Annotated in this window: 104 protein-coding genes and 1 pseudogene (2 of these 105 running past the window's edge); 51 read left to right on the forward strand and 54 right to left on the reverse strand. The window is 39.2% G+C overall.

Going from position 1 to position 115,343, the window contains the following annotated elements:
* Together dnaK and NMG88_RS17360 are read left to right on the forward strand one after the other, a co-directional pair.
* A protein-coding gene (gene dnaK, locus NMG88_RS17355; RefSeq protein ID WP_027250142.1) for a molecular chaperone DnaK crosses the window boundary here: on the forward strand, positions 1 to 916 show its 3' end. The gene continues 1,112 nt to the left of window position 1, outside the view; 916 of the gene's 2,028 nt are visible here — the last part of the coding sequence; its start codon lies beyond the left edge, outside the window; the stop codon is at positions 914 to 916.
* Between the two features lie 79 nt (positions 917 to 995).
* On the forward strand, positions 996 to 1,985 hold the full coding sequence (locus tag NMG88_RS17360) for a DnaJ C-terminal domain-containing protein (protein ID WP_227350497.1): 990 nt from the start codon (positions 996 to 998) through the stop codon (positions 1,983 to 1,985).
* A 6-nt stretch (positions 1,986 to 1,991) separates the two neighbouring features.
* Here NMG88_RS17360 and fbp read toward each other — a convergent pair whose 3' ends face one another.
* The 6 genes from fbp to NMG88_RS17395 form a co-directional block, all read right to left on the reverse strand.
* Complete coding sequence (gene fbp, locus NMG88_RS17365; protein ID WP_027250140.1) at positions 1,992 to 3,068, reverse strand: class 1 fructose-bisphosphatase; 1,077 nt, start codon at positions 3,066 to 3,068, stop codon at positions 1,992 to 1,994.
* Between the two features lie 54 nt (positions 3,069 to 3,122).
* Positions 3,123 to 4,232 (reverse strand): fatty acid desaturase, encoded by a 1,110-nt coding sequence (locus NMG88_RS17370; protein WP_235751379.1) that lies wholly within the window; start codon positions 4,230 to 4,232, stop codon positions 3,123 to 3,125.
* A 36-nt stretch (positions 4,233 to 4,268) separates the two neighbouring features.
* Positions 4,269 to 4,631: a rhodanese-like domain-containing protein gene (locus NMG88_RS17375; protein WP_227350495.1), complete on the reverse strand. Its 363-nt coding sequence runs from the start codon at positions 4,629 to 4,631 to the stop codon at positions 4,269 to 4,271.
* Positions 4,632 to 4,770: 139 nt separating this feature from the next.
* Positions 4,771 to 9,081 (reverse strand): hypothetical protein, encoded by a 4,311-nt coding sequence (locus NMG88_RS17380; RefSeq protein WP_227350494.1) that lies wholly within the window; start codon positions 9,079 to 9,081, stop codon positions 4,771 to 4,773.
* Between the two features lie 386 nt (positions 9,082 to 9,467).
* Complete coding sequence (gene crtD / locus NMG88_RS17390; protein WP_227350493.1) at positions 9,468 to 10,994, reverse strand: C-3',4' desaturase CrtD; 1,527 nt, start codon at positions 10,992 to 10,994, stop codon at positions 9,468 to 9,470.
* Between the two features lie 38 nt (positions 10,995 to 11,032).
* Positions 11,033 to 11,812 (reverse strand): amino acid ABC transporter ATP-binding protein, encoded by a 780-nt coding sequence (locus NMG88_RS17395; protein ID WP_227350492.1) that lies wholly within the window; start codon positions 11,810 to 11,812, stop codon positions 11,033 to 11,035.
* Positions 11,813 to 12,031: 219 nt separating this feature from the next.
* On the opposite strand from NMG88_RS17395, the pseudogene NMG88_RS17400 reads away from it, so the two are divergent.
* From NMG88_RS17400 to NMG88_RS17410, 3 genes and pseudogenes are all read left to right on the forward strand, one after another.
* Positions 12,032 to 12,268: pseudogene (locus NMG88_RS17400) on the forward strand (response regulator); the annotation flags it as partial.
* 40 nt (positions 12,269 to 12,308) lie between these two features.
* The gene (locus NMG88_RS17405) at positions 12,309 to 12,530 is read left to right on the forward strand and encodes an ATP-binding protein (protein ID WP_235751377.1); all 222 of its coding nucleotides are present in this window, start codon (positions 12,309 to 12,311) and stop codon (positions 12,528 to 12,530) included.
* On the forward strand, positions 12,515 to 14,104 hold the full coding sequence (locus tag NMG88_RS17410; RefSeq protein WP_227350490.1) for a response regulator: 1,590 nt from the start codon (positions 12,515 to 12,517) through the stop codon (positions 14,102 to 14,104). The genes NMG88_RS17405 and NMG88_RS17410 overlap by 16 nt, the downstream gene beginning before the upstream one ends.
* Before the next feature lie 350 nt (positions 14,105 to 14,454).
* Here the strand turns inward: NMG88_RS17410 and NMG88_RS17415 are convergent, their stop codons facing one another.
* The 3 genes from NMG88_RS17415 to NMG88_RS17425 all read right to left on the reverse strand — a co-directional run bounded on the left by NMG88_RS17415 (position 14,455) and on the right by NMG88_RS17425 (position 17,449).
* A complete protein-coding gene (locus NMG88_RS17415; protein WP_235751376.1) occupies positions 14,455 to 15,672 on the reverse strand; it encodes an amino acid ABC transporter permease in 1,218 nt (405 codons plus the stop codon).
* Between the two features lie 86 nt (positions 15,673 to 15,758).
* Complete coding sequence (gene rlmN / locus NMG88_RS17420; protein ID WP_254033190.1) at positions 15,759 to 16,793, reverse strand: dual-specificity RNA methyltransferase RlmN; 1,035 nt, start codon at positions 16,791 to 16,793, stop codon at positions 15,759 to 15,761.
* A 53-nt stretch (positions 16,794 to 16,846) separates the two neighbouring features.
* A complete protein-coding gene (locus NMG88_RS17425; RefSeq protein WP_227381643.1) occupies positions 16,847 to 17,449 on the reverse strand; it encodes a Uma2 family endonuclease in 603 nt (200 codons plus the stop codon).
* A gap of 50 nt (positions 17,450 to 17,499) precedes the next feature.
* Here NMG88_RS17425 and NMG88_RS17430 point away from each other — a divergent pair, with 50 nt between their 5' ends.
* The 3 genes from NMG88_RS17430 to NMG88_RS17440 all read left to right on the forward strand — a co-directional run bounded on the left by NMG88_RS17430 (position 17,500) and on the right by NMG88_RS17440 (position 25,619).
* Positions 17,500 to 20,634: a hypothetical protein gene (locus tag NMG88_RS17430; protein WP_235751374.1), complete on the forward strand. Its 3,135-nt coding sequence runs from the start codon at positions 17,500 to 17,502 to the stop codon at positions 20,632 to 20,634.
* A gap of 25 nt (positions 20,635 to 20,659) precedes the next feature.
* Positions 20,660 to 24,331 carry a helicase-related protein gene (locus tag NMG88_RS17435; RefSeq protein WP_254035656.1) on the forward strand — a complete coding sequence of 1,224 codons (3,672 nt, stop codon included), beginning with the start codon at positions 20,660 to 20,662 and terminating at the stop codon, positions 24,329 to 24,331.
* A gap of 106 nt (positions 24,332 to 24,437) precedes the next feature.
* The gene (locus NMG88_RS17440) at positions 24,438 to 25,619 is read left to right on the forward strand and encodes an AAA family ATPase (RefSeq protein ID WP_042153813.1); all 1,182 of its coding nucleotides are present in this window, start codon (positions 24,438 to 24,440) and stop codon (positions 25,617 to 25,619) included.
* 38 nt (positions 25,620 to 25,657) lie between these two features.
* Here the strand turns inward: NMG88_RS17440 and NMG88_RS17445 are convergent, their stop codons facing one another.
* The 3 genes from NMG88_RS17445 to NMG88_RS17455 form a co-directional block, all read right to left on the reverse strand.
* Positions 25,658 to 26,053, reverse strand: a complete 396-nt coding sequence (locus NMG88_RS17445; protein WP_026785534.1) for a hypothetical protein — start codon at positions 26,051 to 26,053, stop codon at positions 25,658 to 25,660.
* 79 nt (positions 26,054 to 26,132) lie between these two features.
* Complete coding sequence (locus tag NMG88_RS17450; RefSeq protein WP_042153804.1) at positions 26,133 to 26,390, reverse strand: type II toxin-antitoxin system RelE family toxin; 258 nt, start codon at positions 26,388 to 26,390, stop codon at positions 26,133 to 26,135.
* Between the two features lie 6 nt (positions 26,391 to 26,396).
* Positions 26,397 to 26,663, reverse strand: coding sequence for a hypothetical protein (locus tag NMG88_RS17455; RefSeq protein ID WP_051319731.1), 267 nt, complete (start codon positions 26,661 to 26,663; stop codon positions 26,397 to 26,399).
* Positions 26,664 to 26,838: 175 nt separating this feature from the next.
* On the opposite strand from NMG88_RS17455, the gene hslO reads away from it, so the two are divergent.
* On the forward strand, positions 26,839 to 27,771 hold the full coding sequence (gene hslO, locus NMG88_RS17460) for an Hsp33 family molecular chaperone HslO (RefSeq protein ID WP_042153803.1): 933 nt from the start codon (positions 26,839 to 26,841) through the stop codon (positions 27,769 to 27,771).
* Between the two features lie 70 nt (positions 27,772 to 27,841).
* On the opposite strand, the gene NMG88_RS17465 is transcribed toward hslO, so the two are convergent.
* The 3 genes from NMG88_RS17465 to NMG88_RS17475 form a co-directional block, all read right to left on the reverse strand.
* Complete coding sequence (locus NMG88_RS17465; RefSeq protein ID WP_042153801.1) at positions 27,842 to 28,825, reverse strand: GNAT family N-acetyltransferase; 984 nt, start codon at positions 28,823 to 28,825, stop codon at positions 27,842 to 27,844.
* 671 nt (positions 28,826 to 29,496) lie between these two features.
* Positions 29,497 to 30,624, reverse strand: a complete 1,128-nt coding sequence (locus NMG88_RS17470; protein WP_042153799.1) for an esterase-like activity of phytase family protein — start codon at positions 30,622 to 30,624, stop codon at positions 29,497 to 29,499.
* A gap of 81 nt (positions 30,625 to 30,705) precedes the next feature.
* Entirely contained in the window at positions 30,706 to 32,253 is a 1,548-nt protein-coding gene (locus NMG88_RS17475; protein WP_227365781.1) for a TM0106 family RecB-like putative nuclease, read from the reverse strand.
* 119 nt (positions 32,254 to 32,372) lie between these two features.
* Here NMG88_RS17475 and NMG88_RS17480 point away from each other — a divergent pair, with 119 nt between their 5' ends.
* The 3 genes from NMG88_RS17480 to NMG88_RS17490 all read left to right on the forward strand — a co-directional run bounded on the left by NMG88_RS17480 (position 32,373) and on the right by NMG88_RS17490 (position 36,503).
* Complete coding sequence (locus NMG88_RS17480; protein WP_227365782.1) at positions 32,373 to 33,548, forward strand: aminotransferase class V-fold PLP-dependent enzyme; 1,176 nt, start codon at positions 32,373 to 32,375, stop codon at positions 33,546 to 33,548.
* Positions 33,549 to 33,685: 137 nt separating this feature from the next.
* Complete coding sequence (locus NMG88_RS17485) at positions 33,686 to 34,720, forward strand: hypothetical protein (RefSeq protein WP_042157367.1); 1,035 nt, start codon at positions 33,686 to 33,688, stop codon at positions 34,718 to 34,720.
* Between the two features lie 343 nt (positions 34,721 to 35,063).
* Complete coding sequence (locus tag NMG88_RS17490; RefSeq protein ID WP_235751369.1) at positions 35,064 to 36,503, forward strand: sensor histidine kinase; 1,440 nt, start codon at positions 35,064 to 35,066, stop codon at positions 36,501 to 36,503.
* Here the strand turns inward: NMG88_RS17490 and NMG88_RS17495 are convergent.
* Both NMG88_RS17495 and NMG88_RS17500 read right to left on the reverse strand, forming a co-directional pair.
* The gene (locus NMG88_RS17495; RefSeq protein ID WP_254035657.1) at positions 36,500 to 37,297 is read right to left on the reverse strand and encodes a PHP domain-containing protein; all 798 of its coding nucleotides are present in this window, start codon (positions 37,295 to 37,297) and stop codon (positions 36,500 to 36,502) included. The two genes, NMG88_RS17490 and NMG88_RS17495, sit on opposite strands and share 4 nt — an antisense overlap.
* An 81-nt stretch (positions 37,298 to 37,378) precedes the next feature.
* Complete coding sequence (locus NMG88_RS17500; RefSeq protein WP_254035658.1) at positions 37,379 to 37,696, reverse strand: cupin domain-containing protein; 318 nt, start codon at positions 37,694 to 37,696, stop codon at positions 37,379 to 37,381.
* A gap of 180 nt (positions 37,697 to 37,876) precedes the next feature.
* On the opposite strand from NMG88_RS17500, the gene petM reads away from it, so the two are divergent.
* On the forward strand, positions 37,877 to 37,978 hold the full coding sequence (gene petM, locus NMG88_RS17505) for a cytochrome b6-f complex subunit PetM (protein WP_079679570.1): 102 nt from the start codon (positions 37,877 to 37,879) through the stop codon (positions 37,976 to 37,978).
* Positions 37,979 to 38,079: 101 nt separating this feature from the next.
* On the opposite strand, the gene NMG88_RS17510 is transcribed toward petM, so the two are convergent.
* Complete coding sequence (locus NMG88_RS17510; RefSeq protein ID WP_254035659.1) at positions 38,080 to 39,792, reverse strand: NB-ARC domain-containing protein; 1,713 nt, start codon at positions 39,790 to 39,792, stop codon at positions 38,080 to 38,082.
* A gap of 423 nt (positions 39,793 to 40,215) precedes the next feature.
* Between NMG88_RS17510 and NMG88_RS17515 the strand changes: the two genes are divergently transcribed.
* Entirely contained in the window at positions 40,216 to 42,543 is a 2,328-nt protein-coding gene (locus NMG88_RS17515; RefSeq protein ID WP_254035660.1) for a choice-of-anchor K domain-containing protein, read from the forward strand.
* 153 nt (positions 42,544 to 42,696) lie between these two features.
* On the opposite strand, the gene NMG88_RS17520 is transcribed toward NMG88_RS17515, so the two are convergent.
* The 3 genes from NMG88_RS17520 to NMG88_RS17530 all read right to left on the reverse strand — a co-directional run bounded on the left by NMG88_RS17520 (position 42,697) and on the right by NMG88_RS17530 (position 43,577).
* The gene (locus NMG88_RS17520; protein WP_026785549.1) at positions 42,697 to 42,891 is read right to left on the reverse strand and encodes a hypothetical protein; all 195 of its coding nucleotides are present in this window, start codon (positions 42,889 to 42,891) and stop codon (positions 42,697 to 42,699) included.
* The gene (locus NMG88_RS17525; protein WP_026785550.1) at positions 42,888 to 43,232 is read right to left on the reverse strand and encodes a hypothetical protein; all 345 of its coding nucleotides are present in this window, start codon (positions 43,230 to 43,232) and stop codon (positions 42,888 to 42,890) included. Before NMG88_RS17525 ends, NMG88_RS17520 begins: the two co-directional genes overlap by 4 nt.
* A 186-nt stretch (positions 43,233 to 43,418) precedes the next feature.
* Positions 43,419 to 43,577 (reverse strand): hypothetical protein, encoded by a 159-nt coding sequence (locus tag NMG88_RS17530; protein ID WP_193372454.1) that lies wholly within the window; start codon positions 43,575 to 43,577, stop codon positions 43,419 to 43,421.
* 134 nt (positions 43,578 to 43,711) lie between these two features.
* On the opposite strand from NMG88_RS17530, the gene NMG88_RS17535 reads away from it, so the two are divergent.
* The 5 genes from NMG88_RS17535 (at position 43,712) to NMG88_RS17555 (ending at position 45,551) form a co-directional block, all read left to right on the forward strand.
* Positions 43,712 to 43,990, forward strand: a complete 279-nt coding sequence (locus NMG88_RS17535; protein WP_026795835.1) for a hypothetical protein — start codon at positions 43,712 to 43,714, stop codon at positions 43,988 to 43,990.
* Positions 43,987 to 44,277: a hypothetical protein gene (locus NMG88_RS17540; RefSeq protein WP_026785552.1), complete on the forward strand. Its 291-nt coding sequence runs from the start codon at positions 43,987 to 43,989 to the stop codon at positions 44,275 to 44,277. Before NMG88_RS17535 ends, NMG88_RS17540 begins: the two co-directional genes overlap by 4 nt.
* A gap of 178 nt (positions 44,278 to 44,455) precedes the next feature.
* Positions 44,456 to 44,836 carry a hypothetical protein gene (locus NMG88_RS17545; RefSeq protein WP_026785553.1) on the forward strand — a complete coding sequence of 127 codons (381 nt, stop codon included), beginning with the start codon at positions 44,456 to 44,458 and terminating at the stop codon, positions 44,834 to 44,836.
* Between the two features lie 20 nt (positions 44,837 to 44,856).
* Positions 44,857 to 45,201, forward strand: a complete 345-nt coding sequence (locus NMG88_RS17550; protein ID WP_026785554.1) for a hypothetical protein — start codon at positions 44,857 to 44,859, stop codon at positions 45,199 to 45,201.
* A gap of 158 nt (positions 45,202 to 45,359) precedes the next feature.
* Positions 45,360 to 45,551, forward strand: a complete 192-nt coding sequence (locus NMG88_RS17555; RefSeq protein ID WP_036833336.1) for a hypothetical protein — start codon at positions 45,360 to 45,362, stop codon at positions 45,549 to 45,551.
* 303 nt (positions 45,552 to 45,854) lie between these two features.
* On the opposite strand, the gene NMG88_RS17560 is transcribed toward NMG88_RS17555, so the two are convergent.
* From NMG88_RS17560 to ntcA, 4 genes are all read right to left on the reverse strand, one after another.
* Positions 45,855 to 46,520 (reverse strand): Uma2 family endonuclease, encoded by a 666-nt coding sequence (locus NMG88_RS17560; RefSeq protein WP_042153788.1) that lies wholly within the window; start codon positions 46,518 to 46,520, stop codon positions 45,855 to 45,857.
* A gap of 318 nt (positions 46,521 to 46,838) precedes the next feature.
* On the reverse strand, positions 46,839 to 47,252 hold the full coding sequence (locus NMG88_RS17565; protein WP_042157365.1) for a pre-16S rRNA-processing nuclease YqgF: 414 nt from the start codon (positions 47,250 to 47,252) through the stop codon (positions 46,839 to 46,841).
* A gap of 1 nt (position 47,253) precedes the next feature.
* Positions 47,254 to 48,879, reverse strand: a complete 1,626-nt coding sequence (locus NMG88_RS17570; RefSeq protein ID WP_254035661.1) for a DUF3084 domain-containing protein — start codon at positions 48,877 to 48,879, stop codon at positions 47,254 to 47,256.
* 163 nt (positions 48,880 to 49,042) lie between these two features.
* Positions 49,043 to 49,708 carry a global nitrogen regulator NtcA gene (gene ntcA / locus NMG88_RS17575; RefSeq protein WP_026795833.1) on the reverse strand — a complete coding sequence of 222 codons (666 nt, stop codon included), beginning with the start codon at positions 49,706 to 49,708 and terminating at the stop codon, positions 49,043 to 49,045.
* A 178-nt stretch (positions 49,709 to 49,886) separates the two neighbouring features.
* Here ntcA and fabI point away from each other — a divergent pair, with 178 nt between their 5' ends.
* Both fabI and hisB read left to right on the forward strand, forming a co-directional pair.
* Complete coding sequence (gene fabI, locus NMG88_RS17580) at positions 49,887 to 50,663, forward strand: enoyl-ACP reductase FabI (RefSeq protein WP_042153785.1); 777 nt, start codon at positions 49,887 to 49,889, stop codon at positions 50,661 to 50,663.
* A 253-nt stretch (positions 50,664 to 50,916) separates the two neighbouring features.
* Positions 50,917 to 51,525 (forward strand): imidazoleglycerol-phosphate dehydratase HisB, encoded by a 609-nt coding sequence (hisB, locus tag NMG88_RS17585; protein WP_026785558.1) that lies wholly within the window; start codon positions 50,917 to 50,919, stop codon positions 51,523 to 51,525.
* Positions 51,526 to 51,666: 141 nt separating this feature from the next.
* Here hisB and NMG88_RS17590 read toward each other — a convergent pair whose 3' ends face one another.
* The gene (locus tag NMG88_RS17590) at positions 51,667 to 51,933 is read right to left on the reverse strand and encodes a glutaredoxin family protein (RefSeq protein ID WP_026785559.1); all 267 of its coding nucleotides are present in this window, start codon (positions 51,931 to 51,933) and stop codon (positions 51,667 to 51,669) included.
* A complete protein-coding gene (locus tag NMG88_RS17595) occupies positions 51,933 to 55,643 on the reverse strand; it encodes an EAL domain-containing protein (RefSeq protein ID WP_254035662.1) in 3,711 nt (1,236 codons plus the stop codon). The genes NMG88_RS17590 and NMG88_RS17595 overlap by 1 nt, the downstream gene beginning before the upstream one ends.
* 525 nt (positions 55,644 to 56,168) lie before the next feature.
* On the opposite strand from NMG88_RS17595, the gene NMG88_RS17600 reads away from it, so the two are divergent.
* Positions 56,169 to 56,921, forward strand: a complete 753-nt coding sequence (locus NMG88_RS17600) for a cobalt-precorrin-6A reductase (RefSeq protein ID WP_026796293.1) — start codon at positions 56,169 to 56,171, stop codon at positions 56,919 to 56,921.
* A 425-nt stretch (positions 56,922 to 57,346) separates the two neighbouring features.
* Here NMG88_RS17600 and cbiE read toward each other — a convergent pair whose 3' ends face one another.
* The gene (gene cbiE / locus NMG88_RS17605) at positions 57,347 to 58,576 is read right to left on the reverse strand and encodes a precorrin-6y C5,15-methyltransferase (decarboxylating) subunit CbiE (RefSeq protein ID WP_227350478.1); all 1,230 of its coding nucleotides are present in this window, start codon (positions 58,574 to 58,576) and stop codon (positions 57,347 to 57,349) included.
* Between the two features lie 217 nt (positions 58,577 to 58,793).
* Here cbiE and cobG point away from each other — a divergent pair, with 217 nt between their 5' ends.
* From cobG to cobJ, 4 genes are read left to right on the forward strand one after another with little or no spacing between them, the layout of a single operon-like run.
* Positions 58,794 to 60,269: a precorrin-3B synthase gene (gene cobG / locus NMG88_RS17610; protein WP_254035663.1), complete on the forward strand. Its 1,476-nt coding sequence runs from the start codon at positions 58,794 to 58,796 to the stop codon at positions 60,267 to 60,269.
* A gap of 24 nt (positions 60,270 to 60,293) precedes the next feature.
* Positions 60,294 to 60,923, forward strand: a complete 630-nt coding sequence (locus tag NMG88_RS17615) for a precorrin-8X methylmutase (RefSeq protein ID WP_042153775.1) — start codon at positions 60,294 to 60,296, stop codon at positions 60,921 to 60,923.
* On the forward strand, positions 60,920 to 61,624 hold the full coding sequence (gene cobI, locus NMG88_RS17620) for a precorrin-2 C(20)-methyltransferase (RefSeq protein WP_026785568.1): 705 nt from the start codon (positions 60,920 to 60,922) through the stop codon (positions 61,622 to 61,624). The genes NMG88_RS17615 and cobI overlap by 4 nt, the downstream gene beginning before the upstream one ends.
* Positions 61,621 to 63,084 (forward strand): precorrin-3B C(17)-methyltransferase, encoded by a 1,464-nt coding sequence (cobJ, locus tag NMG88_RS17625; protein WP_026795823.1) that lies wholly within the window; start codon positions 61,621 to 61,623, stop codon positions 63,082 to 63,084. The genes cobI and cobJ overlap by 4 nt, the downstream gene beginning before the upstream one ends.
* Positions 63,085 to 63,167: 83 nt before the next feature.
* Here the strand turns inward: cobJ and NMG88_RS17630 are convergent, their stop codons facing one another.
* Positions 63,168 to 63,767, reverse strand: a complete 600-nt coding sequence (locus tag NMG88_RS17630; protein ID WP_227351486.1) for a chorismate lyase — start codon at positions 63,765 to 63,767, stop codon at positions 63,168 to 63,170.
* A gap of 90 nt (positions 63,768 to 63,857) precedes the next feature.
* Between NMG88_RS17630 and rnhA the strand changes: the two genes are divergently transcribed.
* On the forward strand, positions 63,858 to 64,340 hold the full coding sequence (rnhA, locus tag NMG88_RS17635; protein ID WP_026795822.1) for a ribonuclease HI: 483 nt from the start codon (positions 63,858 to 63,860) through the stop codon (positions 64,338 to 64,340).
* Between the two features lie 99 nt (positions 64,341 to 64,439).
* Positions 64,440 to 64,982, forward strand: a complete 543-nt coding sequence (locus NMG88_RS17640) for a Uma2 family endonuclease (protein WP_026785572.1) — start codon at positions 64,440 to 64,442, stop codon at positions 64,980 to 64,982.
* A 309-nt stretch (positions 64,983 to 65,291) separates the two neighbouring features.
* Here NMG88_RS17640 and NMG88_RS17650 read toward each other — a convergent pair whose 3' ends face one another.
* The 3 genes from NMG88_RS17650 to bchH all read right to left on the reverse strand — a co-directional run bounded on the left by NMG88_RS17650 (position 65,292) and on the right by bchH (position 69,841).
* Positions 65,292 to 65,525: a DUF7219 family protein gene (locus NMG88_RS17650; protein ID WP_036833641.1), complete on the reverse strand. Its 234-nt coding sequence runs from the start codon at positions 65,523 to 65,525 to the stop codon at positions 65,292 to 65,294.
* A 162-nt stretch (positions 65,526 to 65,687) separates the two neighbouring features.
* Positions 65,688 to 66,029 carry an ArsR/SmtB family transcription factor gene (locus tag NMG88_RS17655; RefSeq protein ID WP_042153769.1) on the reverse strand — a complete coding sequence of 114 codons (342 nt, stop codon included), beginning with the start codon at positions 66,027 to 66,029 and terminating at the stop codon, positions 65,688 to 65,690.
* A 140-nt stretch (positions 66,030 to 66,169) separates the two neighbouring features.
* The gene (gene bchH / locus NMG88_RS17660; protein WP_227381655.1) at positions 66,170 to 69,841 is read right to left on the reverse strand and encodes a magnesium chelatase subunit H; all 3,672 of its coding nucleotides are present in this window, start codon (positions 69,839 to 69,841) and stop codon (positions 66,170 to 66,172) included.
* Between the two features lie 68 nt (positions 69,842 to 69,909).
* On the opposite strand from bchH, the gene NMG88_RS17665 reads away from it, so the two are divergent.
* Positions 69,910 to 70,515 (forward strand): ribonuclease HII, encoded by a 606-nt coding sequence (locus tag NMG88_RS17665; protein ID WP_042153766.1) that lies wholly within the window; start codon positions 69,910 to 69,912, stop codon positions 70,513 to 70,515.
* 2 nt (positions 70,516 to 70,517) lie between these two features.
* Here NMG88_RS17665 and NMG88_RS17670 read toward each other — a convergent pair whose 3' ends face one another.
* Positions 70,518 to 71,450, reverse strand: coding sequence for a DUF4351 domain-containing protein (locus NMG88_RS17670; RefSeq protein ID WP_042153764.1), 933 nt, complete (start codon positions 71,448 to 71,450; stop codon positions 70,518 to 70,520).
* 18 nt (positions 71,451 to 71,468) lie between these two features.
* Positions 71,469 to 72,053 carry a DUF1997 domain-containing protein gene (locus NMG88_RS17675; protein ID WP_042153762.1) on the reverse strand — a complete coding sequence of 195 codons (585 nt, stop codon included), beginning with the start codon at positions 72,051 to 72,053 and terminating at the stop codon, positions 71,469 to 71,471.
* A 218-nt stretch (positions 72,054 to 72,271) separates the two neighbouring features.
* On the opposite strand from NMG88_RS17675, the gene pheA reads away from it, so the two are divergent.
* Positions 72,272 to 73,114 (forward strand): prephenate dehydratase, encoded by an 843-nt coding sequence (gene pheA / locus NMG88_RS17680; RefSeq protein ID WP_042153758.1) that lies wholly within the window; start codon positions 72,272 to 72,274, stop codon positions 73,112 to 73,114.
* 330 nt (positions 73,115 to 73,444) lie between these two features.
* Here pheA and NMG88_RS17685 read toward each other — a convergent pair whose 3' ends face one another.
* A complete protein-coding gene (locus tag NMG88_RS17685; RefSeq protein WP_235751361.1) occupies positions 73,445 to 74,452 on the reverse strand; it encodes a S66 peptidase family protein in 1,008 nt (335 codons plus the stop codon).
* 41 nt (positions 74,453 to 74,493) lie between these two features.
* A complete protein-coding gene (locus NMG88_RS17690) occupies positions 74,494 to 75,234 on the reverse strand; it encodes an HAD family hydrolase (protein WP_235751360.1) in 741 nt (246 codons plus the stop codon).
* Positions 75,235 to 75,995: 761 nt separating this feature from the next.
* On the opposite strand from NMG88_RS17690, the gene fldA reads away from it, so the two are divergent.
* From fldA to NMG88_RS17725, 7 genes are all read left to right on the forward strand, one after another.
* Positions 75,996 to 76,508 (forward strand): flavodoxin FldA, encoded by a 513-nt coding sequence (gene fldA, locus NMG88_RS17695; RefSeq protein WP_235751359.1) that lies wholly within the window; start codon positions 75,996 to 75,998, stop codon positions 76,506 to 76,508.
* Between the two features lie 57 nt (positions 76,509 to 76,565).
* A complete protein-coding gene (locus tag NMG88_RS17700) occupies positions 76,566 to 77,330 on the forward strand; it encodes an alpha/beta fold hydrolase (RefSeq protein ID WP_235751358.1) in 765 nt (254 codons plus the stop codon).
* A 32-nt stretch (positions 77,331 to 77,362) separates the two neighbouring features.
* Entirely contained in the window at positions 77,363 to 77,908 is a 546-nt protein-coding gene (gene ftnA, locus NMG88_RS17705; protein ID WP_235765722.1) for a non-heme ferritin, read from the forward strand.
* A 17-nt stretch (positions 77,909 to 77,925) separates the two neighbouring features.
* Entirely contained in the window at positions 77,926 to 78,462 is a 537-nt protein-coding gene (locus tag NMG88_RS17710; protein WP_235751356.1) for a ferritin-like domain-containing protein, read from the forward strand.
* 16 nt (positions 78,463 to 78,478) lie between these two features.
* Positions 78,479 to 79,054: an HMA2 domain-containing protein gene (locus NMG88_RS17715; RefSeq protein ID WP_235751355.1), complete on the forward strand. Its 576-nt coding sequence runs from the start codon at positions 78,479 to 78,481 to the stop codon at positions 79,052 to 79,054.
* Positions 79,054 to 81,207, forward strand: a complete 2,154-nt coding sequence (locus NMG88_RS17720) for a heavy metal translocating P-type ATPase (RefSeq protein ID WP_235751354.1) — start codon at positions 79,054 to 79,056, stop codon at positions 81,205 to 81,207. Before NMG88_RS17715 ends, NMG88_RS17720 begins: the two co-directional genes overlap by 1 nt.
* A 112-nt stretch (positions 81,208 to 81,319) precedes the next feature.
* Positions 81,320 to 81,586: a hypothetical protein gene (locus tag NMG88_RS17725; protein WP_235765721.1), complete on the forward strand. Its 267-nt coding sequence runs from the start codon at positions 81,320 to 81,322 to the stop codon at positions 81,584 to 81,586.
* Between the two features lie 458 nt (positions 81,587 to 82,044).
* Here NMG88_RS17725 and NMG88_RS17730 read toward each other — a convergent pair whose 3' ends face one another.
* The gene (locus tag NMG88_RS17730) at positions 82,045 to 82,371 is read right to left on the reverse strand and encodes a DUF5132 domain-containing protein (RefSeq protein WP_235751353.1); all 327 of its coding nucleotides are present in this window, start codon (positions 82,369 to 82,371) and stop codon (positions 82,045 to 82,047) included.
* Positions 82,372 to 82,534: 163 nt separating this feature from the next.
* Here NMG88_RS17730 and NMG88_RS17735 point away from each other — a divergent pair, with 163 nt between their 5' ends.
* Positions 82,535 to 83,302: a class I SAM-dependent methyltransferase gene (locus NMG88_RS17735; RefSeq protein WP_254035664.1), complete on the forward strand. Its 768-nt coding sequence runs from the start codon at positions 82,535 to 82,537 to the stop codon at positions 83,300 to 83,302.
* 39 nt (positions 83,303 to 83,341) lie between these two features.
* Here the strand turns inward: NMG88_RS17735 and NMG88_RS17740 are convergent, their stop codons facing one another.
* Positions 83,342 to 85,171 (reverse strand): CBS domain-containing protein, encoded by a 1,830-nt coding sequence (locus NMG88_RS17740; RefSeq protein WP_254035665.1) that lies wholly within the window; start codon positions 85,169 to 85,171, stop codon positions 83,342 to 83,344.
* A gap of 103 nt (positions 85,172 to 85,274) precedes the next feature.
* Here NMG88_RS17740 and NMG88_RS17745 point away from each other — a divergent pair, with 103 nt between their 5' ends.
* The 3 genes from NMG88_RS17745 (at position 85,275) to NMG88_RS17755 (ending at position 88,109) form a co-directional block, all read left to right on the forward strand.
* On the forward strand, positions 85,275 to 85,928 hold the full coding sequence (locus tag NMG88_RS17745) for a methyltransferase domain-containing protein (protein ID WP_254035666.1): 654 nt from the start codon (positions 85,275 to 85,277) through the stop codon (positions 85,926 to 85,928).
* 69 nt (positions 85,929 to 85,997) lie between these two features.
* On the forward strand, positions 85,998 to 86,681 hold the full coding sequence (locus tag NMG88_RS17750) for a HEAT repeat domain-containing protein (RefSeq protein ID WP_026785582.1): 684 nt from the start codon (positions 85,998 to 86,000) through the stop codon (positions 86,679 to 86,681).
* Positions 86,682 to 86,804: 123 nt separating this feature from the next.
* A complete protein-coding gene (locus NMG88_RS17755) occupies positions 86,805 to 88,109 on the forward strand; it encodes an LCP family protein (protein WP_254035667.1) in 1,305 nt (434 codons plus the stop codon).
* Between the two features lie 52 nt (positions 88,110 to 88,161).
* Here the strand turns inward: NMG88_RS17755 and egtD are convergent, their stop codons facing one another.
* Positions 88,162 to 89,190, reverse strand: coding sequence for an L-histidine N(alpha)-methyltransferase (gene egtD / locus NMG88_RS17760; protein ID WP_026785584.1), 1,029 nt, complete (start codon positions 89,188 to 89,190; stop codon positions 88,162 to 88,164).
* 126 nt (positions 89,191 to 89,316) lie between these two features.
* Here egtD and gatB point away from each other — a divergent pair, with 126 nt between their 5' ends.
* On the forward strand, positions 89,317 to 90,801 hold the full coding sequence (gene gatB, locus NMG88_RS17765) for an Asp-tRNA(Asn)/Glu-tRNA(Gln) amidotransferase subunit GatB (protein WP_026796286.1): 1,485 nt from the start codon (positions 89,317 to 89,319) through the stop codon (positions 90,799 to 90,801).
* A gap of 55 nt (positions 90,802 to 90,856) precedes the next feature.
* Here gatB and NMG88_RS17770 read toward each other — a convergent pair whose 3' ends face one another.
* Entirely contained in the window at positions 90,857 to 91,108 is a 252-nt protein-coding gene (locus tag NMG88_RS17770; protein WP_026785586.1) for a hypothetical protein, read from the reverse strand.
* Between the two features lie 162 nt (positions 91,109 to 91,270).
* Between NMG88_RS17770 and NMG88_RS17775 the strand changes: the two genes are divergently transcribed.
* Together NMG88_RS17775 and ilvC are read left to right on the forward strand one after the other, a co-directional pair.
* Positions 91,271 to 91,792, forward strand: a complete 522-nt coding sequence (locus NMG88_RS17775; protein ID WP_042153742.1) for a hypothetical protein — start codon at positions 91,271 to 91,273, stop codon at positions 91,790 to 91,792.
* A 514-nt stretch (positions 91,793 to 92,306) separates the two neighbouring features.
* Complete coding sequence (ilvC, locus tag NMG88_RS17780; RefSeq protein ID WP_042153740.1) at positions 92,307 to 93,302, forward strand: ketol-acid reductoisomerase; 996 nt, start codon at positions 92,307 to 92,309, stop codon at positions 93,300 to 93,302.
* Between the two features lie 74 nt (positions 93,303 to 93,376).
* On the opposite strand, the gene NMG88_RS17785 is transcribed toward ilvC, so the two are convergent.
* The 3 genes from NMG88_RS17785 to NMG88_RS17795 form a co-directional block, all read right to left on the reverse strand.
* Positions 93,377 to 93,601, reverse strand: a complete 225-nt coding sequence (locus NMG88_RS17785) for a hypothetical protein (RefSeq protein WP_042153738.1) — start codon at positions 93,599 to 93,601, stop codon at positions 93,377 to 93,379.
* Positions 93,602 to 93,784: 183 nt separating this feature from the next.
* Complete coding sequence (locus NMG88_RS17790) at positions 93,785 to 95,461, reverse strand: alpha/beta hydrolase (RefSeq protein ID WP_254035668.1); 1,677 nt, start codon at positions 95,459 to 95,461, stop codon at positions 93,785 to 93,787.
* A 40-nt stretch (positions 95,462 to 95,501) separates the two neighbouring features.
* Positions 95,502 to 96,911, reverse strand: coding sequence for an amidase (locus NMG88_RS17795; protein WP_254035669.1), 1,410 nt, complete (start codon positions 96,909 to 96,911; stop codon positions 95,502 to 95,504).
* A gap of 218 nt (positions 96,912 to 97,129) precedes the next feature.
* Between NMG88_RS17795 and NMG88_RS17800 the strand changes: the two genes are divergently transcribed.
* From NMG88_RS17800 to NMG88_RS17815, 4 genes are all read left to right on the forward strand, one after another.
* Entirely contained in the window at positions 97,130 to 98,377 is a 1,248-nt protein-coding gene (locus NMG88_RS17800; RefSeq protein ID WP_026796283.1) for a type IV pilus twitching motility protein PilT, read from the forward strand.
* A 71-nt stretch (positions 98,378 to 98,448) separates the two neighbouring features.
* The gene (locus tag NMG88_RS17805; protein ID WP_042153732.1) at positions 98,449 to 99,264 is read left to right on the forward strand and encodes a circadian clock KaiB family protein; all 816 of its coding nucleotides are present in this window, start codon (positions 98,449 to 98,451) and stop codon (positions 99,262 to 99,264) included.
* 68 nt (positions 99,265 to 99,332) lie between these two features.
* Positions 99,333 to 99,989, forward strand: coding sequence for a Uma2 family endonuclease (locus NMG88_RS17810; RefSeq protein ID WP_227381660.1), 657 nt, complete (start codon positions 99,333 to 99,335; stop codon positions 99,987 to 99,989).
* Between the two features lie 53 nt (positions 99,990 to 100,042).
* Positions 100,043 to 100,690 (forward strand): Uma2 family endonuclease, encoded by a 648-nt coding sequence (locus tag NMG88_RS17815; RefSeq protein WP_227350467.1) that lies wholly within the window; start codon positions 100,043 to 100,045, stop codon positions 100,688 to 100,690.
* 88 nt (positions 100,691 to 100,778) lie between these two features.
* Here NMG88_RS17815 and NMG88_RS17820 read toward each other — a convergent pair whose 3' ends face one another.
* The 6 genes from NMG88_RS17820 to NMG88_RS17845 form a co-directional block, all read right to left on the reverse strand.
* Entirely contained in the window at positions 100,779 to 101,705 is a 927-nt protein-coding gene (locus tag NMG88_RS17820) for a class I SAM-dependent methyltransferase (protein ID WP_254035670.1), read from the reverse strand.
* A 108-nt stretch (positions 101,706 to 101,813) separates the two neighbouring features.
* Positions 101,814 to 102,290 carry a GNAT family N-acetyltransferase gene (locus NMG88_RS17825; protein WP_026785597.1) on the reverse strand — a complete coding sequence of 159 codons (477 nt, stop codon included), beginning with the start codon at positions 102,288 to 102,290 and terminating at the stop codon, positions 101,814 to 101,816.
* 262 nt (positions 102,291 to 102,552) lie between these two features.
* Positions 102,553 to 102,837, reverse strand: coding sequence for a 50S ribosomal protein L27 (gene rpmA, locus NMG88_RS17830; RefSeq protein WP_026796071.1), 285 nt, complete (start codon positions 102,835 to 102,837; stop codon positions 102,553 to 102,555).
* Between the two features lie 54 nt (positions 102,838 to 102,891).
* Positions 102,892 to 103,266 carry a 50S ribosomal protein L21 gene (rplU, locus tag NMG88_RS17835; protein WP_026785599.1) on the reverse strand — a complete coding sequence of 125 codons (375 nt, stop codon included), beginning with the start codon at positions 103,264 to 103,266 and terminating at the stop codon, positions 102,892 to 102,894.
* A gap of 252 nt (positions 103,267 to 103,518) precedes the next feature.
* On the reverse strand, positions 103,519 to 103,953 hold the full coding sequence (locus tag NMG88_RS17840; RefSeq protein WP_026785600.1) for a hypothetical protein: 435 nt from the start codon (positions 103,951 to 103,953) through the stop codon (positions 103,519 to 103,521).
* A gap of 67 nt (positions 103,954 to 104,020) precedes the next feature.
* Positions 104,021 to 105,667 (reverse strand): CapA family protein, encoded by a 1,647-nt coding sequence (locus NMG88_RS17845; protein WP_227350464.1) that lies wholly within the window; start codon positions 105,665 to 105,667, stop codon positions 104,021 to 104,023.
* 196 nt (positions 105,668 to 105,863) lie between these two features.
* Between NMG88_RS17845 and rfbB the strand changes: the two genes are divergently transcribed.
* A complete protein-coding gene (gene rfbB / locus NMG88_RS17850; RefSeq protein ID WP_026796278.1) occupies positions 105,864 to 106,967 on the forward strand; it encodes a dTDP-glucose 4,6-dehydratase in 1,104 nt (367 codons plus the stop codon).
* A 272-nt stretch (positions 106,968 to 107,239) separates the two neighbouring features.
* Here the strand turns inward: rfbB and NMG88_RS17855 are convergent, their stop codons facing one another.
* From NMG88_RS17855 to rpaB, 4 genes are all read right to left on the reverse strand, one after another.
* The gene (locus NMG88_RS17855) at positions 107,240 to 107,575 is read right to left on the reverse strand and encodes a hypothetical protein (RefSeq protein ID WP_026796277.1); all 336 of its coding nucleotides are present in this window, start codon (positions 107,573 to 107,575) and stop codon (positions 107,240 to 107,242) included.
* Positions 107,547 to 107,960 carry a hypothetical protein gene (locus NMG88_RS17860; protein ID WP_042153718.1) on the reverse strand — a complete coding sequence of 138 codons (414 nt, stop codon included), beginning with the start codon at positions 107,958 to 107,960 and terminating at the stop codon, positions 107,547 to 107,549. The genes NMG88_RS17855 and NMG88_RS17860 overlap by 29 nt, the downstream gene beginning before the upstream one ends.
* 108 nt (positions 107,961 to 108,068) lie before the next feature.
* Positions 108,069 to 108,734, reverse strand: coding sequence for a cofactor assembly of complex C subunit B (locus tag NMG88_RS17865; RefSeq protein WP_042153716.1), 666 nt, complete (start codon positions 108,732 to 108,734; stop codon positions 108,069 to 108,071).
* Between the two features lie 181 nt (positions 108,735 to 108,915).
* Complete coding sequence (gene rpaB, locus NMG88_RS17870) at positions 108,916 to 109,647, reverse strand: response regulator transcription factor RpaB (RefSeq protein WP_026785605.1); 732 nt, start codon at positions 109,645 to 109,647, stop codon at positions 108,916 to 108,918.
* 191 nt (positions 109,648 to 109,838) lie between these two features.
* Here rpaB and radA point away from each other — a divergent pair, with 191 nt between their 5' ends.
* Together radA and NMG88_RS17880 are read left to right on the forward strand one after the other, a co-directional pair.
* A complete protein-coding gene (gene radA / locus NMG88_RS17875; RefSeq protein WP_254034890.1) occupies positions 109,839 to 111,425 on the forward strand; it encodes a DNA repair protein RadA in 1,587 nt (528 codons plus the stop codon).
* Positions 111,426 to 111,538: 113 nt separating this feature from the next.
* On the forward strand, positions 111,539 to 114,175 hold the full coding sequence (locus tag NMG88_RS17880) for a sensor histidine kinase (RefSeq protein ID WP_227397727.1): 2,637 nt from the start codon (positions 111,539 to 111,541) through the stop codon (positions 114,173 to 114,175).
* Positions 114,176 to 114,387: 212 nt separating this feature from the next.
* Here the strand turns inward: NMG88_RS17880 and NMG88_RS17885 are convergent, their stop codons facing one another.
* On the reverse strand, positions 114,388 to 115,343 hold the 3' portion of the coding sequence (locus NMG88_RS17885; RefSeq protein ID WP_254035671.1) for an FAD/NAD(P)-binding protein. The gene runs 283 nt beyond the window's last position; only the last 956 of its 1,239 coding nucleotides appear in the window; its start codon lies beyond the right edge, outside the window — the gene reads right to left on this strand; the stop codon is at positions 114,388 to 114,390.

Genomic DNA, 115,343 nt, shown 5'->3' on the forward strand with positions numbered 1-115,343 from the left:
TATTCAAGCGGGAATTTTAGCTGGAGATGTGCGGGATATTTTATTATTAGATGTGACTCCCTTATCTTTAGGATTAGAAACCATTGGGGGGGTGATGAAAAAATTAATTCCCCGCAATACCACAATTCCCGTAAGGCGTTCTGATATTTTTTCAACATCTGAAAATAACCAAACTTTGGTAGAAGTTCATATCGTACAAGGAGAACGAGAATTAGCCGTTGATAATAAGTCTTTAGGACGGTTTAAATTAACCGGAATTCCCCCGGCGCCGAGGGGGGTTCCACAAGTTCAAGTGGCGCTTGATATTGATGCAAATGGGATTCTACAAGTTACCGCTTTAGATAAAACTACTGGACGGGAACAAAGTGTAATTATTCAGGGTGCTTCTACCCTGTCTCAAGATGAAGTTAATCGCATGATTAAGGATGCGGAAAAATATGCAGAAGTTGACCGTTTACAACGAGAAAAAGTCGAAAAACGCAACCGCGCCCAAGCGTTAACTTATCAAGCTGAACGACAATTAAGGGAAGTAGCCCTAGATTACGGAATGCAATTTGCCCAACGTCAACGGTCAAGAATTGAAACCTTAATTCGCTCTTTAAGAGATAGTTTAGAACGGAATGATGATCGAGGAATTGATCAAGTTAGTGTGGATTTACAGGACGCTTTATATGAGTTAAATCGGGAAGTTTCAGCTTTTGTGACGGAGGACGATGAAGATGATTTATTCGGTTCAATTCGCCGAACTTTTTCCGGTGAAAAACGTCGTGTTGACCCCTACGAACCTCAAACTCGCAGTTATCCCCGTTATGACCAACGTAGTAATAATGGTAGTAGTTTAGGCGGTGGTAGCGGTGTATCCCGTTCCCGTCGCTATTCTCAAACGGATAATTGGGATGATGATGATTGGTTGTAACAAACCCAGAAACCGGGTTTATTTGAGAAACCTGATTTCTGCAAACTTAAAAATCAACCCTTTAACCCAAATTTAACTTATGCAAAATTTTCGGAATTATTATCAAATTTTAGGGGTTTCCCGTGAAGCATCTGTCGATGAAATTAAGAAGGTTTATCGTAGACTAGCGAGACAATATCACCCCGACTTAAATCCTGGGGATAAGGAAGCGGAAGAAACCTTTAAAGATATTGGCGAAGCCTATAATATTCTATCCGATCCTGAAAAAAGAGCGCAATATGATGATTATAGTCAATTTTGGAAACAAAAAGGGTTTCAAGATTGGCAAAAAAATGCTTTTTCAGGACTCAAAAATTGGGGAAGTCGTCGGACAATTTCTCAAACTGAAGATGTAGATTATGAAGATTTTTCGGATTTTGATACCTTTGTTGACCAATTATTAGGACGGCGGCGAGAAGTCCGAACTGTTGACCCGAAGGCGGCTCAAATGACGGCGGCTGACCCCTATAATTCTCCTCGAACAAAAGCAGTTTATAAACCGACTCCTAGGGAAACAAAACGGGATATTGAGGCGCGATTAACCTTACCTTTAGAAAAAGCCTATACCGGAGGGAAAGAACGAATTCGTTTAGAGGATGGACGGTCTTTAGAAGTGGATTTACCGCCCGGAATGGTTAAGGGTCAACAAATTAGATTAAAAAATCAAGGTGTGAATGGCGGGGATTTATTTTTAAAAATTAATATTACTCCCCATCCCTTTTTCAGAGTAGAAAAATCAGAGATTTATTGTCAAATTCCAGTCACTCCCACGGAAGCTATATTAGGAGGAGAAATTGATATTCCGACTTTAGATGGTTTGGTTAAAATGCGTTTACCTTTGGGAGTTATCTCCGGTCAACGTTTGCGATTGGCAAATAAAGGTTATCTGAACCCTCAAGGAGAAAGGGGAGACCAATTAATTGAAATTCAAGTGGTTCTCCCTAAAACCATTACTCCCCAAGAACGAGAATTATATGAACAATTACGTCAAATTGAAACCTTTAAACCCCGTCAAAATTTAAGATTTTAATAGAATTTACTCCAGACCCCCTTCTTGTTCCCTGCGTTTACGATCTTCAATGAATGATTTAACTAACATCACATCCTCTTTACTACCAATAATTAAAGGGGTGCGTTGATGCAGTTTTTCTGGAATTACATCTAATATTTCTTGGGTTCCAGTTGAAGCCATTCCTCCAGCTTGTTCAATTAAAAATGCCATGGGTGCAGACTCATATAATAACCGTAATTTTCCCTCTGGTTTCTTAACAGTCCCAGGATATAAAAACACACCGCCTTGATATAAAATTCGGTGAACATCTCCCACTAAAGCCCCACTATAACGGGCTGTATATCCTTCATGACGATGGACATAACGAGCATAATCTCGAATGGATTCATCCCACTGCCAAAAATTACCTTCATTCACACTATAAATCGGGCCGTGGTCGGGAATTTTAATATTTTCATTTGCTAGAATAAATTCTCCCAAACTAGGGTCAAGAATAAACGCATGAACCCCTGTTCCAATGGAATAAACTAGCATCGTACTGGGCCCATAAAGAATATATCCGGCGGCAATTTGTTTGCGTCCACTTTGCAATAAATCAACCGCTTTCCCATCTTCATCATTACCTTCCTGTTGACGAATCGCAAATATTGATCCGACATTTAAGTTAGTATCTAAATTGGATGAACCATCGAGGGGATCATAGAGTAAAGTATAGCGTCCAATTGGGCAGTTTTCGGGAATATAAAAGGGTTTTTCCATTTCTTCCGATGCCAAACGACAGACTAAACCGCTTTGTTTGAACACCGAAATAAACACGGAATTGGAATAAACATCCATCTGTTGTACGGACTCTCCCTGCACGTTTACGGCCCCGGTAAACCCTAACGCATCATCTACTAAACCCGACTGAGATAGGCGACGGGCGATGAGTTTTCCCGCCAATCCGATGCGATTCATTAAGGCGCTAATATCCTGAGCATCATGGGAAAAACTATGGAGTTGTTGGAGAACATGACGGGATAAAGTTGTGCAATCTCGATCTAAGTAATATCCTTGATCAATAGCATCGGAAAAATTAGATTGAACAGATTGATCTACCATAATCAAGAGTCTCCATATTAAGGGGATTTAAACTGAGTTAATCACTGGTGCTATTTAGTTTTTAGAATCTAAAGCAGCAGCTTGACGAAATGAGCGGATTGAGACTAGACGGTTAGCGTCAGAATCCCAGAGGATAAACTTAAAACAATCAGGAATATCTGAAATTCTCAGGGTTTTTACCCCGGCGAGTAAATGTATATTCTGATTATGACAAACTTCGAGGTTATAATTGGGGATTCTTTCACAAAGATGATGGATATTATGATAGCCAATATCGGCGGAAAACCATTTTAAAATTGGGGGTAATTCCAGATAACTACTGCCCTCAATTGCACCTCGTAAATAATCCCAACCTTCGGTTTTGTGGGCGTAGGAACCCTCAAAGTTATGTTGTACAAAAAACACACAAATAAACAACGCCGCCGAACAGGTTAGGGTGATTGAATACACTGTCCAGAAGAACCCCCATCCCAGATAATTACTGAGGATAATCCAGCCCCCAACCACACAAATATTGTTAAAAAGTAGATCCCAAAATTCACCCGTAGTATACCAATTTCTGGATTTATAGGATGATAAACGCTGCCTGAAACTAATATTAGGATATTGTTTTAAGGAAGTTAAAACATGAACAAAAAAACCATAGGTTCCTAGAATTAATGCTAATCTGGGTTTAATTGCTAGGTAGAAAAAACCTCCTGGGAAAATCATTAATGGATGTCTAAGAACTTCATACCACCCTTGAGCCGATGGACTCAGTTTAGCAAATTCCTGTGTAGAAATCAAAGCCGAGGGGCCACGATAACGTTCCCAATCCCCATTGGTTTTGTGGTGATAGGCGTGTCCTCTTGACCAGGGATATTGGGGGATGGCGTTGATGACACCAAACATAAAACCCACGACTCGATTCACCTTTTTTGAACTAAATAGGGAGTAATGTCCGCAATCGTGCATTAGGGAAAAACAACGGACTGAAAACAGGATCATTAACACCATAATCGGTGGTAGCAACCATATAGAAATAGCCGCGACTTTAACTGCTAAAATCCATAACAATAGATAGGGAATAACGGTATTTAAGATTTGATAAGTTCCCCATAAATTATTACTTTTCATGTAGGGAGAAAGAACAAAATCTGACTTTTTGATTTGGGTTTCTATCATTATTGTTTAAATAATATGGATGTTTTTCCGATGAGTTTAATATCGAGGAATTTGGGAATCAACCAAAACTGAATAAGCATCAATTCCCCCATTAATATTTTTTACCTGGGTAAAACCTTGGCGAATCAGCCATTGACACATTTGGGCTGATCTCATGCCATGATGACACAGAATTAGGGTTTCTTGGTGCGGGTCAAGTTGAACTAAAATTTTATCTGACCATGCACTATATTGACTTAAAGGATAGTTAATAAATCCTTCTATTTTTGCCATTTCAATTTCTTGAGGTTCCCGCACATCAATTAACTGAAGATCAGTTTCGGGAACTGTTTTAAGTAAATTTTCTAATTGTTTAACACTAATTTCTGGAATCGCTTGTGTAAAAAATTGTTCTGACATAAAAATGTACCTAATATTTGAATCAAATTCGTAGTGATCTCTTCAGGGCTCTATCATATCCTTATTAATCACCCAAATCACAACTCTAAAACTGATCACTGATTAAACTGATAACTGATGACTGATAACTGATGACTGATTAAAGGGAGATAATACTAGAAACTCCCCGAATATGCAACTCTACCCTGGGCTGTTCATCTCGATAAAAAACCGTGCCTCGATAATCTCCCGTGATACTATTAAAAGAAAGTTGATGACCGTCGGCGACTTCTAACATTAATTCTCCAATTCTGACTTTTCCTTGTATTCCATCGACATCAATTTGTAGGGCTTTGGAACTATAAATATCCGTCAAAAGTACCCATAAACTATTATTCCGTTTTGCTCGTTTGACTTGAATATGACCAATTTGGAAACTAAAGCCATCGGCTTCCGGCCCTAAAAGGCGGATTTTTGTGCCGGGGGGTAGACCCTGAACTTGATCGTCCATGGGGTCATTATTAGCCTGAGAGGGGTCTGGAGCCGAGAGTTGGAGTAATTTGTGATTTTCGATTAAATCGACTTGGGGAGGGTCGGAATTGAGGGTAGCGGGGTCGATGTTCCATTCCTTCGCCCGGCGAGTAATATCTTGTTGAATTTCCTGTCCCCGAATGGGTTCGGCCACTAGAGAATATTCTTTTTGTTTGAGTTTGGTTGCTAACCAGCGTTCTTGAGCAAACTTTTTTAAAGCCAGTTCATTACTATTAAAAAATCGTTCATAAAATTTGAGAGTTGGGACTAATTCCCCAATTTTTTCTAAAGCAATTCCTACCTCAACGACCGCTAACTTTTGTCGCCAGTTGGAGACCGATAGGGCTTTTTCAATTAAGGCTAAATAGCGACCCCGAAAATCTCGGGCTTGTTCAGGGGTTAAATTAGAATGGGAAATTTGGCGGATTAGTTCAAACCTAAATAGAATTGCCTCTAGTTTACCACATTTTTCGATCGCAGCGATCGCATCAATCCAACGTTTAATTCTAATTAAATAATTAATCCAATCTCGGAGGCGATTTTGTCGTTCTAAAGCCCGTCCTAAACAATCTAAATGTTTTAACCATTGTTGATTTCCTGACTTCCCAGATTTTTCCCATTCCACAATAATTCGTTCAAAATCTAAGGCTTTTTCCAAATAGGGTAAACCTTCAGGAAATCCCGATAATTCAGCTTGAGCCAGATAATATTCTCGTTTTTGATTTGCCCCGCTTTCCTGCCAACATCGGACAGCCCGACGTAGGTTTTTAGCCCGATAATAACAATCTCCTCCTAATTCCAAAACCCCATTATATTTGGCTTCGTCTAATCCCTCTAAAACCTCTCCAAACCGTTGCCATTCTTCAGGGTCTAGGATTTTTTCCCGCATCAATATTCTAACTTGACGACCATAATCCTGTACCGCCGATTTCCAAGCCTTAACTAAGCGGTTTTCTTTAATCATTTGACTACTCAAACTTTCCTCTAAAAATTGAGTAAATTGTCGAATATTCGGTAAGGTTTTTGAGGTTTGGGCCATGAATTCTACTAAGGGTTGTTCCAAAGATTTTTTCTGGGGAAATTGATGATACCATTCCGCTAAAGCTTGCCAACACATCCCATCCCAGAAACACTCCCAAGCCTCTAATTCCTGACCTCTTTTTAGGAATAAACGCCCCGCTTCTCGAAAGCGTTTATCGAATTTTAAAGCAAAGGCCTCACATAAATCAGCTTTATCTAAATATCCTAATTCTCGATAAAATTGTTTCGCCCGTCGGAGGTCGGAGGCATTTTTTTGATTTCGACCATTTTCTTCAAATTTTTGAGCTTGGGAGGCGCGGTTATCCCGTTGTAATTCATCTAAATTATCCCCCCAACGGACTCCCCCAATATAGGTTTGCCAATGTTCCGGTTTGTTAACTTGATTTAACCAATATTCATGATAGTTGAATGATGAGGTTTCTGCTAATATTTCAACCGTCGCATATTGCCATAAACAGCGATCGCCAATTTCTGTATCAATAATTATTAAATCCGACATTCCACGACTAGCTGCAACATAAAGTTTATTAAAAAAGTATTCCAATTCCAAGGGATGATTCCCCGTCCCTTGCACATAATCAATTAACGGTTTTTGATTAAATTCTTTAGCAAATTGATCCCCAAATTTATATAAAATAACTAAGGGAAATTCTAATCCTTTTGCTTGAATTGCACTTAAAATATTCTTAGGGGGATGTTCTTCCGTGGCATCGGGGAATAAAGGAGATAAAAATTCATCTAGTCTAATATAGTCTAACTCCCCTCCTGCTTCACAGGGAACAATAAAAATCGGGGATTTCTGAATATGTTGTTTCAAGGATTCTGCGGAAAAATTATTCTGTTCAAAGATAAACTTTTGGGGCGTTGGAGACTCCATATAAGATTGCCAAGACTCCTGGGGTCTTAGCTCTTGGATTTTAAATAAAATATGTCGCCATAGATGAATTAAATTCGTAACTTTAACAATAGAAGGACTTGATCTATAATTAGATTCAAGCTCATAAAAAGTCATGGATAAATTAAGTTGTCGGGTCGGGTCAAGGGCAGCAATAACTTGATCAAAAAAGGTCGCCTTAACACTTTCCCAGCGAAATCCCGTGGGGTTTAAAGTCTGAAATGGATCACCCGCAAAGGCAAAAGGTAAACACCAAACCGGGGGGTATAAGTCACAATGGGAAAATATTGATAACTGCATAATTAAGCGCAGTTCTAAACTGGTAAAATCCTGGGCTTCATCGCAAAAAATAGCCGTATAAACGGGTAAATTATCCCCACTGAATTGTAAGACTTTTCTAATTAAATCTTGATCATCCCAATAGCCCTCGCGAGTAGTTAATTGATAATACCAAGGCCAAACTTGCTTATAAATTGCTTGAAAAATATCAAAAGATAAACTGCGTTCTCGTCGGGGAATTTCTTCATAATCATCGGGGGTCATATACCCTTCATTTTGTCCGGTTAGGGTATAACCTTTAATAAATGTTCTAATAATATGCCAACAAAGTTCGGGGGAATAACGACTATAGCGACGGCCACATCGTTGTCTAAAATCATGAAAATTAATATATTTATCGGGATCAAATTTATCGCTTTCTTCTGGGGGGAGTAAACTTAATAAAAATTGTTGAAAGGATTTAAAACAAATATCAATCGAAGGTTTGTTTACCTGTCCATCGGTTTCTAATAAAAATTTATGGTGACTTTTGAGGAGTTTTTTTACCCCTTCTCTGGCTTTTCCTAATAATTGTTCATTATAGGTTAAAAATAAAGGATGGGGTACGGAGTTTAATCGTTGACGATGTTGTAAATAATATTTTTGATAGCGATAACAATAATCGGCAAATAAATAAAATAACATGGTTGATTTACCACTCCCCGCCCGTCCATTAATAAAAACTGGTAGGGAACTATGGCTAATTTCCGGGGTAGATAACTCATGGAGAATTTTTTCTTCCTCCATTGATAAAGCCCAATTAATCCCAAATTCCTGCTCAATTTCTAACCAGATTTCTGAATCTCCTAATAAATAATCGGGATATGAACGTCGGGTATAACGGGCTAAATCTTCTAAACTTAATTCCTGGGCTAAAACGTTAGTTGGGTTAGGGTTTTTTGAGGATGCTTCCCCATTAGTTTCTCCTGGGTTAGAATTAAACAGACGAGTGATTTGACCGACTTCCAAAATATCCTGGGAAGTGGGATAATGATTAAAGGTAGAAAGTAAAAATAAAACACTACGGTTAGGAGTATCGGAGGTAAGAATCCAACTATAAATAATATAACGATTTTGCTGCGGTTGTCCGGCAATTTCAATTCCTAAAAAGTCAGTTGTTGTGGTTTCAATTCCTGATTTTTTCTCCACCAAACTATCCACAATGTCATAATAAGTCCGCCATTGCAGTTGAGTGTCCGGTTGTTTAAATTGTGTCACCCAAATTTCACTTTCACAAATCACCGCATCGGTGGTATTCTTAATCCAATCTGGCCCTTTTAACCAAATTTGACGCAAATCTTCGGGTAAAGTGGGGCGACGGCGAAAGGATTTTTGTTCTTCCCGTTGGGCATTAATACTATTTTCTAATTCTTTGGGATCAATTAACGAATCCAGATGACTAATTCCGTAGTCATCTGGATTTCTCAGAAATGCCTCATACTCGTTTCCTCCCCGGGGAAGAACCGCTAATAAACATAAAATCGGGTCATTATTTACCCAGAGAATTTTTCCTAGTAAACGCAAGTTCCGCACGGGTCGCTTTAAGTAGGGATAATTCCACTCAAACAGCGCCTGTACCGCCACTGTGCCTTGAGTCTTGAGGATGACGAGTAATTCCGCCACCTGACTCTGGATGCCTTGCTGTTTCGCTTGTGCGTCGAATGTCGGGGTCGTGTAGATTAGCATGACTTCGATTTTGACACAATTTCATTGATGTCGCATAAAGTCATTTTGCGTTATTTAACGGGAAAATATCAAATCAAGGTTTAGGTTCCCCATAAATGAATCCATTTCCCCCAGTTCCAATAAATACCCGTCCAAAACTGTTCATATCCCCGGTAATTAGGGCTTGCTGAAAAAAGATAAAAAGCCGAGAGAGTCGGGAGGAGGAAAGGGCAGAAAGGGATAATGGTGCAAGAAATTAGTGTACAATAGCCCAAAAACCTTGCAGGAGTCGAGGAAATGTACCGAAAAGAGGAGCAACCGAACACATCATCTTATGAAGAAACTAGCTCATAGTTCCGAAACGGCAATTACTATTACTTTTTTAGTTATGAATCTCTCTGTCATTCTTAGACAGATTTTTGGGTCAATTCAATTTGACGAACAACGGTTAAAGCCGAATAGGAAACTCCGGCTGTTCCCTCTCCAGGATGGGTAGAATCTCCTACTAACCAAAGATTTTTGATCGGGGTACGATTCCCAAAACCAAAGGGCCCAAAAGTGGAAACCCGTTGACCGACTCCGCCAACAACTCCTTGATCCCGGGCGGTATAGCGTTCAAAGGTGCGAGGTGTGGCGGCTTCTTGATGGAGAATAGTTTCTGGAGTTAGGTGAAAGTAAGACCCTAAACGGGCGATCGCCTTGTCCATATATTGTTGTTTTAAACCTTGATAGTCCTGAGAATCCCACCATTGTTGGGTTTCAGTAAAACTTGAAGCGATAATCGTGGCTTGTCCGGCGGGGGCGCGTCCATCTCCGGGGTGACTCACGGAGACGAAAAGAGAATTATTTTCACCAATAGCCCCTTGATCATAGAGGAATTGTAGATGGGGCGGGCATTCTGGGGGTATGGCGATCGCTTGTACTCCTAGATAGATTACAAATGCTCCCGATGCCGGGGGAAGTTGCTTAATTCGTCGTTGATAGAGAGGTAATAAAATTGAAAATTGCTGGTGATTTTTGTGGTTTTTATCTAACAATTTAATTAAGTTTTGTGGGGTAATATTAGCTACAATATGATCGGCGGTTTCATGAATAATTTCCCCAGTTTTTTGATTCCTAATTTTCACGGCGATCGCTTGATCCGGTTCTGTTTCAATAGCTTCAACGGTATGCCGCATGAATAGTTTACCCCCATCTCGTTCTAGGGCTTGGACTAGGCGATCGCTCAATACCTGCATACTGCCTTGAAGATGAGATAAACCTTGGGGTTCCTGAGAGACACCTAAAGCCGTTGCTGCGTACAATAAAGCCGTTTCTTCGGTGTCTACCTGAGAATATAACTTCAGTTGCAGATCTAAAAAGGTTTTCAGACGCCGATCACCGTCTAAATTATACAACCGTAGGGCATCAGCCACCGTCATCAGGGTAAAAGGCAGGGTAATCAAGGTATCAGGGCGAACCGCTTGGAGCAATTGCCACAGATCCCATAAATTCCCAGGAGGGAGCACGGGATCACGGGATTGAAACCGCCAACTAGCATGAAATAGGGTAGTCATTAACTGCCAAAAGGGTTCACTCCCGGGAAATTGTCGCTGTCTTTCCTGTTGCCATTTTTGGGGATCTCGCCACACCTGAATCGGTTCAGTTTCTTCGGGTAAAAAAACGGCACAAGCGGGATCACAGGGAGTCGCGGCGGGTAATTCAATTCCTAACTCCTTGAAAATACGGTGATGAATCCCACCCGGTTCGAGTCCGGCTACCTGAGTCGCTCCGACATCAAAGGTAAACCCCCGACGTTGAAAGGTAGAAGCACACCCTCCTGGGACAATTCCTTGGTCGAAGATTAAAACCGAATATCCTCGATGGGCCAACAATGCCCCGGCGGTTAATCCCCCAATTCCAGCCCCAATCACGATCACTCGTTCTGTGTTCACCTTAGTAGATCCCTAGTTACTTAATATATTTTAATACATTAAAGAATTTGAGACAGAAACTTTTGAGTTCGTTCTTCTTGAGGATTGGTAAAAAATTCTTCTGGGGTTCCTTCTTCGACTAAGATTCCATCGGCCATTAACACAATTCTATCGGCGACTTCTCGCGCAAATCCGACTTCATGGGTAACACAAACCATCGTCATTCCCGACTCGGCTAAAGTTCGCATCACGTCTAAAACTTCGCGTACCATTTCCGGGTCTAAAGCAGAAGTAGGTTCATCAAATAACATAATTTTAGGCTGCATTGCTAAGGCTCTAGCAATCGCAACTCGTTGTTGTTGGCCGCCAGATAATTGACCCGGATATTTTTTTGCCTGTTCTAAAATTCCCACCCTTTCTAATAATTGTAAAGCTACTTCTTCGGCTTTTGCCTTCGGCCAACGTCTGACCCAAATCGGAGCTAAAGTGACATTTTGTAAAATACTTAAATGAGGAAATAAATTAAACTGTTGAAACACCATTCCCACTTCTTTGCGAATTTCTTCAATATTTTTTAAATCATGGGATAAATTAATTCCATCTATGACAATACTTCCCTGTTGAAATTCTTCTAAAGCATTAAATGTGCGAATAAAAGTCGATTTTCCCGAACCAGACGGCCCCATAATCACCACAACTTCTCCCCGTCCCACCGAAAGGCTAACCCCTCTAAGGGCGTGGAAATTATTGCCATACCATTTATGCACATCGGTAGCAATAATAGCAGTATCTTCAGTAAGTGATGCAATTGGGTTGGTATTAGGCTGTATTTGTGTCATGGCTTTAAATTGGGGTTAGTATTCAGCAGTAGATTCATTGTTCTATAGATTATTATATGGTGTTGATCCCTAGACACAATTCGGATAGTTTTTCGCTTAACTACACCTTCAATCAGCAAGGACGGGGTTATCTCCCCCCTCAGCAGGTATCCGAATTCCTTGTGATCTAATTTTCAAAGTTATAATCAAAAATATGTTAAGTGCTTGAGGGAACCACAATTGAATCAGCCTTCTATTTTAGTGGTCGATGATCAACCTCGTAATTTTGATGTCCTGGAATCACTGTTAAGCAGTCAGAATTATGAGTTACACTATGCTTCTAGTGGACAAGAAGCCCTCGAATCCCTAGAACTCATCCCACTGGATCTAATTTTATTAGATGTGATGATGCCAGAAATGGACGGGATTGAGGTTTGCTCTCGGATTAAAGCCAATCCCCAATGGCAATCAATTCCAAATTCCTGATTTTGATGGCACGATTAAGATAGATCAAGCGATGTTTCAGCGAGTTTTAGATAATTTACTCTCTAATTCTATTAAGTTCTCTCCCCAAGAAAGTCAGATTATCGTCATTGCTGAACATCTCCCCGAAGGAGGGACAAAAATTAAAATTGCTGATTATGGGCAAGGCGTACCCGATAATTTAAAACAATGTATTTTCGAGAAATATGAAATTGGGACGACGATAATCAGGGGGAATTTGTGTCTGAATCTGTGAAAACAGGAGTTAATTCAATTCTAAATATTAAAATCGAAGAAAATTGTTTAAAAGAACAAGATAAATTTCCCGATCCCCAGAATCAAATTCTAATTGATGATATTTATCAAGTCAAAAAAAGTGACTGTTATTCTCGTTTTTTAGAACAATTTAAAATTCAAGCTAATTTGTTAATTCCCTTAGTTATTAATGGAAAATTCTGGGGTTTATTTTGCATTCATCAATGTTATGAACCTCGAAAATGGCAAGAATTAGAAATTGATTATGTCCAACAAATTGCCAATCAATTATCGATCGCAATTCAACAAACAGATCTGTTTAAGCAGATTAATAAAGAATTAACAGAAAAACAGAAAGCCGAAGCAAAATTAACCGAAAGTAACCAACAATTGGAAATATCTAATCAACAACTTGCCCAAGCAACTCGTCTCAAAAATGAGTTTCTTGCTAATATGAGCCATGAATTGCGTACTCCCCTAAATGCTATTTTAGGGATGTCCGAAGCTCTCCAAGAGGAAATATTTGGCGGAATCAACGATAAACAACAACAAGCAATAGAAACTATTGCCACCAGTGGCACTCATTTACTATCATTAATTAATGATATCCTCGATATCGCTAAAATTGAATCAGGAAAATTTGAAATAGAATGCGCTCCTACATCCATTCAGCATTTATGCGAATCAAGTTTGCTTTTTATCAAACAGCAATCTCTACAAAAAAGGATTACAATTCAGACGAAAATTCCCCCAAAGCTACCAGAAATTATCGTAGATGAACGGCGCCTCCGACAAGTTTTAATTAATCTACTCGATAATGCTATTAAATTCACCCCCGCCGGGGGAAAAATCACATTTGATGTTACTATTGAAAATTCCTCATCTATAGGCTTTGCCGTCACCGATACGGGTATTGGTATTACTCCTGAAAATCTCGCTAAACTGTTTCAACCCTTTATCCAAATTGATAGTGCTTTAAATCGTCAATATGCGGGGACAGGTTTAGGACTTACCCTGGTTAAACGAATTGTGGAAATGCACGGTGGGGAGGTAAAAGTTGAGAGTACAATTGATCTCGGTAGTTGTTTTGCCTTCCGTCTCCCTTGTCAAGATTTACTATTAAAATCTCCTCAATCTCCTAGTGAAAATGGGTTAAATTTAGATCCAAGTTCTACAAATCAAGCATTACAAGAACTGTCGGTAATTCTATTAGCAGAAGATCATGAAGCTAATATTATTACTATCTCTCGTTATCTGAAGGCAAAAGGATACCAAATCATCTTAGCGGGAAATGGTCAAGAGGCAATTGATCAGGCAAAATTACACGATCCAGATTTAATTTTAATGGATATTCAGATGCCTGTTATGGATGGTTTAGAAGCAATTCAACGGATTCGTGAGGATAGCGATCGCAAACTAGCTAATATACCTATTATTGCCCTCACAGCCCTAGCAATGACTAGCGATAAACAAAAATGCTTAGAAGCAGGTGCAAATGACTATTTGACTAAACCTGTTAAACTCAGTCAACTCACAAGTACAATTCAACAAATATTAGCCCAAGGGAAAAACTAATCAATGTGTTATAGCAGGGAACACCGGAACATTCCCCCCAAACCCCCCGTGCACGGGGGGTTTGGGGGAGGAGGGAACAGGGTAGAAGATGTGTAATTAATTCTGTTTAGGTACTTATCTGTTTACCTCGTTAAGAAATATTACGAATTGGGGATAGAAAGAAGTGATTAGCCACCCGAACAAGTATTTGTAGGAAACATTCAGGGATGGAATATTAGTTACATTAAATCCGTGAGGATTTTTGCTACTTGGCGGACTTTGTTTGTATAGATGCGAATTCTATTTGCCCAAAACTATTCTATTCTATTCGCTATTATATTCGCTATTCACCCCAAACAAAAAGGGTTTATTTATTTATGCTCCGTATTCAATTGTTGTTCTAATTTTTGACTAGCTATCGACATCCCATAACAAAATACCCAATACAAAATCCCAACGAAAATATAAACCTCTAAATGTCGTCCTAAAAACTTAGGGTTGGCTAAAATAGAGCGACTTATTCCTAATAATTCCATTAATCCCACAATTGACAGTAAAGTTGTATCTTGAAATAGGCTAATAAACTGACCTACAATTGAAGGAATTGCCACTTTTAAGGCTTGGGGTAAAACAATTAAACTCACCGTTAAAGGTGTATTTAATCCCAATGCTTTAGCGGCTTCGGTTTGACCTCTGGGAATACCTTGTAAACCCCCTCGGATGTTCTCCGCTAAATAGGCTGAACTAAACATAGTTAATCCAATAATAGCGCGTAAAATGCGATCGGGTCGCGCTCCTTCAGGAAGGAATAAAGGCAGTAAAATTTGACCCATAAATAGAATAGTAATTAAGGGTAATCCTCGAATTACTTCAATATAAACCGTTGATAAAATTCTGATTATGGGTAAATTGCTTTGTCGCCCTAATGCTAATAATATTCCAATGGGAAAACATAATAAAATACTAATAATTGACATCAATAATGTCAACATTAGTCCCCCCCATAGGTTAGTTTCAACTACTTTTAATCCCAGTCCACCGCCAATAAACCAAACACAAATTAATAGTAATAAAAACCAAGAAAAAGGCAACCACTTTCCCAGTTTTGGTTGAGTATTTCCAATGGTTTTACCCCCCCAAGCAACCGCTACCAATAATAATATCATCACAATTAATAGCAGACGAAAAACTATTGGAGTGGGAGTAATAACCGCTAAAATTCCGATTAAACTAATCCCAATTAAGATATTTTTACTAAATAAAATTCTGGTATTTCTAGCTAAAAATCCCCAGGTTATCCCAGAAAAAATCGCAATCATTCCCAGCATAACCCACAATCGCCAATATTGATCAACGGGAAAACGCCCCACAAAAAATAGGGGGAAGTTAGCAGGAATTACAGCCCATTTAGCAGTAGTAAAAGCCCAAGATATAAACCCCGTTAGCATTGACAATAACAGGGAACTAATTCCAATCGTAATTAGGGTATTATACCAAGTATTAAATAAGTTTTTTTGTAACCATTCCTTTGCGCTTAAAGCAATGGTTTCAGGCGGTTGATGGCTGGGCGGGGATTGTACAGAAGTCATTGTCTATTAGATCTTGTATTTTGGGTTTTTATTATAGCGGTATAGGGGAAAATATACCACTATAATCAAAATATACTCTTGAAAATCTAAGCCTGAGAAGCGCGTAATTGTCCACAAGCTGCATCCGCTTCTAACCCCCTGGAATATCTCACACTCACGGCAATTTTACGCTCTTTTAAGATATCCATAAACTCATTAATTCCTTGGGTATTTGGTCGTTTATAATCGACTTCTTGAATCGGGTTATAGGGAATCAAATTAACATGACTTTGAAATCCTCTTAACTGACTGGCTAATTCTATGGCGTGTTCGGGTAAATCATTTAATCCCGCTAAAAGGATATATTCAAAACTAATTCTTCTTCCAGTTAATTTAACATAATCTCGACATTCTGCAAATAATTGGGATAGGGGATAAGCCTTGGCGCTGGGAATTAATTCTTCTCTAATATTTTGATAGGAAGCGTGTAAACTCACGGCTAAAGTTACTTGCAAATCATATTCTGCAAATTCGCGAATTTTTCCTCGTAAACCAACCGTAGAAACAGTGATCATTCGTTGTCCAATTCCCACATCTTGATTCAAGGATTTAATCGCAGCAATCACGTTTTCTGTGTTTAATAAAGGTTCTCCCATTCCCATAAACACAATATTACTAACTCGTCGTTGGAAATCCTCTTGGACTGTTAACACTTGATCAATGATTTCATGGGGTTCTAAATTGCGAGTAAAGCCGCCTTTTCCCGTCGCACAAAAATCACACCCCATCGGACAACCCACCTGGGAAGAAACACAAACCGTTAAGCGTTTTTCGCTAGGGATTCCCACCGCTTCAATAATTTGACCATCGGCTAATTTTAATAAATATTTAATGGTTTTATCAGGAGCGATCGCTTGATAATGAATAGTGGAGCGACCAATATTAACATCCCCAACTGTCTCCCGCCATTGTTTAGAAAATACCGTAATTTCCCCTAGGGATTTTGCGCCTTTGTGATAAATCCAATCATATAATTGCTTCCCTCGATAAGCAGGTTGTCCCTGCTGTTTTACCCAGTCGGTGAGTTGTTCTAAAGATAAACCGAGTAGGGGAGTTGATGTCGAGTTTGCAGTAGTAATCATAACAGTTAATAATAACCAGTATAGGAAAATTAGACAGAAATAGATATCAGATATTATATCTGATCTTTTAATATTTGTTCGGCTGTTAGTTCCAGATTAGGAAAAGTTTTTGATTGAATTTGATCACCTCCAGTAAACTCCAAGCTATCATACCATCCATCAACTAATGTCAGAATTGTGACTTGATTTTCCAAAGGATCAACTATCCAATATTCAGAAATTTCCAAAACACTATATTCCGCTTTTTTGGCGCGGTAATCCGTTCGTTTAGTAGACTCACTCACCACTTCAACAATTAATAAAGGTACGGGTTGATTCATTGTAATCACCGCTTCTTTATTTTGTAATTCTCGCCATTGTTCTAGTGGTAAAATCACAACATCAGGAATTCTAACTGTATCCCATCTTCCCCCACGGGGAGATTGAATACCCAGAACACTCTGAATAGCAGTCCAATTTGAACCCATACGCTCGATTTCTGCATCAAAAGTGCGCTCTAAAAATTTGATAATTGCACCGTGTTTTCCTGTTCCTAAACTCATATTAATTAGTTCTCCGTTAACCAGTTCATAGCGGGTATCTGTACCATCGTTGTAATTGAGATATTCAGCTAGGTTTAGGGGTTTTGTTGTTAATTCAGACTTTACAGTTACCATAAAAGATTGTAGTATGGATATGACTCATACAATTATGACATATTTTGACAATGACTGATCAACATATTCTGCAAGAAACCTTCGATTCCCTTCCCAAATTAGATTATATTCCCTTATTGGATACTATTCTAAAAGAACTTAAAACAACAACTACCCCTATTTTTCAACTTTCTCCCGATCAAAATCGTCTCCTAATTCGTGCTTATGATTTCGCCTATAAAATAGCAACTGAAAATAAAACCCTCAATCCCTTAACCCAAACCACTGGAATTCGCGCCGCCACCGTTAATTTTGAAGATACTGCTAAATTCTGTGATAAAATTAGACAAATTCAACAGTTATTAAAAGAAAAATTAAATCTAGCTTGTCAACCCGAATCTCCTGAAAATATCCTAGTTAAGATTTGTAGCGATTTGGGAGAATTTAATCAGGAAAAAGATTCCCTTCCCTTCAACTATGATTTTAGCAAACAACCCCCATTTACCTCCAAACGCCTAACCCTTGAAAATAGTTTTACCCCCAATCGTAGCAGTGGAAGTCATGCAAATATTAAAGCACATCATTTTAATATTAGATTTACAGGATTAGCAGATTTTCAAGACAATTTATGCGCATATATTCGACATCATATTAATACTATTACCGATGAAAATTCATCAGAAAGACAGGATCTCAATGGGTTATTTAATGAACTATCAGATCGACCCGACTCTAGTTTAAATAACCTCAGAAGCATTATCGATCAAGAGGCGTTACCTCGTCTTTTACGCGATCTTAAAATCGACTATTTAGAGTATCTCAAAAAAGGATGGAAAAAAACTCATTCTAATGCAAATTCTCCTGACTTAACGCTGTTACAAACCTTAATTAATCGCTTTAAAATAGTGATTGAATATGTCAATGATACCAATTTAGATAACGCCCATTATGACATTACTTATTTAGGAGAAACCGTTAACCTCAGAACCGTATTTTCTCAATCCGATGCGTTTGATAGTTTACCCATTATTCCTGATTATCAAGGAGTAATTGGGGAAAGTTATAACCGCAATAGTAATAATTTCAAAGAATTTAATTTAGGAATCCGTTTAAAGTTGAATGGTTCCGTTAGTGCTTATAATGAAAAATCTTCCTTAGATTATCATATCGCAGAAATCGACCCTACCAGTCCCCGACATCGAGAATATTTACAAAATTCTAACAAAGCAAAAAGTTTTAAAACTAGAGTTTTAAAAAACGTTTGTTTGTATTATCTGATTTTTGCGATTGATGAAACAGGAAACACACCCGACGAAGAATATAACCCTATTGTTCAATTTGAACAGGAAGTTTTAAGAGTTTTTCAGTCCAATCAAACCAACCCAGAAGCAATTACTCAACTTTTATCAACCATCAAAAATAAAATTGCTGATTCTGCTTGGGAAGTCAATCGCAAAGTCAATCGTTTAAAATCATTTTTGCAAGATTTTTTAATCCAAAAAACAGTTTTAAATTATGAACAGAAAACAGTTAAATTGCGTTTACACAAGGATATTCTTTACCAAAAACCGATTGATATTATTAATAGTCAAAACTTTTTTAAAATCAACCTAGATGATGATGATACCAGTCGTTCACGCTCATCAGCAAGAGAAGCATTAGCTTATTTAAAAGTCGGAGAAAATCAACTAAGTCAAGACTCTTTAGCATCTTTAGAAGTAACTTTTACCTTTGATGATGTTCGTTATTTTACCGTGGAGGAAGAACAGAAATTTGCTCTCAGGTATAATATTGATGGGATTAAAGCACTACCTGTGGTGTTTTATCCCATCAAAAACTTAAATGATGAAGAAATAAAAAAAACAGGTAAAAAAATCAAAGCTCATCCTCTATATGAGAAGCATTTTAAAGAGAAAAAACTAATAGCAATTTATTATAATATTACCAAGCTGAGAACAACTATATTTAAAGATAATCAATCTCCTGAAGCAAGAATTTATCGCCAAGTCTTTAGTTTATTAACCTATTTGTGTATTAGCGTTTGTCAAAATCCCCTCAAAGACCAAAATTTGTTTATTCCTATCTTACGATTTCATGTACAAAGTACCATTGATGATAGCGAAGATGAGAAATATTTAAGGACTTTAACTCGATCTTTAGCACATATTTTAAGACGAGATTGTTTAGCAAATGATCAGGGATTAAATACTAAGAATAGGGAGGATAAAGGTTTTAACTATCGAGTTAGAAATGCTTTATCTTCCCTCTATTCCCTGCTTCCCAAACGGTTTAAATTTAATAGTGATTTTAAACCACAATTAGATAAATTAGCAATTGTTGTTGTTTCCAGTTGGGTGAGTGATGCGGTTTGGAATGAACCGGATAAAAACCAACGGATTTCTAATATTTACGGTGAGATTGTTTTAATTGAAAGAGATCCCGATAAATCCGATATCATTCAAATCAATAACTTTAAAACCTTTTCTAGTAACGAAAAACATGAACAATTGTATCAACAACCAACCATAATTCGAGATGAAATCACTAAATTATATGAAGAAAAAGGATATCGACACTTTTTATATGTTGCGAAAGCACCATACAGTAGACGTTTAGGATTAATTCGCTCAGAATCTGACCCAGATTCCCTATTTTTTATGTCGGAAACGGTGATTAAATACCTCAAAGATGGAAAACCAGATCTCAAACTGTATCCGATTTTTATGGATACCTATCCTGCTTTGAATTTAAAAACTAAAAATCAAGAATCTTTCTATATTCCCGATGTAGAAGAATTGAAAAAACTCTCTAATGATCCCAGTCAAAGGACTAAAGTATTTTTAAATTTGTTCACTGGAGTTACAGTTGATCAAAACCGAACCTTTTTTAATAGTGTAGTTTGCTATAGCACCCTGTTAAATATGTATGATGATGAACATACAAGAGATGTGATTTCAGGATTATTAGATGATTCTTCTCCTCTCCAAAAAACGATTTCAAACTATATTCTCTTGTTTCATTTTTCCCGTTATGAAAAAAGCTATAATAAAAATACTAATATCGTCTTAAAGTTAAATCCTTATAGTAAACTCATCGGAGATCAAGGATTAGGAACACTTTCAAACTTTACTTACTCCCCCAAAAATATTAATTTTAATACTTTAGCATTTTTAACCGTTGTTAGAAGTGCGATCTATGATTCATAAACTATTAATAATTGAGGAATAATCAATGAAATCTTCATTGGGAATACAATTAGGTCGAGTTTTTGAAATTGGGTTTAATTTAGGAATTTTAACCTATTTTAAACAAAGACAATTTAAACAATCCTATCAGGATATTTATGTGACTCCCCTAAGTCAGATTTATCTCTATAAAATTAGTGAAAAATTAGCGAATGAAAATCATTATTTTGATGGGTCAGATCGCAAAACGATTTTGAATTGGGTGAAGTTATTTTTGCAAAAAGGTTGGACTTCTGGGGTGACTTTTATTCGAGAATATAGGGAAGCAACGGCATGGAAATATGATCGAGAAATTGAGATTGTCTATTTTCAATGCGATTTTTATAATGATAACTGTTTTAATCTGATCGAAAAAACTGAAAGCGACGCTTATCGAGAGGTTTTAGAAACTCAAGGGTTTAATAATGTTGATATTATTCACTATAAACGCACAGGAGAGTTTTTAAGAGCAGATACGTTATTATTGACTCGCTATCGTGATCAATATCGAATTTTAGTGGTAGATTTATCAACTTTTACTACTTCTGCGATCTATGCGATTCAGGATATTAAAAATATTGATACTCTGAAAAATTTATTAAAAAAAGAGTTGAATTATATTCGCTCAAAATCTCAATTTTGTGGGTTAGAAATCGATCTGGGAGAGAAAAATAACTATCAGGTTTTTTCTCAAAAGTTATACCAATATTTTTCTGCTTTTTCGACCAAAGATAAAGAAGGGGTAAAAGTTATTCAATCTTGTAGTTATGCTTGGAGTTTTTATGATTTTTTGTTACAAAGTCGCCATTTAAAATCCAGTGATATCGTAAAATTTAACTGTTTTGGATATAGCGATCGCCTGATTAATGGAATTTCTCTGAATTTAGAATCATCATTAAAGATTTTAAAAACTTGTTATGATATCTACCGGGGTAAAGTAGAAGTCAATATTAAAGAAAACCGCGAAAAGGTTTTGAATGTGATCAAAAGTAATGGGTCAAAAAGTTTTAAAAATTCTGGTGATTTTGTTAGAAAAATTATTGAATCACAACCTAATCAAATTACCTCTATTGCTCATCAAGAAGTCTTAAAAGTTGGGGAATCAGACTTTTTTAATACTGCTGATAATATTCCTGAAACCTTACAGCGATCGCTTAATTTAACCCAACCAAACTTATCTCTAAGAGATGCTCATGCTGAGTTAATTCAGCGATCGCTCTCCGACCCCAAAATCCCCTATTTATTCCTAACTGGAAACCCAGGAATTGGTAAAACCACAGCTATTGCTAACTATATTTTACAGCATTTAGAAGCAGGAACACTATTATTTTATGTCAGTCCTCGGATTCAAGTAAATCGGGATATTATCGAAAAATTTTGCGACCCTGTTACCCATAAATTAAAAGATCACATTATTTGTTTAAATACCAATGCGATAATTTTAAATGATCAAAAAGGCGGTTGTGCGGTTGAATCTTATTATCATCTATTTTCCGAAGATGTACAAATCGGAAAAGTTAAGTTTTTAAATGCTAGTTTAGAGCGAGATTATCAGTATAAATCCTCTCAACGATTTGGGCGAAATTCCGAAGAAGTTTTAGAAGTAAAACCGCGAAATCAAGCGGGAGTTTTAGCGAGTTTATCGGAAGCAATTCATACTTGTTTTATTCATCCCGATCAATTTCCTAATAATATTATTGCGACCGCATCAATTCAAGCGTTAAAAGAAACAAGATCAGGAAATACCTTAAAACATTTAAAACGAATTTTTAGCAGTGTTTATAATTCTTCTACCCGTCGTGTCATTCCTGAAAAAATCAAAGCATTATCGCAACGGTTGAGAAATATTTTTATTATGATTGATGAAATTACCGGATCATCAGAAGGGGTTGCTTTTTTACATGGAATTAAAACTTTTATCGAAGAATACGACTTATTAAATCCTGATTATGGGTTTAATATTAAAGTGATTACTGCGGATGCTTCTTTAACCCTAAAAGATGTTGTTGAAAGTCATTTATCCGATCAAAACGTCCAAGCAGATAAAATTTTTGTTCGACAGGTTTCCGAAACCCAACAACAGTGTTTATGGGTGGATCAGTTTAAATTTTTAAATCAATACCCAGCAACTTTAATTAATGCAAATTCCTATCCCGCTTCTCAATTAACAATAGATTATCAAGTCTTGATTCACTCACTCAATGACCAAGAAAATAACGAAGATAATTCAACCTTAATTAATCAAATGATCGATATCATTAAAAGCGATATTTTGCAACGGTTAAATCAAAATCAAGGTCAAATTATTGTTTATATTCAAAATAAAGATAAACTCAAAAAACTGATTGATCTAATTGCGAAGCAACTCCCTAAGTTTGAGGTAAAAGAAGATTATTTAGAAATTCATGCGAGTCTTTCTGAGTATGAAATCACCAATATTCAAAAATATAAGGATAGCGTTAATGTCATTTTTATGACTGCTTCCGCATCTCGCGGTTTATCCTTCCCAAATACCAGGTATATTTTAGTAGAAATTCCAGGGTTTCAAATCGAACAAAATTTAATGGAAATTATTCAAGTTATCTATAGAGGTCGCGGGGGAAGTTTAGATCAAGGGGAAAAATTTATTAAGTTTTATCTATCGGATAAAGCAATCTATTTTACCCCTAAAGTTGATCAAGATAATCACCCTTTATCTCCAGCACAATCTCAGGAATTAGCCAAAATTTCTTTACAAGAATCCTGTTTAAGTGCGTTGAATATTCTGATTATTTTAAAAGCATCAATTATGACTCGAATTGTAGGATCGGGTCAAATTGGATTTCAAAGTTATGTGATGATTCCAATTGGGGGAAAGTCAATTAAACAAGGAGGAGATAGTTTTTTAGGGTCAATGGTAACTCTATATCAGGAAGTCCAAAAAGAGTCTAAAAAGCGTCGTCAAGATCAACGCTTAAAGGAGATTTCCCAACGGTTATTAAATTTATTGTCCGCTCAAAAAATAGAAATTTATCGTCCTCCTGTCACCTCTAAAAATCAACAAGAAGTATCTTATTTATCTTTGGGATGGGAAATTTTATCTAAATTGGAAAAAAGTTTAGATCAATTTTTGGATCTTCCCCCATTAGAAAAAACCTATGTGCGAGGAAGTTTATTGATTATTCCGTTATCGGAAAAAACGGTTAGGGAAATTAATTATATTGATTTATCTCGGATTTTTGCTTTAGAAAATAGCGATTTTCTTCAACAACTCTGGGGTTTAGCAAAGGAAAATTACCCCAAACAAATTAAGACACTGGTTGCTTCTGCTTTGGAATTAGTCTACAGTTTAGGGGAGGTTAAAGAGCGATCACAACAAGTAATACAAACTTCTAAAAGTTGCGATCGCTATTATGCTTTTCCCATTCAAACTTTTTTAACTTTTCCCGAATTAGAGGAATATTTTTTAAGTAATTTGCAGTTACCTCCATCCTTTCAGGATATTTTAAGACGCTTAGTTTATGCTCTCGCTTCTGCGGATAATATTCTACCTGCTGATGGGAATTATAAAAATCTTCCCTATGTGGTTTTTAATACTAACTCGATGGATAAACTTGGTAAAAATTTGTTTAATGAAAATCAACTTTTTCACTCTAAGGAAATGAATATTTTAAACTTAATTTTGTCTCAAAGTGATTGACAATCCCAAAGACTTATGATATAATGATTGAAGACTTGACTTTCTCTAAAAAATGGTAAAAATCAATTTTTCACAAACCTTTTAAATCCGAAATAGGAAGATAACCATGATTCAAGAGATTACCATTAAAAACTTTAAATCCATTGATCAATTGAAACTTAAACTGGGAAGGGTAACGGTTTTGATTGGTGAAAATGGTTGTGGAAAAACGAATATTTTGGAAGCGATCGCGTTAAGTTCAGCCGCAGCTAGTGATAAACTCGATCATGAGTTTTTAGCATCCAGAGGAATTAGAATAACGGAACCTCAATTCATGCGATCCGCTTTTAATTCTGATGATCTTAACCAAGATTCTGATGATCTTAACCAAGAAATTGAAACATCTTTCCAGTTTAAAAATGATAAGATTATTACCTATAATTTACAACATGATGGTAAACCCTACTCTGGTTGGGTTAGTAAGATTTCGGGAATTTCAGAGGAAATCTCTGAAATCAAGATATATGATACGTTATTTTATCGAGGTTTTGAAAACCAGGGTATTTTTTCAGGTCTATCAGAAGCAGATCATGTTCAACAAACCATAAAACGGCATATTATGGAAAATTCTGATAATTTAACTTTAAAAAAATTTTTGATTTTTTCTCCAGAGAACTCAAGTTTACGAATTTTTAAAGAAGAAGGTCAAATTCAACCTTTGGGAATTCATGGAGAAGGATTATTTAAACTATTAACGGTTTTAAATGCAGAAAAAAATCAAGAAAAAATTCAAGAGATAAAAGAAAAAATGCAGCTTATAGATTGGTTTAAAGATTTCAGTATTCCTGATGAATTCTCTCTGAATCAAAAAACCCTTAAAATTGCTGATCGATACCTTATTTCACGAAAACAAAAATACTTTGATCAAAATAGTTCTAATGAAGGATTTTTATTTTTACTATTCTATTTTTGTCTGTTTATTAGTGATAATACCCCTAAATTTTTTGCGGTAGATAATATTGATGTTTCCCTAAACCCCAGATTGGGACGTAGATTAGTTCAAGAATTAGTACAGTTAGCACAAAAATATGATCGACAGGTTATTTTTACCACTCATAATCCTGGTATTTTAGATGGATTAGATTTGGAGGATGATCAACAAAGACTTTTTGTAATTTACCGTAATCAATTAGGTTATACTAAAGCAAGAAGGATTTTACCTCCAAAACCTCTGGAGGGACAGGAACCTGTGAGATTATCAGAAGCATTTTTACGCGGTTATATTGGGGGATTACCCAAAAATTTTTAGTTATGATTACTTTTGGATTAATTACTGAAGGACTCCAACTAAGTTTGGGGCTTATTCTTATTAACTAAAAACTCGCGTAACCTAATTAAATTGAGAGTTTGACCTAAATTCAAAGGTAATATAGAAATCCCTTCTAAACGAGATTGTACCCAACCTTCTCCCCAATACCACTCATGAAATCCATCAATTCCCTGACTTAATAATAGTCTTAAACAATTAGGTTGGCTGACATCAACATAATGTTGAATTGTCACCGGGCCAAGGGAAGTGGTAAAGGTTAATCCTGGTTGGAATTGTTCAGGAAGTCCGGGGTTAAACTGTTGGGGCCATAACCATTTTTGCAACTGACTCGGACGTAATAAACTATCTCGAATATCAGCTTCTTTGGCGTTGACTTCAATACGGAGACTACTGTGTTGGAACGTACCGAGCATAATAATTTTACTTTAATAACGGTATATTTTTTTATTGTAACATTGGTTATGAAAAATCTGGGTAATTAGATCAAAAATTTTAGTTTCTATACACTTCCCGTCTATGACCTACTTCAACAATTAGAACAATGAGAAGGTCATCTTCAATTTGATAAATGATTCTATAATCGCCTACTCGTAAACGTAACAATCCTTTTCTCCCTTGTAAGGCTTTTATCCCAAAAGGTCTAGGATTAATTGATAAAGCGTCAATTTTGGGTTGAAGCTGTTCTTGAACAAGTTGAGGCAAAGCCTTGAATTGACGCTGGGCTTTTTTAGAAAACTGTATTCTGTACATCGACACTTAATCCAGTCCGGCTTTAATATCTTCCCAAGAAACGGTTCCTTCTGTTTCTGCTGATAATAGTCCCTCTAATCCATCAATTGTATCTAACAAGTCTTCCAATTTTTCCACTTCAATCACAATCAATTGCTGGGAACTAATTTTTTCTAAAAGTTCAGGAACAGAAACTTCTAAACTTTCTGCAACAGACTGAACTCCTAACCAAACTTCATCATTGAGAATTAACGGATCACAACTGGGAAAGGAATTACTAATTTTTTGACTCATAATAATTTGGGTCTAAATTATCTGTAATTATAGATTTAACGGTTTTGCTGGTCACAACTGACGCAATTATTATCATTTATTATATCAAATCAAAATCAATTTTGACTGACCCCTAACACCTGATCCCAGAAAAAATTAAAATGGGAGCAGGTACAAATTGTTAAAAACTGTAAACATGGCAGATCAACTAATTCGGGCAACGGCGGCAGAGGGCGGAATTCGGGCTGTAGGAGTGATTACCACCCGTTTGACGGAAGAAGCCAGACAACGACACAAACTCTCCTATGTGGCAACCGCAGCCCTAGGACGCACCATGGCCGCCGGGTTGCTCTTAGCATCGAGTATGAAGCGGGCCACATCCAGAGTCAATATCCGCATCAAGGGCGATGGGCCATTGGATGGGGTCTTGGTGGATGCGGGGTTAAATGGGACTGTCCGGGGCTATGTGGGCAACCCCGATGTGGAATTACCCCCCAATTCCCAGGGCAAATTAGATGTAGGTGGGGCTGTGGGCCAGAATGGTTATGTGCGAGTGGTGCGAGATGTTGGTTATGGCTATCCCTATACCAGCACAGTTGAATTAGTTTCTGGTGAAATTGGTGATGATATTACCAACTATTTAGCTAATTCTGAACAGACACCTTCGGCTTTAATCTTAGGGGTATTTGTTGATAAACAAGGAGTGCAAGCGGCGGGGGGTTTATTATTACAAGTATTACCAAAAGCCGCAACGGATGAAGAATTAATTACTAAATTAGAATCCCGGGTTGCTAGTTTATCTGGGTTTACTCCTTTATTGAGAGCGCATAAAACCCTACCGGATATTTTGCAAGAATTATTAGGAGATATAGGATTAGTAATTTTACCCGAATCTCAATTAGTTCGCTTTGATTGTAGTTGTTCTTTTGAACGGGTATTAGGGGCTTTAAAAATGTTCGGGACGGAAGAACTTCAAGATATGATTGAAAAAGATAACGGTGCGGAAGCAAAATGTGAATTTTGCGGAGAAATGTATCAGGCTAATTCCGATCATCTCCACCAACTGATTGAAGATTTACGCATAAAACCAGAACCGGAAGAAGTGCGGAAAAATTCGATTTTATTTTAAAAATGTTTCCTACACATTCTCCGGTAGAGACGTTCCATGCAACGTCTCTACTACTTATTTTATAGCTGATTTAAGCCGTGGCTTGTTGGGGGAAAAGTTGGCTGAGATTTTGACGGGATAATGGTTTAACCCAGGATAACCAATTGGCTACGGGTTGAAAACCAACGGATTCATAGAGTTTAGTTGCTCCGGTCAAACTATCGGCATCTACGCTCAGTTTTGCGGTAGTTGCTCCGGCTTTTTGGAGTTGGGATAAACCGGAAAAAAGCATAGCTTTTCCTAGGCCTAATTTCCGAAATCCTCGTCGGGTTCCTAACCATTCGATCCAACCGATTTGATCAGAATTTAACTGACATTTACAGAAGGCTGCAAAGTTGCCATTGGGGGCAATGGTAACTAAATCTAATTCCGGTTGATAGTTGGGTTGATTGTGCCAATATTGGGCTTGTTCCAGGGTTAATTCATGATGATCCCAATGGTCAATAAAGGACTCATTAAATAAATCTACCCAAGCCGAAATATCTTGTTTTCCTTGAATATGAGATAACCTAAAATCCGAAGGAAGTTGGGGAATAGATAAGGGAGATTCTAAGGATTTCGCCATGGTAATAAACTGACGATCAACTTTAAATCCTTGTTTTTTCAGGAGTTGATTTTGTTGGCTTTGATTTTCTAAAGTATAGGTTCGTAGTTGTACCATTTGTTGTTTTTGTTGTCCGATTTCTCGCAGGCGAGTTTCACACCAGCGCAACATTTCTTTTCCTAAATTGCTAGATCGGATACTCGGATGAATATATAGACCAAAATATCCATCAATTACCAGTTTAGAGGCTAGGGGTTCAATGCCAATTAACCCTAAAAGTTGATCCTCTGTGTCTGTCCACAGACGGATATCTTGTTGGGGATTAACATTAGGAGAAGATAGACCTAATTTTAAGTCGGCTAAACTTTCATCTTCGCTAAGATGATCAACGGTTTGACAGGCTTTAAATAAATTAGCGATCGCCGACCAATCTTTTTGACCTTCGTAGGATTTAATCATTAAGGTATTCATAATCAACTGTTCCGAATATTCGGAGGATTTTGACTTAATCTTGAACTGAAAAATTTGTAGCAAAAACTTGAGGTTGTTGTAGGAATACAACCTTTGATTCTTTTCCATTAATATTAATAACGGAAAGTTTTAAACTAAACCTAAGTGTCGCTGGAAACATCTCAATATTGAGGTTTACCGACTTCAATTGATATAGTTCTAGGGTTAAAAATTAATTCTGATGATAAAACTCTGCCCTGTGTGGGTAACACAGTAATAGTCAGGTTTTATCGAGTTAGACACTCATAAAAATGGGTTAATAAATTAATTAAATTTTGTTCTCTTAATCAACTTTATATACAGGTTAAATGGGTGTTGCCAGTTCGACCACTGGCCCTTGGAAAGTCACCAAACCCGATACAAAAGTCGCGATAATTACACTAAAAAGGTATCGTCTCGCTAGGTAAAGAAGAATTTCACCCCCAATGAGGTTTGATTTTTGCTCCCCTCTCAGACCCGACAAAGACAGGCTGGATGATTCCATTTGAGAGCGAGAGACTGAGTACAGGTATTTGTATCTCAATCATAGCTTATTACCCCAATCGGTTGTCAAGGTTTCTCAGGTTAAACTTTGGTTATGCTTTTGTAGTGAGGTGTTTACGCCTCAAATCTTGTAGTGAGGTGTTTACGCCTCAAAGCCCTTCAGGGCTTACTACGTTGGGATTAATTCTTAATGCGATAATCTGGGTGGTTTGTAAACTCATAAAGTTATTATCACTAATTAGAATTAGCGATCGCCCACCTTCGGGTAAGGGAGAACCCCAAGTTAATCCTTCAATATTATCGATCAAAATATTTAAACTGTTTAAATTGAGTAATAACGTTTTTTCTACGGGTAAAATTTCTGAATTTGCTAGTTTTATACTCTCCAATTCTTGAATATTATCGGCTTTTTCTAAATTAACTAAAAATAATTTAATTGTATATCCTAAACCCAAGGAAAAAGACCGTTCTAAACTAATTAAATGCTCCTGATCAATTGCCAATAAATCAACTAAACCCTGTCTATCATACTGTTCTGCAATAAAAGAAGAATTAGCCAAGGGATCGGTAAAATATAAAAACTCTCGATCAGGTTGATTGGTTTGTAGATTATATCGCAAAATTCGACTAGGAGTTCCCCGATCTAAATTCGCTATTTCTCCATCCTGAATTAAGGCATTTTCACTAGCTGTAAACAAATAGTTTTTATCGGGCGTTATGGTTAAACTTTCTAAGGATAAATTAGAACGAACCCCTTGATTTTTACTCCAATTTTTATCTCTAAATTTCTCAGGAATAGGTAAAGAACGTAATAGTTTACCCTGCAAAGAAAACTCCTTAATAAAATCTAGAATATTCCCATAAAAATTCCCTTCCGAAGCAATAAAGACACTATTTCCAGAAAAAGCAATTCCTTCAGGATCAAGACTATCTTTAGTAAAGGTTTCTCCGGTTTCTGTTAATAACTGAGTCACACCAATTACACTTACCCCTGTTTCTGGGAGGGAACCGGAACTTAAATCAATATTCAGGGTGTAAAATCGAGCTTTATTTTTATTGCTGGAGTCATCGGATATGGCGTAGTAAACCTGTTGTTCAGGGTTATAGGTAATTCCTGATAAACCGCCGACTTCTGTATTATTATAGAGTAATCCTGTGGGTAAATTAGCTTGTCCCATAAAGTCAATAATCGTTGAAATTGCCACACTAGAAGTGCTGAAGATAAAAAATAAAGTCAAGATTAAAATTACCTCAAAAATTGATAAAAAAATTCGCATTTAATTGACCTATACTTTAATTTTTGCGAGATAATCTAAGGGTTATACAATCAATATCTAAACCAAACTAAAAAACTAAATCTAATCATTAAGAAATTCCGTTAACCATTCTTTAATATGAAATGTAGCCCGACAGTCATCCTCATTATATTTAACAATGGCATCTAATAAACTGCGATCGCCTGTTTTTAACCATTGTTCGTACCAACAAACAGATTGAGCACCATTAGCTGTCGGATCACGCCATTCAAACCCCAGCCATTTCGCCACGGGTTTCAGGGCATAACTTTCCACCGGAAGGGTGACAGTTTCTATCATTTTAGCATGAAGATCAATAAATCGGTTTAATACAGGTTTCCACAAATAATCAGGGGTATGATAGACCATAGCTAATCTTTTAATGGTCTTAGGTTCATAGTCACAAAAATGAAAAATAGGGGCGATAGGATACATCCAAACCAATTCTAAAAACTGTTTCCAAATTAATTCTTCTTGGGTCTGATTTTCTGCTAAAAATGGATAAAATTTTTGTTGATTTGAACGGTGATCGATGACCAACATTCCATGAAGATAATCCAAGTTTAATTCTGGTTGGGCTTCAATATCAAAATAAATTTCAACGGGAAATTTTTTTAATTTATTTTGATAATTGTCTTGAAAAATTTTAATCCATTCGCTAGAATTAAAATGTTCTTCAAAACTGATAAATTCTTCCCAACGTTTAATGGCTTTATTATCTGAATTTGACTCAGCTTGCTTAATAATTTGTAAGGCAATTCCTTCAGCAAATTCGGGATAAACTTCTAATTGTTCTGGGGTGGCTTTAGCTAAGGTTTGAACAGTGGTTAAATTAATTTCTTGTAACCGCAAATAACGAGTTGGAGTCACCCCTGGAATTAAAGAAATATGATTTTGCGATCGCGCCACATCCAAACAATAACTATGCCATTGACATAAATTACATTTTTGTCTAGCAATAAAAACCTCCGGTTCTTGACGAGATAAAACCATGTTTAAATAATTATTTAAAACATCGTGCATTTTCGGAAGACGTTGTTCTAAATCAACTGAATAAGGCGCTTTACCGCGTAAAATCAACCAACTTGTTTCCGGCTGTATTCCTTGAATATCTGCTAATAAATAAGCATGAAACGCAGAAATAATTTGATAATCAAGTTTAGGACGTTTTCCTAATTTAATATCTTGAGAAACATAAACCCAATCACCAAATTTAGAAAATCCAGGTTGTTTCACTAATAATTCAGGACTACTAAGTAATTTAATTTCAATTATTTGATTAGATTCTGATAAATTATCCCTATTCCCTAAAATTTCAGATTGATTAATTACCTCTATTTTTAACAAAATCCCTTGATAAATTCGCTCAACTCCTTGCTGCATTAACTCTATGGTTTGTTTCGCGCCTAAGTCCCAATTTCCAAAAAAATAACTCAGTTTAGAATAGGGATATTGAGATAAAATATATTTCTGATAAGCCGAACTATCGCGGATCAATTTCAGTAAAAAATCACTGGGAGGATCTTGTTGAGAAATATCGCCATAACGGTCTAAAAATGCCCGCCTCTTACAGCGTTGATAAAGTAACAGTTGTTTATCGGTGATTAACATGATTATTTAGTGTCAATGATTAATTGTACATCAGATATCCTATTCAGATTAAACTAATTAGAGTAGAGACGTTCCATGGAACGTCTCTACTTAACGAAAAATAACTAACCTTCAATATTATGACAATTTCTTCCCTAAAAACCCATCGCCAACAGTTTCCCGCCTTAACCAATAAAGCCTATTTTAATTATGGCGGACAAGGGCCATTAGCACAAATATCCATGGATGCTATTTTTGAAGGGTATAAATATATGCAATCCCATGGCCCTTTTTCGGGGAAAGTCAACCAATGGCAAAACCAAGAAACCCAATTAACTCGTCATTTACTGGCTACGGAATTAGGAATCTCACCGGAAACCCTCACCTTCACCGAAAATGTTACTGTAGGCTGTAATATTGCCCTCTGGGGAATTGATTGGCAACCCGGGGATCATCTGTTAATTTCCGATTGTGAACACCCAGGAATTTTAGCAATTATTCAAGAAATTCAACGTCGTTTTTATCTGGAAGTTTCATTTTTTCCCTTAAGAGAAACCTTAAACCAAAACGATCCCGTAGGGATGATTTCTGAATATTTAAAACCCCATACTCGTCTATTAGTGATTAGTCATATTTTATGGAATACGGGTCAAGTATTGCCCTTGACAGAAATTGTTAATCTTTGCCACAATAATTATAACACAAAAGTATTAGTAGATGCGGCTCAATCCGTAGGAGTTTTACCCATCAACTTAACAGAAACCGGGGTTGATTTTTATGCCTTTACGGGTCATAAATGGTTTTGTGGGCCAGATGGCTTAGGGGGGTTATATGTTAGTACCCAATCTCGATCAGAATTATCCCCAACCTTTATTGGATGGCGCAGTATTATCGGTGATGAACAGGGAAAACCTATCTCTTGGACACCGGATGGAAAACGCTATGAAGTGGCAACTTCCGCCTATCCATTATATGCGGCTTTACGCCATGCGATCGCTCTCCATCATCAATGGGGAACGGCAACGGAACGTTATCAACAAATTTGTCAAAATAGTCAATATTTATGGCAAAAATTAGCAGAAATTCCTCAAATTCAATGTTTAAAAACTTCTCCCCCAGAAGCGGGTTTAGTTTCCTTTCAACTCACTAATGGCAAATCCCATAAATCCTTAGTCAATACTTTAGAAAATCAAGGCATTTTCCTGAGAACTCTCCTCGATCCTAATTGCGTTAGAGCTTGTGTTCATTACTTTACCCTCTCCTCAGAAATTGATCAACTTATAGACGCCATTAACCAGTTTATTGCTGTTTCTTAAACCTCCAGGGTGCGTCACTATCAAAGAAACAACGATGATAGCTCATCCAAACTGGACACAACACCCGCAGAAGAACTCCAGAGGTTCCCGAATTGTGCAATAATGATCCCGCAGTCTCCCAACCCAACGTGCGTCCAATGGCCGACATTCCCCAAATCCCCGATGAACTGATCCAGGTTTTAGCAGAATTTCAGGATCTGCATTTTGAACTCCCTGATCCAGAAGCGGAAATTCCTGAATTAGATTTTGAACAGCAAATTGATGTCGCTTGGAAAGTTTGCGATCGCTTCGACTTGCAAACAGAAATCTGGCGCGGCAGAATATTAAGAGTTGTCCGAGATCGAGAAAAAAAAGGCGGCGAAGGACGGGGTACAGGCTTTTTAAATTGGTTAAAAGAACGGGAAATTAGCAAAAGTCAAGCCTATGCTTTAATTGAATTAGCTAATAGTGCTGATGCCTTATTACTTCAAGGTCATCTTAACCCCGATGCAATTAATAATTTTAGTAAAAGGGCGTTTATAGAAACGGCAAAAGCACCCGCAGAAGTGCAACAAATGGTTAGTGATGCGGCTTGTAATGGCGATCGCATTACTCGCCGTGAAGTCCGACAACTGAATGATGAATGGACGGCGATGAGTTCCGATTTAATTCCTGATAGCATTCGAGAAAAAGCCACGGAGGGGGCAATGCCGCCTCGCTATTTGGCGCCATTAGTTCGAGAAATGGAAAAATTACCCGAAGCACATATTACGGAATTAAAACGGGAAATGATCGAAAATCCCGATGTTGATACGATTAAACAGTTAACATCGGAAGCCAAAAATTTATCTAAATATTTGGATGCGGCGGGTCAAGTTCAAGCCTTAAATCAGTCTTCTGTAGATATGGAAATGGCGCTAGAAGAAGCGTTGCGGGTGGGATGTTTAAATACGGCTTCTGATTTAGTTAAACAAGCTACTGTCCTCGAACAAACTATGGTTAAACTGTATAGCAGTTGGAAACGAGTTGGCAGTTTAGCCGACCGTTTATATGTGGATACGGGGGCAAGTACCCCCCATTTGCGATCGCTTTTAGGCTGTTTAGAACAGTTAGCAGGTCAAATTATTGAAGTGCAATTAGGCGATGGTAGCGAGGGCAGAATTCGCTTACAAATTCTCTCCGATAATGAATGATTAAAAGCGTAGGGGTGGTTTCCACAACGATTGATAATATCTACAGACAATCTTTCTAAACCCGCCCTACCCCAAAATTAATCTTAAATTAATCCCGAATTCTGGAATGGGTTCGGGGCTGGTTTTGGGAGATTGTTTGTGGGGATTAAAGGTTAACTCGAACCCGCCCCTACGGGGTCATGAGTTAAGATTAAAAACAGGTAAAAATATTAATAATAGGTTAAATTTTGAATTTCGCTTCAAATTCCAAATTATGGAATAAAATAGAACCGAATGCTTTCAGGGTTAAAAGGCATCCTTTATCCTATAAGTTAAATTTTGATGAATTACCATTAATATTATTATGGTCAATATCTACGATACGGAAATGCAGTTTTCACTCCTTCCTTTCTCGTCAATTAATGACTTAAACTTAGAGTCAACTCTCAAGAATTTATCTTTATATGATGTTCAGGTTGATGTCAACCAACCTGGAATTATTGTGACTCGAAAGTTAGAAGAAAATCCCCTAATTCCAGGTGTAATATTAACTCAAGATGGTCAGTTTAGTGGGATGATTTCTCGACGGAGATTTTTAGAACATTTAAGTCGTCCCTATGGACGAGAATTATTTCTACAACGTTCTATTCGCTCATTACAACGGTTTGCTAAAATAGAATTATTGGTTTTATCTGGAGATACTTTAATTGTAGAAGCAGCCCATCAAGTTGTCAAGCGATCGCCTGAATTGTTATATGAACCAATTATAGTTCAGTTAACAGAAAATTATCATCAACTGCTGGATATTCAACAGTTATTAGTTGCTCAATCCCATATTCATCAATTAGCAACTGAATTATTACGTCAACAAGCTCAATCCGAATTAATTCAAACTGAAAAATTAGCCAGTTTAGGAAAAATGGTCGCTGGAGTTGCCCATGAAATCCGAAATCCTGTTAGTTGTATTGTAGGAAATTCTAGTTGTCTATTAAATTATTATCAAGATTTAATGAAGTTAATTCAAACCTATGAAGAAAATATAGAAAAACCTTGTACTGCGATTGATGATGTTAAAGCAGAAATTGATTTTGAATTTTTGCAACCAGACTTAGGAGAAGCAATTAAAAGTATTTTAGTTAGTTCAGAACGTCTGGGTCAACTGGTTAATAGTTTGCATAGTTTTTCTCATATCGATGGGAACCAACGGCGAGAAATTAATATCCATGATTGTCTGGATGGGACGTTATTAATTTTAAAAAATCGTCTGAAACAGAAAATAGAAGTAGTTAAAAACTATGGTGATATTCCTTTAATCAAGTGTTATTCGGGTCAACTCAGTCAAGTATTTATGAACCTAATTTCTAATGCCATTGATGCCTTAGAAGAAAGGGAAGAAACCGATCAACAATCCCCCAAAATCGAGATTAATACCAGGGTTAAAACCCTATCTGAAGATCAAATATATCCGGCTCAATTAGCCCAACTTTCTCAGGTAAATCGCTTATTATATTGTTTACCAACTTACAAAGAATCCCGATCTTTAATTGACCAAAATATTCTTGATATTGATGTTAACTCAGAATGGCTATCCATTTGTATTCGAGATAATGGAATGGGCATTCCCCAAGAAATTCAATCTCGAATTTTTGATACTTTTTTTACCACTAAACCCGCCGGAAAAGGCACCGGATTAGGATTAGCTATTAGTTACCAAATTATTAGCGAAAAACATGAGGGTCAACTGAACTTTATTTCTGATTTAGGGGTGGGGACGGAATTTGAGATTTTATTACCGATTATTTAAAAACTGATAACTGATTGTTTCATGGTTTCTAATAAACTCAGAGGTAAATTAAACTGATTGATTTCTCCTATGCCATGATAATCACTCCCTCCAGTTTTTAATAGACCATGTTCATCACAAAGTTTTTCTAACCGTTGAATTTGTGATAAACTATGATGGGGATGATAAACTTCTAACCCCATTAATCCAGCTTCTAATAATTCTTGAAAAACCGTTTCAATCTTTCCCCCTTGATATAAATAAGGATGAGCCCAAACCGGAATAGCACCGCAGGATTTTAATAATTTAATCCCATCAATACTCGAAAATTTGTCATACTGAACAAATGCAGGTTTATAATCTCCTAACCAGCGATCAAATGCTTCTCTGGTAGACTTAACATAACCCGCTTTTAACATCGCCATGGCAATATGGGGACGGGCCACCGCCATCCCTTCCCCCATGGGTTCTAACTCAATTGGATAACCAAGTTCAGCTAGTTTTTCTATAATTTGATTAGCTCGATTTTTGCGTCCATTTAAACGTTCTTTGAGGGGATTTTCCAATTTATTTTTATCAGGATAAAACCCTAAAATATGTAATGACTTTTCATTATAAACCGTTGATAATTCCACACCTGGGACAATTTCTATATCATAGAATTGCGCCACCTGAAATGCTTCTTCCCAACCCGATAAAGTATCATGATCGGTAATCGCTAATGCCTTAACTCCAGCTTTGGCGGCGACCTTTACCAATTCCGTTGGAGTCAGTTGACCATCGGAGTAAGTGGTATGACAGTGCAGTTCTAACATGGATTAATCAATCTCCAAGGGATTCCTTACTTAGAGTATAGTCTGAGGAATCCCGAATCGGATATTGATTATACTATAATTTTAAGATTCAGGTGTGGATAAAGTCAACAAAAAAGCTAAATTAGACTCTGCTTTTAAAGCATGGGGGGCGTTAGCAGCCATGACAATAAAAATCCCAGGTTTTAATTGAATATCTTCCCCATTTAAGGTTAAAATTCCTTCCCCTTCTAATACCTGAACTGTGGCATTTCGACTAGAGGTATGTTCAGAAATATCAGTTCCTTTTGCTAAACAAAATAGGGTATATTGGCAAGTCTCATTTTTCCAAAGCACTGAACTTAAAATTCCAGCGTCTGCATATTGAATTTTATCCTTTAAATTTAAGATATTTTGAGTCATGGTTAAATCCTTTTACCAAAGTTGATGGGTTTGCAAAAAGTCTTGAATGGTTTGATAGAGTAAATGAGCTTGTGCTGGAGAAAATCCCCCGTGACCTCCAAATTCATCCTCCTCCATAATAACGGGTGGCAAAAATCCGATACAATAAGTCTTAATTATAATAAATGGAGTGACAATATCATGACCGGAGAAATTTTCTCAACTGCTTTCCTGTGCTTTTCCCTGATTCTCGTGGGTTTGGGCGGTGGCTTTCTGTTACTGAAAATCCAAGGCGGGGAATAGGGGGATAGGGAGCAGGGGAGGCAGGGGAGGCAGGGGAGCAGGGGGAGCAGGGGAGCAGGGGAGCAGGGGAGCAGGGGAGCAGGGGAGGGGGAAGAAAACTTTTATGTTTCTTGATGTTTCTTGATGTTTCTTGATGTTTCTTGGTCTTTGGTCTGCACGTTTGTTTCCTCTGTTTCCTCTGAGTCCGCAATAGTCAACAGTCTAACTGGGATAGTGAGCATTGCTCGGTGGGTGGCAAATATATTGATAAAACCCCCCACCCAATCAATAACCTCGCACACTTCAGCAATTATCGCCTTTACTGCGTCTAAATCTTCTGCTTGAGACGCATGATAGTGCGCTCTGATTAGTGGTTTAATATCCTCAATATTTTGCCATTCAGATTTAGGTTTGAGCGGAATATTAATATAATAACTATAGGCTTGACGATGCGCTGTGCTAACATTTTTAGGGTTTTGATTCAACAAGCGATCGCCTTTTTCTTGTACTAGCGGATGCAATTGATAAGATTCGCGTTGGCAATCATAATATAGCAATTGCCGACGCTTGAGAGCCAGGATAATATTTTCTTTGAGTTCATATTTACTTACTTCTGGCATTTGAGTAGCAATTGCAGCAAAAGATAGGGGATATTCTGAAGTTTGATAGACAGAAATTCTGCTCAGACAAGTTTGCTCTATTTCACTAATACGCGCTATTATTTCATCAATTAACTTTTCGATATCTCGGATTAATAACCAGTCTCTATCCTGCAAAAAATTTCCTACATTTCCTTGAAATTCAGCATCATCCCGAATTAAGGAGGCTACCAGTTGCAAGGCTTTAGGATGTCCTTGATAGCGGGCTGATAATTCGGCTAATTCTTCTTCATTCCCTGTTAGATTAAAAGATTGTAATAGGGTAATTGCGGCATCTTGATTGAGTCCATTTAGCAGGATTTCACGGGTAAGAGTTGGCGGTAATTCCGCTAAACTTTCACGACTGGTGAATAGGATTTTGCTTTGATGTTCTGTTTCTAATAGTTGTTTGAATAACCAAGCATATTCGGCACAATTGTCCGAGAAATAACCAGTAGTTTTTGCCTCTCCGGTTTTCAAAAGTGTGTCAGCGCGATCGAAAACGAGCAAGCAAGGTTTTTCTCTGAGGATTTTGAGCAGATTTTCAGTTTTTTTACCACAGTCATTTTCAGCAGTAATGTCGCCGTTGGAAAGGGTAAATAGCAGGGAGTCAATTATGCGATCAAAGGGGGGTGCTTTACCTGTTGCTGATTCTAATGATTGCCAAACGACGGCGGTAAAGCAGGTATTTTCTGTGTGTAATTGGCGAATTAGTTGGCTGATCAGGGAGGTTTTTCCGATACCTGGTAAGCCGACAATTGAGATGGCGATAGGAACCCCCCCCAGCCCCCCCTTGGTAAGGTGGGGAGCAGGAGCAATTAGGGTTTTTAAGATGTCGATTTCTTTTGTTCGATTTACCCAATTTCTTACGGGGGGTAAATTTTCAGGTAGGGGGAAGTTTTTATCGTTTTCAGAGTCTAGGGGAATATCTGCGATCGCGGCGGCGAAAAGTGGTTCTGTTTTCTTAATTTTGTAGCCTTCAGCTATGTATTCCCAGTTTTCTATTTCTACTGCTTTGCAAATATTGATAAAGTTCTCTCGTCTAATTCCTATTCTAGCCCAAAACCGCTTTAAAGTAGCTGTTGAAACTAAAGCAGCGAGACACCAAGTATCCTCAGTTTTATTCCATCCGAGATTGCGCCTTACCATGTCAATGATTTTCAGCCCTTCTTCAGACGCCCTGAGTAAACCTGCCATTGTTAGTCCTTTAGCACAATTGCGATCGAATTTAATTATAGCTCAGGTTGGAAAGCCGAAAGATGAGCCAAATGATCTAAATGAGTCAAAAGAGCCTTTTATATTGAGCCAAATGGTGAGCCATTGAGCCGATACAGAGCAAGGATTCAGGAGTATTCTGAAATGATGAGTTAGGCTTTTACCTCCGAATCTGTAGGTGAAGCCAGAGATATGAAAGGCGATCGCAGTTTACCGAGTTTGAGGGTGAATCTCGCTCTCGATTAGGGATACAACTTATCTGCTGTTGGGAGCAATGTGAAGTTTTATTACAAAACAGGTTGCAGGGCGTAAAAAAGGTGAAATCGCCCAGAGAGGTACATAGGAAGGCTTGCAAGGCAGGCTTTGCTGGTTTTGACGTAAATCTATTGGTGAGGAGTTTGAATTATGGTTAAAGTGAATTTCAATATATGGGGTAAGGACAGAATAGTTCAATCTACTCCTAGTACGCTAGGAATAGATGCTTCTGCATTAAGGTCTGCCAACCCAGTTGGACTCCTTGATATCTCTGAGCCATTTGGAACAAATCCTGAGCAAAACACCTATGTAATAACTCATGGATATCTCAATCAGGGTGGTAATACATCTAACTTAGTAACAACCACAGGTGGTAATCCGAACAATCAATTTAAACCTGAAGACTGGATGTCAAAAATGGCAGATGCTCTTCGAAAAAAAGAGCCTAACGCTAATATTATTCTAGTAGACTGGGAGGATGGTGCTAAACCAGGACTTCCATTAATTGCTTACGGTCAAGCAGCCACGAATACCAAAGAAGTAGGAGAGCAACTTGCTCAGTATCTAAAAGCACGAAATCTTGACCCAAACAAAACAGAACTAATTGGTCACAGTTTAGGCGCTCATGTATCAGGTTTTGCTGGCGCTAAATATAAAGAACTCACAGGTAAGGAACTAAATGGCATCACTGGTTTAGACCCAGCAGGGCCTAATTTTGAAACTAGAAACACAGGGAATTTTAGAACAGTGTTAATACCAGGCCCGTCTCCAGGGAGTTTTACATCTGTCGAAGTTCTGGAACAGGAGCCAGTACCACCCAGTGATCGCTTAGATCCAGATGATGCTAAGAGAGTAATTGCCATTCATACAAGCAAAACTCTCGGACATGATGGGGCTATAGGGGACTTTGATGTATTTATTAACTGGAATAATTTCAATCAGCCAGGAAAATTCACCTTGGCTGATAATCACGGTTACGCAAATGAATTATATACCAACCTAATTAAAGGAACTGTTTTTCCTCAATCTGATGGAAAATTGCTAAACCTGAATAGGTTGAATTCCACTGAGACTGGTAAAATTGACGTTGACACCACTAAAGCTCTTTTTGCTGGCTCAACTTCTGGAACTTTTGACAACGACGAAAATAAAAAAACTTTAGGAACTCCTGCTGATGGAGACAGCGAAAGCTATGTGCAGTTTGACGACAGTGAATTTACTACGGCAACTGATATTAATTTTAATCTGGGCAATCTGACTTATCGCAATGGAATTACTTTAGAATCTTCAACCCCTAAAGGTGATTTTCCTCTTGATATCACGCTGTCTCTCACTAATCCTGTACCTAACACCCAGACTTTTAATTTCCCCTTCAACTTAACTGCTACAGAAAATACAGGCGATCCTGTTAAGGATGCAGATATTCTTCGCTTTTCCGATGCTGGTATTTCTCAAGAAAGCTTTAAGTTCCAAGGTTCAGACTATAAACTTAAGTTAGTAGGATTTTCTGCTGATAGCGGTCGAACAACACTAGGACGATTTAACACCCCTGAACAACAATTTTCTAATGCTCAATTAATTGGCAAAGTTATACCAACTACTTTTTTGGTAACTGATGCGATAGAGTTATCAGAGAAGGTAGGAAATAAGATAGGAGAGACAACAGATGAGTTTAACACCAGAGTCGCCAATTTTAGTAAAGGCTTTTTAGATGGTTTATATGCTGGTGTGTCCAGCGTTCTTTTTCCGCCTCAACGAGTTGCCCAAAACTTACAAGCTTCAGCCGAGCAAAATTCAACTTTTCAGATTACTGAAGAAGTCATGGCTCAATATCCCGGAGGGTTGCTGGGGACTGAAAGTAACGATAACATAATTGGTTCACCTGCTACAGATATAGTATTAGCTGCGGAGGGTGCTGACACTATTGAAGGTGCTAGTGGTGGCGATTACCTGCTGGGATTAAAAGGTAATGATCGCATTTTAGGTGACGATGGCAACGATATTCTCAACGGTAATGAAGGTGATGATTTCATCTTAGGAGGGGTAGATGATGATTTAGTTAGGGGAGGAAAAGCCAACGATCAAATCTTTGGCGATGACGGAGAAGATATCTTAATTGCTGATAGAGGAACGGATCGCCTGACTGGTGGAAGTGGAAGCGATATCTTTATCCTGAGAACAGATACAGGTATAGAAGAAACCAATGCTGCTACTGCTGATTCGATACTTGACTTCAATGCGAGTGAAGGCGATCTAATTGGCATTAATGGAGGCGTACCCATAGATATTCTTACCTTCACTCCTACTGATGTCAATCAAGATGGTATTGCTGACACGATTATTCAGTACACAGAAACCAATGAAATTTTTGGTGTCTATACAAACATCTTTGGTGTCGTCATCAACACGCAGCCAGACATTGTGAAAAATGCCTTATTTACTATTCCTTTGAACGATCCAATCATTCAGATAGGATAACGCTGTAGGATAGTTACCCATAGTTCTATGATAGTAATATTAGTGATCGCCTTTTCCCAAAAAGCGCGATCGCCCTTTATTCATCCACGTCGATCTGTGGTTAAAAAAGCGCGATCGCGCTCCATAAACTTTTGGCTACTTTTGCTAATAATTTTACAATTCTGCTGTTGAGTTATTGAGCGATCGCCTGACTCGCTTCAATCTTTGTTCGCGAAGCTGTTCTGCCAGCATCGCATTAATTTCTCCTAATTCTAAATTCACTTCTTGAACCTCCATTCGAGAGCGGCGGAGGTTAGCAAGCAAGCGTTTAGATGTTTCTGGATCGGGGATATGGGGTTGTTTATTCATGGCAAGTTATATTCCATTTTAACTTCTTCAATACTACGCTCCAACGCCGGAATCCTTGCTTGGGTTCGTGCTATAGCTCGTTCTAGTAATTGTAGCATATCAGGAGAGGCCTGATGTTGAGCTTTGGCAATTTGAAGCTGGATATTAGACAGTTGAGAGTAGGAAGATTCAGCATCTTCGGCGGCACTTTTCATTTCATCTAGTGCCGGAATCGTTACCTCTGTCTCTCCAAATAGCTCAAAAATAGTTAATTCCAAGGCTGAAGCTTCATTAACAATGTCTAACGCCTGCTGTTTTAATTGATTGATAGTTTCAGTTGTTCTTGATGGTAAATTAGCCATAATTACACTATTTTATAAGTTATTACAATTGAAATTTAACATAAAATAGTACAATTTTTTGACAAGTATCGCCCTTTCCCCATCCATCTCTATTTGTGGTTAAAAAAGCGCATAGGCTTTGCCAGCCAAAGGTATCGCCTTTGCTCCATCCATTTCTATCTGCGTAAATTTGCCGTTAAAAAGCTATTAATTAGTAAACAAACTCGGCTCCACATAAAAAAAACTACCCAGAATCAAGGCCTGCTCTTTGCTGATATCTCGCTGGCCATTAACCAATTCATAAACTCCGGCTTCATCGCCAATAATTCCCACCAAATCCGCCGGTTTTAGCACTCGCTGTTCCATCAAAAATAGTAACAATGAATGAGGCGTAGCTGTAACTCCAGGTGCATAATATTCTTGCTCAAAATCTAATGTGTTACAATTGAGTAAAACTCTATCCCAGGGAGTTTTACCTAACTTTATAATAGCTGAAAGATATGTTTTGGATTCTGAAAAACTTAATCAGCACAGATCCACAAGGATGCCTCAGTTTAAACCTCGAACCCAAGTCAACAGAGTATCGCGTTCTGGTCAACGAAGCCGGACAAATTTTATTAGACCCAATAACCAACATACCTGATTGCGAACAGTGGTTGTGGCAAAACCCCCAAGCATTAGCCTCAGTCAAGTGCGGCCTCGCCCAAGCAGCTAAAGGTGAAGTACATGACTTGGGTGACTTTTCTGAATATGCTGATTTGGAGATTGAAGAGGAATGAATTTTCGGATAGAATTTTCTTCATCAGCTAGAGATAGCTTAATTAATCTTCAAGAACTCGATGCCAAAAAATACAATAAAGTGCTGAAAACACTTGGATTAATGGCAACTAATTTACGCCATCCCAGCTTGAAAACTCATAAATACGACACATTATCAGGCCCTAATCAAGAAGAAATATTTGAGGCTTACGTCGAAAACAAAACCCCAGCAGCGTTTCGAGTTTTTTGGTATTATGGCCCGGACAAAGGTGTAATCACAGTTATTGGAATTACACCTCATCCTTAAAGTGCGATTGCTACCGGAATAGTAATATTAAGAAGTGCGATCGCTCTTTCCCCAAAAAGCGAGATCGCACTTCATCTATCCGTATCCATTTGCGATTTAAAAATTTCTATACAACCCTTACATCTCTAACTATGCTACCATTAACCTCAGCTATTATTATTGACTAAAGCCATAAACATTGACAAACCTATCCGACGAAAAAAATACTCTCATTGCTGAACTTAGAAAAGCTGGAATTAAACATACACCTGAAGAAATTTTGCGAATATCCCAACTCCCTAATGGCAAAATAGTTTTCTTAGAAAGGGGAAATGCTAGTTCTGGACTGCAACATATATTAGAAAATCACAAAGATGAATTTGCCGAAAAAGGAATTTATGAAGCCGAGGTTCCCGATGCAGTCTTCCTAGCCGTTATTCAGGGGACTGTAGTAGGTTATCAAAAACCCAATTGCCCTATTTATCAAATTATCTTTAATGGCAAAACTCAGTTAATTGCTGTTACAGTAGGTAGTAATGGTTATATAGTCTGTGCCAATCCTCGCTCTACTTCACAATAACTGAAAAAAGGAGAAATCAAATGACAATCAACATCAAGTTAATGCCAGATTATTGCTCGTACTCTTTGTGGGGACTCGATCCTGATAATATTGGAGATATCAATCCCGCATTATTACCCTTGAGTAAAAAGACAATCAAGCGTTTGGAAAAATGGGCTGCCACCTACGATCAAATTTTGAAGTGGGACGATCCAGCTTCATCAGGTTTTGCAACTGTTGAAGAAGCTGAAAAATTTGAACGAGAAGGAGTTGATTTATGGCATCAGTTACGAGAAGAATTGGCTCCTAATTATGAAGTGCGTTACTTTAGTCAAAAATTGCGAAAAGTTATAAATAACCCAGATGAATTAATGGTTAGTGCCTAATTATATCAAGACTTACGCAATTGGCACAACCTGTAGGAAAATCTTCGATATTGCCCCCCTTTCTCCAAAAAGCGCGATCGTCTTTCATCCTAAAATTTACTCTTTTGACAACTGATGCTATAATTAAATAACAGTATTTGTAACTACTAACTACTAAGATGGCGCAAGCTAAAGAAATTTTAATTTCCTTACCAACATCGCTAGTAAAATTTATTGAAAGCTACAAAATTACCAAGGGATGCCAATCGCCTTCCCAAGTAATTGAATTAGCCTTAGAATTATTGCAAAACCAAGACCTAGAAGAATCTTATAGACAAGCATCTAGTGAAATTGACTCCGCACTGGAATAGTGAGCATTGCTCGGTGGGTGGCAAATATATTGATAAAACCCCCCACCCAATCAATAACCTCGCATACTTCAGTAATTATCGCCTTTACTGCGTCTAAATCCTCTGCCTGAGACGCATGATAGTGCGCTCTGATTAGTGGTTTAATATCCTCAATATTTTGCCATTCAGATTTAGGTTTGAGCGGAATATTAATATAATAACTATAGGCTTTTTGATCCGAGATTGCGCCTTACCATGTCAATGATTTTTAGCCCTTCTTCAGACGCCCTGAGTAAACCCGCCATTACGCAACCTCTTACTCATTCAATTTGCTGTTGGAATTTGACTTTTCACCCACTTACGAAATAAGCCAATCCAAGCATTTTCCCTAGTCGTTTTCTTGAGCTCCAAAAAGTGCATAATGTCACTTTTAGAAAGAAAGGGAAAAGTAGGAGAGTTATCGGTTTCTCGGTAGGATTCTCCTTCTAATTGATAGAATGTTATATTTTTTCCATCATACCGCCAAACTTCCGGTACAAGAAACGCTCTATAAAGTTCTAATTGATTAATAGAGCTACTGGTAATATCAATTTCAATAATTAAATCCGGTGGTGGGTCTTGTTGCAGGTCAATTTGCTCTTTATCCCAGACTAAAGATTCATTTTGAATGTAGTAACATTGATCGGGTTCAAAACCTCTGTTTAAATCTTGACGTTGGCAAGTTCTCGAACCCAAACTCCTGACTTCAATATTTAATTCTTCAGTCAGAGTTTCTACCAAACGGCCTAATAGTTTTTTGTTACCTTCGTGGGGATCTAAAGGTGTCATAATTTCTAGTAAACCTTGGTCATAAATCAAGCGAATCCCCTGCTGTTGCGCTAAATCTTGTAACAGCAATTGATAGGTTTGCCAACTAATATTTTTCAAAAGAACATGATCCGCAAGGGGACTTTGTTTCTCTTGGGGTGGCTGAATCAGGGTGGCTGTCATCTTGGATACCTGCCCGATAATGTGCGATCGCCCTTGATCATATCATGCTTTGGTGTCAAAAATGAACCAAATGATCTAAATGAGCCAAATGAGCCTTTTATATTGAGCCAAATGGTGAGCCATTGAGCCGATACAGTGTGAGGAGTTTGAATTATGGTTAATGTGAATTTCAATATATGGGGTAAGGATAGAATACTACGCTCCAACGCCGGAATCCTTGCTTGGGTTCGTGACAGAGCTACGCTACGCATAGAAAATTGTGTAAGTCCTGAATCAATTCAAAACTGATAACTGCTAGAGACGCGCCATGGCAGGTTTCTACTGATGACTGATGAGTGATGACTGATTCAAATATCGTTCAATTAACACGATCGCCACAATATCATCAATCGGACGAGGTGGGGTTCGCATTCCTTTGGGAATTAAACAAGTTAAACCTTTAGGGGGATAAATTTGCCAATAGCGATCGCGCGCTTCTAAGGTAGAATATCGTTCATTCACTTGAATAATAGAAAGGGATTCTGGCAAAATTTCAGTTAGTTTTTGTTTCCACATTTTTGAAGTTGTTTGATCTCCCATTACCACCGTTTCAATAGTAAATTGTTGACACAAAGATTCAATAATTTTAGGAACATCCGGCGATAAAATCACCTCATGATAATATAACTGGGAACCGTCACCCATCACCGCAATTCCACATTTTTCTCGACCAGGATCAAACCCTAAAATCATTTTATTTTTTATCATCGTATTGAGTATAATTAGATTGAGAATCTGGATATCCTATATTATTCTGTCTCTGGGTGGATGGATTTTCTAATGAATTAGAATTATTAGGCTGTTCCTGTTGTCGTCGGGTACTAAAGATCACTTTTCCATTGCGAAGCGCCAATAAATCCAGTCGCAATGGCCCAATAGTATAGGCATCTTCAGCAGCAATGGCTTGAATTTCCAAGGGTTGATTATGTTCTTGAACTTGTTGGAAAAAACGAATTAATGTATCCATTCTATCATTCCCAATTTGGACTGTTCCACCCACAACTCCAACAAAACGCGCCCGAAAACTGGACGCATCTAAAAGTTGTTGCATTTGCTTTCTCAATTGATCATCAGATAAAATAGAAGGATTTAATGTTGTTCCTGCAATAATTTCCCCTGTTCTAAATAATAATCGATTCGGTTCAGCTTTAGTAAAAACCGATACTTTTGTTTCCCCAACTAAATAATTAGCCGCCGAAATCACTTGTACCACATAATCTCGACCATCATCAATTTGATTAATTAAATCTTCAACCTCTACTTTTGTAATTTGAATTACTTGAACTTGACCCGCTTTTATATTGCCCAATTGTATAGACTCAACGGCATAATTATTCGCTTCTTTTAAAAGGGTATTAACCGCCTGAATTGCAGTTTTTGGATCACTAATTCTGACTAAACTACTAGATAGAACCTGTCCTCGTTCTAAAACAACACTTCCTTCTCGTAATAATTGAAAATCCCGTCCAATCAGTTCAACCTGTTGACTTAAAACTTGTTTTTGCTGTTCTAATTTTTTCTGTTCTGTTTCCAATTCTTCCAACCGAGATTCCCGTTTAGCAATAATTTGATCCTGTTCTTTGATCTGTTGCTCCTGTTGTTCAAGTTCTTGATCCTGCTGTTTCATTTCTTGATCTCGTTTGCCAATTTCCTGATCCCGTTTCACAATTTCCCGATCGCGATTTTGAATTTGAGCTTTGACCTGTTCTTGTTGCTGAATCAAATTTTGACGTTCAGTTCTGAGTTTTTGAATTTCTAATTGTAAACTTTTTTTTTGTTTAAATACCTCTTGAAGTCGATTTTCTCTATTTTTAAGTTCGGCTTCCGTTGCTTTTCTTTCTATTTGAATATCTTGTAGTTGTTTCAGAAGATCTCCTAATTGATTCTGAGTTTTTTCTAATTCTTCTGCTGTTTTAACGGCTTGAGATTGAGCCGTTTGTAGGGATTGATTAATCATATTTAACTGTGCCATAGCGGTGTTAATTTCCGTTTTAGCTCTGGTTAAATCCTTTTCGACTCGCCTTTTTTCATCTTCTGCTCTCGTTAAATCCTTCCGAGCATCATTCAATCTACTTTGAATTTGATCAATTTGAAACACACCCCGACGTAGGGGTTTACTTGAAGCAAATAAAATCCCCAAGGTCAATGCCGAAAGCACACTGCCAGTTAAAATAGTCACAACCATAGCAGTGTTGCGGGGGCGAAGATTAAACAAACTCAGCCTGGCTTTTCCAACTTTAGTTCCCAGGCGATCGCTAACCGTCGCAATCACGCCACCCAAAACTAAGATGGATATAACCAGGATAATTCCTGCGGTCATAAAGTAAGAAAAATCTGGGAGAGTGGAAACTCAGGACTTAAAAACCTGAGAATCTAAAAATTTAATAATCTAGTTAATGCAGTTTGCCCAATTTTCTCTAATTATATCTAATAGCAAGTTTCCTAGATCTTTTCTAGGTTAATCTAGGAAACCTAACCGTAGATTAAGTAAATTGTTGACCTAGGGTAACGGGATTATGGACTGTGATCTTTTTCTTATAAATTGAGATCATGTTTTTTTGTCGTAAATCTCCTAATAAACGGGTAACGGTAACTCGCGTGGAACCAATCGCTTCTGCGATCGCCTGATGGGAAAGTTTCAAATCAATCCGAATTCCGTCTCTACCCGGTACGCCAAAATCTCGACAAAGAATCAGGAGAAAACTAACTAATCTCGATCCCATATCTCGGTGAGCTAAGGTTTCAATCATCATCTCTGTTTGTAAAATCCGAGACGATAATCCGCGCAACATCACCATCGGCAGTTCGGGATCGCTTTTCAGGGCTTTCTCCACCTGTTCAATCGGAACTGAGAGTAATTCTACAGAGGTAAAGGCAACGGCATGATAAAACCGATCTGACCGATGACCTGTAATTAACGATAAAACACCAAATACACTATTTTCTCGAAGTAAAGCGACGGTAATTTCTTCTCCAGCTTCATAGACTCTGGACAATTTCACCGCCCCTTTGATCAGAACATAGACGCGCTCCGCCGGATCGCCGGGAAAGAAGATCGTCTTACTCCGTTCAAAGCTTTCCACGACAGGAGGGAACGCCCCTCCGCCGATACTGCGGAACACTTCTGCTAACGGTCTATCATACGTCACAACCCGATCCCTTGCACTAATAATGCTCTAATATATCTTCCGTATTTCAGTTTACGCTAATTGCATCATTTATCTGTTTAATCGACGGATGATTGTCTGATCAATGTTTTATCCCCGGTAGAAATCGGCAAATCCATGGCTTTGATTAGGATACCAATTACTTATAGAATAATCTATTATGCTGAATTTGAACGGAAAAAACGCACTTGTTACCGGCATTGCCAATAATCGCTCCATTGCGTGGGGCATTGCCCAACAGCTTCACCAAGCTGGAGCTAATCTTGGAATCACCTACCTTCCTGATGAGAAAGGTCGTTTTGAAAAAAAGGTGCAAGAATTGGTTGAACCCCTTAACCCTACTTTATTTCTGCCCTGTGATGTCCAGAATGATACTCAAATCGAGGAGTTATTTACGGCCATCCGTGACCAATGGGGACGAATTGATATTCTGATCCATTGTCTGGCCTTCGCGGGAAAGGAGGAACTGTCTGGGGACTTTAGCAATGTATCCAGGGCTGGATTTACTCGCGCCCTAGATATTAGTGCCTATTCTCTAGTCCAACTGAGTGCGGCTGCTAAACCTTTAATGACCCAAGGGGGTAGCATTATCACCCTAACCTATCTAGGTGGGGTGCGGGTGATTCCTAATTACAATGTCATGGGAATTGCTAAAGCAGCCTTGGAAATGAATGTTCGTTACCTGGCGGCGGAATTGGGGCCATTGGGAGTTCGGGTGAATGGCATTTCGGCTGGCCCGATTCGGACTTTGGCATCTTCGGCCGTGGGTGGGATTTTAGACATGATTCATCACGTCGAAGAAATCGCCCCCCTAAAACGGACGGTGACTCAAACGGAAGTCGGTAATGCAGCGGCTTTCCTGAGTAGCGATTTATCCAGCGGCATTACAGGCCAAATTCTGTATGTCGATTCGGGTTATTGCATCATGGGAATGTAATTAATCAGTCATCAGTTAACAGTTAACAGTTATCAGTTTAAGAGTTGTCAGTTTAAGAGTTAATCAACTGTTAGCTTGTTAACTAATAACTAATAACTGATGACTGATGACTGTTGAATGACAACTGTTAACTAAAAACTGTTAACTGATAACTGATAATTGTTAACTAAAAACTGTTAACTATTAACTGTTAACTATTAACTGTTAACTATTAACTGAAAACTATTAACCGATAACTGATAACTGATGACTGATGACTGATTTAAATATGCTTCCTAGAATTGCAACAGTACACCGAAAAACGGGGGAAACGGAGGTTAATGTAACTGTTAATTTAGATGGAACAGGAATCTGTAAGGTTTCTACAGGAGTTCCATTTTTAGATCATATGTTGCATCAAATTTCGTCCCATGGCTTAATTGATTTAGAAATTCAGGCCACCGGAGATATTGAAATTGATGATCACCATACCAATGAAGATGTGGGAATTACTCTGGGTTTGGCTTTAGCTAAAGCATTAGGCGATCGCAAAGGAATTGTCCGGTTTGGTCATTTTATTGCCCCTTTAGATGAAGCCTTAGTCCAAGTGGCCTTAGATTTTTCCGGTCGTCCTCACCTGACTTATGGTTTAGAAATTCCGACCCAACGAGTGGGAACCTATGATACTCAATTAGTGCGAGAATTTTTTGTAGCTATTGTTAATAATAGTCAACTAACATTGCATTTACGTCAGTTAGATGGAATCAATTCCCATCATATTATTGAAGCCGGGTTTAAAGCTTTTGCTAGAGCCCTAAGAATGGCAGTTGAAATTGATTCCCGTCGGGCAAATACTATCCCCAGTTCCAAAGGAGTTTTGTAATTTTTTGTCATAAATAAAGTAACAGCCTCGTTGTTGCGCTTTAGCGCATCTACCCAGAGTGATCTCAGCGCAACAATGAACTTTTTTACAAAGCCAGGGTGGGAGCGTGAAAGCCCACTGGCTTCAGCCGTGGGATGAAACCTACAAATACTTCTGTAACAGTTGTTCCAACTGTATAACCGACATTCGAGGTGCAGGACGGGGGATGGGTTGGTTTGGTTCGCCGGATTTAAACAGAACAGGAATAGAATATTGATAGGCTTCAAACCAATCTTCCCGGGTAGTAATGTCTCGAATTTCTAATTGAAATTTTCCTAATGTTTGGGATGATGCTTGAATTTTCTCCAATTTTTCTTGCAGTCCTTCGCATAAATGACAGCCCGGTTTACTGTATAAAATCAGTGTGATCATGAGATTTCTTTAGCCTCCGATAGTAATAGTTTGGTTGCTTGTTCAGCTTCTAGGGGTTTAGCGAATAAATAACCCTGTCCGAATGGACAACCCAACTCCTGTAAAATTCTCCTTTGTTCACGGGTTTCTATCCCTTCAGCCACAACATCTAAATCTAAATTTTGCGCTAAAGAAATAATAGCTTTGACAATTTGTAAAGGTTGGCTTTTTTTTCCTTGAAAGACACTACTTTTCTGATCTAAAGGGCTAATAAATGAACGATCAATTTTTAAACTATTTAAGGGGAATTGATGTAAATAACTCAAAGATGAATACCCCGTGCCAAAATCATCAATTGATAGATGAATTTTCCTAGATTTGATTTGAGCTAGAATCATAAACGAAGTGGATAAATTTTCCATAATCACACTTTCAGTAATTTCTAGTTTTAAATCACTAGGATTACAACCTGTCTCAGATAAGATTTGATCAATTTGTTCTAAGAGATTAACTTGACAAAGCTGTTTACTTGAGAGATTCACACTCATTGTCAAGGGATAAATATCACAATGAGACCGTTGTTTTCCAGGATAAATGTCTTCTGTAGAGGCAGTTTGAATAGAACTAAATTTTTGGGTTAATTGTTGTTTCCAAACTTGCAATTGCTGACAGGCTTCTCGTAAAACCCAAGCCCCTAGGGGAATAATTAATCCGGTTTCTTCAGCAACAGGAATAAACTCTACAGGTGATACTAACCCCCGGGTGGGATGGAACCAACGGACTAGAGCTTCAAAGCCAGTAATTCTACCACTGAATAAAGAAACAATTGGTTGATAATAGACTTTAAAACCCTTAATATTTGTGGGTTGATCACCGGAGCTTTCTAATAAGTATTCTGTAGTTTTTAAGGCCGTTGAATCATGACTTTCAAGGAGATTTGATAACTCTGATTTTTGTGGTTTGTCAATTATCATGCGTCCATAAATAGCTTGCCGTAAATCCGTTTCTAGCTGCAATATAGACAGGGTTTGACTATGTATACTTAAATCAAAAACTTCATATCGAGCTTTGCCTTTTGCCTTAGCCCGATACATCGCAATATCAGCATCTCGTAAAAAATCATCCGGGTTATTATACAATAAACACTGATGGATTTGACTATTATTTTCCGATGGTAGATAATGACCTCGACTGGGAACAATTCCAATACTAACGGTCGTAAAAATTTCATGTCCTTGGATATAAAAAGGTTGGGTTAATTCATAGTGAATTTTCTCCGCCATACTGGTTGCATCGCTGATTTTTTGAACCCGATTAATCAAGATTGTAAATTCATCTCCACCTAAACGGGCAACGGTATCTAAGGCACTGACACAATTTAAAAGACGATGGGAAATTTCAATTAACAGTTGATCTCCCATGAGATGTCCTAAACTATCATTAACCACTTTAAATCGATCTAGGTCTAAAAATAAAATAGCAAACTGATAATTGGGTTCTTGTTTTGATCGTTTTAATGCTTGAGCCAAACGTTCATTGAAAAAGCTCCGATTCGGTAATTGGGTCAGGGTATCATGTAAGGCTTCATACATGAGTTGGGCTTCAAATTGTTTGCGTTCGGTAATATCTCGAATAATAATTTGAATCGCAGATTGACCTTGATAGGTAGCTGGAATTCCCACAATTTCTACATCAATTACTTCTCCATTTAACCGAGTTAATTTTTGTTCTATTAACGACCGAGTTTCCTCTTCATTGTTATGATCTTGAAGTGGATTATTAATGGAATTAAAATGATCAGGAGGAAGAAAATCAAAGATAGAGCGGCCAATCAAATCTTGAGGGCGATTTGCTCCTAATAATTTGGCTCCAGCCATATTAATATAAATTAATTGTTCTCCATTATGAATTGCAATAGTTTCAGGAGATAATTCAACTAAACGGCGATAGCGTTCTTCACTTTCTCGCAGAGCTAATTCGGCTTTTAGTCGTTGTTTTTCTGTTTGATTAGCAGCAATAAATCTACCAATACTTTGAGCCATTAACTCTAAAATTTCCAGTTCATAGGATTTGTAATCTGCGGTTTTAACCTCTAAAGAAGCAAAAGCTAAGGTTCCATAAATTTCACCATTTACCAAAATCGGAGTTCCTAAACAGGTTTGTAGATGAAACCTTTGATAGCATTGGAGTTGATTGAATTGGGGATTTTGCCCGATTTGGGTATGAACTTGAGTCATCTGGGTCTGAATGACTTGACAACAGTAGCTTTCTTCAAAAGGCAATATCATACCGGGCTGAATTAAATCTAAATCCGAATGAACGGTATCAATAATAATATGATTGTTTTCTAGTCTGCTGATGAAACCAATTGATAATTGAAAAATTTCACATCCAACTTCGAGATAATCTCGAAATAGTTCATCTAAGTTTTGATGATTATAGGTTGTAATCCGATGCAAATGTTTGAGATTAGAACTAAACTGAGCTAAGGCTTGGGATTTTAAAACTAAGGCTTGTTCCGATTGTTTGCGTTTAGTTATATCTGCTTGAATCCCAATAAAATGAGTTAAATATCCTTTAGGACTATAGACCGGAGCAATGGAAAGTTCATTCCAAAAAAACGCACCATCTTTACGATAATTCTGGAGTTCGACATGACATTCTTTTCCTTCTGCAATAGCATGACGAAGTTCATTAACGGCCGCATCTTGGGAATTATTCCCTTGTAAAAATCGACAATTTTTTCCTAAAATATCTTCCCTGCTATATCCCGTAATTCGTTCAAACCCATTATTCACAAAAATAATCGGATTATCCGGTTGGGTGGCATCGGTAATCACAATCCCATTACTACTACTATTAATAGCTCGTTCCATCAATTGTAAACGTCCTTGGGCGCGATGACTTTCAATCGCTGCCCCTAAGACATTCGCGATCGCTTCTAAAAAATGTGCATCTTCTGGGGTAAATTGACGATGGCGAGTGCTATGAACACTTAAAACCCCCCACCCCCCCTGCCCCCCGTACATGGGGGGTGGGATGGGTGGAGAATCTACCTGGGTTTTGCTCAAGCCCGAATCCTGTCCCCAACGGGCAATAACCATACTCATACCACTAATCACCCGATGATTATGTAGCAGGGGAGTTCCAGAAAATCGAGTTTCCACCCGTAAATCATCTACCACAATGGTTTCATTCTTGAGTAAGGTATACCCGGCCTGGGAGTTAATATGGGCACTTACCCGAGCATTGCCGACCAGTCCCTTTTGCCAACCGACCCCCGCCCTCAACCAAAAAGCATGACCTCCGGGCATCAGTTCCAAAAGTTTACAGTATTCTACATCCAGGGTTTTTGCTACAACACAGACCGCTTCATCTAACCGTTTTACTTGTAGAGGTTGTTGTATGGAATTCTGTTCTTGCAATTTCTCCAGCAGAATTTCTCTATCCGTGGAATCAGCAAAGATATCAGATTCAGCAAAGTCCGACATTTCCGAGGGAGGCAATCCAAAGGTATTTTGGAAGCGAGAATTACAATAAAAAACCCGACCATCACCCCTATGACTGACAATCAAGGCAACTTGCAGTAGGTCTGCAATCATCTGAATCAGTATGGGGCTATCTAGTAATCCAACTTCTTGATTCCCATCTATGTCCCATTCCTGATCAATGGATGCAATAGGATAAAGTTGGTCTTGATCTGCCTGTGTCCCGTGTTTGTTGAGCATCAACTAGGTTCTGTGCATTGTCTATCCGATTACTCGTAGTTATCGTACTTTTTGCAGAGTGTTTGACACACCAAGAGTTTTCTGTTTGTCCCTCCCTATACATTTTACAATCATCACCCTCAAATTTTGACATTTTTTAATAAAAATTAAAAAAAGGTTAATAAACCCCCTACAGAGATTTTCGATGGATGTCAGTTTAGGAAAAAAATTGATGTTATAGGGAATATCCTCAAGACATTGAATTATATATAGCAATCTTAAATGATTTGTGATAGAAATATATAACCTCACCCTAGCCCTCCCCTTAGTAATGGGAGGGTTGGGAGGGGTAAATATAGATGGAAATATTACAACTGATTTAGGATGGCTATACTAAGTTTAACTATGTAAAAATATTCTTGATTATAACTTGACAAATTGCCTCTGATAATGATATAATGGATAGGATATTATTTATTATTACAATAAAACTACATTAATAATACAATTAATAATTACTGATTAAATCTGTTTTGGCAATTTTCGATGAATCATAAAAAAAGAGTCTTGATTTTGGGAGGAACCACCGAAGCGGTAGCAATAGCAACTCAAATTAATCAAATTTCTGGTGTGGAGGCGATCGCTTCTTTAGCTGGTCGAACCCAACAACCCGTGACTCAAACTAACCCGGTTTCTTTTCGGATCGGAGGGTTTGGGGGAGTGGCTGGATTAGCAGATTATCTAAGCCAAGAACACATTGATCTGTTAATTGATGCTACCCATCCCTTTGCCGCTCAAATTTCCTTTAATGCTGCTCAAGCCGCCTCTAAATCTGGTATCCCCCGATTAATGCTAATTCGTCCCCCTTGGAAACCAGTATTAGGAGATGATTGGATTGAGGTAAACACAAATCAAGCTGCCGCCAAGACTTTACCCGGGTTAGCTGAACGCATATTTCTTACTATTGGTCGGCAAGAACTTCCCACCTATTCCTATGTAAAAAATATCTGGTTTTTGATGCGAATGATTGACCCTCCTGAACCGAATTTACCCATCCCCCCCGGACAGTTAATTTTGCAACGGGGGCCCTTTTCTTTGGAGTCGGAGCGATCGCTTTTACAAGAACATAAAATTGGGGCAATTGTTAGTAAAAATAGCGGGGGTGATGCCACATATCCCAAAATTATTGCCGCCCGGGAGTTAGGAATTACGGTAGTAATGGTGCAACGTCCCCCGGTTCCTGAAGGAGAGATCGTTACGGATTTAGAAAGTGTGATCTCCTGGGTAAAAAACCAATAATCAGACTCAATGAAATTATCATTTACAAGATTAATCAATTCTTTGTTTTCCAATTGCTGCAAAAGTTTTTTGACAGTATCTATTTCTGCATCTATATTAACTTGTAACTTAGAAGTTAAAACTTGATCTCCTTGCTGGAAAATCCAAGATGTTGCCCTTGTACAAAATTGCCAACTTCCTTTGCGTAAATGTTTCAATTTAGGGTGATTATAGGCAGACATTTCACCAAAATCTAGCCGCAATTCATCCCCATAACTAAATGTAACCTGATGACAAGTTTCTCCAATAATGGGTTTAGTAATCACTGAAATAAAGGGAACAAGGAACAGGGTAGAGGATTTGTAATTAATTTTGTTTAGGTACTTACAATTTAAGATAATTATAACATTTTCTTCAGTTAATTAAAAGAACAAACCAAAAAGATGTTAATAAGGTTTTAAAACAACCCATTGAGTTACGGGAGCCATGGCTTTCCAGCCTAAAAATTTGCCTACAGGTTCAGCCCTTTGAATCCCAATGCGGATCAGTTCTCCCCCTAATTGACTATACCACTGAAACATCATTAATTCGCTTTCTACGGTGACAGCATTAGCAACCAAACGACCGCCCGATGGTAATGCTTGCCAACAGGTTTCTAGGAGTTCGGGGACTGTAATTCCGCCGCCAATAAAAATAGCATTGGGTTGGGGTAAATCTTGGAGAGCGATCGGCGCTTTTCCCGCCACAATTTTGAGGTGGGGAGTTCCCAAAGCCGTTGCATTATCAGCAATATATTGTAATCGGCTGGGGTGCTGTTCGATCGCAATACTTTGGCAACGGCGATCGCTCCGCATCCACTCAATCCCAATGGAGCCGCAACCCGCCCCCACATCCCATAGCAGTTGTCCGGGTAGGGGAGCTAGGGCCGCCAGGGTAATCGCTCGCACCTCCCTTTTAGTTAATTGTCCGTCATGGCGATAGGCGAGATCGGGCAGTCCGGGGAGGCGTGGGGGAAAACAGAGGGTTGGGGAGGAAATACAGGTAATGGCGATCGCATTCAAATCCGCGATATCCGTGGCATTCCAACCGCAGGCAGTCCCCTCAATTCGGCGTTCTCTGGTTCCCCCTAGATGTTCTAATACCACCATCTGACTCTCCCCAAAACCCTGTTTGGTTAGCAGTTGGGCGACAATTGCGGGGGTTTTTCGATCAGCACTGAGCACTAACAGTTTAGCTCTCTGATAAAGTACCGCATTTAACAAAGCTGGCGGGCGACCACATAAACTTAATGTTTCTACCTCCGTGAGCGACCAACCCAAACGACTACAGGCGAGGCTAAAGGTAGACGGAGAGGGAATAATTATTATTTCGTTGATCGGAATCTGACGAGTCAGGGTAACACCAATGCCATAACACATCGGATCACCACTGGCTAAAACACAGACAGCTTGACCGCGACGGCGAATAATCTCATTAACTGAATCTTCAATTGGAGAATGCCAAAAGAGTTTTTCTCGCTTATCTTCTGCGGGTAGCATGGCTAAATGACGTTCACCCCCGACAATTACGGAGGCAAGGGAGAGGAGACTCCGCCCTACGGAGGTTAAGTCCTCTAGTCCATTGTCCCCTATGCCTATAATTGATAGCCATGGATACTGCTGATCCTGATCGCTCATAATTAAAAAAATCATTGTCAACTATAGTCTATGGTATAATTTCTTAGCTTGTTGTTGGGAAAGTCCGGTGGGATTCCGTTACTGTGCCGCAACTGTAATCAAGGAAAAAATAATTGGATTTTACCTATTCAGCTTTTCTCTTGCGAGTCAGAATGCCAATTTCAAGCGGTTCAAGATTGGATAGAAATACGGTTTTAAACTAATAGTAAAAAAACCCTTGTTTCTAACTAATTCTCTGCGTCGCATGGAGAAAAAAATAATTGTGAATTGGTTAGTTAAAGCAAATGTTTGTCCGGGGTTATTTTATGGGACTCCCGCCCAAGATGGGTTTTTAATTCGCATCCGCACCCCTGGGGGATGGCTGAATAGTAAACAGGGAAAATTGATCGCCGAATTACTTAAAGCATGGGGAAGTGAAGCCCTGCAAGTCACAAATCGAGGGAATTTGCAAATTCGGGGGGTACAAAATCCCCCCAGTTTGGAAGTTTTGCAGACCTTACAAAATTTAGGGTTAGCTGCATTTGATCCTCGAATAGATCATCTGCGGAATATTATGGCTAGTCCCACCGCCGGAATTGATAGTCAAGAATTAATTGATACTCGTCCATTGGTTCAAAAATTAGATTATTTTATTCAAAATCATCCCTCAATTATTGAACTTAGTCCTAAATTTAGTATTGGCATTGATGGCGGGGGAAAAGTAGGAATTGGAACTCGCTCACCGATAGCTTGGGAACACCGTTATAATGAAATTCAACTCTTAGCAATTGCTATTGATGATCCTATAAATTCAACCTCCGATCTTTACTTCCAGTTAGCCCTCGGCGGTGATAAAAATTTATCTCATACTTCAATATTAATTAAGCCAGAAAACTGTTTATCTGTGGTGGCTGCGCTGGTTAAAGTTTATATTGATTATGTTCAACAAAATCCATCACAAACGGGTAAAAAGCCCCGGATGAAACACTTACTTAAAGATTGGGGTGTAGAAAAGTATCTCGAAGCAGTTAAGGCTGAGTTAGAGTATCCTTTAGAGCAAATTTTTGATCCAGAAAAGACGGTTTTAAAAACTTTAAATCCCTTACCCAGCCAACCCTATGCCCATTTAGGAATTCATCCCCAAAAACAAGCCGGATTATCCTATCTGGGTTTATCCTTGAAATTAGGAAAATTGAGTGCTGATCAACTCTTGGAATTAGTAGAAATATCGGAAACTTTTGGGAGTGGTCAGTTACGTTTAACTCCTTGGCAGACTATTTTAATTCCCGATATTCCCAATCAAAAAATACCCGAATTATTACTCAAACTAGCCCCATTTGGATTATCAAATTCCTTAGTCGATGCGGGAATTGTTGCCTGTGCGGGCAAACCTGGGTGTGCGGCAGCTGCAACTGAAACTCAAATCCATGCTTTAATATTAGCAGATGATCTCAAGGAACAGTTAACGCTGAATTCCCCAGTTAATATTCATTTGACCGGTTGTGATAAATTATGCGCCCAACCGAGTCCGGCAGAAATTACACTTTTAGGAACAATAATTGAACAAAATGGCAAAAAAGTTGAGGGTTATCAAGTTTATATTGGCAAGGGTCAAGACTCGTTAAACCATAAAGTTTGTGAGGGAAAACTGGTTGATATTCTTCCATTAATTAAAAAAGTTTGTGTTGATCTCAATAAAACTAAACCAGAATAATTTTTTAAATATCAAACAATTAATATGCTGGACTATTTGCGAAATGGTGATGATATTTATAGAAAATCCTTTGCGATGATTCGCGCCGAAACCCCCTTAGAAAATCTATCGGAGGATTTAGCTTATGTAGCAGTGCGTTTAATTCATTCCTGTGGAATGACCGATATTGTTCAGGATTTAGAAGCCTCATCCAATGCGGTAAAAATCGGACGGGATGCCCTTACAAAAGGTGCTAAAATTCTTTGTGATTCTCAGATGGTTGCTAATGGGATTACCCGCAAGAGATTACCTCAAAATAATCAGATTATTTGCACCCTGAATCACCCAGAAGTTCCTGAAATAGCCCGTCAAATTAATAATACCAGATCAGCCGCGGCTTTGGAATTATGGCGACCGGATTTAGCCGGGGCTGTAATTGCCATTGGCAATGCTCCCACCGCCCTATTTCGCTTACTAGAATTACTGGATTTGGGAATAGCAAAACCCGCCCTAATTTTAGGTTTTCCCGTGGGGTTTGTGGGAGCAGAAGAATCAAAAGCCGAATTAGCAGCAAATAGTCGCGGTGTTCCCTTTATCACCCTACACGGACGGCGGGGGGGAAGTGCGATCGCAGCAGCAGCAGTCAACGCCTTAGCAAAGGAAAACGAATTATGAGCCCATTAGGACGACTTTATGGATTGGGTATTGGCCCCGGAGATCCCGAATTACTCACCCTCAAGGCCCACCGGATACTAACCACTGTCCCGGTAATTGCCTATCCGACCTTAGAAAATGGCAAGGTTTTGGCCAGGGCGATCGTGGCCGATTTTATTCGCCCCGATCAGATTGAAATTCCCATGCCCCTGCCCTTCAGTGTGGAGCGCAGTTCCCAACCCTATTATGATATCGCGGCCGAAAAGATTGCCGAACAGTTGAGTTTGGGGCGAGATGTGGCGGTGCTCTGTGTGGGCGATCCGATGCTGTATGGCAGTTTTATGTATATCTTGAATCGCCTAGCTGGGCGGTTTGCGATTGAAGTTGTCCCCGGAATTTCTTCGGTGATGGCCAGCGCAGCTATGTTGGGCGTGCCGATCACCTATCGAAATGATGTTTTTAGTATTATGCCTGGGACATTGGAAGCGGAAATATTGCGCGATCGCCTTTCCCAAGTTGATGCCGCGGCTATTATTAAATTAGGCCGACATTTTGCGAAAGTTCGGGATATTTTGGCGGAATTAGGATTATTAAATCGCGCCCTTTATATCGAAAGAGCGACTTTGCCGAATCAGAAAATTATTCCGATTACTGAAGTTGATCCTGAAGCTGTCACCTATTGGTCATTAATTTTAGTTCCGAGTATCACCCAACCCCAATGAAACCACCCGCTATTATTATTCTAACAGAAACCAGCATAAAAGTTGCTCGGAAAATTCAAGAGAGCATCGGTTCAGGGATGATTTATGGTTTAATTAATCGTACCCAATCGGCGGATTTAACCTATAATAATTTTGGGGAAACGGTACGACAATTCTACCAAACTGGAACACCGATAATTGGAGTTTGTGCGGCGGGAATATTGATTCGGACAATTGCTCCTTTATTAATTAATAAAAATACCGAACCTCCGGTATTAGCGATCGCGGAAGATGGTAGTGCTGTAGTCCCTTTATTGGGCGGTTTACAAGGTGTTAATGATTTAGCTCGTCAAATTGCGATCGCGCTGCAAATTTCCCCGGCAATTACCACCAGTGGCGAGATTAGATTTAAAACCACATTATTATCTCCCCCGGCGGGTTATCAATTAGTTAATCCCGATGATGCTAAAACTTTTATTTCCGATTTGTTAGCGGGGGAAACAGTAAAATTAATTGGTGAAGCCGACTGGTTAGAAAATAGTCAGTTACCCTTTTCAGCCGAGGGAAAATTAACTATTGAGATTCGAGATCATAATAATTTAGAATTAGCAAAACCGAGTTTAAATTGTTTGGTTTATCTCTTGGATCAGGGCAACTCAAAGGATTTCTACCGAACTACCCTAGGGGAAGAAAGCCCTATTTCCCCGCCAGAAACCGGGCTAAATCCTGGCAAGTTAGCGATTGTGGGAACGGGGCCGGGTGCAGCCCGTTGGATGTCTCCAGAAGTGCGAGAGGTGCTGGAAACCGCAACGGATTGGGTGGGTTATAAAACCTATTTAGATTTAGTAGAATCCCTACGGAAACCGGAAATTATTCGCCATGAATCGGATAATCGGGTGGAATTAGATCGGGCGGAAATAGCTTTAGATTTAGCCTCCGGTGGTGCGTCGGTGGTGTTAGTTTCTTCCGGTGATCCGGGGATTTATGCTATGGCATCGGCGGTGTTTGAGGTATTAGAAAAAAAGGCAAAACCGGAATGGGAAAACCTAGATATTCAGGTATGTCCTGGGATTTCAGCTATGCAAGCGGCGGCCGCCAGTGTGGGAGCCCCGTTAGGCCATGATTTTTGTGCGATTTCCTTATCTGATATTCTCAAATCTTGGGAAACAATTGCTGGGCGAATTGAGTTGGCGGCAAAAGCGGATTTAGCGATCGCATTTTATAACCCAGTTTCTAAGGATCGGACTTGGCAACTTTCCCAGGCTAAAGAGATTTTATTAAAGTGGCGATCGCCCCAAACCCCTATTATTTTAGCCCATAATTTAGGACGCAAAGGGCAGACCGTAACGATCAAATTCCTAGCAGAATTAACCGTTGAAGATGCCGATATGCGAACGGTAATTTTAATCGGATCGAGTAAAACTCGAATTATTCAGCAAGGAGATAAAAAACAATGGGTTTATACCCCGCGTCACTATTAGAAAATAGGTTTTTTAATCTGGTTCAAGGATAAACTTATTTTTTCGAGAAAACCTTATCGCTATTCTGAGGAAATAAAGAATATTTAAACCTCTCCGGTTTTTCCTAAATATTGAGTTAAATAGGGAGAAAAGACTTCATAAATTAGGGTTAAGGGTTTGCCATGATGCCAGAATAAATAATGACGTCCCCAAAACGGCCCCGATTCTCCAAAGGCTAATTCTAAGGCTTTGCTATCCCCATAATAAATTCCTTGCACATCTCGATACAGTTCCGTTCGCAACCGTGCCAAACTTGCCCAAATAGGTAAAGACCGATTTTGTAAATATTCATCAACATGACTGGCTTCCCACCAGGATGTCGCGTAGGCTAACCGTTGTCCTGATGCGGTTCTTAACCAGACTTGACGGCGGACACGGGGGCCAGGAACGGCTAAAATCTGTTCTGGGGCGTTATCCGTACTCAGACCAATGGCTGACATATCAATCACATCGACCTCTGTGGGTTCCCCAGTTAATAATTGTAGATGTCGAGTTGGAGAACCATCCCCTAGCATTAAAATTTGCCAGGGGGGAGACAGTTGACTATGGGGTAGTCCTTGTTTCACAATGGCTTCATCCCCCTGCCACTGACACCTAAGACGATGCCAAGCAGTTGGTTGAGTAACGGGTTCGAGTTTTCTAATACTGGCAGTCAAGGGTATGCAACAAAACTTAACGTCATTTGTCTATGATAGCGCAACGGGTGTCAGGTATCAGGTTTTGAGTATGGGATTATGAACGACAATTTAAAAAAAGTTACAATTTATACCGATGGAGCTTGTAGTGGGAATCCAGGGCCAGGAGGATATGGCGTGGTGTTGATGTTTGGCCCTCACCGCAAGGAATTATCAGGGGGATATCAACTTACTACTAATAATCGCATGGAATTAATCGCGGCAATTATAGGATTAGAAGCCTTAAAGTTTCCTTGTGCTGTTAATTTATATACGGATTCTCGTTATTTAGTTGATGCCATGAATAAAGGATGGGCGAAGAAATGGCAGAAAAATAATTGGCAACGTAGTCAAAAAGAATCGGCTAAAAATCCTGATTTGTGGGAAAGATTACTCACTATATCCGAACAACATCAAGTTCAATTTCTTTGGGTTAAAGGTCATTCGGGAGATGAAGAAAATGAATGTTGCGATCGCTTGGCTGTCAAGGCTTCACATCAACCGGATTTACTCCCAGATTTGGGTTATTCCCAAGAGAATTAATTTCGTTAATTTAGATTGAATTAGATCGGGATAGGATGACATTATATCCAGATTTGATATAATAATATTTGTCAGTCCTGCAAAGGCGAATCAATGAATATGGCGATCGCAACTTTAACCGAAACTGAAACCTTTTCCCTAGAAGATTTTATGGCGAATCCCCCCGATCATCAAGAGTGGGTGGATGGACAATTGGTGGAGAAAACCGGAATGACGATTAAACATAGTCGGATGCAATGTCGGTTAGGTCGTTACTGGGGTAATTATGCAATTGAATCAGGACAAGGGGGAGATGCTTACACGGAACTTCCCTGTAGCACCTTAAAACAAGGGCGACGTCCTGATGTTTCCTATCTCACGCCAGAATTACTGACAGAATTTGGCGAGTTTCCCACATTACCCCAAAGTCCTCCACTTCTAGCTGAAATTGCTTCTCCGAGTGATGCGGCGGAGGATTTATTTGCTAAAGCTAGTGAATATTTAGAGTCCGGTTGTCGGGAAGTGTGGTTGGTTTTTCCTGAGAATCATCGCATTTTAATTATTACTGAAAATCAAACCTTGGCGTTTAAAGCTGGTGATATTATTAATACACAAATTGTTTTATTAGGATTTAGGATTGCTATTGATGAATTATTTGGTTAGTTGAGCTATAATGTTTCTTGTCCACAAACTTAAGGTTCGTTTATTACTAGCCTCCTCCAGAAAGGGATTACATTACCAGAGGAATACAGTACAGTTTTAACCGAAACTGAAACCTTTTCCCTAGAAGATTTTATGGCGAATCCCCCCGATCATCAAGAGTGGGTGGATGGACAATTGGTGGAGAAAACCGGAATGACGATTAAACATATTGTTTTACAAAAATAGAAATAACTCTGCCAAAATCCAGCCTAAAAATAAAGGGTACAGTTTATCTGCGCCCTTTATTTTAGTGATTCTATATTCAGACTATTATCCGGCTTTTTTGTCAATTCCCAAATGTTGTTTGCTCTCTCGAAGTTTTTCCCACAAGGTTTCGATTTGTACATAAGATTCTTCTGGTGAAAGTTTTCCCCCGGTTTGCAAGCCAACAATAAAGTCTACCTTTTGAGCAAATTCCTGCAAATTAGCATTAAACAGGATATTCTCAGGTTTGCCATTGCCCCGATAACGAGAGCCAGAATAAAAGGAACTTAGGTTGGTCATCAGTTTCAGACTCCAATTTACATGATTGTTTATTTTTACATAGAATGCCAAATTCTGAATCGGCTAATAAAGTATATCTTGATACTTTAATTATAGCCCGATCAATTCCATCTAGTATTTGTTAAAAAGAATACAATTCTATTAACAAGTATACAACCTCTCTTAATCACAATCCTGATGAGAGGTTAAAATGGGACTCGAATGGTGATAGTTGGCTAAATAGGCTTCCAGAACTCCAAACTGGCTGAGGTTTAGACGATAGTAAATCCAACGTCCCTCTTGCCGACTTTCCAATAATCCGGCTTCCTTCAAAATTTTTAAGTGAAAAGATAGCTTAGACTGATTGACGGCTAACTGTTGGCAAAGTTCACAAACACATAACTCTTTTTCTCTTAACAGATTGATGACCTGCAAACGCAGGGGATCAGATAGGGCATGAAACCCAGCCAGAAAGGTTTTGACGGCAGTAACCGCAGAAATCTCTATTACATCGTTTGCCACCATCAAAGCTCTCCTAAATCGAGGTTAATAGATCTAGCTTATCATTTTATTTTTGTAATCTGTAAAGGGCAAACCAAAATTTATTTTATTTAAAAAAACAAAGTAAACACAAAGGTACTAAGACACTAAGAAAGGAATAAAGATTAAAGTGTTACTCCTTCTAAGTCTGCTTCGGTTAACTCATACAAAGATTTTAATTTCTCTAAAGTTTCAGTATCGGTTTGCCAAAATCCCCGACCATTGGCTTCTAACATTCGACCGACAATATTGCGAAAGGCTTCCGGGTTGGCTTGTCTTAATTGGGTTGCCATTTTTTCATCTAAAGCATAGGTTTTAGATGCTTGATCATAAACCCAATTTTCTTGGAAATTTGTTGTTCCTCCCCAACCTATTAATGCTGTCATTCGTTGAGAAATTTCATAGGCCCCACCACTTCCTTGATTCACCATTGCTGCTGCCCATTTTGGGTTTAATAATTTAGTCCGATATTCAATTCTTAATAGGTCTTCTAACTGTCGGGGAGTGGTATCTTTAGAAAAACTTTCGATAAAACTGGCTTTCACTTTTTGACCTTTTTGTTTTTCTGCCGCCCGTTTTAATCCGCCCGTATTGGCATAATATTCTTGAATATCGGTTAATCCATATTCTACGGAATCAATTTCTTGAACAATATTATCCATTGTTTTTAACAATTGTGTCATTACTTCCGGTCTAGCTTTTCCTTGATCTTTGCGTCCATAACTAAATACATTTCTTCCTTTCCAAGTGTCTGCTAATTCTTCTCCTGATTCCCAATTACCATCCACAATTTGATCATTAACTAATGATCCAAAATCCCCCGATGGGTTGGAAAATAAACGGGCGGATGGGTTTTCTACTCCTTGCGATCGCAACTTCAAAGCGTGTTTTCTAATAAAGTTTTTATCCTCGGATTCTTCCGCATCAGCCGCCCGCACAAATAAATCATCCAATAATTCGATAATATTAGCAAAACTATCTCTAAAAATTCCTGATAAATTCGCTAATATATCAATTCGAGGATGTCCGACCTGTTCTAAAGGTTGTAATTCATAACGCACAATTCGCCCGGTTCCTTCTTTAATTGGTTCGGCTCCCACTAATTCTAAGATAATTCCTAACGACTCCCCGCGAGTTTTAATTGCATCTAAACCCCATAACATTACCGCAACGGTTTCAGGATAATTTCCGGTTTCTGCTAACTGTTGATTAATGATTTTTTGAGCAATTTCTTTTCCTCTCAAATAGGCCGCCGCCGAGGGCATTCGATAGGGATCTAAGGCATGAATATTGCGTCCGGTGGGCAGAACTCCTGGCCCATCTCTGAGTAAATCCCCGCCCGGTGCTGGGGGGATATATTCCCCGTTTAGTCCTTTTAATAAATTGGTTAATTCATCGGATGTTTGTAATAATAAGTCTCGAATTTGAGTCTCGGTTTCCGTGGTTAACTGATTCATTGATTCGGTGGAATAAGCATTCAAATAAGTGGTTAATTCTTCTTCGGTTGGATTCTCGCCAAAGGTATGTAATCCCGATGAAAATAAACGCTGTTCTAAGACTTGTAAATAATCATAAATTTTGATAAAATAGTTATAGAGAACTTCCACACTAAATAATCGGGCGTTTTCATTTGTAAAAGCAATGCCTAATTTTTTGCCCTCTTGAAAAGGACAATCTACCTCTAAACCCATATCAACAATTTGCTGACTAATTGATTCTTGAAGGGTAGAATTTTTCTTCGGATCTTCTCGATATTCGGCAATTAATTCCCGTAGAGATACTAATTTTTTATACAGTCCCGCCCGACCATAAGGAGGTACATTATAGGAAATTAATACCCCATAACCTCGACGTTTTGCTAACATTGATTCCGATGGGTTATTAGCTGCATAAAGATATAAATTTGGTAAGTTTCCTAATAAAATATCTGACCAAGAATAGCCCGTATTTCCTAATGGTGATCCGGGCAACCATTCCACCGTGCCGTGCATCCCAAAATGAACAATAGCATCGGCTTGAAATTCCTTTTGTAACCATTGATAAAAAGCCACATATTGAGGATGGGGGGTTAAATCTCTTTCAAACATTAACCGCATGGGATCACCGGATAAACCTAAAGGCGGTTGCACTCCTACCCAAATATTTCCTAATTGAATTCCACCAATATGATAATCCTCTCCAAAGGTTTTAATCCCGGTTTCTGTTAAGGATTTCCATTGTTTTTTAATCCGACTTCTTTGTAAATATCCTAACCATTTCTCTAATTTATTGACATTAACTTGATTAGAAATAACAGAATTTTCTGCAAAAATAAAGTTCTGTTGAGCTTCTAATTTCTCATCGGCTATTTTAACTTTTTGAATTAATACCTCCCCCGTTTCAGGTAGCTCTCCAACGGTGTATCCTTGAGCTTTTAAGGCTTGTAAAACCTTTAATAAACTCTGGGGTACATTTAATAAAGCGGCGGTTCCTGTGGCTCCATATCCGGGGGGAAATCCATATAAAATAATCGCAATTTTTCGCTTTTCTGGCGGTGTTTGTCGCAGTTGAATCCAACTTTTTACCCTTCCAGTTAAACGTTTGACTCTTTCAGGAATTAAATAGATATCTTCTCCCACTAACCCCCCTAAAGGTACGGTATCAATTGCGCCATCAAGTTCGGGTAAGGCATATAAAACTACACTTTGTAAACCGCCAATTCCTTGACGAGTCCAGGATAATAAATCTTGAATTAATAAAGGTGCGGCGATAAAATAAGGAACGTTTTTTACTGTTAAAATTTGTTTAGCAATTTCAACTTGTCTTCCGGCTTCCATTGATCCGGCTGGCCCTCCAACTAAAGGAAACCCAATGGTAGAAACAATTGCATCAACGGTTACAGCTTCTTTTGATAAGGATAAGGTTTGAATATTTCCCTGTTCTTGGTTATTTAATTCATCCGTTGTTATGAGCCAATCTCTAACAGCAACATGACCTTCAACGCCATTAATAAAAATTGGTAATGGAATTAAATTTTCCTCTTGAAAATAGCAAATAAGTTGGGGAATATAAGTTTGTTTAGTAATCACGTGCTTACGATAAAGCAATATTCCGACAACGGGATTATTAGTAGTTGTTGGATATTGGGTTTTATACCAATCTAAATAGGCTTGTGGCGATTCAAAATAACCGTTATAATCGGGGTGTAATAATCCCATATTAGGGGTTTCTATGGGAGGGGGAATTTCGCCAACGGTTAACCCTAAATAATTAGTAGCAATTGTCCAAAACATTGCCGATACATTTTCTGTACCTCCCGCATTCCAATAGCCGTAAATAACTAACCAATTTCGCAGGTCTTGAACTTTTTTAACCGGAATAAATTTTAATAATTTCGGGCCTGTTTTGAGAAAACTAATATAACCCGCGAGTTTATCTTCTTCTTTCCCACTGGAAAATTTACTTAAAATAAACTGCACTGGTTTGGGCATTCCTTTCGGTTTATCCCCAATTTTAAAGCCTCCAATTTGGGTTAAACTCATTAATTCTAAAGCGGATTCAAAAACTAAACGAATGGGAATATTTTGTACTCTTTCTCGTAACCATAATACTTGATCATAATCAAATAATAAACTAGCAAAAAATACATCAGCATTTTCTAAGGCGGTGGCGACGGTATCTGGTTGATTTGAAATAGCGCGATCGCTAAATACACAAATCTCTAATTCTGGACAACGAGCGCTGGCTAACTTTGCTGCTGTACGATATAACTCAGCATTAAAAGACTCAAACCCAGCAATTAAAACAATTTTTTTCATAAACTCTATTTTTAAAATATTGGTTTTCATCTACTATTGATAATTATAGCAATTTTAAATTAAAATCAATGACAGAATATCAGACTCCAACTTCTATTTTAATTGCGGGAGTGGATGAAGTGGGTCGGGGGGCTTTATTTGGCCCTGTGGTAGCGGCGGCGGTGATTTTGTCGGAGGATAGTATTGCTCAATTAACCAGCGCTGGAGTGAAAGATAGTAAAAAATTAACTCCAGGGGTTCGTTTTCGGTTAGCCACTGAAATTAAAGCGATCGCCATTGATTGTAAAATTGGTTGGGCTTCCGTTAAAGAAATTGATCGCTTGAATATTTTACAAGCCACATTATTAGCGATGAAACGAGCAATTATCAGGTTAAATCCTGAACCAGAACTCTGTTTAATTGACGGAAATCAAAAGATTCCAAAACTATTAATTCCGCAACAAACTATTATTAAGGGAGATAGTACATCTATTGCAATTGCAGCCGCTAGTATTGTCGCAAAAGTTTGGCGAGATGAATTAATCACCCGTTTAGCTAAAAAATATCCTGAATATGATTTAAAACAAAACAAAGGTTACGGAACCGCAAAACACCGTCAAGCGATACAAGAGTATGGTATTACTTACCAACATCGTCAATCTTTCAGGTGTTGTCAATTATCCTTACCTTTATAAAATTAGGAACAATTTTCAGCTAACCAATTTAATAAATCTGAATCCATTTCAAAATCTAATAATGCTTCTCCTAGTTCCTCAACTAATTCAATCGGAAGACTGCGGATTTGCTCTTGAATTTCGGGGTTAATTGTTCCTAAACGACGACTGAGCAAACGCAAAATGAACGTTATTTCTCGTTCAATTCCTTGTTCAATTCCCTGTTCCATCCAACTTGTAACAATTTCCATAAATCTTTCCTCCTGAATTAGTCCTAAGCGATTTAGTTCTTCGGTAAAAACGACTTCTTCGCTAGAATTTAAGCGCAAATAGGAGTCAATAAACCCCGAAATTAATTGATTTCTAGCTGGATTTAACCGTAATGTTACTAACAAGCGTAAACACTCCGCTTTAACTTGGGGTCGATCCTGGGGTTCTATTCTCATTTTAGCCATTAATGCAGCCGCCACCGGATTTTGCTGACGTAAAAAATCCCGCCAGTTTAAACGATTTAGTTGGATCGCTGCATAGCTAAATTCTAATACCTTCCGGTCGGGAAATTCAACTTGATAGTTATTGGGTTCCAGACGTTGGGGGGTATCGAAAGAAAAGAGTGCGATCGGATAAACCGGAAGTGCATATTTTTCATCTAGTCTAGCAAAATAATGGAACATCCGCCGGGCAAAATCCGCTTGAGCGTAGGATTGAGTTTCGGTATGGATGAGGAAAAAACTTTCCTGTTCTCGAAACCGAACTTTTGCCAATAGATCGACCTCTCGACGATTCCCCGATGTAATATCAATAAATACCTCTTGGGGTAAAAAGGTAATAGAGGATTGATCAATATAGGGAATCAGATCGGGAAAAAATAACTCTAAAAATTCCCAAAAAAACGTCGAAATTAACTCTTTAAATAATCGATCATGTTCAATTACCCGTTCTAAATTTTCAGTCATTTTAATCTAATTTAACCCCTAACATTCAGCACTGGAAACCTGAATAATAGATGGCGTTTGTGGAACTAAAACCCCTAATTGTTCCGCAGACCAATGGGCATAATCCGATAATAAATTATGAACTAATCGGTGTCTAACCGTCATTAACACACTTTTTAATAGTCCGTTTCCGGTTGTTTCTAAAATTGGTTGCGGTGTTAACCATAAGGGCGGGGGAAGTTCGACTTTAACTTTTAAATCAGATTGACCTTTTAAATAGGTAATTCCTTGCAATTCAACCGGATATAATTTTCCCACTAAATCTAGTGAAAACCGTTGATTAATATATTCAATTCCGCGAATTTCACATCCTACGGATTTTAAGTTAAGAGTACCATCGGAATGTATCCATAGTTTCAAGTCTACCGTTGGTTGTAAACTAAACATCATAAACTGCAAAGGACGCATTTTTAAGCGGTAAATATCCTCTGTTAAGGCATCTAAACGGGTCGGATCAACTATTGCCTTAACCAAACGTTTCGGTTGACGTAGATAATGGTGAATTAAAGTTGGCTCCGGTACAGCCATTTCAACGGTTTGGGAGGCTTGAAAGTGGGTATACATATAGAAAGTTATAAAAGTCTACTAATTTTGACTTATCTTAATATAATTTAAGAATTATTCAAACTATTTTCATCAATCAAGAGTCACCGATCAAGAATAATGACCTGTACTCCCTGAAAAATAGGGAGTCGCTTGATCATAAGGGTAACGTTGATGAGAATAATATAAATAATTGTAACGTCCCTTTCTATCCATTTATTATCTACCGAACTAAAATTATGACTGTTTCTATTGCCCATCTTGGCCCATCGGGGACTTATGCAGAAGCCGCCGCCTTAGCTTATGCTCAATATCTCACTGGAAAAACCGGGGAAGAAACCATGTTATGCCCCTGTTCAAGTATTAGTCAAACTTTATGGACAGTTGCCAAAGGAGATGCAAATATTGGGGTAGTTCCTGTTGAAAATTCCATTGAGGGTAGTGTTACTATGACCCTAGATACATTATGGCAAATTGGCTGTCTTCAAATTCAACAGGCGTTAATTCTTCCGATTGCCCATGCGTTGATTTCTCAAGCTAAAGATCTTGCTAATATTCAAGTAGTTTATTCCCATCCTCAAGCCCTAGCTCAGTGTCAAGGATGGTTAGAAAAACATCTTTCTGATGTGCCATTAATTGCCAAAAATTCAACTACAGAAGCCCTACAATATGTCAGAGATGAATCCCATGCAGCCGCGATCGCATCTTTAAGAGCAGCAGAACTTTATCAATTACCTGTTCTTGCCCATTCTATTAATGATTATCCCGATAATTGTACCAAGTTTTTGGTAGTTAGTTTACAACCTTCAGGATCGGGAAAATATACATCTTTAGGCTTTAGTGTTCCGGCAAATGTTCCGGGTGCATTGGCAAAACCTTTAGCAATTTTTGCCGATAGGGGGATTAATTTAAGTCGAATTGAATCCCGTCCTAGCAAGCGCTCACTGGGAGATTATCTATTTTTTATGGATTTAGAAGCAGATAGTGATCAACCTTCCGTACAATTAGCTCTAGCTGAATTAAAAACCTTTACCGAAACCTTAAAAGTTTTTGGCAGTTACACCCTATTAAATCTGGATTAATTTTGATTCGGAAAATTGATCATCTTTTTCTGGTAATTATAGCAACCGCCAAGGCAGTTAGGACACCAGACGGATCTTAGAACCCAGACGGTGAAGTATTTCCCCCCAGATCCCTCCCCCTCTAGCCCCCCGTGCACGGGAAGGGCTGTTCCCTGTTCCCCGCTATACAGACTGTACTACTTGATCAGAAAATATTTCCGATAACACATGAAGATAGGGAGAAAAGACAGCAAAATTTTCAGGTAGTAACCGCTTAACCGAAAATTTAAGCAAACTTTTATAAAGACTTTCTATACTTTTTTGAAGAATTTTAAATTTATTAAATTTTTGTTAAATTACAGCATTTTCTAGCATTAAAATTGTTCCTGGTTGCGTATCAATTTTTACTTCTATTCCTAAAGGAATAGTAAACTGATCTCGAATATGGCCGATCATCGAACCATACCAAGCCGGAATTCTTAACGGTTGAATTAAATCCGTTAATACCTGGGATAAGGTTAAAGATGGTTCATTTCCCTCGCCTTTAGTGCAGGCGGTACATTGACTAAAAATAAACCCGGAAATTTGATCTAAAATTCCGGCTAATTTCAAATGGGTTAACATTCGATCAACTCGGTAAATATCCTCGCCAATATCTTCTACAAATAGGATTTTATCCTGCCAATTGGGTAAATATTTAGAACCGACTAAAGCGGATAAAACCGATAAATTTCCTCCGATTAATCTCCCTTGGGCTTGACCCGGATAAATGGTTTCAACCCTAACACTGGCGGGATTTTGAAAGGTTACGGCTTGTCCTTCAAATAGGATTTTTTTGAGCCAACTTACCGAATAGGAATTCCAGAGGGAAGTTCCTAATAATCCATGAAATGTAACTAATCCGGTTTGACTTTGTAATCCTAATAATAAAGCGGTAATATCACTATAACCCAGAAAAACTTTAGGGTTTTTACGAATTAAATCATAATCTAATAAGGGTAAAATTCTACCACTTCCCCAACCGCCACCCGTAGCAATAATTCCCCTAATATTAGGGTCGGCAAACATTTGATTAATGTCTGATGCCCGTTGTTGATCGGTTCCGGCTAAATAGCCATATTCACTCATAACATGGGCAGCAACTTTAACCGCTAGTTCCTGTTGTCCTAATTGTAGTTGAATCCACTTTAAATGTTCTTTTAAAATGGGGCTGGCGGGAGTCACTAACCCTACGGTATCTCCTAGTTTTAATGCGTTCGGTTTCAGTAATGTTTGAGTTGATGAAGATTGAGCAAAAACAGGAAATTGAGTGGCAATTCCAGTTAAGGCTAACCCGGTTAAAAAATTACGACGATTCATAATTAGTGTAGAGACGTGCCACGGCGCGTCTGTATTAGTTATCAGTGATCTGAATTGAGAATTTGAGTAATTAATTCTTCAACTCCTGATCCCCGACTATTTTTTGTTACCCAATTTACACTTTTTTTGACTTCAGGTAAAGCGTTAGCAACGGCTACGGAATAACCACATTGTTGTAAAAAATCACAATCATTTTCCCCATCCCCAACCCCTACAATTTTGTCTGGGGATAGGTTGATGAATTCACAAAGAGCTTTTAACCCAGAGGCTTTATTAATCCCTTGGGGTAGGAGCATCACGGAGCCTTTATTGGCAATAATTTTAAGATTAACTCCTAACTCTTGAATGGTTTTTTGGGTGATTTCCAAATAGGCTTCCCAAGTGGCAATAATTACTCGTCCAACCCCGAAAACTTCTACGGCTTGGGTTTTAACAATTTGGGAAAATTCCTCTGGAATGCCTTGATTTTGTAATTGTTGTTGTTTTTGGTAAATGCGATCGCGCAAGCAGCTTATAAACGCTTCAGAAGGGCGCTCCGCTAATATTTTTTCTACTTGAGTCGAGGGTTGATATAAAACCGCCCCATTTTCTGCAATCACCCAATCAAACCGATGAATTATGGGAACATGATCAATTAAGTTATCTAATTGTCTTCCCGTAATCAAGATTAACTTTCTCCCCGACTCCCGCCAGAGTTCTAAAGATTTCGAGGTGGACTCCTCAACAATCCCATCCGTTGCTAAGGTGCCATCAAAATCCGTTGCTAAAGCCAAATATTTCATGATTATAAAAAATAAAAGGGAGACTCAACTCAACATCTGATCTTATTTTGACACCACCTTGAACCTTCTACTCTGTTTACTACTCAACATCAATTAACTTTATACAGTCTTATTGCAAATATTTATAATTATTCTCCCTCACCATCAGACGTTGCTGAGGATTGAAGCCCGGAGGCAGATCGCTGTGATCACGCTGGGCGTAAGGGGATCTGGGAGTAGCAAAGAGGCTTGTATTAAGGATTATATCGGAAGTGGGATGGTTTCCTCCTATCCCCAACCCACCATTAACCTCAACCCAAGCGGGAGTTTTCTTAACAAAACTTAATACTATTTTCTTGTATCTTCTTGCAAAAGATTATAAACTAGCATTAGCTTGTTGATAAAGATATTCAATAAGCTGGCAATGGTGGAAAAAGGGAGTAGATCGGTTATTCATTCACTTATCTACTCTTTCATCCATCCTCCTCACACCCTTTTTAGTTATGAACTGTCCTTGCTGTTCTGGAAAACTATTGCGGCATATTGATCGAAATGGTTTGTACTGGTATTGCCCAGATTGTTGCCAAACTATGCCCGTTTCAGAAGCTGTTAATCGGCTCTTATTACAGCAGGAACTTTCGTTAAAACCCAATTCTCAACTTTGGTTATACATTCCCATCAAGCCACCAATACGGGAAATCGCTTGAAAACAGCCGGATAGTTTGTAGCACGGTTGAGAACACAGAAACATAAATTATTCAATCAATTAAACTAGGAGAAAAATGGCAAAAATTGGTTTATTTTATGGAAGTCAAACGGGAAATACCGAAACGATCGCGGAATTAATTCAAAAAGAATTAGGGGGTGCGGTCGTTGTCGATTTACAAGATGTTTCTGATGCAGATATCAGGGATTTCGATAACTACGAGTGCATTATTATCGGTTGTCCAACCTGGAATATGGGAGAACTTCAAGCAGACTGGGAAGGTCTCTATGATGAATTAGATGGCGTTGATTTCAATGGTAAGAAAGTTGCTTATTTTGGTGCTGGCGACCAAGTGGATTATGCCGATAATTTTCAGGATGCCATGGGTATTTTAGAAGAAAAAATCACATCCCTTGGCGGTAAAACGGTTGGTTATTGGCCGACGGATGGCTATGATTTTAGCGAGTCAAAAGCAGTTAAAAAAGGTCAGTTTGTAGGATTAGCGATCGATGAAGATAATCAGTCAGAATTGACAGATAGCCGTGTCAAATCTTGGGTGTCTCAACTGAAGCGGGATTTTGGGTTATAAAGAAACCGGGTTTCTATTTCACATAATCAAAAATTGTAAATCAAAAGGAAATTTTTCATGTCTTTAGTACCTGATGCTATGCTGCTAAATGTAAGTCCTGCGTTGCAGCAATTTGATCGCCCCTTGTTAAACAAGTTATCTCAACAGATTGCGATCGCTCATTGGGAATATTCCCAAACTCCCGATGAACCTCTATCTTTAGAAATTGCCTTGGGGTTACTGCATGATTATTTAAAACATCATGATCGCCCAGTACATTTGATCGGACATGGTACAAGTGGACTATTAGGATTACTGTATGCCCGTCGCTATCCAAAAAAAGTGCGATCGCTCACACTTCTCTCTGTGGGAGTGCATCCGGCCGTTGATTGGCAAGCCCATTATTACGCACAACTCGAACACTTTTCCTGTTCCCGTGAAATGATTTTAACTCGGATGGTCTGTAACTTGTTTGGACATCAATCTCGTCCCCTGATCCGAGAGATCCTGCGAATATTAGAACGAGATCTTAGTAGCTCTTTATCTCCTCATACTTTATATCAAAAAGTAAGTTTTTTTCCTGGGGGAGTACCTGTTCCTCTTTTAGTTTGTGGAGGTCAGGATGATACCATTATTAATTCCAATTTATTGCAGGGATGGCAACCTTGGTTAAAACAAGGCGATCGGATCTGGCAATGTTCCAAAGGACGTTATTTTTTTCACTACTTCCATTCACAAGAAGTAACTGAACAAATTACTGATTTTTGGGATTTGTCGTGTTTATCTCAGAATTTAATTGAAAGTTCTGAAACCGTTAAAGTTAGAATGAGTACATACCAGTAAATAAATTCATCATTAATTAAGGAGATACTGTCATGTTATCAACAGCTATGATTGAGCGGTTAAACGAACAAATTAACTTAGAAATGTTTTCCTCCCATCTTTATTTGCAAATGAGTTCTTGGTGCGCTTATAAAGCATTAGATGGTTGCGCGAAATTTCTCAGCCAACACGCCGATGAAGAAATGTTGCATCAGCGCCGTTTGATTGACTATTTGCAAGAAACAGGTGCATTAGTTATTTTAAAAGGCATGGAAGCACCTCCGACCGAATTTGATTCTCTCAAAGAGATGTTTGAAAAAATCTATACCCACGAACAATTCATCACGAGTAAAATTAATAATCTAGTTCATCTGGCTAGTACAGAACCCGATTATTCAACCCTACAATTTCTACAATGGTATGTAGCAGAACAGCATGAAGAAGAATTTTTGTTTAAGAGTATTCTTGATAAAATTAAGTTGATTGGTGTAGAAGGTCAGGGGCTATTTTTCATTGATCGAGAAATTAGCACTATTGCTACAACCAGAGCAATAAAAAACACTGCCAATACCACAACCTCTACTAATGTTAAACCCTGAAACTAAAGGAGATATCAATGTTAGAAAACCTCAAAATTGCTTTAACTGAAGCCATTGAAGATGAATATAAAGCGCGGGCAACCTATCGTTTAATCCTGAATAAATTTGGAGCAATCCGCCCCTTTGTTAACATTGTTGAGTCCGAGGAACGTCACATTCAGGCGCTAATGCCCTTATTCTCCAAGTACGGAATTGCCCTTCCTGAAGACAACTGGGTACAGCGAGTTGAGGTTCCTGCCTCTGTGCAAGAAGCTTGTCAAGCGGGTGTGCAAGCCGAGATTAAAAACGCACAAATGTATCAGAGATTGCTGGATTTAACCCAAGGCTATCCTGACGTACAACGAGTTTTTTTGAACTTGCAATCCGCATCCCAAAATAATCATCTGCCTGCCTTTCAACGCGGTGCAGAGCGCCGTTTAAGCTCCCCGTTCCCCGTGATTTTGGGGGGGGGACACAATCTGATCGGCGAGGAGGAGGACACGGACAGGGGCGAGGTTGTGGACACAAAAGAGGGCGGTAAACTCACGAAAACAAGAATTGTAACTGGACTATAAAAAAGGATGATCTACTATGACAAATGCGACATCACCAGAAATTAAAGATTCAGGAGTCTTAGATTTAGCTCCACGCTTGGGGACTTGGCTCGAAGAATATGGAGAGATTTCCACCATCTTACCTGTTTTGGTGGGTTTATTTGTCACCAGTCGCCTGCAAATTAGGGGAGCTACGGCTTTGCTAGTAAATTTGACGCTCGCAGCCTTTACTCGTCAGGTAGTCGTGCAACTGAAAAAACAAGCTCACCCAACAACCTCTGTGGCGACTGCGGTGAATCAACAGTCGGCTAGTGCAGATGACCATACTGCGGAAGACTATACGATCATTCATTCCACACCGGGGCGATTGCGGTTACGAATTCCTCGATTAGTGAATGATGTCCTCTATGCTAAACAGTTGGAAAAATTGTTGATAGCCGATGAAGGGGTGATTAGAGTTCGACTGAATCGGGCCGCCGCCTCATTGGTAATTCAGTATGACGGAGCCGGGGTTTCAGAATTAGAGTTGGGAATGCGCTTGCTGCAAATTCTCGATCGCGCAGAACGCCATTTCCAACCTCAGCCCACCGACAAAGATACAGAAGCGACATAATGGCAAATTTGACACCACCCGCCTATCACATCATTCACCAAACCCAAGGGCGAGTCCGGTTGGGGGTTCCTTGGCTGGGACAGCATCCTGATCAGGCTAAAAAACTACAAGGGATTCTCGAAAATACGGATTATATTACCCACGTTCGCATTAATCGAACTGCGCGATCGCTGATTATTCACTATCAACCTGGGTACTCGATTGCAGCCCAACTGTCGCACCTTTTATCTAAGTGCTTATCCGATCAGGCAACGTCATCTCCAACTCATCCTCCAACTCTAACATCCAAACTTCAAGACTCCGAGGAAGGAGAGTGGTCGAGTTTGCAACTGCCCGTAACAGCAGCATTGCTGGCATTTTTATGTCGGTTTCCCCGATTCGCAATTCTGCGTCCCTTGGCGGTTTTGACGCTCTTGGCTGCGGCCTTTCCGGTAGCTCAACGAGCCTTTCACAGCTTAATCGGACAGCACCGATTAAATATTGATTGTCTGGATTTGCTGGCATTGAGTTTGAGTGGTTGGCAAGGCAAATTGTTAACACCAGCTATGGTGATTGCTTTACACGAGTTTGGGGATGTGATTCGAGAGCAAACGGCTCGCTCAACGGAAGTCCGAACGACGAATTTAATGGATGCGATCGGACGTTTTGCTTGGGTGAAATATGGCGATCACGCTCCGCAACAGATACCCAGCGATCAAGTTCAGGTCGGAGATACCGTCGTTGTCTATCCGGGGGAACAAATTCCCGTAGATGGAACGGTGCTATTAGGAGAGGCGATCGTTGATCAGCAAAGCTTGACAGGGGAAGCCATGCCTGTTGTCCGACAAGTGGGACAATCGGTTTGGGCTTCCACCCTCCTCCGTTCTGGGCAACTCTATCTGCGATCTGATCGCGTGGGTAAGCAGACCCGCGCCGCAGCCAGCATTGAGTTATTGCAAAAGGCTCCGGTGCATGATACGCGCATGGCTAACTATGCCGAAAAAGTCGCCGATCGCCTGATTCTGCCAGCCCTATTACTAGCAGCGATCGTGTTGCTGACCACCCGTGACCCGGCCAGAGCCGCCTCCATTCTCACGCTGGATTTTGTGACGGGTGTTCGCGTTTCTATTCCCACCGCTTTTTTGAGTGCTCTCAACCATACCACCCGTCATGGGGTTTTGGTTCGCAGTGGACGCACCCTGGAACAACTGGCGGAGGTGGATACGATTGTGTTTGATAAAACAGGAACGCTGACGCAGGGTGCGATCGCCATTACGGGGGTGAGAACGGTTGAGGAGGGTTGGCCCCCTGAAACGGTGCTGCAACTCGCGACTGCGGCTGAACAACGACTGAACCATCCCCTGGCCGAAGCGATCGTCCAGTATGCCCAGGAGCAAAATTTGGAGATTCCCGCCCGGGGGGAATGGTCTTATGAGGTAGGTTTGGGGATACGCGCACAAATCAACGGACACAATGTGATCGTCGGGAGTGAGCGGTTCCTGCAACAAGAAGATGTGGACTGGGGCAATTGGATGCCGACGGATGTGGAGCGATTACAATCTTTAATTTATGTGGCTTGCGATCGCCGATTTCTGGGGGTGATCCAATATACCGATCCCCTCCGTCCCGAAAGTCGCTACCTGGTTCAAACCCTTCAACGTGATTATGGGATTGAGTTGCATTTGCTCACGGGCGACCAAGCCCAACGGGCCCAACAAGTAGCAGCAGACCTTGGCATTCCTGCCACCAAAGTCTACGCGGAAGCCTTCCCTGAACAGAAAGCTATGATTGTCCGTGACTTGCATCGGGCAGGACATACCGTTGCTTTTGTGGGCGATGGCTTGAATGATTCGGTGGCCCTAGCCTACGCGGATGTCTCTGTGTCCTTTGAGCAGGGGTCGGAGATTGCGCGGGAGACGGCAGACGTGGTGTTGATGAACAACAACCTGCTGGATTTGCTTGAGGTGATCTCGATCTCCCGTCAAACCCGTGATTTAATCGAACAAAATACTACTCTTGTCGTTGTTCCTAACCTGATTGCTCTAGGGCTGGCTTCTACGGTTGGACTTAATCCTTTGGTAGCAACCGCGATTCATAATGGCTCCGCGATCATTGCTGGCGTGAACAGTTTGCGCCCCCTGCTCCAACATCAAATTGAACAGCAGGGTGGGTGAAGGGGAAAAACGTTAAGGTTTGTCTTCTGGTAATTATTGCAAATAGTTCCTATTAAACCGAAAAATTTGATAGACTAAATCTCAAATAGTTTTATCCTCTCCCAATTACATAATGTCTCTGATTCATCTGGAAAAATCAATTCTCTCCTTCCATCTCAAAGAGATATTGGAAGATGGACAGGTCAACCACCCCCTAACCTGGCTGGGGCTGGGTGTACTGATTTTCGGGCCCAAGTTACTACCGACTTTTGTTAAAGGATCTCAGCCTGTTACCCCAAAATTGGTTAAACAGACAAAATCCACATCGGGGCACACCCAAATTTCCCTATCCCAATGGATTGCTGAAGCGAGAAAGCGAGATTTAGAAGATTATAGGTAAAAAAAATTAAGGGGTCAAGAAATGTAAATTATCTTTTCCCCTTTCCACTCTTGATTATCGAAAATTTTGGGTTTAAAACCCCTAAGTTCCACTTAGGCTTTTTACTCGGTTTTGTGTTAGAGTAGTGTTGGTCGTAAAAAACCCGCCCAACTTTGCAGTCGATATACCATCTACAGAGATGTGAAACCGAGCCTGAAGGAGACTGGGGAAGCGGATGTAAGGCAATGGTCAGCCCAACCTTGAACGCATTAATCAACAAATTCAACAAAAAGTTTAACTTAGTGAACGAGGTTAAACTTAAGTCGCGGGAGGGCATTCCGAGACTGAAAACGGACGTGGAGACAGTGTAAGACTACTTTTAAAGTAGCAACGGTCTGGGAAGCGTCAACCCCATTCGGCGACCATCCTAAAAAGGTGGCGTGGTGAGGAATCCCCGTCCGTTTACGGCGGGGAGGATGTCAACTCTCCGTCAAGATGACTTTTGGTGTAGGTAAGGCGGCTTGGGGGAGTTCTGTTTTTTGGGCTTCAGTTAGTGCTTCGGCTCTAGCTTCGGCGGCGATATCTGCTAGAACTTCTCCCGTTTCCGCCAGCGCACTTTTTGTTTTTTCAAACAGAGTGATACCTGATTTAATTGTTGCTTTCAGAACGGGTCTAACCAAGGGTAGAACCACTGGAGCCACAGCTATAGCTGCGACTCCAATTACGATCACCTTAGTGTTTTGATGGGCTGCTAGTTGAGCAACTCGCGCTCTCAATCCCATATTTTCTTGATTCATCTGTAGCATAATTTGTCCCTTTTCAAAACCTGAATATGATGCTTAACTATTTCCTTATTATAGCGGTTTCGCAGTTATATTTGCACTTATTGTGTCAGTTTATTTGTAAATTAAAGGTTGTCCGAATTGTTTCTCTGTGCTTGTATCCTCTATAGAGTTTTAATAGAATTGTATGACTCAAAAACAATGGTACGAATCCCTGTTCGAGAATTACGGACAAAAATATGATTCTGAGAGTTTTACACAAGGGACAATTGGTGAGTGCGATTTCATAGAAAAAGAACTAGGATTTAATAAGTCCTTAAAAATATTAGACGTGGGCTGCGGTACAGGAAGACATTCAATTGAACTGACAAAGCGGGGATATTCTGTTACTGGAATTGATTTATCCCCATCCCAACTTCAAAGGGCAAGGGATAAAGCAAAAAGTGAAAATTTGATGATTGATTTTCAGCAGCAGGATGCCAGAAATTTGACATTCACTAATGAATTTGATGCAGCGATAATGCTTTGCGAGGGAGGATTTTCGCTCATGGAAACTGATGAAATGAACTTTGAAATTCTGAAAAATGTTACCCGATCGCTAAAGACAAATGCTAAATTTATATTCACAACTTTAAATGGATTATTCCCCTTATATCATTCGGTTGAGCAATTCTATGAATCAGCAACGGAAGCCGGAAATGCCACCTACAAAAGCAATAGTTTTGACTTGATGACATTCCGTGAGCATAACATAACGGAATTTGAAGATGACCTGGGAAACAAGAAATCTCTTGCCTGTAATGAAAGGTATTATGTACCCAGCGAAATTACCTGGTTACTTAAATCTCTTGGTTACAGCAGCATAGATATTTATGGTGCCAAGCTGAGTGCATTTTCCAGAAATGACAAGTTAACAACGGTCGATTTTGAGATGCTGGTTATTGCTGAAAAATAATTTTGTAACTTGTCCCTACCTGCTCAATCACAACTGAACTTAACAGGGAAATTCAATCGTAAAAGTGGTAAGATTTTGGTTGCTTTCCACTTGAATTGTCCCGTTTAATTGTGCCACTAATTTTTGAACTAAAGCTAATCCTAACCCCGTTCCTCCCTGTTTCCATGGGTCAGCATTCGGAATCCGATAAAACTTCTCAAAAATTCGGGGAAGTTCTTGTTCTGGAATTTCGGCTGGGTTGCGAATCACAATTTGTAAGGGGTCAGAAATGGAGGGAGAAGGTAAAGAAATATTCTGTTTCTTTGTTTTACGTTTGTTATTAGTTGTGGGAATTAATTCCAACCAATTAGACAAAGAATGATAATGAATTCCTAAGAAAATTTCTCCTCCATTGGGAGTATATTTACAGGCATTATTTAACAATTCTACTACAATTCTTTCTAAACTATTGGAGTTAGTTCTAATAGATTGTAAATAGGGATAATACTGAACATTTAGCACCTGATTCCGTTCTTGGGTACGAGAATAAAAAGGATTAATAATATTAGGTAGCCATTCCAATAAATCTAAACTGTCGATGGTAATAGGTGCGGCAGAAGATTCTAACCGTTGTAAATCTAATAAATCATTAATTAAATTAGTTTCTCGCATACATTCAGATTCTAATATTTCTAAATATTTTGGACTTCGCTCTGAGTTGGGGGCAATTTTTAACATATAAATCGCCATTTTCATATTTGCTAAAGGAGTACGAAGTTCATGGGAAACCGTACTCAAAAAATCATCTTTGAGAATATTTAACTGTTGCAGTTCTTCCACCTTAGACGTGCGTTCTTCAACTTGTTTTTCTAGTTCAGCATTCCGGCTTTTTAACAGTTCTAATTTTTCCGTTTGCAATTGATGAACCGATTGTTGGAGTTGTTTAACCACCCGATACATTTCCGTCGGGTCAAGCATTCTTAATAAACTAACCTGTGTAATAATTCCTAATAACTCTCCTTCATCCCCACAAACAATTAGTCGTTGTACCTGTTGTTTTTGCATTTCTTGATGCGCCATCCACAGAGAATCATTAATTTTCAAAGAAAAGGATAAATTTCTCATTACCGTGGTTGCATAAGTCGCCGTTAAATCTAATTCCAAAAATTGCGCCTCCACAATATCCTGTTCTGTAACTAATCCAATAGGGGTTAATTTTTTCTCAGTTCCGGCTTGAAAAATAACCACATAACTCGCTTGATGGGCGGTCATCATTTGCGCTAAACTCAATACAGATGTTGTGACTGGAGCCGTAATTACTTGGGTGATCATTTCATCCCCCACCCGGCGTAATCTTAAAATATTAGCGGGTTGTAAAACCTGACGAATTCGTTCTGGGGTAATCACTCCCACTAATTGACCTCGAATATCTAAAACGGGTAAATGCGAAATTTGATGTTGTCGAAATAAGGATAAAGCCGTAAAAATATCTTGATCATCAGATTCTGTTAAACTAACAGAAATTGGAGACATGATTTCAGCGACTCGGACTTTATTAAGATTTTTTTTGATGACAGGATCTAAAATTTCTGTTGCCATTAACTGAACAATATCTCGTTCCGTGATTATTCCTACAACCGAAGCCATCTGAGGCTGTTCATCGGGAAGTACCGGAGTAATTTCTTCCGAGTCTTGATTAATAACCAAAACACAGCTTGCCCGAGATTCTTCTATTAAAAAACTACCAGAGTTTAAAAGACAATGATTCTGAGATTGACCCAGTATTTTAATCACATCCGCTAAACAGGTTTCTGGTGTTACAATAAATGGATTCCGATCAATGGCTTGTTCTAAAGCAGATGAATAACGCACAGACTGGTAAAATTCCATAACAATACTCTAAAAAGGTTCGTAGGAAGATCCAATAAATTTTTAACATTAAAAAATCAGCAAGTCTGTAATTAGTTTAACTTAATTCAACAATAGGATGGTTATGATTGTATCTGTTAATGAACGCAATTTTTGGGAAGAACGCTATCAACAGGGAACCACCGCCTGGGACTTAGGAGAACCCGCCCCACCGTTTATTACGTTTTTGCAATCTTCTGAGGCTCCACCCCCGGGAAAAACGGCGGTTTTAGGCTGTGGAAGGGGCTATGATGCCCTATTATTTGCCAGTTATGGTTTTGAGGTTATTGGGTTTGATTTTGCGGATTCTGCGATTCAAGACGCATTAGAATATCAACAATTATTAATCAATAAATCGTCAATTTTAAAGGGAGTAGGAAAATATTTACCCACTTCAGCGCAATTTTTACAACAGGATATTTTTGACTTACCCCAGGAGTTTTTAGGACAGTTTGATTATGTAATTGAACATACTTGTTTTTGTGCAATTTCCCCAGATCAACGCCCTAATTATGTCAATTTAGTTGAGTCAATTATGAAACCCAATGGGCAATTATTCGGGTTGTTTTTTACCCATTCCCGTGCCGGAGGGCCACCTTTTGGGATTACTCCGGCGGAAATTCGACAGTATTTTCAAGGGAAATTTCAGATTGTTTCCCTGCATCCGGTGACTGAATCAACCCCCAGCCGTCAAGGAGAAGAACATTGGGGACATTTTATGGCACATCAAAAATTCTAGCAATTAATTCTGCAAATTTTTTCTAACCTGGCTATAATAAGTAAAGATTTAGTTAAACCTGATTTACAAATGAGTCAACCGTTGAATTTAGAAAATATTGCCGATCAGCTAGATAGCAAAAATTTACGAGATCGTCTATTAGCCTTAGCTTCTTTGCGAAATGTTCCTCCAGAAGATGCTGTTCCTTTAATTAAAAGAGTGCTCAATGATGAAAGTTTACAAGTGCGATCAATGGCAATTTTTGCCCTGGGAATTAAACCTACAGAAGAATGCTATTTCCTGTTGGTAAAAATATTAGAAAATGACCCTGATTATGGGGCGAGAGCCGATGCAGCAGGTGCCTTGGGTTATTTGGGAGATATTCGGGCATTTGAACCTTTAGTTAGAGCTTTTTATGAGGATACAGATTGGCTAGTTAGATTTAGTGCGGCGGTGTCCCTCGGAAACCTCAAAGATATTAGGGCTCGGGATGTTTTATTGGCTGCATTAGAAAGTGATGAAGTGATTTTACATCAAGCTGCAATTGCTGCGATCGGAGAAATTAAAGATGTGGAATCGGTTGATAAAATTCTGCGATTTGCTCAAGCGGAAGATTGGTTAGTGCGGCAACGTTTAGCAGAAGCTCTGGGGAATTTAGTCACACCTAAAAGCCTTTCTGCGCTAAATTATTTAGCCAAAGATAGTCATTCTCAAGTCTCTGAATCCGCCAAGATTTCCATTGAGCGGCTACGGGAAGCGGGATTGCAAGTTTAAAGATTTGATTAACAGGGAATGGAGAATATCAAAGATGATGCAATTGTCTTGACAAATTAACCCAACTGTTAGACGATAGGATTCTAGTTTCTAGGTTTAAATAAAAGCTATCCTTAAATCATCATGACTTCTCCCTTCCCTTCTCGCAAAAAGCCTAAGATTCTGCAACTATTATTTTTTAGTTTTATTGTTTTATTCTTAGCTAGTACCTCGGCAATTTTAGGCGCGGTGACTGCTTTATTAGCTCCTGAAAAATTTGATTTTACTGAGCCAGAATCAAATATTTTAGATGGACTCTGGCAACATCGGTTTAAATATAGTTTGTCTCGTCCGGTTAATATTTTAGTCCTGGGAATTGATGGAAGTCCCCACAGTTCTACCTCCTCTCCCGATCTATTTAAAGGTCGTAGTGATACGGTTTTATTTGTCAATTTTCAACCTCAAGATAAATCAGTTAGTTTGTTATCCATCCCCCGAGATACTCAAGTCCAAATTCCAGGTTATGGTACAGGAAAAATTAATGAAGCTAATTATTGGGGCGGCCCTAAATTAGCAAAGGAAGTGGTTCAAACTATTTTAAATAAAGTTGAAATTAACCGTTATGTGCGGGTGAGTAGTGGTGCTTTTCGAGAATTAGTTAATTTTTTAGGAGGAGTGGAAGTATATATTCCTCAACCTATGTCTTATCAGGATAAAACTCAAAAATTAGACATTAATTTGGCTCCCGGTTGGCAAACTATTAATGGTGAACAAGCGGATCAATTTGTGCGGTTTCGAGGCGATGGTTATGGAGATTTAGGGCGGGTACAGCGTCAACAAGCCTTAATGGAAGCAATTTTAGTTCGACTGAAAGATCCGACGGTTTTACCTCGTGTTCCTGAAATTATTCGGATTATGCAAAAATATATTGATACTAATTTAAGTTTTGAAGAAATTTTAACCTTAGTTAATTTTGGGTTAAATCTGGAATCTCAAAATTTTAAAATGGTAATTTTACCCGGTCGTTCTAGTTCGGAGGAATATTCTAATAGTAGTTATTGGTTAGTGGATGAACGGGGACGCGATCGGGTCATGTATCAATATTTTCGGTTAGATTCCACCGGATATACCTTAAAAAGTGCCTACGAACCTTCTGCTTATGAAACTTTGTCTAAGGATTTAAAAATTGCAATTCAAAATACTTCCAGTAATCCCAAAGCAGCGGAGAAAATGCTAGATTTTCTATATAATCAAGGGTTTAATCAAGTTTATTTAGCCCCGATTGAAAGAACTCAACAACTAAAAACAGAAATTATTATTCAAGGCGGAGATTTAGGGGCAGCTAAACTGATGCAAAAAAACCTCGGTTTAGGTGAGCTTAAATCCTCAGCAACGGGTGATATGGGGTCGGATTTAACTATTAGAGTTGGAGAAGATTGGATCAAATAAAATTATCCAAGGGAGATTTTTAAATTCAATTCTCCCCTGAAATTACCCTATCTTAAACGGTTTGTAATTGACACAAAATCAAACCAAACCATTGATTTTCGTCCGTCCAATTCTTGATGGAAACTAAGCCTAAATCCTCTAATTCCGCTTGAATTTTTTCCAGTTCAAACTTGCGAGAGATTTCCGTATGAATAGTTTCTCCTTGGGTAAATTCAATGGCTAAATTGAGCTTTTTGAGTTCAACAGTTTGCGATCGCAAACTTTTTAAGTGCATTTCAATTTGATGTTCGGTTTGATTGTAAAATGCCAAATGTTCAAATTGCTCTAAGTTAAAATTCCCTTCAAACAGATGGTTTAAATGTCGTAACATATTCAAGTTGAATGCCGCCGTTACCCCTTGACTATCATCATAAGCGGGTTCTAAAATTGATTTAGATTTGTGTAAATCAACCCCCAATAAAAAATAATCTCCAGGTTGCAAAGCTTCGACAATATGGGAAAAGAAAACATGGCATTCTTCCGGTTTCAAATTTCCCAAGCTACTGCCAATAAACCCAATCATTCGAGCAGGTAAGGGGGAAGGATTGAGATGTTTTAAAGCTGTCTCATAGGTGCTAACAATTCCATGAATATTCAGCTTCGGGTAATCTTTGAGCAGATTATAGGCACTTTCTTCTAAAATTCCGCCACTAATATCAATGGGTAAATAATGAAGTGGATGACCTAATTCTTGATAAGCGTCTAATAGAATTCGAGTTTTTGTAGAACTCCCACTTCCTAATTCTACAAGTTCGCAATAGCCTGTTAAATTGGCAATTTCTGAGGCATAATCTTGTAAAATCTTTGCTTCTGTGCGGGTTACATAATATTCGGGTAACTCACAAATTTTTTCAAACAATAATGATCCTCGATCATCATAAAAATATTTAGGTGGTAAGGTTTTTGGGGTTTGGGTTAACCCATTAATCACATCATCTCCCGCAGCAACGGGACATTTTTCTCGAAAAGTGTCAATCTTTAACCGAGGGCTAACCCTCGTGTACTTGTCTGGTGATAAGACGGTAGAATTAGAAATTACCATGATCAAACATACAAATTCAGCTTAAGATAGACATCATACTGTGTCTTGTTTGGATAAAATATTACAATTTGTTTAAGATTGCGATACAATAGAGGATAGTTGTTGAAAAAATTCTGATGGATGTCTATGACTGCTACTGCAAATGTTAAAACGGAGTACGAAGCGATTATTGGGTTAGAAACCCATTGTCAATTGAATACCGAAACCAAGATTTTCTCGAATTCTTCCACGAAATTTGGGGCTGATCCTAATATGAATATTGATCCGATTTGTATGGGATTACCCGGTGTCCTCCCGGTATTAAATGAAAAAGTCTTAGAATATGCCGTAAAAGCCGGGTTAGCCCTGAATTGTGCAATTGCTCCTTACAGTAAATTTGATCGCAAACAATATTTTTATCCTGATTTGCCTAAAAATTATCAAATTTCTCAATATGATTTACCCATTGCCATAAATGGTCATTTAGAAATAGAAATTGTCGATGAAGATGGCAGTGCAACTCGCAAAACTATTGGAATTACTCGCTTACATATTGAAGAAGATGCCGGAAAATTAGTCCATGGCGGAAGCGATCGCCTTTCCGGTTCCACCTATTCTATGGTTGATTATAATCGGGCGGGAATTGCTTTAGCTGAAATTGTCTCTGAACCCGATATTCGTTCGGGACAAGAAGCCGCCGAATATGCCCAAGAAGTGCGTCGAATTGTGCGTTATTTGGGCGTGAGTGATGGCAATATGCAGGAAGGTTCGCTACGATGTGATGTGAATATTTCCGTGCGTCCGGTGGGACAAAAAGAGTTCGGAACTAAAGTTGAAATCAAAAATATGAACTCTTTTAGTGCGATCCAACGGGCGATTGATCATGAAATCGAACGGCAAATTAAGGCAATTGAAACCCGGGAAAAAATTGTTCAAGAAACCCGGTTATGGGAAGAAGGAAGTCAACGGACAATTAGTATGCGAAAAAAAGAAGGAGCAAGCGATTATCGCTATTTTCCTGAACCCGATCTTCCACCGATTCAAGTATCTGCTGAACAACTCAAAACCTGGAAATCTCAATTACCTGAACTTCCAGTAGAAAAACGTCATCGCTATGAATCAGAATTAGGATTATCCCCCTACGATACTCGTATATTAACGGATGATCACCCGATTTCTGAATATTTTGAAGCCACAATTGCCGCCGGAGCTAATATTAAACAAGCGGTAAATTGGATTATTGGTGATATTACGGCCCATCTCAAAAATGAAAAATGCAGTGTTACTGAAGTCGCTTTAAAACCGGAAGGATTAGCGGAATTAATTGGTTTAATTGAATCTGGAACAATTAGCGGTAAAATTGCTAAGGATTTATTACCAGAATTGTTAACTCAAGGCGGATCTCCTAAAGCATTAGTTGAAATAAAAGGATTAATTCAATTATCCGATCCTAAAGCATTAGCAGAAATTATTGATCAAGTTTTGGTAGAAAATCCCAAGGAATTAGAACAATATCACGCCGGAAAAACCAAACTCCAAGGATTTTTTGTTGGTCAAATTATGAAAAAAACCGGAGGACGGGCTGACCCTAAACTCACGAATCAACTATTAGGAGAAAAACTCAAAAAATAAATAAATTTATTCAGGTTAGGTTTTACGAATTATGAACCCAACCTGAATTGTCAGATTAATCAGATTTAGGACTAAAAAATAATTGGTTAACCTTACTAATTACCCAACTCAAAATCGCCCCACCCATTAAAATTCCAATCGCTGGAGTAAATACAGGTTCCCAAAGTTTATACCATAAATCCAAACCCAGATTGAGTTTAAAAGAATTGCCTAAAACCGCAACGACTAACCAAAAAAAACTGAATAATACAAAAAAAACATTTGCCACTAAAACTAGATTTAACCATTTAATCAACTGTTCTTTCATAGTTCAAACTCAATAAAAATTATGTCAATCTATTTGATCTCGATTATATTTTAAGGGTTAGCGGGATTTTTTTGCAAATATTAACTCAAAATTTGTAGACAAACTTAACCTAATCTTTGTTACAATAGATCCTAGCAGTTATAGTAGGCAGTCTGTGTTAATATGGTTCGCTACACCCTAGCTCAAAGTCCCGAAATCGTTCTTACTGTCCGAGGCAAAGATTCATCTCAAGCCCGGGAGAAAGCGATGGACAAACTGATGGAATTGATGGATACTGGGAAACTACCAACGGAATTAGAAGAAGGCTTTAGTCCCCAACAGTTTATCGAAGTTAAAGAACCCGATGATAGTCCCTTAGAAGAAGAAGATGCCATTTCCGAGGCGGTGCAAATTCTGAGTAATTTGGCTTCTTTGAAATTGAAGGTGATGGAATCAAAAGAAGAAGCCCTAAAAGTGCGAGAATCTATTGATATTCTGTTCACAGATCAACCAGTGACGGTGGAAGAAATCACCGATTTAAAAGACGGCTTTAAGGTATTAAAAAATTTCGCTGTTTCTAATCTTAGATATCGAGAAGCTAGGGGCAAAGCAGAAGAAGCTAGAGCCACTTTAGATGAAGCATTAAAATCTTCTGAACCCGAATCAAAACCAGATAATTATCAAGGAAAAAAAGATAAAAAATAACTTTAAAATAGGGAATGGGGAATAGGCAATGGTGATGAATTTTTCGAGTATTTTAATAAGAGCAGTAATCATTATTCCCTCTTTTCCTAAGAACCATTACCTATCAAGGATTTAAACGGATTACGCGGTCTTGAATCCAAATCTATCCTAATATTTTGGGTGATTTCTTTAGCAGGAATCTGGTTAGGATTAATAGTCAGACAATGGGTGCTGACCGGAAGAATTTCCAAATTAAATTTTAATAAATTAGCAATAGATTTAAAACGAGGATTGCCAGACTAGACCGATGTTTCCACACCAACCCCTGACTGTGATCCCAAAATGGTGTTATGGCAGGGAACAGCCCTGGGGCTTGGGGGGGAGGGAACACCGGGGAAATACTTCATCGTCTGGGTTCCAAGATCCGTCTGGTGTCCTAACTGCCTTGGCGGTTGCTATACCGCTTGCGATCAGTTTTTATGATAGGATGGAAGTTTTGTATACACAAGCAATAAGCACCTAAAGGAGAAGCCAGATGGCTCGAATGTATTATGATGCCGATGCCAATTTAGATATTTTGGCGGGCAAAACTATTGCAATTATTGGTTATGGCTCCCAAGGTCATGCCCATGCCCTGAATTTAAAAGATAGTGGCTTGAATGTAATTGTCGGGCTATATCCTGGCAGTAAATCAGCCATCAAAGCCAAAGACTCCGGTTTAACCGTGCATAGTGTGGAAGACGCGGCGAAGGCTGCTGACTTTATTATGATTCTTTTGCCTGATGAAGTACAAAAAACTGTTTATAAAAACGAAATTGAACCCTATTTAACCGAAGGCAAAACCTTAGCATTTGCCCATGGTTTTAATATTCACTTTGGTCAAGTTGTCCCCCCTTCTAATGTCGATGTGGTGATGGTAGCACCCAAAGGCCCAGGGCATTTAGTCCGTCGCACCTACGAACAGGGCCAAGGAGTTCCCGCCCTATTTGCAGTATATCAAGATGCCTCTGGACAGGCCCGTGACCGGGCAATGGCCTATGCTAAAGGTATTGGTGGCACACGCGGTGGCGTTTTAGAAACTACATTCCGTGAAGAAACCGAAACCGACCTATTTGGTGAACAGGCGGTTTTATGTGGTGGTTTAAGTGCTTTAATTAAAGCTGGATTTGAAACCTTAGTTGAAGCGGGTTATCAACCGGAATTGGCTTATTTTGAATGTTTACACGAAGTTAAATTAATCGTAGATTTAGTCGTGGAAGGCGGTTTAGCCAAAATGCGCGATAGTATTTCTAATACGGCTGAATATGGAGATTATACCCGCGGCCCTCGGATTGTTACCGACGAAACCCGCGCCGAAATGCGGAAAATTCTCAGCGAAATTCAGTCCGGTCAATTTGCTAGAGATTTTGTCTTAGAAAACCAAGCTGGAAAACCCGGTTTCATCGCCATGCGTCGTCAAGAAGCCGAACATCCCATCGAAGAAGTGGGTAAAGACTTACGCGCTATGTTTAGTTGGATGAAGAAAGACTAAATTAAAGTAGAGACGTGCCATGGTACGTCTCTACAGGCGGTTAAATGTTAGCGATAACCGCCAAACCCCACAGCCTATTTTGTCGGCTGGCCTTGATCAAGTTTTTGAATGTCCTTCTCTCGTTGTTCGTTAGTATCTTTCGGCTTTAACCACTTCGGCCATAAACCCACAACAAACTCACGACTGGTTTTACTAGCATCTCTGGCGGGTTTGGGCAAAAATTTAAAGGTATCGCCAGAGGAAATAAACAGAATAATTAAGGCGACGGCACCCCAGCCTAGAATTTTTTTAGGAGTCATAAGCGATTTTTAAGATATAGATATTTATGGGAGTTTATTGTAATCAGATTTGAAAGGTTTGTACATCTAAATCAATCAATATCAAGAAATCCCTTCATTGTCGCTGCTAAGGCCATAACACCCTAATAAGAGTGCGATCAAGCGCAACAACGAAGTTTTTCAACTTAATTACAATTATACCCGTTAATACTGAGTTTTTAATAGTTCCTCAATGAAAACTTGAGTTTCCGGGGGAATATCCTTAATTAAACGCACGGGAAAAGCAGGAGTTGAGATATATCGATAATATTCTGGAGTCAGGAATACCTGATATTTTTCGGCTTCGGGAGTTAGTTGGGCTGCGGTTGCTAAAACAATAGTTTTAGCGTAATTCTTAACATCTTTTGAGGCATCTCCGATGACTTCACCGCCGGAAATGGGAGTTACAGGAATCCAGCTTTGATCCCCAATAGTTCCAGGATCTCTAACGCTTAAATGGGTTGCACCGACCACCCCTAATAATAATTTTTCCGTGGGAATTTGGGGAAAAATAGCAATTTGTTCGGGTAAAGCAGGAGTAACTTTATCGGATGATTGTGTTAAAATTACAGTGGGAACTTGAACTTGATTTAATCCCGTTTTTCCGAATATAACCGAAGCAGTGGGGGCAAAGGCTATCGCCCGTTTAATTCGCGGATCACTAAACCGATAGCGATCATTCGGGAGTTCTGAGGCTAAACATTGGGTGGCTTTTCCTAAACTAAAGGTGATAAAACTCTGATCACAATTTTTCCTTAATTGATCAATTTGGAACTCTCCCCCAGCTAAAGCTAAAGCCGTTGCTCCTCCAAAAGAATATCCAAATACTAAAGTATTATTAGTATTAAATTTACCTTTAAATCTGGGATCACTAAGATTTAATTTTTCTAATTCATTTAAGGTAAAAATCAAATCTTGGGGACGTTCGATAACTTCTGTAGGAGATAAAAACAAATTTTTATTTACAAAAGTCGCATTACTCCCAGGATGTTCAGGAACAATAACAGTATAGCCATGGGAGGCTAAATGTTCCATTAAATAGCGTAATTCTTGATAATCTGAACCCCGACCGTGAGAATAAAGAATTAAAGGTTTATCTGGTGTAGCTGCGGAGGAGGAATAAATATAAACGGGAATATTGCGATTACGTTGTTTGTCTAGTAATTCTATCCGAGTAATTTCCACTTTTCCTGGCCCGGGTTGACTCGGATAAAGGGGAATTTTTGGAGCTTGAGGTATGTCACTGGGTAGTTTAGGTAAGACTTCTAAAAGTAACCTTTGAGTTTGCCAAAATCCTTGATTTAATCGTGTTAAAACCGCAAAGGAGCGAGGAAGATCAATCTCAATGGTCGGTAAAGGATAGTTTTCTAAAAAATTAATAACTGATAACCCTTGTTCAGATTTAGCTGAAGATATAATCGCTGTTTTAATGGCGACTCCTCCTTGGGATTTGTCCGCAGAAATAATCGTATCAATATCAGTTAATAATCTAGTTCCCACTTGACTATTAACAATTTCTTCAACGGTTTCATCCTTGATTTTAATTTTAATATTTAAAGCTCCTAAAGCCTGTTGCTTTTGTTCGGGCTTTAAAAAGCTAAAATAACCTAATAACCCCACGGGAACTTTCCCCGTTTCCGCAAATTCTTTTAAGTCTTTGACCGAAACCGTCGCATAAATAAATCCCTGTCTAATCACAACGGATTCCGCCGCCCGAAGGGGAAGGGTAAACACAGGAAAACCACTTAAAATAGTAGTTGCGAAAAGACTCAGGGGAAACAACAATTTTTTCCACTGGCGTTTGACGCGCTGTGCAGAAGCAGAAAGTGGAATTTGAACCATAATAATCTAGGTTAAACAATCCCAAAAGTTTAGCATCGAATTATCCGATCGCCATCGGGGGGCGGTGGTGGGAAAAAGGTTGTGCCGCTTCAAGTTGGGCAGCTAAAGCGATTAAAGTGGCTTCCGAGGCAGGTTTTCCCACTAACTGCACCCCCAGGGGTAAACCTTCTGGGGTAAATCCGGTGGGAATTGCGATCGCCGGTTGGCCACTAACATTAAACCCGGGACAGGGGGAAATCCATTCCGTAATCCGTTGTAAGGTTTCTGGGGGGGAAAGTTGGGCATATTCTCCCACCCGAATTGCTGGGTGCGTATACGTCGGTAAAACCACCACATCAAAGGGGCTTAAGGTTGCCACAATTTGACGACCGCCGACCTGCATTTTAGACACCGCTTGCAAATATTGTCCGGCGGTAATTTCGCTTGACATTAACCATTGATTCACTGATCCTAAATACTCCTGGGGAATTCCAGCCGCGGCTACTCCCGATTTCCAAACCGCAATAAACGGTTCCAGAATATCACTAAAATCGGGATTAATGGGTTCGATTTGATGACCCAATTGTTCAAGGAGATTTACGGTATTTGTCAAGGCTTGTTCACATTCCGGGGAGAGTAAACTGCCGGGTAAAATAGAAGGAGCGATCGCAATTTTTAAAGATTTTGGAGGCTGTTGGGTTGCTGCTAAAAACGAAGGATTCGGATCGCTTATCCAATAGGGATCACCCAAAATATATCCCGACATAATATCAAGTAAAGCCGCGGCATCGGCCACGGTACGGGCTAGGGGGCCATCGGTAGAAATCCCACTTTGGAAGTCCCCCACCGGAGCATGGGAAACTCGCCCCCGAGTCGGTTTAATCCCCACCAAACCACAACAAAAAGCGGGGCCCCGCACCGACCCCCCACCATCTGACCCATGGGCGACCGGGGACAACCCGGCTGCAACAGCCGCCGCAGCCCCTCCACTGGAACCTCCGGGGGTGTAGTCTAAATTCCAAGGGTTACGGGCGGGAGGAAAGCCATCGGGTTCGGTATAGGGTAGGGAACCGATTTCTGAGGTCGCTGTTTTCCCTAAAATATTAAATCCGGCTTGACGAATTCGGCTCACCACTCCATCATCATAGGTGGCAATTCTATCAACTAAAGCCCGGGAACCGTAGGTACAAGCAATTCCAGCAACGGGGTTTAAATCTTTAATCGAAATTGGCACTCCAAAAAAAGGCGGTAAATCGTTAATATCTGAAATCTGGAATAATTGTTCCGTTTGGGTTTTAGCCAATATTAAAGCCCTATCCGCCATCACGGTAAAATAACAACCCAACAGAGGATTTAACCGTTGAATTCGATCTAAATAAAAATTAACTAACTCTAAAGGCGAGATAACTTTGGTGCGAATTAATTGGGCTTGTTCTAAGGCAGAAGTAAAAGCTAAATCCACTGAATTCATAATTATTAACTCAATTAAACTATTGATAAACAACCATTGATTCTGGTTGAAGTTTATCATTATTAAGGAAAAAACCAACAAGAATAGAGCCGAAACACTGTCACGATCAAACTTTTGTGAATATTCTTTGCTGCAATAGAGGATTGGGGGGTAAACTAGGAATATGGGATTTTAATATTTCAGCTAGAATTAATTGTTTCTATTCAAGGTCACGGGATATGACACAATCAGAGCGTCCACCTGTTCCTCGTCCGCCAGTACCAGGCGTTCCACCTCGTCCACCCGCACCCAAAGCACCTCCACCTCCAGGCGCGACCGTTGCTACGGCTCTTTCTGCACCTGCTCAGGCTACGGTGGCGACAACCAGGGTGATGGTCGCACCCAGAAACAAGGGCCCTAGCCCCGGAAATCCTACATTAGTGGATATTGTCAAACTAGCTAATGAGGAGGGAGCTTCGGACGTTCACTTAGGGGTGAATGAGCCACCGCGTTTGCGTAAACGGGGGGATATTGTACCTTTAGATTGGCCGAACACCGACTTGAATACCTTTATGAGTTGGTTGATGGAGATATTAAGCGATGAGGAAATTCAGCAATTTCAAGAAAACTTAGACTTTGACGGCGCGGCGGATTTAGGTTTTGTCCGAATTCGGATTAGCATTTTTGACGCTCTCAATGGCCCTTCATTGGTGCTGCGGTTAATTGGTTCGTCGATTTTGACTTTGGAACAGTTGAAGTTACCAGAGGTATTTAAAAAAATCTGTAACTACCACAAAGGATTAATTTTAGTTACTGGGCCGACGGGTTCGGGTAAGTCTACTACCCTAGCGGCAATGATTGACTACATGAACCGGAACTATGCCTATAATATTATTACTATTGAAGACCCGGTAGAATTTGTTCACGAAAGTAAAAAATCCCTGATTAAACACCGAGAAGTCGGACGTCATACCTTGAAGTTTTTTAATGCCCTTAAAGGAGCTTTGCGTCAAGACCCCGATGTCTTACTTGTGGGAGAAATTCGGGATAAAGAATCAATGCAAATCGCCTTAAAAGCAGCGCAAACAGGTCACTTAGTCTCTGGAACCTTACACACTAATAGTGCGGTAAAAACCATAACTCGGATTTTAGATATGTTTACCGCCGAGGAACAATCTTCGATTAAAGTCTCTATTTCCGAATCTTTGGTGGCAATTATTGCTCAATTATTATGTAAAACCACCGATGGTAAACGGGCGGCTTTTCACGATGTTCTGATCAATACCGATGTGATTAAGGAATATATCGTGAAAGACAAGTTTGAAGACATCAACCAAATTATGCTTAAAGATACCTATGAAGGGATGACGACTATGAACAAATCTCTTTATAATCTCTACCAAGAAGGACGAATTACTGAGGAGATTTGTTTAGATGTATCTCCCTTCCCCAACGAGATGAGCCAAATGTTGCGCGGGCGAGTCTAATAAGATCAGTCATCAGTCATTAGTCATCAGTTATTAGTCTATTACCGTTTACCTACAAATGGAATGATACCTTGAATTTATTTCAATCTACGGTCAATCATTCATTTAAAGCGATCGCTTTATTCACCCCTGGGGGAGATTTAGTCTATTGTATCGATCCGAATAAACAGCGTCGTTGGCATTCTGATCTTTGTATTTATTTACAAGAATTCCTGAGTTTACCTGAACCACCTCATTTTTTAATTCCTTGCTATACCGCTACCTATGATCAATGGGTCAACCCCCAAACCCAGGAGATTCAGTTTTCCGCAGAAGCCTATCCCCCAGTTCTGCAATACCAAACCTTATTAAATACCCTGTTTGATACAGGGGATTTAGTTTGGCAACCTATAAAAAATTCCGAAGAAGTTTGTAACCCTTTAATTATTGCGACTTACTATGAGCAGTTTCCCAAATTGTGGGAAAATCATGATCTAATTGTTCAGGTCAAAAAAAACAATTTGAGTCATGATTTCCCAAGTACCGAAAACTTGTCGGAACCCCAACCTTATACTGTTACACTCAATTTGTCTCCTCAACCCGAACTGAATCAAACTAAAGGCTATATTTTACGGTTATTTGTCTCCGGTCATAGTCTGGTGACAGAAAAAACCCTAAAAACCCTGCATCAACTTTTAGAAGGTTCGATTAGTCATCCTTACACTTTAAAAGTGATTGACGTTTTAAAACATCCCGACTTAGCGGAATCTGACCAAATTTCCGCTACCCCCACCTTAATTAAAGTCTGGCCTAAACCCGTCCGTCGAATTGTTGGAGAGTTAAATAATGTTGAGACTATTCTTAAATTATTAGGAAATCCTGCGGATGACTTTCCCGATGAATTTTAAGGCGTTTCTATCCTACACTTATATGAATTATAATAATAATATATAAAATTAATCCCAAGCCTAATATTATGGTAGCTACCGCACCCCCAATTCAACAATCACTTGTGGGCGAAAAGCGCGTCACCCTGCGAGGTTTGACTTGGCAAGGATATCAACAAATTCTTCACGCCTTACCCGAAAGTCGAGCCGCCCATCTGACTTATGATCATGGAATTCTTGAAATTAGTATGCCTTTAGAAAGTCATGAATTTGCCTTGCGACTGATCGAGCGTTTTATCATCATTCTCATATTTGAGATGGGTATGAAGATTAAAACTATGGGATCGACCACATTGAATCGAGAAGACTTAGATCGAGGGGCTGAACCGGATAATGCCTACTATATTCAAAATCAAGCTAAAGTAGCGGGGCGTACAGTGAATTTAGCCGAAGATCCCCCTCCTGATCTGGTGGTAGAAGTCGATATTACCCACACCGATATTGACAAAAATCGCCTGTATGCAGCCATAGATGTGCCTGAATTTTGGAGTTATAATGGTCAAGAATGGCGGATTTACCAACTACAAGAAAAGACCTATCAAGAGTGCGATCGCAGTCCTACTTTTCCTGGGGTTAAAAAAGAATATTTATATCATTTCTTAGCAAAAGCCCAACAGGATGAAATTGAAGCGGAAAAGGAATTTAGATCATTAATTCAAGAAAAAATTGCCGAAAAATCACTTTAATTTGAATCTTGTTTATAATAACAATACACAAAATTAATCCCAAGCCTAATATTATGGTAGCTACCGCACCTCAAATTCACTCCTCACCTGTGGGCGAAAAGCGCGTCACCCTGCGAGGTTTAACTTGGCAAGGATATCAACAAATTCTCGGCGCCTTACCCGAAAGTCGAGCCGCCCGTCTAACTTATGATCATGGAATTCTTGAAATTAGTATGCCTTTAGAAAGTCATGAATTTGCTAGTGAATTGATAGGTTTATTTATCCGTATTCTAGTAGGAGAAATGGGCATGAAGCTCAAATCCATGAGATCCACAACTCTAACTCGAGAAGACTTAGATCGAGGGGCTGAACCCGATAATGCTTACTATATTCAAAATCAGGCGAAAGTAGCGGGGCGTAAAGTCAATTTAGCTGAAGATCCCGCCCCGGATCTGGTGGTAGAAGTCGATATTACCCACACCGATATTGATAAAAAGTGCCTGTATGCAGCCATGGGAGTTCCTGAATTTTGGAGTTATAATGGTCAAGAATGGCGGATTTACCAACTGCAAGAAAAGACCTATCAAGAGTGCGATCGCAGTCCTACTTTTCCTGGAGTTGAAAAGGAATATTTATATCATTTCTTAGCAAAAGCCCAACAGGATGAAATTGAAGCGGAAAAGGAATTTAGATCATTAATTCAAGAAAAAATTTCAGAATAGAGTTAACTATTTTCTAGGGAAATTGCCACTTGGGAACAGAGGAATTTGAGCAACTCGACAGGATTTGTTGTGATTAATGATCTTAAAGCTACCCAACCGAGGCAATAATAGTTCGGTGACGAGGGCTATTAAAATTAACCGTAGGACGTTGAAATCCGGCATCTATAATAGCTTGTTCTATGTCTAAGGTGAAATATTCATCTAAATAGGGTTCTGTACCTTTTAACAAGGTGAAAATATAGGGGGGCATTTTCTTGAACATTTCCGATTTCGGGTTCATATCCATAATTGCCAGATGACCCCCCGGACGCAATAGCCGCCGTGCTTCTTGCAAGATTTCACGGGTGGGAGATTGGGGTAATTCGTGACAAATTAAACACAGGGAAATTAAGTCAAAAGAGCCACTAGGTAAACCCGTTGATTCGGCTTTCGCATGAACCCATTTTGGGGTATATTTCAAGTTAGATTGTTTTTGTGTATTATAAGTTGCGATCGCTAAAAAATAGGGCGATAAATCTATACCTGTCATCTTCGCATCAGGATAGATTTCTTGGAGGGCAAAGGTACTCATTCCCACACTACATCCTAAATCCAAAATATCCTGGGGAGGGGTGGATAATTGGGGTTTTAAAAGATCATGATAACTCTGACGGAGTTTGGCATCCCCCTTAGCCCCGGCTTCTGGCCAGATTTTAGCATGAACCGAGTATGCAGCCACCTCCACTTCCACGGCGGCTTGCCAACTTAGATTTCCTTTCTCATAAGCGTGGAAGGAAGTCACATAATAATCAGGATATTGCAGATTGGGGTTTTGGACTTGGGTTAATTCCGCATCCCAATTCCGTGATAATAAAGTTTGGGTCTGTTGTCGCCAAGGAACTCCCATGGCTTCGGCCCGTTTAATCATCATTTGTCGGGCTTGGTGTTTAGCAAAATTACTGAGGGGTTTAATCGCTAAAATCCCATTAATCACGCGGGACATCAATTCCGGTTCCGAGGTTGTGCTGACTGTCATGGGTTTGATATCTGATGGGTGAATATTCAATTTTCTAGTGTTTCATGGTCAGGGGTTTTTGTCACCTGCGAGTCCGGTTAGGGCGAGAAGACCTCGCCCCGACCAAGCTCAAGGACTAACAGTGGTTAATTCTATTTTTTGACTATTAATTTCTAAGGGTTGATTATTAAGAACCATTGTGGTCGTTGAATTATATTCAAACCCAATGCGTTCATAAAATTTTTGTTGATGGGTTGTCATCAAATAAATTCGTTCAACTCGACACATTTTAGGATGACTTAATACCGTTTGAACTAATTTTCGACCTAATCCACTCCCTTGATAATTCGGATGAATCACCACATCCCAAATACTAGCTCGATAAATACCATCGGAGGTGGCTCTAGCAAACCCAATCATTTGTTCATAATCCCAAACTGTAACTACAGGCTCGCTATTTTCAATTGCAATTTTTAGGTCTTCTGGGCTGCGATCTTTTGCCCAAAATGCAGCAATTTTAAATAGGGTTTGAAGTTGGTTTAAATCAACCTTTGAACGACAATCATCAAAGAGAATATGATGGTTATCCGGTGAGATGTTTTTCATAGATAATAACCCTTTAAATTATTTTGAGCAACTAATAAATGCCCATGACTGTTGAGAGAATATGAAATTTTAACTAATTCAGTTGTATGAACTGAAACAATAAAATATTTAACATATTAGAGTCTGTTAATTGTGTGGCGAATTTAACAAAATCCCCAAAAATATTTTTTCTCAGATAGATAGGATTAAGCTCTGGATTTTTTAATAAAAAACGGGCTATATTAGCCCGCTTCAGAATTCAATAAAATCAGGTTTTTATTAACTAAGCTTCAACAGCCACAGGTTCAGCTTCAATCACAGGATAAACACTAATTTTTTGACGAGTTTTGCCTTTACGTTCAAAGCGAACTACACCATCAACTTTAGCGAATAAGGTATCATCGCTACCGATACCCACGTTATTACCTGGGTGGAATTTGCAACCCCGTTGACGCACTAAAATATTACCAGCGCGTACCGCTTGACCGCCAAAACGTTTGACACCCAAGCGCTGGGCGTTAGAATCGCGACCGTTACGAGTGCTACCCGTACCTTTCTTATGAGCCATTTTATTCTCCTAATTAAATGATCAGTATTTCAGATATTCAATCACAATCTAATTTTATGCTTCTGTTGTTGCAGGTTCTGCGGGTTCTTCTTCCCGCTTCGCCACCACAGACCCATTTAGACTAATAGATTCAATCATCAAACGGGTAATTTCTTGACGATGACCTTGTTTTTTGCGGGTTTTCTTTTTCGGACGCATTTTATAAACGATGATTTTGCGTCCCCGCAGATGGCGCAGTACAGTCCCTTCCACGGTAGCCCCATTCACTAAGGGCTGGCCAATTTGAACTTCACCATCATGATTGACTAACAGAACTTTATCAATGATAACGGATTCATTTTCATCGACGGGTAACAGTTCAATATCGTAGAAACGACCGGGTTCTACTTTGATTTGTTTACCGCCTGTTTCAATAATTGCGTAAGTCATGTAATTTTGGGTTAAGGTTGCCGTACAGGTAGCTCAACGGTTCCAAGTGTTTTCACTTTCCCCTAGTTTTGAGCCTTTGCCATGTCTGCACCTGTTCCGAGCAAGGTTTAGACACAATCTCCTATTATCGTTGATGAGTGGTATTTCTGTCAAGTCCCAAACCGTAGTAAGCCCTTCAGGTCTTCAAGTCCCCAATTGTAGTAAGCCCTGAAGGGCTTCCCCCAACCGTCAATAACAATTAGAGGAAATTAATTAACTTTCACTTTTACTAACAGTTGGATTCTGTATTTGTTCAGAAGATTGCTCAGTAAATAGGGTATCAATATCAATGGCTGCGTAGCCTTTTGTGGCTAATAACTTTAGCATTGAACCCAGTTGAAACCAAATTAATAATGCAGTTGGAATTACAACCACTAAACCCATAACTCCCGCAATCCAATAGACGCCGATAAAGACGGCTAAACTAGAACTGACGGAGACTAGAATTAATAGGGTCATCCCCAAATAAGCAATAATTAAATTGGGGGTTTTATAATTAATAGAAGTTGAGGGTTGCGGGCTATCACTCCAGAGATCAACCCGATATTCCAACATATCTTTAAAAATGATACCCCATAACACGGCTAAGACCGTTGAAGTAACAACAACAATATAAATCGGGGAAACGACAAGAGGTTCAGAAATCATATCAATGACAAAAATGGATGTTTTTTTACAATTCGTTACATAGTATAGCAGAAAGATGACTGATTCCCTAGGGTTTTTTAATTAAAATCCGTCCATTATTATCAATTTTTAAATAATTTTTAGGAAAGTCTTTTTCGGTAAGATTCCGAATTAAATTAACACTTTTAGCCCGCTTATCTAAATTGGGAATCCCTTGAGAATTTAACTGAACAGGAATAATTTTACCCTCAATAAAATCTCCTTGAGGATTAACTTTTGCTTCCAAAATCAAAGAATATCCTAACTCTCCACTGGTTGATAAAGTTCGATATCCCATAAAATTCCCCAGAGAATAAGCAATTAATTTCCCTTTATATAACTCCAACGCCCTCGGAACATGGGGGCCATGACCTAAGATTAAATCCGCCCCAGCATCTATCATACTATGGGCAAAAAGCACTAAATTTCCCCGATTTTCTCCATAGAAATATTCGGTTTTATTCCTGACATTTAAAGCTCCAGTTCCCTCCGCCCCACCATGAAAAGAAATAACCACAAAATCAGCATTTTTTTGAGCTTGTGCCACTAATTTTTTCCCCGCTTCAATCTCGCTTAAATTATTATGATAATCATAATTACTAAAAGCAATATAAGCTGTTTTTACCCCTTTAACTTCATCATAAACAATTTTTCCCTTTTCTCCTACAGCCTTCATCCCTAGCTTATTAATATTTTGAATAGTATCTTTAAACCCGGTTTCAAAAAAATCAAAAGAATGATTATTAGCCACACTTAAAATATTAAACCCCGCATCCTTAAGTAAAGTCGTATATTCGGGAGGAGTCCGAAAAGCAAAGACTAACCCGCGACCGATATTTTTTGCACTATTAGGATATTTAGTTAAAGTGCTTTCAAAATTTCCAAACACAATATCCCCTTTCAATTCCGATTTAACTCCCGAAAATAAAGCGGCTTTATTAGCAGGTAATTTATTAGAAGGGTAATTCGTCCCAGGAATAATATCACCGACGGCGCGAATGGTAATTCTTAAATCTGGACTAATGGGATTTTCTAGGGTTTTTAGAGCTAATTGAGATACTTGATTGAGATTTTTTAGGGTTGCGGTTGTGGAAGTTGGGTTAGGTGTGGTAATGTTTTCTGCTGAAAAAGAAAAGGCGGGAATTTGAGCTAAACTTGAAGATATTGCTTGGGGGATTTCCGTTAAAAAAGTATTAATTTTTTCTTGATTTTGATTAAATAGAATTCCCGATAAAGGCAAAACCATTAAACTAACCGAACCTACAATTAACCAAGGCTTAGAAATAGAAACTTGAGGTTTAGGAAGGGTAACTTTTAGGGCAGGAAAGGTCACTTTCGGAAAGGATAACCCTATCTGCTGATTTTTTGGAGGTTTTGGAGGTTTTGGAGGTTTTGGGATAAATTGCCGCAAGACTAGGGTTTCTGTCCAGCCGGATTTTTTTTGACCGCGACAGATTCCAGAAATAGTCACCGACCCAATTACAGGGGATTGTAACCGCATTAACCCATTTTGGACAACCCGAACACTCCCTTGAATATCAGGAAGTTGTTCAGACACCAAAACGACCTGGATATGGTGGTCTTGACGAGTCACCTTAGCGGTTACTCCCTTGGATTGTAACGCTTGATTGATTAAAATTGCGATCGCTTTGGGATCGCCAGTTTTTGCCAAGGCGATAGTCTGATAGTCACTCACTCCGCTTTCCTCACAGCCACTTTAATATCTTATGATTAACTGGTATTTTAGGGTCAATATCAACTTTATGTTTTTTGGCACAATTTCCCTTAGTCAGCCACTGCAACGAGTACAATGATCAAGAGTTTATCGGATCAGGGCTTGAAATAGAATTTTCAGTATTATTTTTATAGGCAGATATTGGGAGGATATAACCTTGGCCGTTCAGTATAGTTACGATAACACGAGCAATCGCTCACCCCATTGCATTCTGATTACGGGGGGGGCGGGGTTTATTGGCTCAAACTTTGTGCATCATTGGTTTAGTGCCTATCCCGATGACCGGATTGTGGTTTTAGATGCTTTGACCTATGCGGGAAATCTGCAAAATATTGTTAGTTTGGAACATAACCCTAATTTTCGATTTGTGCAAGGGGATATTTGCGATCGCCCTTTAATTGATAGTTTATTAAAAGAAGAACAGATCAATACTATTGCCCATTTTGCCGCAGAATCCCACGTTGATCGGTCAATTATTGGCCCCGGTGCTTTTGTACAAACCAATGTAGTCGGCACATTTACTCTTTTAGAAGCCTTCCGTCAATATTGGATAGCCCAGGGTCAACCGGAACATTATCGGTTTCTGCACGTTTCTACCGATGAAGTTTATGGAAGTCTGGGCCCGAATGATCATGCTTTTACTGAACAGACTCCTTATACTCCTAATAGTCCCTATTCTGCCTCAAAAGCGGGCAGTGATCATCTAGCCAGGGCCTATTATCATACCTATGGAATGCCGACAATTATTACTAATTGTTCTAATAATTATGGCCCCTATCATTATCCTGAAAAACTAATTCCGTTAATGTGTATTAACGCTTTATTAGGAAAACCCCTTCCGGTTTATGGCGATGGTGAAAATGTGCGAGATTGGTTGTATGTTTTAGATCATTGTCGGGCTTTAGATGCGGTAATTCATAACGGAAGAATTGGGGAAACTTATAATATTGGGGGAAATAATGAAGTTAAGAATATTGATTTAGTTAAAATGTTATGTCGGATTATGGATGAATTGGCTGTCCATTTACCCGTAAAACCTTCTAAGCAATTAATTACCTTTGTTAAAGATAGGGCTGGACATGATCGAAGATATGCCATTGATGCGACTAAAATTAAAACGGAATTAGGCTGGGCTCCGTTAGTAACTGTTGAAGAAGGGTTACGTCAAACTATTGGCTGGTATTTAACTCACCGGACTTGGTGGGAACCCTTATTATCAGAAGAATATCAAGCCTATTATCGACAGGTCTACCCGTCTTAAAGATAGGTAATGGTTAATGGGTAACGGGTAACGGGTAACGGGTAACGGGTAACGGGTAACGGGTAACGGGTAATGGGTAATGGGTAATAGTTCACTTATTAGCCGTCGCGCCTAACAGTTAGGACAAAGATTGATCATCAAACCTAGACGGTGAAATATCAATCCTCCTTCCTATTACCTATTACCTATTACCTATTACCTATTACCTATTACCTATTACCTATTACCTATTACCTATTACCTATTACCTATTACCTATTACCTGTTCCCTCCTAAAAATCATTCAATTCGGCAATGATATCTAAACTATCTTTATTGGCTTTAGGAATAGGATGAATAATATTCTCTAAATACAATTTGCCCTCTTGATAAGATACATAGAGTTTCCAGTTTTCGGCATCATCAATTTTTGCACAATAAAGGGGAATTTGTGTCCCCTTAATGCGTTTGAGTTTGGTTTTATAAAACCGTTGATGGCGATAGCAAGATTCGTCTTGAAGTTCGGCTAAAACCTCCAAAAATCGACCTCGTAATTGCAAAGGAAGCAGTTTTAGAGCTTGGCGAATAATCCCGCGTTCATCAATGAGTGATGGTGGCGACTGTAACATGATTTGATTTGATCTCCGTTAAGGGTTTGGTGGGTAAGAAAGACTGATAAATTGATTCTCCAACTTGTTGATAAATTTCAGCCACAAACTGACTATCAACTACTCTAAATAAAGTAATAATTATCCGATCAAATAAAGGATCATCATCAATTGTTAAAATCACTCGTAGGTAATAATTAACAATAAAAGAATAGAGAGATGACCCATAATCCTCTAAGCCATCAAATTGATGAAACTGATGGATTCTTCTTTCTTGATCCCTTTTATCTTCTAATAATAAGGCAGAATATTCATGAAGTTGTTGTACAATAATATCATGTTCCGCTTCACTATGGTTCTTTAAATCCGCCTCAAATTGTTCCGTAGACTCAAATATAATTTCCATGACCTCAACTCCCAAACTAACATTCGGTTATCCAGAATTGTTAACAATATTATCTTAAAATAGACCGATATCGGTTTTATTTTTGTGTGCGACTGAATAACCCCGCCATCAGGTCAGAATTGAAGATTGATTGAGGAGATTAGATAATGTATAAGTTAACTTATCTCCTATCCCCGCGACCCAATTTTCATCCTGTTGGGTATAACTCCGAGGAGCATTAGCACCCAGAATTAAAACGCCGTAATTCCCAAGGGGTTGACAAATTACACCCTGGGTATTTTCGGGTAAATAATCAAATTCAATTCTACCCGGATATAAGGCTAAATTCACTAAATAAATCGGTTTCTGTTTGTCTATCACCCGTTGTAAAATTGGCCCAGGTTTAACATCAGGATTATTTCCTAATACTCCTCGCCTTAATAACACTTCCCCCTGATAATAAACTACAATAGAACGGGTGACGGTATTAGTTAATAATAAATGAGAAGCCCAGGCTAATTCCGCTTGAATTAATTCCGGTAAATTCGGTTTTAATTCAAACCCTTGTTCTCCGATTAAATCCACAGCATCCGGTGATTTTGGTTGAATTTGTTGCCACAATAACCCCGTTAAAATCAACACCGCACTTAAAATCACCCCCAAGGCATCGGAACGGGCTTGAGAGTTAAATAATTCGGGGGTCAAGAGCCGATTTATTAGGAGGAGTACCCCACCCAAACTACCCGCAAAAATAGGCAGTAATCTTAATATCTGATTTCGATCTGATTTTGCCATGATTCTATTTTAATTTTTCAAAGTATAGTGGGGAATAGGGATCGCGGATTTAAGAGAATTACGCAGATTAACACAGATTAAAATCCGTGAAATCCTTTTAAATCCGTGATCGGGAATAGGTAATTTAAAAATTAAAGTCCCCCTTTTTTAAGGGGGATTTAGGGGGAGCAGAATCCTGTTTTTAGCCGACTTCTCCCGGTTCAATAATCCGTTGGAAAAGATAGCCTGTTCCTCTTGCGGTTAAGATTAATTCGGGATTACTGGGATCATCTTCTAACTTGGCTCGTAGGCGAGAAATATGAACATCTACCACCCGGGTATCGACGTGACGTTCTGGAGTATATCCCCAAACTTCTTGTAGGATTTCAGAACGAGAAAAAGGTTCACCAGAACGACTAACTAAGAGTTCTAATAAACTAAATTCCATCCCGGTTAAACGGATGCGTTCATCTCCCTTGTAAACCTGTCGTTTGTTAGTATCAATTCTAATATTACTAACCTGAATGACACCGGAACTGGGAATACCCGAAGTTCCATTTTTATCAATGCGGCGTAATACCGAGCGAATTCTAGCTTCAAGCTCCTTGGGAGAGAAGGGTTTAACCACATAATCATCCGCCCCTAACTCTAGCCCCGTAATCCTATCCGCCACATCCCCCAATGCTGTTAACATGATAATAGGAATATCGGATTCCTTGCGTAACTCCTGACAGACGCCATACCCGTCTAATTTGGGCATCATTACATCTAAAACCACTAAATCAGGATTGGTTTTGCGGAAGGTCTCTAGGGCTTCTTCTCCATCGGCGGCGGTTACGACATCGTAACCAATCATGGAAAGGCGAGTTTCCAAAATCCGGCGGATACTAGCCTCATCATCGACAACCAAAATTTTTTCCTTATGATTTTCCAATGGATTTCAACGCTCCCTTAGTTGGATTAAGTTACAGTTTTAATAGAAATCATAATCGAACTCGCAACCAGATCAGTAATCAGTCATCACTGATGACTAATGACTGATTACTGACAACTCTTAAACTGATAACTGATAACTCTTAAACTGATAACTCTTAAACTGATAACTGATTACTGATTACTGATTACATGGCAAAGTCTCGCACCCTTTATGTTTGTAACGAATGTGGAGCCGAATTTCCTCAATATTTTGGCCGATGCTCCGCTTGTCATGCCTGGAATTCCCTAGAAGAACAAGTTGAACAACCCGCGCCTACGCCTTCCCAACGCTTTAGTTGGAGTCACATACCGGGAGAAAACCCAGAGGGTCTACCGTCGGTAACTAAACCCGGACAACCCCGTGCTTCTTTTCTATTATCCCAAATTTCCGATCAATCCCAATCTCGAATGCCATCGGGTTATGGAGAATTAGATCGGGTATTGGGGGGTGGAATTGTGCCGGGTTCTTTGGTATTAATTGGGGGAGAACCGGGAATTGGTAAGTCTACCTTGTTATTGCAAGTCGCCCATATTCTGTCCCACACCAAGCGGGTGTTATATGTGTCGGCGGAAGAATCGGGACAACAGGTAAAATTGCGATCGCAACGTTTAGAAGTTGCTGCTGATAGCGAAACCGAAACCGAAACCGAAACCGAAACCGAAACTGAACCAGAAAATGGCAATCAACAACCTCCAACCCCAACAGCAGATCCCTTTACCGAACAACTGAAAAATCGTCACCCCAAGACAGAATCTGCGACTACTGCCATCACCGAAAAAGATTTATATTTACTCCCTGAAACCGATTTAGAAGTAATTTTAAGAGAGTTAGAATCCCTAAAACCGCAGTTAGCAGTAATTGATAGTATTCAGACGGTTTTTTTCTCCAGTCTGACCTCTGCACCCGGTTCGGTGGCGCAGGTGCGTGAATGTACTTCCGCCTTAATGCAAGTAGCTAAACGGGAAAATATTACCCTATTAATTGTCGGTCATGTCACCAAAGATGGGGGCATTGCCGGGCCGCGGGTGTTAGAACATTTAGTTGATACGGTATTATATTTTGAAGGCGATCGCTTTGCCTCCCATCGCTTATTACGCTCAATGAAAAACCGTTTTGGTGCCACCCATGAAATCGGGGTATTTGAAATGGTCGCCCATGGATTAAAAGAAGTTTCTAATCCCTCAGAATTATTTTTAGGCAATCGAGATGACTTTTCCCCCGGAACCTCAACGGTGGTAGCCTTAGAAGGAACTCGGCCGATTGTGGTGGAAATTCAGGCTTTAGTTAGTCCAGCCAGTTACGGTTCGGCGCGACGGGCGACAACTGGGGTAGATAGTGGCCGATTATTACAAATTCTAGCGGTTTTGGAAAAACGGGTAGGGATTCCCCTGTCTAAATTGGATGCTTATGTGGCGTCGGTGGGGGGTTTAAAAGTTGAAGAACCTGCGGCAGACTTAGGGATAGCGATTGCAATTGTAGCGAGTTTCCGCGACCGGGTAGTTGACCCTCGGACGATTTTAATTGGGGAAATCGGTTTAGGGGGACAGGTGCGCCCGGTGTCTCAATTGGAATTACGGTTAAGGGAGGCGGCCAAACTGGGATTTAAACGGGCGATTATCCCTAAAGGTCAGAGTCCGGCGGATTTAGGGTTACAAATTATTCCGGTAAGTAAGGTGATTGATGCGATTATTGCTTCCATCCCCGCCCAACCTCCAACCATGAATGATGAATTCTGATCGCAGGCCAATTAAATCAAGAAAAGCATCTAATTTCAAGAGTGAACTATTAGTATATATACAGAAATTAAGACTTAAGTGGTAATCAAAAATAATTCCTACTACTAATATTTATGATCAGCTTACTCACAACCAAAATGAAATTCCTTAAACGCACTCAGGTCAAAACTAGCCGATACTTAGTTATAGTTAGTTTCATAGCAGTATTTTATTGGATAGTTGGCAAGGTAACGGTTGAATATTTAATCTTGGGTTCCACCCAAGCCCTATTCTGGCCGAATGCGGGAGTCGCCCAAGGAATTATTCTGTTGTGTGGTTATCAATATTGGCCAGCAATTACCCTGGGGGCGTTTTTTTCCCTAATTGCCACTGACCAAATGCCTCTGTTTATTGGGGTATTGTCTAGTTGTGGTGTGACGTTACAAGCCTGTTTAGTTAGTAAATTACTCCATCGCATTGACTTTTCTCCCCAACTCAAACACCTCAAAGATGTTCTGGGACTAATTATTTTAGCGGGAATGATTGCTACGCTGATTAATCCCACTCTTACTATCCTCACAGCTTGTTTGAGTGGTTGGCTACCTTGGGAAGATTTTACCCAAATTTGGATTGGTGGGTGGTTAGGAAGTGCTACTGGGGTATTAGTTATCACCCCAGTATTATTAACCTGGGGTAGCGAATTTCAACGGTATTACTATCGCTATCAAACTCCTGCTTCCCCGGTCTGGTCTTTTCTCAACGCCTTATCCCAAAGTTTATCCCTGGGTACAACTAGATTACGCATTTCTGAACGCTCTCCTGGGGATTTTTGGTTACGTCAGTTAGAAGTTGGGGTTTGGTTGTCCCTGTTATTGGGCCTAAATTGGTTTGTATTTTGTTCTCGAACTCGGTCGGCGTTTATCGGTTTTCCCCTGGAATATCTGCCTTTTCCGTTTTTTGTTTGGGCTTCCTTGCGATTTGGTCAACGGGGAACGGCCATTGGTCATTTGATTACGGCTAGTTTTGCGGTTTGGGGAGTGGTGCGCGGGAGTGGCCCATTTATTAGTCGTAGTACGGATACCCCTCAAATTTTTTCTCTACAAGCCTTTATTCTGATTATGGCAATTACGGGTTTAGTTTTAGCCGCCACGGTGACAGAACGCCAACAGGCGGAAACTCGCCTCAGAAATAGTGAAACCAGTTTAGCAAATGCTCAACGGATTGCTAAGTTGGGTCATTGGGATCTGAAAATTAGCAGTTATGAATTATTTTGGTCGGATGAACTCTATCGGATTTTGGACACAACGGCTCAGTATGTCAAACCGAGTTTTCCCCAATTTTTGGAATTTGTTCACCCAGAAGACCGGAGTTATGTCCAAAATTACCTTGATCAAGCCTTATTTCAACAAAAACCTTATTGTATTGATTATCGGTTAAAATTAGCCTCCGGTGAGGAGCGGATTGTTTTTGAACAGGCGGTAATTACCGGGAGTCATATTACTAGCACAATTCAAGATATTACAGACCGGAAAAAGGCAGAAATTGCTTTACGGGCTAGTGAAGAAAGATTCTCAAAAACCTTTAGTGCTAGTCCGATTGGAATTAGTATTATGACTCTGGTAGATGAACTATTTTTAGATGTTAATGATAGTTTTTTACGTCAAATTGGTTGGGAGCGAGAGCAGGTACTAAATCACACTCCAGAACAACTGAATCTGTGGGTTGATTCTCAACAACATCTGCAACTTAAAAAACAATTAAAAAGTCAAAATCAAATTGGTAATATTGAGTTAAAAATTCGCCAAAAATCAGGAATTATTAGAAGTTGGTTGGTGTCTATTGAATTAATTGATTTAGGGGGAATTGGTTGTTTATTGATGATGGCTAATGATATTACGGAGCGTAAACAAGCGGAAGAATTAAAGATGGCGAAGGAAGCCGCCGAAACTGCTAACCATGCTAAAAGTTTATTTTTAGCTAATATGAGCCATGAATTAAGAACTCCCCTGAATGCAATTTTAGGTTATAGTGAATTATTAATAGAAGATGCCCAAGAGTTACATCAAGATGAATTGGCCGGAGATTTAAAAAATATTTATGTAGCGGGACAACATTTATTAACTTTGATTAGCGAAATTTTAGATTTCTCTAAAATTGAAGCGGGTCGGATGAATTTTCATTTAGAAACCTTTAAAATTGCTACCCTACTTTGGGAAGTGGAAACTACTGTTGCTCCTGCTGCGGATAAGAATTCTAATCAGTTTATCCTAGAGGCGGAAGAAGGTATAGACTTGATGCACACCGACTTAACTAAAGTTCGTCAATGTTTATTAAATCTTCTGAGTAATGCCTGCAAATTTACAGAACAGGGGAAAGTGATTCTGAAAGTTTGGCAAGCAGGAGGAGACGGGTCTAATCAGAATATTGATTTGATCTTAGATCCAGAATTTATCACGGTTAATGATGAAGAAATAACGAATAGTGCTTGTTGTCTTCCTGATGTTCCCAAAAGCTGTTCAACGGTGATTATTTTTCAGGTGATAGATACTGGAATTGGCATGAGTCCTAAACAGTTAGCAACGGTTTTTAGTCCCTTTACTCAAGCGGATGAAACCACAACTCGTCGTTATGGAGGTACGGGTTTAGGGTTAACTATTACTCAAAAATTATGTCAAATGATGGGAGGAGATTTATCGGTTATCAGTGAGTTGGGAAAAGGGTCTACCTTCACGATGAAACTTCCTAAAATCCTCCGTTGTTTACCCGAATAAATAGGGCTTGCTGAAAAAAGGCGAAAAGCCAGAACAGACGGGAGGAGAAGACCAGAAAAAATGAATCAGGTGTAAGGGATGGGTGTAAAATAGGGCAAAAACCTTGCATGAGTCGGTAAAAATGTTGTTACCGTTGAATATATCGACCTGCTCACTGAGATTATGAGTAAACTTTATGAGCAGATCGAGCAGTGACCCTGATGCTGACAAGATTATACCCGTGAAATACTGGATTTTGTCAGTGCTCGAACAATACGATCGCTCGCCATCCTTGCACCTGATAGATTTCGTGCCGTTGGTCCCACCCGCAATGCGGCTAAACCACCCATAACAAATAGCTCACAACAAGGCCAGCGCAGGTATTCATCCACAACAGGTAATCCGTTCACAATCTCGGTGGGATAAATATCTAGAACATTTTTAAGCAAGGGATGGTTTGTCGCATCTATTTGGTTTCCGGTCGCTAACCAAATGCGATTGATATTCTGATGGTGAATGCACTCATGTATAGCTGGATGATCACAAAAAATCTGCCAGCTATCAGCATTCCATTGGGCTTTAGACACCTGACACTGCTCATAAAACACAACACGCTGATCGTGTTCTAAACGCCGTAGTTGAGTCAGCATAGCAGGAGTCATCGAGCCACCATTGCGTGCTTGCTGAATCATAGAATAGCGAATCTGTAAATTTGGTTCTGCCCAGAAATTTTTGAGGTATTTAGGGCCAAGCCAACCTGGGTCAGCATCAAACAACTTCTCGTATATGGTTCGTCGTGACATGAGTAAAACCTGTGCGCCTCGTTGAATCGCACCAACTGCTAAATGTCCACTGGTTAACCCACCTCCAATAATCAGAACTTTTTCACCCTCAAGTGTTAAGTTTCTTAAGTCAATAGCATGAGAATGCAGCAGGCGCTCAGGTGGGTAATTCTGGGGAATTTTCCCGACCCAATCTGGGATATGAGGTTTTCCACCCCCGTTAGCTATAACAACTCTACGGGCGACAATTGTTTGACCATTGGATAATTCTAGACAAAATCGGGGACGACGATGATTGTTTAACGGTTCCACCCGCACAACAGCAGCCGAATACACACAACTCTGTAACGCAGAACGACGAATCACTTCCTGACAAAAATTTTGAAACAACCGAGTTCCTGGCAAAT

The sequence above is a fragment of the Planktothrix agardhii genome, assembly GCF_904830935.1.
GTDB lineage: Bacteria > Cyanobacteriota > Cyanobacteriia > Cyanobacteriales > Microcoleaceae > Planktothrix > Planktothrix agardhii.

Excerpts from the sequence above, each read along its gene's own strand:
- NMG88_RS17495 (WP_254035657.1), bottom strand. The coding sequence starts at position 37,297 with ATGTTAGAACTGCACTGTCATACCACTTACTCCGATGGTCAACTGACT.
- NMG88_RS17570 (WP_254035661.1), bottom strand. The coding sequence starts at position 48,879 with ATGACCGCAGGAATTATCCTGGTTATATCCATCTTAGTTTTGGGTGGC.
- NMG88_RS17685 (WP_235751361.1), bottom strand. The coding sequence starts at position 74,452 with ATGAATCGTCGTAATTTTTTAACCGGGTTAGCCTTAACTGGAATTGCC.
- egtD (WP_026785584.1), bottom strand. The coding sequence starts at position 89,190 with ATGGTAATTTCTAATTCTACCGTCTTATCACCAGACAAGTACACGAGG.
- fabI (WP_042153785.1), top strand. The coding sequence starts at position 49,887 with ATGCTGAATTTGAACGGAAAAAACGCACTTGTTACCGGCATTGCCAAT.
- NMG88_RS17520 (WP_026785549.1), bottom strand. The coding sequence starts at position 42,891 with ATGAATAAACAACCCCATATCCCCGATCCAGAAACATCTAAACGCTTG.
- NMG88_RS17375 (WP_227350495.1), bottom strand. The coding sequence starts at position 4,631 with ATGTCAGAACAATTTTTTACACAAGCGATTCCAGAAATTAGTGTTAAA.
- NMG88_RS17675 (WP_042153762.1), bottom strand. The coding sequence starts at position 72,053 with ATGTATACCCACTTTCAAGCCTCCCAAACCGTTGAAATGGCTGTACCG.
- NMG88_RS17430 (WP_235751374.1), top strand. The coding sequence starts at position 17,500 with ATGACTGATCAACATATTCTGCAAGAAACCTTCGATTCCCTTCCCAAA.
- NMG88_RS17510 (WP_254035659.1), bottom strand. The coding sequence starts at position 39,792 with ATGGCAGGTTTACTCAGGGCGTCTGAAGAAGGGCTGAAAATCATTGAC.
- NMG88_RS17425 (WP_227381643.1), bottom strand. The coding sequence starts at position 17,449 with ATGGTAACTGTAAAGTCTGAATTAACAACAAAACCCCTAAACCTAGCT.
- NMG88_RS17655 (WP_042153769.1), bottom strand. The coding sequence starts at position 66,029 with ATGGTGGCAAACGATGTAATAGAGATTTCTGCGGTTACTGCCGTCAAA.
- NMG88_RS17710 (WP_235751356.1), top strand. The coding sequence starts at position 77,926 with ATGTTAGAAAACCTCAAAATTGCTTTAACTGAAGCCATTGAAGATGAA.
- gatB (WP_026796286.1), top strand. The coding sequence starts at position 89,317 with ATGACTGCTACTGCAAATGTTAAAACGGAGTACGAAGCGATTATTGGG.
- NMG88_RS17700 (WP_235751358.1), top strand. The coding sequence starts at position 76,566 with ATGTCTTTAGTACCTGATGCTATGCTGCTAAATGTAAGTCCTGCGTTG.
- NMG88_RS17600 (WP_026796293.1), top strand. The coding sequence starts at position 56,169 with ATGAATCATAAAAAAAGAGTCTTGATTTTGGGAGGAACCACCGAAGCG.
- NMG88_RS17470 (WP_042153799.1), bottom strand. The coding sequence starts at position 30,624 with ATGCGAATTTTTTTATCAATTTTTGAGGTAATTTTAATCTTGACTTTA.
- NMG88_RS17480 (WP_227365782.1), top strand. The coding sequence starts at position 32,373 with ATGACAATTTCTTCCCTAAAAACCCATCGCCAACAGTTTCCCGCCTTA.
- NMG88_RS17415 (WP_235751376.1), bottom strand. The coding sequence starts at position 15,672 with ATGACTTCTGTACAATCCCCGCCCAGCCATCAACCGCCTGAAACCATT.
- NMG88_RS17730 (WP_235751353.1), bottom strand. The coding sequence starts at position 82,371 with ATGCTACAGATGAATCAAGAAAATATGGGATTGAGAGCGCGAGTTGCT.
- hisB (WP_026785558.1), top strand. The coding sequence starts at position 50,917 with ATGACTGATTTAAATATGCTTCCTAGAATTGCAACAGTACACCGAAAA.
- NMG88_RS17800 (WP_026796283.1), top strand. The coding sequence starts at position 97,130 with ATGACACAATCAGAGCGTCCACCTGTTCCTCGTCCGCCAGTACCAGGC.
- NMG88_RS17515 (WP_254035660.1), top strand. The coding sequence starts at position 40,216 with ATGGTTAAAGTGAATTTCAATATATGGGGTAAGGACAGAATAGTTCAA.
- cobI (WP_026785568.1), top strand. The coding sequence starts at position 60,920 with ATGAGCCCATTAGGACGACTTTATGGATTGGGTATTGGCCCCGGAGAT.
- NMG88_RS17530 (WP_193372454.1), bottom strand. The coding sequence starts at position 43,577 with ATGGAACAGCGAGTGCTAAAACCGGCGGATTTGGTGGGAATTATTGGC.
- NMG88_RS17405 (WP_235751377.1), top strand. The coding sequence starts at position 12,309 with ATGTTTCAGCGAGTTTTAGATAATTTACTCTCTAATTCTATTAAGTTC.
- NMG88_RS17775 (WP_042153742.1), top strand. The coding sequence starts at position 91,271 with ATGGTTCGCTACACCCTAGCTCAAAGTCCCGAAATCGTTCTTACTGTC.
- NMG88_RS17815 (WP_227350467.1), top strand. The coding sequence starts at position 100,043 with ATGGTAGCTACCGCACCTCAAATTCACTCCTCACCTGTGGGCGAAAAG.
- NMG88_RS17540 (WP_026785552.1), top strand. The coding sequence starts at position 43,987 with ATGAATTTTCGGATAGAATTTTCTTCATCAGCTAGAGATAGCTTAATT.
- NMG88_RS17475 (WP_227365781.1), bottom strand. The coding sequence starts at position 32,253 with ATGTTAATCACCGATAAACAACTGTTACTTTATCAACGCTGTAAGAGG.
- NMG88_RS17690 (WP_235751360.1), bottom strand. The coding sequence starts at position 75,234 with ATGAAATATTTGGCTTTAGCAACGGATTTTGATGGCACCTTAGCAACG.
- NMG88_RS17865 (WP_042153716.1), bottom strand. The coding sequence starts at position 108,734 with ATGGCAAAATCAGATCGAAATCAGATATTAAGATTACTGCCTATTTTT.
- NMG88_RS17535 (WP_026795835.1), top strand. The coding sequence starts at position 43,712 with ATGTTTTGGATTCTGAAAAACTTAATCAGCACAGATCCACAAGGATGC.
- NMG88_RS17790 (WP_254035668.1), bottom strand. The coding sequence starts at position 95,461 with ATGGTTCAAATTCCACTTTCTGCTTCTGCACAGCGCGTCAAACGCCAG.
- NMG88_RS17565 (WP_042157365.1), bottom strand. The coding sequence starts at position 47,252 with ATGATTTTAGGGTTTGATCCTGGTCGAGAAAAATGTGGAATTGCGGTG.
- NMG88_RS17720 (WP_235751354.1), top strand. The coding sequence starts at position 79,054 with ATGGCAAATTTGACACCACCCGCCTATCACATCATTCACCAAACCCAA.
- cobJ (WP_026795823.1), top strand. The coding sequence starts at position 61,621 with ATGAAACCACCCGCTATTATTATTCTAACAGAAACCAGCATAAAAGTT.
- rpmA (WP_026796071.1), bottom strand. The coding sequence starts at position 102,837 with ATGGCTCATAAGAAAGGTACGGGTAGCACTCGTAACGGTCGCGATTCT.
- rlmN (WP_254033190.1), bottom strand. The coding sequence starts at position 16,793 with ATGATTACTACTGCAAACTCGACATCAACTCCCCTACTCGGTTTATCT.
- hslO (WP_042153803.1), top strand. The coding sequence starts at position 26,839 with ATGGCAGATCAACTAATTCGGGCAACGGCGGCAGAGGGCGGAATTCGG.
- NMG88_RS17435 (WP_254035656.1), top strand. The coding sequence starts at position 20,660 with ATGAAATCTTCATTGGGAATACAATTAGGTCGAGTTTTTGAAATTGGG.
- NMG88_RS17650 (WP_036833641.1), bottom strand. The coding sequence starts at position 65,525 with ATGACCAACCTAAGTTCCTTTTATTCTGGCTCTCGTTATCGGGGCAAT.
- petM (WP_079679570.1), top strand. The coding sequence starts at position 37,877 with ATGACCGGAGAAATTTTCTCAACTGCTTTCCTGTGCTTTTCCCTGATT.
- NMG88_RS17485 (WP_042157367.1), top strand. The coding sequence starts at position 33,686 with ATGGCCGACATTCCCCAAATCCCCGATGAACTGATCCAGGTTTTAGCA.
- NMG88_RS17550 (WP_026785554.1), top strand. The coding sequence starts at position 44,857 with ATGACAATCAACATCAAGTTAATGCCAGATTATTGCTCGTACTCTTTG.
- NMG88_RS17500 (WP_254035658.1), bottom strand. The coding sequence starts at position 37,696 with ATGACTCAAAATATCTTAAATTTAAAGGATAAAATTCAATATGCAGAC.
- NMG88_RS17555 (WP_036833336.1), top strand. The coding sequence starts at position 45,360 with ATGGCGCAAGCTAAAGAAATTTTAATTTCCTTACCAACATCGCTAGTA.
- NMG88_RS17750 (WP_026785582.1), top strand. The coding sequence starts at position 85,998 with ATGAGTCAACCGTTGAATTTAGAAAATATTGCCGATCAGCTAGATAGC.
- ilvC (WP_042153740.1), top strand. The coding sequence starts at position 92,307 with ATGGCTCGAATGTATTATGATGCCGATGCCAATTTAGATATTTTGGCG.
- NMG88_RS17440 (WP_042153813.1), top strand. The coding sequence starts at position 24,438 with ATGATTCAAGAGATTACCATTAAAAACTTTAAATCCATTGATCAATTG.
- NMG88_RS17670 (WP_042153764.1), bottom strand. The coding sequence starts at position 71,450 with ATGACTGAAAATTTAGAACGGGTAATTGAACATGATCGATTATTTAAA.
- bchH (WP_227381655.1), bottom strand. The coding sequence starts at position 69,841 with ATGAAAAAAATTGTTTTAATTGCTGGGTTTGAGTCTTTTAATGCTGAG.
- NMG88_RS17755 (WP_254035667.1), top strand. The coding sequence starts at position 86,805 with ATGACTTCTCCCTTCCCTTCTCGCAAAAAGCCTAAGATTCTGCAACTA.
- NMG88_RS17860 (WP_042153718.1), bottom strand. The coding sequence starts at position 107,960 with ATGGAAATTATATTTGAGTCTACGGAACAATTTGAGGCGGATTTAAAG.
- NMG88_RS17745 (WP_254035666.1), top strand. The coding sequence starts at position 85,275 with ATGATTGTATCTGTTAATGAACGCAATTTTTGGGAAGAACGCTATCAA.
- NMG88_RS17395 (WP_227350492.1), bottom strand. The coding sequence starts at position 11,812 with ATGACACAAATACAGCCTAATACCAACCCAATTGCATCACTTACTGAA.
- NMG88_RS17455 (WP_051319731.1), bottom strand. The coding sequence starts at position 26,663 with ATGAGTCAAAAAATTAGTAATTCCTTTCCCAGTTGTGATCCGTTAATT.
- NMG88_RS17820 (WP_254035670.1), bottom strand. The coding sequence starts at position 101,705 with ATGACAGTCAGCACAACCTCGGAACCGGAATTGATGTCCCGCGTGATT.
- NMG88_RS17855 (WP_026796277.1), bottom strand. The coding sequence starts at position 107,575 with ATGTTACAGTCGCCACCATCACTCATTGATGAACGCGGGATTATTCGC.
- NMG88_RS17880 (WP_227397727.1), top strand. The coding sequence starts at position 111,539 with ATGATCAGCTTACTCACAACCAAAATGAAATTCCTTAAACGCACTCAG.
- pheA (WP_042153758.1), top strand. The coding sequence starts at position 72,272 with ATGACTGTTTCTATTGCCCATCTTGGCCCATCGGGGACTTATGCAGAA.
- NMG88_RS17810 (WP_227381660.1), top strand. The coding sequence starts at position 99,333 with ATGGTAGCTACCGCACCCCCAATTCAACAATCACTTGTGGGCGAAAAG.
- rnhA (WP_026795822.1), top strand. The coding sequence starts at position 63,858 with ATGAACGACAATTTAAAAAAAGTTACAATTTATACCGATGGAGCTTGT.
- NMG88_RS17795 (WP_254035669.1), bottom strand. The coding sequence starts at position 96,911 with ATGAATTCAGTGGATTTAGCTTTTACTTCTGCCTTAGAACAAGCCCAA.
- NMG88_RS17380 (WP_227350494.1), bottom strand. The coding sequence starts at position 9,081 with ATGCTAATCTACACGACCCCGACATTCGACGCACAAGCGAAACAGCAA.
- NMG88_RS17615 (WP_042153775.1), top strand. The coding sequence starts at position 60,294 with ATGCTGGACTATTTGCGAAATGGTGATGATATTTATAGAAAATCCTTT.
- NMG88_RS17445 (WP_026785534.1), bottom strand. The coding sequence starts at position 26,053 with ATGCTCGGTACGTTCCAACACAGTAGTCTCCGTATTGAAGTCAACGCC.
- NMG88_RS17595 (WP_254035662.1), bottom strand. The coding sequence starts at position 55,643 with ATGCTCAACAAACACGGGACACAGGCAGATCAAGACCAACTTTATCCT.
- NMG88_RS17665 (WP_042153766.1), top strand. The coding sequence starts at position 69,910 with ATGACAGAATATCAGACTCCAACTTCTATTTTAATTGCGGGAGTGGAT.
- radA (WP_254034890.1), top strand. The coding sequence starts at position 109,839 with ATGGCAAAGTCTCGCACCCTTTATGTTTGTAACGAATGTGGAGCCGAA.
- rplU (WP_026785599.1), bottom strand. The coding sequence starts at position 103,266 with ATGACTTACGCAATTATTGAAACAGGCGGTAAACAAATCAAAGTAGAA.
- NMG88_RS17725 (WP_235765721.1), top strand. The coding sequence starts at position 81,320 with ATGTCTCTGATTCATCTGGAAAAATCAATTCTCTCCTTCCATCTCAAA.
- NMG88_RS17770 (WP_026785586.1), bottom strand. The coding sequence starts at position 91,108 with ATGAAAGAACAGTTGATTAAATGGTTAAATCTAGTTTTAGTGGCAAAT.
- NMG88_RS17360 (WP_227350497.1), top strand. The coding sequence starts at position 996 with ATGCAAAATTTTCGGAATTATTATCAAATTTTAGGGGTTTCCCGTGAA.
- NMG88_RS17735 (WP_254035664.1), top strand. The coding sequence starts at position 82,535 with ATGACTCAAAAACAATGGTACGAATCCCTGTTCGAGAATTACGGACAA.
- cbiE (WP_227350478.1), bottom strand. The coding sequence starts at position 58,576 with ATGAGCGATCAGGATCAGCAGTATCCATGGCTATCAATTATAGGCATA.
- NMG88_RS17450 (WP_042153804.1), bottom strand. The coding sequence starts at position 26,390 with ATGTACAGAATACAGTTTTCTAAAAAAGCCCAGCGTCAATTCAAGGCT.
- NMG88_RS17715 (WP_235751355.1), top strand. The coding sequence starts at position 78,479 with ATGACAAATGCGACATCACCAGAAATTAAAGATTCAGGAGTCTTAGAT.
- NMG88_RS17740 (WP_254035665.1), bottom strand. The coding sequence starts at position 85,171 with ATGGAATTTTACCAGTCTGTGCGTTATTCATCTGCTTTAGAACAAGCC.
- NMG88_RS17785 (WP_042153738.1), bottom strand. The coding sequence starts at position 93,601 with ATGACTCCTAAAAAAATTCTAGGCTGGGGTGCCGTCGCCTTAATTATT.
- NMG88_RS17840 (WP_026785600.1), bottom strand. The coding sequence starts at position 103,953 with ATGATTTCTGAACCTCTTGTCGTTTCCCCGATTTATATTGTTGTTGTT.
- NMG88_RS17525 (WP_026785550.1), bottom strand. The coding sequence starts at position 43,232 with ATGGCTAATTTACCATCAAGAACAACTGAAACTATCAATCAATTAAAA.
- NMG88_RS17370 (WP_235751379.1), bottom strand. The coding sequence starts at position 4,232 with ATGATAGAAACCCAAATCAAAAAGTCAGATTTTGTTCTTTCTCCCTAC.
- NMG88_RS17825 (WP_026785597.1), bottom strand. The coding sequence starts at position 102,290 with ATGAAAAACATCTCACCGGATAACCATCATATTCTCTTTGATGATTGT.
- NMG88_RS17490 (WP_235751369.1), top strand. The coding sequence starts at position 35,064 with ATGGTCAATATCTACGATACGGAAATGCAGTTTTCACTCCTTCCTTTC.
- NMG88_RS17640 (WP_026785572.1), top strand. The coding sequence starts at position 64,440 with ATGGCGATCGCAACTTTAACCGAAACTGAAACCTTTTCCCTAGAAGAT.
- ftnA (WP_235765722.1), top strand. The coding sequence starts at position 77,363 with ATGTTATCAACAGCTATGATTGAGCGGTTAAACGAACAAATTAACTTA.
- NMG88_RS17465 (WP_042153801.1), bottom strand. The coding sequence starts at position 28,825 with ATGAATACCTTAATGATTAAATCCTACGAAGGTCAAAAAGATTGGTCG.
- fldA (WP_235751359.1), top strand. The coding sequence starts at position 75,996 with ATGGCAAAAATTGGTTTATTTTATGGAAGTCAAACGGGAAATACCGAA.
- NMG88_RS17560 (WP_042153788.1), bottom strand. The coding sequence starts at position 46,520 with ATGACAGCCACCCTGATTCAGCCACCCCAAGAGAAACAAAGTCCCCTT.
- fbp (WP_027250140.1), bottom strand. The coding sequence starts at position 3,068 with ATGGTAGATCAATCTGTTCAATCTAATTTTTCCGATGCTATTGATCAA.